Source organism: Marinobacter sp. ATCH36, assembly GCF_023555055.1.
Taxonomy (GTDB): Bacteria; Pseudomonadota; Gammaproteobacteria; order Pseudomonadales; family Oleiphilaceae; genus Marinobacter.
This window is the reverse complement of the sequence record NZ_JAMJPL010000001.1, coordinates 863,367-978,709: the sequence shown is the minus strand read 5'-3', so window position 1 is coordinate 978,709 and position 115,343 is coordinate 863,367. Positions and strand designations below refer to the sequence as shown.

The following is a 115,343-nucleotide window of genomic DNA, read 5'->3' as shown; positions in this document are numbered from 1 at the left end:
GTACCGCATCGGCGTTGTCCAGCCAATGAGGGGTGAACAGGGTGTCGGCCGGCAGCGGGCCGGTCAGTGTCATCCCTTCCCGGCGAAGTTTTTCCAGTGTGGGTTCTATAATGTCGAGCTCTTCCCGGCCCAGATAGCCGCCTTCCCCGGCGTGAGGGTTGAGGCCGGCAACCAGGATTACGGGCTGTTCGATGCCGAAGTATTTGCGCAGGTCAACATCAAGAATACGGATAACCTGTGTCAGACGCTCTGGCGTAATGGCAGCGGAGACGTCTTTCAATGGAAGGTGCGTGGTGACCAGTGCTACCCGAAGCTCGTCGGTGGCCAGCATCATTACCACCCGTTCAACGCCACAGAGCTCCTGTAGGAATTCGGTATGGCCGCTGAAGGCGATGCCCGCATCGTTGATTACGCCCTTGTGAACCGGAGCGGTCACCATGCCGTCAAAAACTCCGTCAAGGCAGCCCTGGGCTGCGATTCGCAGAGTTTCCAGCACGTAGGCACTGTTGCCAGGGTCGAGTTTGCCCGCATCGGTAGATGTCAGGCCGTCAATGTGCATAACAGAAAGCCGTCCCGGTGCTGTAGCTGCCCGGTTCCCGGGTTTCCAGTCCTCCAGCTCTACCGCCAGCCCGAGCAATCCTGCCCGGGCTTGCAGCAGGTGCTTGCAGGCCACCACAACAATCCCTGGCTGTCGCTCTTCCAGGCCCAGTTGCAGGCAGAGCTCCGGGCCGATACCCGCCGGCTCGCCTGCTGTCAGTGCCAGGGTGACAGATCGCTTCATGACTCGCTGGTGTCCCCGGATTCGTCGTTCTTGAACTCGATAAAGGCTTCGTCACGGATTTCCCGTAGCCAGTTCTGCAGCTCGGTATCGAACTTGCGGCGGTAAATCGCCTGGCGAGCCTCGGATTCCCGGACATCACCACTGATATCCTGCTGGCGACGATCCTGCACTTCGAGGATATGCCAGCCGAACTGTGACCGGAAGGGACCTTCGAGCTCTCCAACATCGGCCGCCATCATCGCCTGCTCAAACTCCGGCACCATCTGTCCCGGGCTGACCCAACCAAGATTACCGCCATCAGAGCCGGAAACCGGGTCGTCGGAATATTCCCGGGCGAGCGCGGCAAAGTCAGCGCCATTCTCAAGTTGCTGGTAGAGTTCCCGGATAGTTTCTTCCGCCTGGCCTTCAGACACGGTTTCCGAGGTGCGCACAAGAATATGGCGAACTTTGGACTGTTCAATAACCTGCGCCTGTTCGCCACCACGGCGATCCATGACCATAACCAGGTGGAAACCACTGTTGTTTTCCAGAACCGGCGACACTGTTCCCGGTTCCAGATCCGGTACCACGTCGGCAATCAGTGACGGCAGACGGTTCTCTGCACGCCAGCCCATATCGCCACCATCAAGGGCATTGCTGGCGTCGGACTCAGCAACTGCGACCTCACGGAAGTCCCTGCCAGAAGCAATTTCCTCACGCAGCGTTTCGATCTGTTCGCGGGCGGCACTCAGTTCTTGCTCATCATTAAAGTCGTCCACTTCGATGAGGATATGCGCCAGCTCGTATTCCGCGTTACTGCGGCCCTGGCCGGCCGTGGCCTCGAGATAATTCTGCACCTCCCGGTCCGTTACCCGCACACGATTGCCAACCTGGCGTTGCTGGACCCGGCTGGTGATCATTTCATTACGGATCTGCTCACGGGCTTCACGGTAGGTAACGCCTTCCTGGCCCAGTTGTTGCTCAAACTGCGCCAGCGTCATGTTGTTGCGCCGGGCGATGGAGGCCATGGTCTCGTTAAGCTCGTTATCGCTGATGCGCATACCGGCCCTGTCTGCCATCTGCAGCTGGATCGACTCGGTAATCAACTGCTCCAGCACCCGCTCTTCGAGAATGTCACGTGGTGGCAGGCCGGTACCCTGCGCACTCAGTCGGCCTACGATGGTGTTGATTCGTGCTTCCAGTTCGGACTGCAGAATGACATCGTCATTGACTACCGCAACCACTTGGTCAAGAAGTTTGCGTTCGGCCTGTACGGTTGCAGACAAGCTCACAACCATCAGTACCAGTAGTATTCGTGCGCACTGGCGAAGGTTCGCCTTCATAGTCACCTCTGTATGGAAAAATACTGCCTGTCGCCGGGCACAGGGTACCCGGATTTCTCAGCACTCAGCGACCGCCGAAACGGCGACGTTCTCGTTCATCGAAGCCATATATCGCTTCGGATATTTCGCCGGACGAACCACCACTGCCACCCAGACCCTTGAGCTGAATCTGGAACAGCATGCGGCTTTCAAGTTCCTGATCGTCCGTAAAGTAGTTCTGGTGAACAAGCTGGACGCTCCAGCAGCAATTATTGTATTCCAGCCCGGCCAATGACCCGACGGTACGATCAAGCTGCGAATCATAGACCCAGCGGCCGATCAGACTAACACGGTCTGTGACAGGAAAAACGCCCCCGATATCCGACTGCTCGAATTCGTTTCGCCGATAGGTGTGGCCGACGCTGGCCAGATACCGATAATCACGGGAGTGGAAGATCAGCTGGCTGCGACCCTCTTCGGTTTTGTGGGTGTCTGGTTCCCACAGCCCGGAGGTGCGGATTTCCAGCCCGTCCACCGGCCGCAGGATCATCTCACCGGCCAGCGGTGAATCGCTGGCATCGGAACCGCCCTGTCCGGCCAGGGTTACTTCCCTGTCATCATAGTAATGCACCTGGCCGATGCTGAACCGCGCCCGCTCGGCGCCTGTCAGAAGGTCATTGAAACGGCTTGTCAGTGCAACGGTGAGCTGATTTGTGTCACCAACCCTGTCGCCACCGCTGAAACGATTACGCTGGAACAGTCGGTCAAAGCTGAACGAGCGGATAGTGGTATCAAAATCCGGGATAAACTCCTGGTCCGCATCTGCGTCTGCCCAGGCATAATAGAGACGGGGCTCGAGGGTCTGGTTGTAGGGAATATCAAACAGGCTGGACTGGCGGTCGAAGTAAAGACCGGAATCCCATTCCGCCACCGGCACCGTGCGATCAAACCCTGGTTGCCGCAGGTTGTAATCTTCCAGTTCATATCGGGTGTAATCCACGCTGACAGATGGCCGTGCGTAGCCCCAGAGCGCCCGCATCGGCAGCGCCAACTCCGGGATGGCCCTGGCACGCTGGCCATTGGCACGGTCCAGGCCGGTCAGGTCGGCATTGTCTCGATAGAAGTAAGTGTACTGGCTTTCCAGTGACAGCTCGGCAGGGCCCGCATCGACGCTGGCACCGTAAAGAACCTCCGGCAATTGCGAATAGGGAATATTTTCATCCGCAATGAAATCACTGATGGTCTGGTAGCCACTGAGATAGGTTTCAAAGTACTGTGATGAATCCCGGTAGCGCACACCACCACGACGCAGAAGATGGGTCGCGCGATTGATCTCAAGATTGCGGTTCAGGTCACTCAGATATTCGTCATCACTGACTACGGAGTAGTCACCGTAACCACTCCAGCCGCTGCCGAAGGACGCCCGGGTGCTGAAATCCAGACCCCAGCGCTCGCCATCCTCACCGGGAAATTCGCGTTCGAATTCAGTGTCGTTGCCGGCATAACCAACCTGCAGCACAGACTCTCCCAGGCTGCTCAAATAGCGCCCTTCGGCCTCGGTAAATAACCCGCGCCCATGAATATACTGGGGGGTCAGGGTCGCATCGTAATGAGGCGCCAGGTTCAGATAGTACGGCACGGAGAGGAAGGCGCCGCTACCTGCATTGGAGGTACCAAATGACGGGTACAGGAAACCGCTCTTGCGGCGCTCATCAATGGGGAAGCTGGCATAGGGCCAGTAAAACACCGGGACATCGCTGATTTCCAGGCGAACATGCTTGGCCGTACCTACCCCCTCTGCCTGGTCCAGGTGAATGTCGGACGCTACAATCATCCAGTCATTACTATGAGGGGCGCATGTGGTCAGCGAACCCTGGCGTATCTGGACCTGGTCTTGCCCAGTGCGGGACAGCTGCCCGGCGGAGCCCCGCAACTCCGGGCCGTGCAACAGGAAGGTAGCGGTATTGATGTCCACCCGGCCGCTGTTGACATCGTAATCCGCCTGCTCGCCGGTCAGCAGGAATCCCTCGCCACGGCTGGTCAGTGGCCCTTCAATAGCGACCAATCCCGAAGCCTGGCTGTAACGCGCCTCTGAGCCCGTCACCCTGAAGCCTGCCTGTTGCAGCCGGACATCTCCGCGAAGGTAGAGTTCGTTATCAATCTCATACCTGGCATTGAGACCACTGGCCTGTAAGGGAGCCTGCCCACTATCGGCCGCCACCCCATTCGATGTCGCCGGCACAACAGAAGGCATGTAGCCTCCCTCACAGAAATCCGGCAGTGTGCGGCGAATTTCGGCAGGCAATTCTGACCTGGGGCGCCAGTCGATCTCCGCTGCCGAAGGCGATGACTGGGCCAGAACCACGGGCGCCACTGCCAGCCCAAAGCAACCTGCCGTAAGAGCACCCAAACACCCTGCGCAGTGCAGCAACCAGTGCGTCGGTGTTCGCAGCTTCCTTGGTGAGGCTGGCACGATGATTGGGTTCCTGTCCTGAATGGGTTTGCTACTGCCGTAGACAATTTAACAGCGGCCTAGTTTACACGCCGCCCTTTGCCTTGTTAACGGAAACCGGCCATTGCTGCAAAACCGATTTACCGTCTCTATACTGATCTGCTAACTTTCCGCCAAGAACCGGAAAGTTAAAAATTCAGCCACTTCTGAGCCAGGAAACCAGCACATTCATGGACACCCGTCTGAAAATGCTCACCCAGTGGGTCAGAGACCTCCCAGGTTTTGACCAGGCAACACCCCGGCCAGTATCCGGGGATGCGAGCTTCCGACGTTATTTCCGGGTCACCGGCGACCCCCATGGCACCGGATCACACGACTACATCGTGATGGATGCCCCTCCTGAACACGAAGACTGTAAGCCTTTTGTCGCTATTGCCCAATACTGGCGCAGTCTGGACATTGCCGTGCCGGATGTGGTTGAGGAAGACCTGACCCGAGGTTTCCTGCTGCTGGAGGATTTTGGTGACCAACTCATGCTCAATGCGCTGAATACCGGCAATGCCGACCGGCTCTATGGCGCTGCGATGGATGAACTGGTCCGCATCCAGCGTGCTGGTGACACCCCGGATTTTCCGCTGCCAGCCTATGACACCGCCCTTCTGGACCGCGAGATGGCGCTGTTCCCCGACTGGCTACTGACCCGAAAGCTGGGATTGACACTTGGCAATGGTGAACGGGCACTGCTGGACACCACCTTCGCTTTCCTGCGGGAAAGCGCCCTGGCCCAGCCGGAAGTGGCGGTACACAGAGACTACCATTCCCGCAACCTGCTGGTTCGGCCCGATACCGAGAGGCCCGGCGTGATTGACTTCCAGGATGCCGTACGCGGCCCGGTAACCTATGACCTGGTATCGCTGCTTAAAGACTGTTATGTCCGTTGGCCAGAAGACCGTATCAGCCAGTGGGCCGAGCATTTCCGGGTGCTCAGCGCAAATGCCGGGCTGCACAAGGCGGATCAGGCAACCTTCCGCCAATGGCTGGAACTCATGGGCATGCAACGCCACCTTAAAGCCGCTGGTATTTTCGCCAGGCTGGCAATCCGTGATGGCAAGACCGGGTTCCTGAAAGACGTTCCCCGTACCGTAGGCTATCTGGTGGAGGCCAGCAGCAGGCAGGCAGCCCTGCGACACTTCCATGAGTGGCTGACCGACACCGTGGTCCCCGCCATAGAGCAACAGATCGGACCAGTGGAGACATCCGGCCAGTGAAAGCCATGATACTCGCGGCGGGCAAGGGCGAGCGCATGCGGCCGCTGACACTGACAACCCCTAAGCCGCTCCTTCCCGCAGGTGATAAGCCCCTGATCGTGCATCACCTGGAAAATTTGAAGACCGCCGGGTTTCGCCAATTGGTCATCAACCACGCCTGGCTGGGCATGCAGATTGAAGACGAGCTCGGCAATGGCGACGCTTTCGGGGTGTCGATTGAGTACTCAAGGGAAAGCGAACCACTGGAAACCGCCGGTGGCATCATCCACGCCCTGCCTCTTCTGACCAGTGCCGGGGATGAATGGTTCGCGGTGATCAATGGCGATATCTGGTGCGACTTTTCCCTGGCGCAACTGATCCCGCCTGAAGGAGCCGATGCGCTACTGGTGCTGACCAGTAATCCGGAACACAACCCGGCGGGTGATTTCTGCCTGCATCCGGATGGTACGATATCGGTTAGCGGGCCGGAAATGCTGACCTTCACCGGCATCAGCCTGCTCAATCGCCGCCTGTTTGACGGGCTGGCACCGGGGCCGCGAAAACTCGCCCCTATCCTTCGTGAAGCCATGGCCCAGGGGCGCGTAAGTGGCGTGCATCACACCGGGCAGTGGATGGATATCGGCACTCCGGAACGACTCCGGGAGCTGGACCGGAAACTCAAGGCAGGCGGGAGCTGAGCCATGACCTCTGAATCCAGAACCAGCAGTCTCCCGGCACGCATGGAAGCCGAGTTCAGCGAACTGCTTGAGGAGTTGGCAGCCTGCGGCCATCAGGCCAACGAGTTAATGGTCAGAACCCGACTGCCGCGCTGGTGCCGCCGCAGCCTGTTTTTTTTCCTCGGCTACATCGCCAAATCCCAAGGGCGGGTGACTGAGAAAGACGTCGGCTTCGCCGAAGCGTTGATGAAAGCCCTGAAGTTGTCCCCACGCCAGCGCAGAAAGGCGATTGGCTATTTTCGCAAAGGCAAGACAGCCGAGCGCATCCCCGCGATGAAAGCCCTCGGCCTCAGGTTGACCCATCGTATCTGGCCCTCTCCCGCGCTGCGTGTTGCCATCTGCCTATGTCACGCGGCTCAACTGCAGGGTCGCCCGGAGAAACCCAGACGCTATCGCTGCGAGGACGCCATCGACCAGATAGGGCTGCCAACCCGGGTCAGTGACGACATCCTCGAGAGCTACGCCTGCAAGGTCTGGATTACCGAGCCGGAAGCACAGCCTCGCCCATCCACCTTTGAGCAGGCGTGCCAGCTTCTGGGGGTTACCCGCCGGGACTCGCGGGAAACAATCAAACGCGCCTACCGCAAAAAAGTATCAGAATGCCATCCGGACAAGCTGGCGCAGCAGGATCTCAGCCCCGCGGAGCTGGCCAGAGCCAAGGATCGCTTGTTGCGATATCAGCAGGCCTGGGAACTGATCAGCCAAAGACTGTCGGTGTGAGTTCCTGCACTATTGGGTTGACGCCAGCCAGGCTGATAGCCGGTTAGCCACTGCCGGTGCATCCCGGGGCTCCGGTGGCTCTGCCATAGCAACCGGTTGCCGGGCATAGAGAGCGATCCCCTCACGCCTGAATCCGGCCTCACGCTGTTTTGGTGACCTGAGCCCCGCGCCCTCCATTGTTGCTGGTGCACGAGAGCTGTGAATCTCCAGCACCCTGGTTTGTCCAGCCCTGGAAAGCCAATCCGTGAGGGCAGCCGAATCGCTTCGGCCGAAAACCGGCGCAATCCAGATGATTGCAGACACATCACCTCTTTCAGCACTTGCCATCCGCGCTACATGGCCCGCTGCTTTGCCAACACCGGCAACGGCCACCTGCTCATATCCTCGATCCACAAGATTCCCCACCGCCACGGCGAGTGCTTTCTGGACCCGGGTCAGATACTGATCCTCCAACTCTTCGACGTCGACACTGTCCATCACGTCAATCATGACCGAACCGGGCTCGTCGTCTTCCAGCGATTCCTCAGAGGAGTATGCTGCTTGCTGCCGTTGCGCCTGCTCAAGCGCATAAGGTGGCGGTTCCAGCCCCAGCGTCATTACCGCCCACCCAGCTCGCGCCATGGGCTGGCGCAAGGCCCCCGCCAGCCCGGAGGCTGCCGACTGTCCTTCATCGGCAAGAATCACCAGTGCACCCTTCGCAGGCGTGTCTGATTCCGGTGCAAACAGTGCCAGAATCCGCTCTTCTTCCGGTGGTTCCAGCCACACGGCTGCGTCAGGCCACTTTGTAGCAATCGCGTCTGAATCCAGCCCCGATGAGATCATCATCCGCTCGCGGTCAGCAGCCGATGCACCGGTGACATAGACGCCGACAAGAATTATCAATGAAGAAATAACCAGACTTTCAAACCATTTGCTCACAGGCTGTCACTCATTCCGTGCGAAAAATCACCATCAAGCTGGTAGACTAGCAAGCGTTGTACGCGCCGTCATCGATACTACTATCAAACCGTTCAAGAGAGCCGTCATGAACCCTTACCAGATTGCCCCGTCCATCCTGTCAGCCGATTTTGCCCGACTGGGCGAGGAAGTCGATAACGTACTGGCCGCCGGTGCAGATATTGTCCATTTCGATGTTATGGACAATCACTACGTGCCCAACCTGACCATCGGCCCCATGGTCTGCGAGGCCCTGCGCAAGCATGGTGTTACCGCACCCATCGATGTTCATCTGATGGTGTCGCCGGTGGACGACCTGATCCGCATGTTCATCGACGCCGGCGCCAGCTACATCACCTTTCATCCGGAAGCATCGAATCACATTGACCGTTCCCTGCAACTGATTCGCGAAGGTGGCTGCAAGGCCGGTCTGGTGTTCAACCCGGCGACGCCACTGCACTATATCGACCATGTGATGGACAAGCTGGACATGATCCTGCTGATGTCGGTAAACCCCGGCTTCGGTGGCCAGAAATTCATTCCCGGCACCCTCGACAAACTGCGCGAAGCCCGCAAGCGCATTGATGCCAGCGGCCGCAACATCCGCCTGGAAATCGACGGTGGTGTGAAGACCGACAACATCCGCGAGATTGCCGAGGCCGGGGCCGATACCTTCGTGGCCGGCTCTGCCATCTTTAATACCGACGACTACAAGGCCACCATCGACAGGATGCGTGCCGAACTGGAGCTGGCCCAGAAGAGCCTGAATCAATGAGCCTGGCGGGGCTGTTCAGCCAGCGCTGGCCGGGTGTCGCCCTGTTCGACCTGGATGGTACTCTGGTGGACAGTGTCCCCGACCTGGCGGCTGCCATTGACGCCATGCTGGAAGAGCTGGGCCGTCGCAAGGCTGGCATCGACAACGTACGCCAGTGGGTAGGCAATGGCGCCGGCGTGCTGGTTCGCCGCTCACTGGCCGGGCGCGCAGAGTGGGAACCTGCCAGTGACAGGGACGAAGCACTGTTTAACGATGCCCTGGCGATGTTCTATCACGCCTATGAAGATCTGAACGGCCAGCATTCATTACTCTATGACGGTGTCGAAGAATGCCTGAACAGGCTGGCGGATTACGGCTGCCGCATGGGCATTGTCACCAACAAACCGGAACAGTTTGTGGCGCCGCTGCTGGAACAGATGGGCATCGAACACTGGTTCGATATCAGTGTCGGCGGTGACACGCTGCCAGTGCGCAAGCCAGACCCACAGCCGCTGATCCATGCCATGACCGAGTTGGGCGGCACCCGGGGCACAACGGTGATGGTGGGGGATTCGGTAACCGACATCAGCGCAGCGCTGTCAGCGGGTATACCTTCTGTGGCGGTACGTTACGGTTACAACTACGGAGCTCCGGTGGATACACTGGGAGCGGATGCCGTTGTTGATTCCCTGGCGCAGCTTTTGTAATCTCACAGGATATTGAATTTGAAACCTTCTATTCGGGAGATTCCTGCCGTGCAGGGACTGAGTCTGATGACAGCGCGAGGCATACTGACAACCCGCGCAACTCGATGGTGGCGATGGCGCACCGGCTGAATGCCGCCCGAAATACCACCATACCGATCAGATTTCAGGAATCTTTACCATGACACCCGAGCAATTCGCCGAGCTCGCCAACGCCGGCTTTAACCGTATCCCTGTTTACCGCGAAGTCCTGGCCGACCTGGACACGCCTCTGAGCACCTATCTCAAACTGGCCAGTGGCCCCTATTCCTACCTGTTCGAATCCGTGCAGGGTGGTGAAAAGTGGGGCCGTTACTCCATCATTGGCCTGCCCAGCCGGGAAGTTCTCAAGGTTTACGACCAAAGCATCGTTATTACCCGTGACGGCAAGGTGGTGGAGAAAACCACGGCAGACGACCCACTGACCTTCGTGGAAGAATATCAGGCCCGCTTCAATGCGCCGGACCTGGATGAACTGCCTCGTTTCAACGGCGGCCTGGTGGGCTATTTTGGCTACGACACCGTGCGCTACATTGAAAAGCGGTTGCGCAAGACCTGTCCACCGGACAGGATTGGCACACCCGATATCCTGCTGATGGTGTCCGACGAGGTGGTAGTGTTCGATAACCTGCGCGGCACGCTGCACCTGATTGTCCACGCCGACCCCGAGCAGCAAGGCGCCTACGAACAGGCCCTGCAGCGTATTGACGAGCTGGAATCGCGACTGCACCGGCAAACCGCCGACGCCCCGCGCACTCCGGAACATCTGCGGGGCAAAACGGTGGACGAGAGCGATTTCATCTCCGGTTTCAACCAGGAGAAGTTCGAAGCGGCCGTGGGCAAGATCAAGGAATACGTGCTGGACGGCGATGTGATGCAGACCGTTATCTCCCAGCGCATGTCCATCCCGTTCGAGGCACCGCCACTGAACCTGTACCGCTCACTGCGCGTGCTGAACCCTTCCCCCTACATGTATTTCCTGGACCTGGACGACTTCCACATCGTCGGTTCGTCGCCGGAAATCCTGGCCCGGGTAGAAGACGAAGAAGTCACCGTGAGACCCATTGCCGGCACCCGCAAGCGCGGCGCCACCGATGCCGAGGACAAAGCCCTGGAAGCGGAACTGCTGGCCGATCCGAAAGAGATCGCCGAGCATCTGATGCTGATCGACCTGGGCCGCAACGACGCCGGCCGGGTTTCCGAAACCGGAACCGTGAAACTGACCGACAAGATGATTGTGGAGCGCTATTCCCACGTCATGCACATCGTCTCCAACGTGACCGGTCGCCTGAAAGAAAACACCAGTTGCCTGGATGTCCTGCGCGCCACCCTGCCCGCAGGCACCCTCAGCGGCGCGCCCAAGATCCGCGCCATGGAAATCATCGACGAGCTGGAGCCGGTGAAGCGGGGCGTCTACGGCGGCGCCGTGGGTTACCTGTCGTTCAACGGCAATATGGACACCGCCATTGCCATCCGCACGGCGGTGATCAAGGACAACACCCTGCATATCCAGGCCGGCGCCGGCGTGGTGGCGGATTCGGTACCCCGCCTCGAGTGGAAGGAAACCATGAACAAGGGCCGCGCCATCTTCCGCGCGGTCGCCAAAACCTACAACGATTTCGACCACTGAGGCGGAGGAACGGATTATGTTGCTGATGATCGATAACTACGATTCCTTCACCTACAACGTGGTGCAGTATCTGGCCGAGTTGGGGGCGGATGTGCATGTCTACCGCAACGACGAAATCACGGTAGAGGAAATCGAGGCCCTGAAACCGGAACGCCTGGTGATCTCGCCGGGGCCCTGCACGCCCAATGAGGCCGGCATTTCAATGGCCGCCATCCGCCACTTTGCCGGCAAATTGCCAATCCTGGGCGTATGCCTGGGCCATCAGGCCATCGGGCAAGTCTACGGCGGCGATGTGATCCGCGCCGGGCGGGTAATGCATGGCAAGGTGTCCCCGGTATACCACAAGGATCTGGGCGTATTCCGTGGCCTGAGCAATCCGCTGCAGGCCACTCGCTATCACAGCCTGGTGATCGACAAGGACACCCTGCCGGACTGTCTGGAAGTCACGGCGTGGACCCGCAATGAGGATGGCTCGGTGGAAGAAATCATGGGCGTTCGCCACAAGACGTTGCCCATCGAGGGGGTTCAGTTTCACCCCGAGTCGATTATGACTGAGCAGGGGCACGAGCTTTTGCGGAACTTTCTTAGAAGTTAGTTCTGTTGGGTGGCCTTTGGGGCGTGGTTCTGATTACGGGCCTTAGTGGGTAGAGCTGTTACCAAACACGCCTCAAGACGTCCTGTGCGGCTCGGGCTCCGCCATCCATGGCTCCGCACGGTTTGGTAACAGCTCTACCCACCAAGGCCCTCTGAGCCCGCTGTTCCGGTATGTTCTCCCTACACATCTCGAAAAGCAGAAGACAGTTGAGACGGAATGAGTGCTGAAGAAGCCCTCACCCGGATTCGAGAGGAGATGGCTGGGGTGGCCACTGCCCAAAACGTGCGGAGCCATGGATGGCGGAGCTCGAGCCGCACAGGGATGTCTTGAGGCGTTTTTGGGCAGTGGCCACCCCAGCCATCGACAGCGCATCCAATTTAGCGGGCTATCACAGCAAAAGGCCCTACACCAAACAGAAACTTGCTAAGCTAGACCAAAACCCAGAATACAAAGGCAGATTTACCGAAGGGGCCCGTTAATGGACATGAAAGAAGCACTGAACCGCATTGCCTCCAACCTGGACCTGTCCACGGAGGAAATGAAGGACGTTATGCGCATCGTGATGAAAGGCGAAGCCACCGATGCGCAGATCGGGGCCTTTCTGATGGGGCTGCGCCTGAAAAGTGAGACTATTGACGAAATTACCGGTGCAACGGAAGTCATGCGGGAACTGGCCACTGGCGTAACGGTCAACGCCGAGCCGCTGGTGGACATCGTTGGTACCGGCGGTGACGGCGCCAACCTGTTCAATGTATCTACCGCCGCCTCTTTTGTTGTAGCGGCTGCCGGCGGTTTTGTCGCCAAGCACGGCAACCGTGCGGTGTCTTCCAAAAGCGGCAGCGCCGATCTGCTTGAAAACCTGGGCATCAACCTGCAGATGGCGCCGGAGGAAGTTGCCCGCTGCGTGGAACAGATTGGCGTCGGCTTCATGTTTGCCCCGGCCCACCACGGCGCCATGAAACACGCCATCGGCCCGCGCAAGGAACTGGGATGCCGGACCATTTTCAATATCCTCGGCCCCATGACCAATCCGGCAAGCGTCAAGCGCCAGCTGATCGGCGTGTTCACCAAAGAGCTGTGCCGCCCTATGGCCGAAGTTCTGCACCGCCTCGGCGCCGAGCACATCATGGTTGTGCACTCGAAAGACGGCCTGGATGAAATCAGCCTGGCCAGCGCCACTCATGTGGCAGAACTGAAAAACGGCGACGTCACCGAATACGACATCACTCCCGAAGACCTCGGCATCAAGAGCCAGTCACTGGTCGGTCTGACCGTGGACACCGCCGAGGACTCACTGAAACTGATCCGTTCCGCTTTCGGACGGGGACACGATGAAATGGCCGAAAAAGCCCGCGACCTGATCGCACTGAATGCCGGTGCAGCTATCTACGTGGCAGGACTGGCGAAGACGCCCAAAGAAGGCGTGGAAATGGCGCTGGACGCCATGGGTTCTGGCCTGGCTGCCGGAAAGATGTCCGAGCTGGCTGACTTTTCACAGTGTTTTTAATCCCGGCCTGCTGACTTTGCAGCCGGACGAACCGGTGGGGAGGCCTTTCCAAAACACGCCCGCAAGTACGTCCATGTAGGGCTTGACGTCAGCCATCCATGGCTGACGACAGTTTTGGAAAGGCCTCCCCACCGGCTCTCGCATACATTTTACGGGCCTGATATGACTGACAGACATTTGGACAAGACTCCCACCATTCTACGGAAAATTGTCGACAGGAAATGGGAGGAAATCGATGAGCGCAAGCGCGCGGTTTCAATAGACGACCTGAAAGCCATAGCCGGTGACCAACCGCCAGCACGAGGCTTTGCTAACGCGCTACGCACCCGTATCGAACAGCGGACGCCCGCGGTCATTGCCGAAATCAAGAAGGCCTCCCCCAGCAAAGGCGTCCTTCGGGATCCATTTGTGCCCGAAGCCATCGCCGAGAGCTACGAAAAAGGCGGTGCCGCCTGCCTGTCAGTACTCACCGACAAGGACTTCTTCCAGGGCCACGAGGACTACCTGAAATCCGCTCGCAATGCCTGCAGCCTGCCGGTTATCCGCAAGGACTTCATGGTGGCGCCCTATCAGGTATTCGAGAGCCGAGCCATCGCGGCGGATTGCATTCTGTTGATCGCCGCCTGCCTGACCAGAGATCAGATGCAGGAGTTGGAAGGCATCGCCCATGAAATCGGGCTGGACGTGTTGGTGGAGGTTCACGACGGTGAAGAGCTGGACGACGCTCTTACTCTGAAAACACCACTGGTGGGCATCAACAACCGAAACCTGCATACATTTGAGGTCTCGCTAGACACTACATTCGATCTGCATGAACGCATCTTTGCCGACCGCCTGACCATTACCGAAAGCGGCATCATGGCCAGAGGTGATGTAGAAGCCATGACCAGCCGCGGCATATACGGCTTTCTGGTGGGTGAGTCGTTTATGCGCGCAGAAGAGCCTGGCAGGAAACTGCAAGAGCTGTTCTTTCCGGAGGGCTAACTCCAAAGCTTATACAGGCCGGCGGGTGGGTCGGGCCAAAATCGTGCGGAGCCATGGATGGCGGAGCCGAGCGTACAGGGACGTATTTACAGCGTATTTTGGCCCGACCCATTCGCCGGCCTGTGCACCAGCCGAGTCAACCCTCAGGTTCAGCCAAAGCCTCCTGCAGCAACGCCAGCAGATGCGCCGGCATGCCCTCAGCCAGTTTCAGCGCTGCCGCATGCCCCCGCGGAGACATCTTGCCCCAGGTACGGCGCACGATGCGCAGCCATTTTTCGCGGTCGTAATCCGCCTTCTGTTCGTAAAATTCCGCGAAGTAACGCTCCAGAAACACCATGCAGGCCACGTCTTCCAGTAACTGAGTATCTTCATCTTTGCGTAGCTCACGCTTAGTCAGGATGGTTTCCACCCGCTCGCATTCTGATTGCGGATAACCACACCCGACCATAATTTCCGCAGCCTTCCTGCCATGCATCCGTCCACAGGCCTGGCGCCATTCATAATAAGCCTTGCGCCCTTCCGGGAAATCGCTGCGGGGCATCGTCCAGCGCTCAATGTGCTGGGCGCGGCAGGCGATCTGCATTCGTTCTGAAGGGTCATCCTCAAGCTCATGCAGCCAACGCGTCATATGCAGGCTATAGGCGTACTCTTTCGGGAGAAGGTCGTTACCTAACTGCTCCTGGTTGGGGTCTGCCAGGTTAGCCTGATCAATGGCCTCCAGAGCACATTGTAATTGCCGGGACTGTCTCATAATGGGCCAATAGCCTGTTCCTGAAATGAAAAACCACCTGAAACCGATGAAGATAACCTTATTAGTCTAGCGCGCAAGAACCATCCTCCTCTACCTCCGATGACAGTTCCATTGCACGTTCAACCTACCCCTTGTAGGTACGCACTTTACTTCATTGCTTTATGCAAATATTTACTAAAAAATTATTAAGACAGCTATCAAAAATCCAACGAGCCGTTCCAGCATGCAATTTTCAGGGTCAGCGATACCAGAAAAGTGGCAACCTGCCTACGAAGCTCATCTGCGGGCACTGGAAGGTAAGGTTGCCGTGGTGGCTGCCTGGTTGCTGCTGGTAACTGTGTTGATCTACCAGTTTTCCCATCCTCTGCGTAACAGTCACAGCTCTGACCTGGTTGGCATCGAGTTTCTGCTACGGTTACCGGTAATCCTGACCGCATCGATGACTCTGATAACTCACTACACTGGCAATTCTCGCTGGCCCAACCGATATTTTTTGCGATTAATGGGGCTGTCGGTGATGGCGATGATCCTGTCCATGCTGCTGTTATACCTGCAAAACAAGTCTGCAGGGCTGTACCAGATCAGCAATGGCCTGGTGATCAGCTTCTTCGGTGTTTCAGTATTGGCCGTGCGGGGCATCCGGGAATGGGCGTTGCTATTCCTGCCTCTGCTGGTGCTTTTCACGGGTGCAGCCACCGCTCTCAACATCTCTTTCGGGGACGTACTGCCGCTCTTTTTTGATCCCCTGATGATGATGGTCATCGGCATGATCGTCATGGAAGCCTTCCGCAGGGTTCTCACCAGTGAATTCCGGGCCCGTCAGAAAATCGCGGAAATGGCAGGAACAGATGAGTTGACCGGGTTGTTGAATCGGCGGGCGATATCGCCGCTGCTGAATCACGAACTGCAACATGCGCAACGCACCGGCAAACCGTTCAGCCTTGTGCTCGGTGACCTTGACCTGTTTAAAAAGGTGAACGACACCTTTGGGCATGATGCCGGAGACCTGGTGCTCCAGGAGACTGCAAGAAGGCTAAAAGGCGCACTCAGACGGCAAGACGCACTCTGTCGATGGGGTGGAGAGGAAATGCTGATCTTGCTCCCGGACACCGACGATCAGGGAGCCATGGCAGTTGCAGAGAAGCTCAGGGCATCCATGGCGGATTCCCATATCCCGGCAGGCAACAACCGAATTCATCAGACCATCAGCCTGGGTGTCGCCAGTTTCCGCAAAGGTGATGTCATTGACGCGGTGATCGGTCGCGCCGATGAAGCCCTTTACCGGGCCAAGCATAAAGGGCGAAACCGGGTCGAGGTCGCCAGACCCAGTGAGCCAGAGCCTTTTGTCAGTGCTTAGACCTGTGCCGACGGGCGCTGCTTGATGCGATCGTACCAGGCCTGGAGATTGGTCTGTTCAGGCTTGATGCGGATGTCCACCACCCGTCCGAAAGCAACGGAAGTGAACGCATTGATGTCGGCTGCGGTGAAGCGGTCGCAACAAATATATTCCTTGCCATCCAGCTGTTTGTTAAGGAAGTGCATGAACTTCTCCACCATGGTACGGCACTCCTCACCCCACTCCTTGATGGGATTCATACGGTCCTTGAAATAACCGCTGGTGTGCTGGAAACACATACCGGTGGGCATGGAGAGAGAGAACTCGATCCAGCGCAGCCACTGCTCCACAAGCGCTTTTTCCAATGGCGTATCACCCAGCAGGGTAGGCGTATCCGGGTAGCTTTCCTCGAAATAGCGGCAGATGGCCATGGTTTCGGAGATACAGGTGCCGTCATCCAGCTCCAACACCGGTACTTTCTTCATGGGGTTTTTGGCGGCGTATTCCGGCGTCAGGTTCTCGCCTTTCAGTAGGTCGATTTGAACAAACTCGGCCTTGTCCAGCAGCCCCTTCTCCGACATGAACATGCGTACCCGGCGCGGATTCGGGGCGGTTTTGGTCTCAAGAACTTTCATTGTTATTGGCTCCATACATCATTGTGGATAAACAGCTTCAAATCGTATCGAAGACTGACGCGGAAGAACAGTTGCGTCAAGCAACTGCAATCATCGGGGCAGCCAGTATTGCAGTTGGCGGATAATCCATTCCGGGTCATCGAGGGGCAGATCATGGCCGGCAGTGGGATGCACTTTCAGGGTCCACTGCCAGCGCTGTTCGAGCGCTTCACTGCATTTCAAGTGGACAATGCGGTCTCCCCTGCTTGCCAGCAACAGGGCATCCGGCAGGGGCCGATCTGGTTGCGGTTTGAAGGCAGCGGCGGCTTTCAGCTGCGCCCAGGCAGTCTGGAAACTGACCGGGCGCTGACGCTGAATACTGTACCAGTGCTTCATGGTTTCCAGGCTCACCGGGTGGTTGCAGCTCAGCCGCAGAATATCGGCTTCGCGATCGAACAGTTCACGCCTTGCCAACAATCGCGCGATACGGGGCCAGGCGCCCGGCCTCATCCTGCGCCAGGGTGGGCTGAAGCCGGAGCTGGTATTGATCAGTACCAGGTTCTGGATTTCTCCCTCGATCGCATGCTGGGCCCAGTCCAGTGCCACCATCCCACCCATGGAAAGCGCCATCAAACTGTAGGGTCCCGGGATATGTTCGATACTTTGGCGAACTTTCTCGCGAATTGCGGGAATGCTATCCGGGCAGGAATCGTTGAAATGCACGCCAGTACCAGGAAGGTCCACCAGATGAAATTGCTGCCCCGGAAAAGCATCGGTAAGCAGACGTGGAAACCCGCCCCAGTGTGACTGCTCCCGGGTGAGTCCACGCAACAGAATCCAGTGCATTGTCAGTGATGGTCCCCGTACCAGTGGGCAATAGCGGCTTCTCTAAGCATGGACTCGTCTTTCTCCTGCGGCAACCAGTTTTCATGGTTCGCTGCGGCGCTTACCAGAAAATCGATAAAGGTGAGATGGCTCCGCAATACCCTTCGATGCCGGTGAGGCGCCAGCGGGTTGAAAAAACCGTCCAGACGTAACAGCTGTCGCGGGCGTTTTCTGATCCAGCGCCAGGAGCCCAGCTCCAGTGTAAGGGGAATAAACGCCCCCTCACCACTGCGATTTATCTGTTTGTAGAAATAATCCCACAGATCACCGTGGGTCAAATAGTGACGGGACTGGGGCTCGAAGCGATAAGTATGCTCAGGCCATGCTTGCTCCCAGATCAACTTCAGGGCCATCACCGACGCAATCCTTCGCATCGGGCGACGACGATACGCATAGGGAAACCAGATCTGGTCCTGCCAGCCAAAGCCCGAGTGACAGTCCAGTGCCACGCTGAAAGGCCGGCCTGGCAACAATTCGGAGATCACCGCCTCCAGCGCTTCGTTTTCCACCTCCATGCCCTGTTCAGGATCCCCGATGAACCATGGCAGGCGTGGGGAAAACCTTTGCCCGCCCAGCAGAAAGGCACTGCGATCCTGAGCCGTGATTGGCGCGTTGCGCATCAGGTCGACGCCGTTGGGATTGCTGCGCTGGTTGAGGTACATCCCGCCGGGGTTAAGTATTGGCAACAGGGTAACTCGCACCCTTTTCAGGAGCGCCTGAAGATTATTGTCCCAGGACATCCGAGCGAGCAGGTTGCGTAGCCAGGCCATCACCACTTCGCTGCCGATACGCTCAAGCCCGTGCACACCTCCCACCAGCAAAACCACCGGCGCGTCAGCGGAATCACTACCCAGGTCAACCCGGTAAATCGGCAAATCGACCTGCTTCAGGGCAACCCTCGCAAGCGTCTTCACAGATACCAGCCCGGGCGCTTCCGCCAACGTACGCTCCAGGCGAACCATCTCCGGCAGGAAGGTTCTCAGCAGCTGCCGCTGTCGGCTATCCCGGCGGGCCTGCTCTGTCGAAACGGCGGCATGAGGGGTCAGTTCACGTAATTCGGTCATGGGGCTCTCCAGTCTCGGACAACCCTTCAAACTACTGCAGAATTGCTTCATTTCGTTGACAAAGCAGCCGGAAATTCGGGCGTCGCTATCAACCTGTCAATTGTAATTTTACATTAATGGCTTGTAACTCACGCTCAGAGCGTTACCCTTATCTATACGTAGTAACCGAGGTCATAGCATTTGTCCTGTCCTTTAAACGCACATTCTCAACAAAGCGTTTTCACTTCTCGGGGGGTCTTTCGGACCGCTCCTGCGGATTTTCGTCCGCGCATTTTTACACCCAAAAAGGAGAACCAATCATGCGTAAGCTAACGCCTGTCGCGCTGCTTTGCGCGATGTCTGCTCCCGCGCTTGCCCAGGCCGACTGTGGTGAAGTTTCAATCACCGAAATGGGCTGGGCGTCAAACGCCGTTGTCACAGCTACCGCCAAGTTCCTCATGGAACAGGGCTATGGTTGTGACGTCACAATCGTTCCTTCTGATACTGTTCCTGCCGTTACCTCCGTCGCGGAGAATGGTGAACCGGATATTGTCACCGAGCTCTGGCTCAACTCGGCCGGTGAGGCCTATCTGGAACTGGAAGAACAGGGCAAGATCGAGCGCGTCGCCGAAGTACTGGACCCGGGTGGTGTTGAAGGTTGGTGGATTCCCACCTACCTGGCCGAGGAACACCCGGAACTGACCACCATTGAAGGCGTCATGGAAAATCCGGAGCTGGTTGACAGCCGCTTCAACAACTGCCCGAGCGGCTGGGGTTGCCGAGTAGTCAGTGACAACCTGATCAGAGCGCTCGATCTGGAAAGCTCTGGCATCGAAGTGTTCAACCACGGCTCCGGAGAAACCCTGGCATCCTCCATGGCGTCAGCGGTTCAGTCGGAAGAGCCCTGGTTCGGCTATTACTGGGGACCAACCGTGCCACTGGGTAAATACGATATGACCCGTGTTGAACTGGGCGAGTACAAGCCCGACGTCCATACCCGTAACCAGACCCAGGATGTCGACAATCCGGGTGTGTCGGAGTTCCCGGCAGCGACAATCCTCACTTCGGTGACCACCGACTTCAGGGATCGTGAGCCGGAAGTGACGGAAATGCTCAGCAAGCTGACGTTCAAGACCTCCACCATGAGCGCACTCCTGGCCTGGATGGATTCGAACAATGCCTCCGCTGAAGAAGCGGCGGTGTATTTCCTGAGCAACAACAGCGATGTGTGGTCAAGCTGGCTGAACGATTCAGCCAGGGAACGCCTCGCTGCGGCAGTTGGAGAGTAATCTCCCGCCTGCCCCGGCAGGGCCGGCCCTCCCGGCCCTGCCAGCTCCTCTAACGGAGAACCCGAAACGAGCCCTACACACTTGAATGCGACGGGAACCAACCGCCCATGGCTACCTACGATTTCATATTTTCATCACTGGGACTGGAAGACTGGTGTGCGGCAGGCCAAAGTGACGCGCCCATGTCGATGGCCGCGCTGCTGCAAAAAACCAAGGGAACAACCGGCGAACCTGAGTCGCTCTGGGACACTCCTTTCCCTTCCATGGACGCGCTCAACGAATCCTGCGCTGCTTTTCCGCAATCCCGGGATCTCACAAAGGGTCTTGAAGAGGGCTTTCTGGCCGTAAAGGACAGCATGAGCATTGTTCTGGATCCTTTGACCCAGCCTCTGAGTTGGGCTCTGGACGGCACACTCTATGGGATGCTGAATACACCCTGGTGGATCGTCATACCCTTATTGCTTGCCGTGGTTTTCTTTGTGACCAAGTCCTGGAAACTGGTTGCTTTTGTTGCAGCAAGCCTGTGCCTCCTGGCCTTTATCGACTACTACCGTTATGCCATGGAGACACTTGCGATAATCTTCGTGTGCGCCTTCCTGTGCGTGCTTTTTGGCGTCCCCATCGGAATAGCCATGTCCCGAAGCAATATGATGCAACGCCTGACCGTTCCGGTGCTGGACATGCTGCAGACATTGCCGCCTTTCGTGTATCTGATTCCGCTGATTTTCCTGTTCAGCGTGACCGAATCCAAGCTGTATGGCATCGCCATCATTCTTTACGCCATCGTACCGGTTATCCGCCTCACCAACCTGGGCATTCGTTTGGTGGATAAAGACGTGATTGAGGCCGCTGACGCTTTCGGTATGACCAGCCATCAGAAATTATTCAAGGTCCAGATTCCACTGGCACTGCCCAACATCATGGCGGGTGTGAATCAGACCATCATGATGAGTCTCGCCATGGTCGTTATCGCCTCCCTCGTCTCGGCGCCCGGCCTCGGGGTTCTGGTACTTCAGGGCATCCGGAATCTGGAGCTTGGTGTCGGCCTGGTGGCCGGGCTCGGCATCGTGATTCTGGCGGTGATCCTTGACCGGGTGACCAAGGCCTCACTGGCGCGCATCAACGCCTCACAGAACCAATAAGGGAGCGAGCCGTGGAACGGAATATCAAAATTTCCATCCGGAACCTCTACAAGATTTTTGGCCCTGTCCCCGACGTTGCGCTTGCGTACGTGCGCAGAGGCATGGGGAAAGCTGAGCTACTGGAAAAGCACAATCATGTGCTTGGGCTCCAGGATATCAATGTGGACATACACGAAGGCGAGATCACGGTCATCATGGGGCTGTCCGGCTCCGGAAAATCAACACTTATTCGTCATCTCAACCGGTTGATTGAACCTACTGCCGGAGAAGTAGAGGTGGACGGAGAAAATGTGCTTGCCTACGACGAAGACAAACTGAGGAAGCTGCGCCGGGAACAGATGTCGATGGTATTCCAGAAGTTTGCCCTGCTCCCGCACAAGACAGTATTGGAAAATGCTGGCATGGCGCTGCTGGTTCGGGGGTTCTCGGTGCAGGAGTTTGAAGGCGAGGCGAAGAAGTGGCTCGCCAGGGTTGGACTGGAGGGCAATGAATACCAGTACCCCCATCAGCTCTCCGGAGGCATGCAACAGCGCGTGGGAATTGCCCGCGCGCTGGCATCGAACTCACCCATCATGCTGATGGACGAGGCCTTTTCGGCACTGGACCCGTTGATTCGGTCCGACATGCAGGACCTTTTGCTGGAGCTGCAGGAAGAGTTGCAGAAAACCGTCGTGTTCATCACACACGATCTGGACGAGTCGCTGAAACTGGCGGACCACCTGGTCATCCTCAAGGACGGCCACATTGTCCAGCAGGGTGAGCCCCAGGAAATCCTGATGAACCCCAACGACTCCTACATAACGGACTTTATCAGTGACATCAATCGGGCCCGCGTGCTGCGGGTACGGTCCATCATGGAAAAAACCAAAGAAGCACCGGAAGAGTGCGCTGGCGATATTTCCGAACGCGATAACCTGGAATCGGTCATAGCCCGCTCCAACGGCGATACCAATCTTACCTATCGTGTGGTCAGAAAAGGGAACCAGGTCGGTATACTCAAGATGGAGGAGCTCGTAAAGGCGCTGGTACCGCTGGAGGCTGCCGAGGGTGATGCCAGGAGCCGTTACTGACACGTCAGATGACAAAATTATGATCCCGGCGCTATGATTAGGGTGATGCCGCTACTCTGCGGCGCCCCGGACAACCATCATGCCTCGACTTGTCTGCATTGTGCTGGTCATGCTCCTTGTTTCTGGCTGCTCTCCGCCTGACAGTGAAACAGCTGCCGCGGTTGCGGAAACCGACACCGAAACACAGCCTACCGCGAGCATTATCGACAACCAGAGCCAGCCTGGCACCATCGTGATCGCAGCAGATCCCTGGTGCCCGCACAACTGTGAAGCGGGTGCCGATCATGAGGGGTACATGGTGGATATCGCCCGGGAAATCCTTGTCGAGTCCGGCTTCACCGTAAAGTACATCAACCTCAGCTGGGCACGAGCCCTGCAGATGACCCGCGAAGGCCGACTGGATGCTGTTGTCGGCGCTTTCAGGACCGATGCACCGGATTTCGTTTTTCCCGACACCCCCCAGGGCCACTCGTCCATTGCGCTTTTCACTCACCCCGACAATAACTGGACTTACAGTGGCCTTGAATCACTGGAGGATCAGCAGCTGCTGGTAATTAACGGATACTCCTATACTCGGGAACTGGATCGTTACATTGAACAGAACCGGGGCGACCGGGAAAGAGTCTGGATCATTTCTGGCCCCTCTCCCCTGGACAGGGCCATAGAACTGCTGGAGCAGGATCGCACAGACATTTTCGTTGAAGACGAGTATGTCATGGCCTGGTGGGCGATGAGCGCCGGGAAGTCTGTAAACCCGCCCCGCGCAGCGGGGCTGATTGACGACACCGACGTCTTTGTGGCGTTTTCTCCGGCCCGCAAAGACGCAAAGGAGTTGGCACGGCTGCTCTCAGAAGGGACACGACAACGGATCGACAACGGCCGGCTCCAGGAAATTCTTGAAACCTACGGGCTCAGTCTGAGGACTGAAACGCGGTGATCACCCGACCGTCCTTCGAGACCAGCAGTAACTCTCCGCGACTGCCGATTTTAATACACAGCGAATACCATTTCCTGCCTCAAAGCATTACGCTTAGGCCATTTAATGCACTGGAGAACATTGCACCATGGCCATCAAACTCTACCAGTTTGCGATATCACATTACTGCGAAAAGGTTCGCTGGGCGCTGGATTACAAGGGCCTGAGCTACGAGGCCACCAGCCTGCTGCCTGGCCAGCACGTCAAAACCATCCGCAAACTCACCGGCAAGGATTCGTCAGTGCCGGTGCTTGACCATGACGGCCAGCGGGTTCAGGGATCAAAGGAAATCATCGACTATCTGGATGAGACCTTCCCCGAGAACCCGTTGACACCAGCCAGCCCGCCGGCCCGCGAGGAAGCACTGGCCTGGGAGCAGCGGCTGGATGATGAAGCAGGTCCTGCGGTGCGCTGTTACTCCTACCACCATTTCCTGCAGCGCCCGAAAGTGGTGGTTCCCATGTTGGCGGCGGGCACACCCTTCTACAACCGGATTCTGCTGAAACTGGCTTTCAGCCGGGTGGATGAGATCATGCGCAAGTGGATGAAAATCAATGAGAAGACGGCGGAACAGTCGCGAAAAACCATGGAGCTCTACCTGACTGAACTGGCCGGCGCTTACCGGGAGAGACCTTACCTCGTGGGTGACAGTTTCTCCCGCGCTGATCTCGCAGCCGCCGCTCTGTTCGCACCCATGTTTCAGCCGGAACAATATCCGGTGCCCTGGCCCAAACCGGCAAAAATCCCCAAAGATATCAGGATCTGGCTGGATCAGTGGCAACCACAAATCCAGCCTTTGGAGACGGTCTACGCGGCTAATCGCTGAGCTGGTGCCGGCGCTCCTTGCCGGGAGAATTGCCGGTCCAGCGGCGATAAGCACGGGTAAAGGCGCTCTGCTCTGAGAAGCCCAGCAATAGCGAAATGTCCGTCAGTGTCAGTGACGGGTCCGCCAGATACTGCCGGGCCAGTTGCTCGCGGCTACGATCCAGCCACTGTTGCCAGCTCAGCTGGTGGCGGGCCAGTCGCCGCTGCAGGGTGCGCGGCGCCATGTGCATGGCACTCGCTGCTCTCGCCAGGGTGGGCTCGCCGTCGGAAAGCAGCTTGAGTAGCACCTGCTGTAACTGGCGGTCCGTGTTGGAGCTACCCCCGGAGTCTTCCGGTAGTGCCCGCACCAGCGCCCTCGCCTGCCGGTCCAACAACTCCCGCAAGGTGGAGTCACGCCGGGGCATGGGCAAACTCAGGTAATGCAGCGGAAACCGCACCCGCACGTGACTGTCATTCCAGGTCACCGGGCAATCAAAGAACGATTCGTAAGCCCTGGCAGTATCGCCATCAACGCTTTCAAGGAAACTCACGGTGGAAGGTGGAGGTGGCTGGTCAATCTGACGACGCATGAACGTCACCAGCGCCGCAATGGCTGCGCCATCTGCCTGCTGGCCCAATTCGTTGTCAGACGGTGGCCACCGCATCTCGGCCTGATCACCGACTATTTCTATCTCTGCAAGGCTGGCGCCGTAGAACAGGGTTTCATAGCGCTGATAGGCCAGCATGGCTTCCCCCAGAGTGTCCGAGGCCAGCACAAGGTAACCCAGAACGCCGACATGACCGGGAAGCACGCATGCGCCCACCCCCAGCTCCGGCGCAATACGGTCGGGCACCAATGCCAGCCCCTGCGACAGTAAATCGCGCCACACCGGCACCGGCACATTGTCCTTTGATACCCACCGGGCCAGTGCCATTCGCAACGGGCCGGCCTCCAGCCCCTCCTGGTCCAGCCAGTCAGAAAGCAGTCCGGTCCAGGCACCAGTTACCCGGATTACCCTGGCCACTGTTCATTTTCCATCATGTCGACAGACTCCACCGCATTGGCGTCGATGATCAATTTTGTGTCGTGGATTGTCAATTTTTACGAAGGCGATTGGAGCAGAATTAAACCATACCAACAACCAGAATACGGATACAGCATTGCTTTGATGGACATGATGGTGTCAGTACTGGAAGGCAGCGGGATGCTGCTACTCTGGAACACCCTGGCCCCCTGGCTGGCACTGGATGAACGACAACTGATCTTTGTGGTGGCCACACCCGTGTTCATAGCCGTCACCCTCTGGGAATACCTGCGGATTCGCCATGACCCTGCACGAATGGATGTGTCGGAAGCCCTCCGCAACTTTGCCCTGGGTGCTGGTTATCAGATCACAGAACTGTTATTCGCCGGTCTGATCGCCTTTCCCGTTTACGCCTTTCTCTATCACCACCGGATTCTGGACCTGGAATTGAACTGGACGACGGGTTTCCTGACCTTTGTGGGCGTGGACTTCTGCTTCTACTGGATGCATCGCTCCAGCCATCGCATGCGCTGGTTCTGGGCCGCGCACGTGGTGCATCATTCCTCGGAGCGAATGAATTTCTCTACCGCCATGCGCCAGAACGCCACCAACATCTTCAACGGCATGTGGATCTTTTACCTGCCTCTGGCGCTTATCGGTTTCAATCCGGTGTGGATCGGCATTGCCTATGCCCTGTCACTGGTTTACCAGTTTTTCGTCCACACCACCCTGGTCGGCAAACTGCCGCGCTGGGTGGAACTGGTGTTCAACACCCCCAGCCATCACCGGGTTCACCACGGTCGCAACCCAGGCTATATTGATCGCAACTACGGTGGCACGCTGATCCTCTGGGACCGGCTGTTCGGAACATTTGTGGCGGAGGATGAACAGGCACCCCCGGAATACGGCATTACCCGCCCGGTGAACTCCAACAACCTGCTGGTGTTGTGGACCCACGAATATGTCGACCTGTTCCGGGCCATGGCCCGGCCCGGAGGTAGCCTGTTTTTGCGTCTTAAGCACCTGTGGAAACCGCCGGAATGGCAAAGGGATGTGGGATAATAGCGCAAACCCCGGATTGAGCTGACATGGACCTGCAGGAAAGTTTTATCAACAGTCCGGATCGCCATCGGATTCCGTTGCTATCGTGGTTGCCTGAAAATCCCGTAGCAGTGATGGTCATTGCCCACGGCATGGCGGAACATGCTGCACGCTACCAGCCTCTGGCCCAATGGCTCAACCAGCAGGGAGTGGCAGTCCTGGCCATCCAGCACCGGGGCCATGGGCCGCACTGCCCTGATACCGAACTCGGGCATTTCGCCGACAGCAGAGGCTGGCAGAAAGTCGTCGACGACCTGCAGCAGGTGGTTGTCCATGCCCGCAAGCATTATCCCGACCTGCCACTGACATTGTTCGGGCACAGCATGGGCTCATTTATTGCCCAGGCGTTCACCCAGCAGTACGGTGATCAGATAGACAATCTGATCCTCTGCGCCACCAATCGCATCGACAAGCCGAGGCTTCTGGTCTCCCTGGCACTGGTAAGAATGATCAGGACACTGCGAGGGAAACGGCATCGCAGCCCTTTGATCGACAATATGACGTTCGGAGCCTTCAACAAGACCTTTGCACCCAATCGGACCAGCCATGACTGGCTGAGCCGCGATCCGAAACAGGTAGATCGCTGCCTGAAAGACCCACTGTGCGGCTTTTCCTGCACCCTGGGGCTGTGGTCGGACTTCATCGGCGGCATGCTGGACATCAACCCGACAGCCTGGCGCAAAGACCTGCCGGTACACCTGCTTGCGGGCGACCACGACCCGGTAGGAGAAATGGGGCAGGGTTTCAGCCGGCACGTGGCCAACCTCAAAGCAGCGGGGCTGAACGTTGCCTCCGAACGGTTGTTCCCCGGAGCCCGTCACGAGCTGGTTAACGAAACCAATGCCGACGAAGTCCGGGACCACATACTTCACTGCATTCCCCGGCAGACACGTTCCGACAATTGAGGCATGACGTTACCAGCTCAGGGACGGTATGATCGGGTCCAACCATTAAATCACGGGAGCATACCGCTTGATGACGGCCACCATTCGATCATTGCTGGCCCTGACTTTCCTGATGGCGAGTGCAATGGCGTTGGCAGGGGAAGTGCGACTGGCCATTGCCACCAATTTTCACGATGCTGCTGAAACCCTTGCTGCGCAATTTTCAGAGACATCGGGCCACAGCACCCGCATCAGTTACGGCTCCACAGGCAAGCTTTACGCCCAGATTCGTCATGGTGCGCCGTTTGATGTGTTCCTCGCTGCCGACCAGGAACGTCCACAACTGGTGGAACGGAATGGCTATGGGGTGCCGGGAACCCGCTTCACCTATGCAGTGGGCAAGCTGGTACTCTGGAGCCCGGATCCGGAAGCGTTCGCGGATCCGCAGGCATTTCTGCGAACGGGGGACTTTCGCAGCCTGGCCATTGCCAACCCCGCAACCGCACCCTACGGCCTGGCTGCCATGCAAACCCTGGAAAACCTCGGTCTCTGGGCAAACCTGAAAAGCAGACTGGTCAGGGGAGAATCCATAGCGCAGACCTTTCAGTTCGTAGCCACCGGCAATGCAAAAGCCGGATTCGTGGCACTGGCCCAGCTCCGTGATGACCATAATGGCGGTACTCGCTGGGAAGTGCCCAACCATTATCACGACCCCATTGCCCAACAGATCATCCTGCTGGAGCGGGGCCGTGAAAACCAGGCAGCCAGGGCATGGCTGGACTTCCTCGCCAGTAAGCAGGCACAGGATATTATTCGCCAATACGGCTACGATATCCCGGATCCGACCTAACAGATCATGGAGTATCAATGAGCCCGGAATGGCAAACCGTCTGGCTGACCCTCAAACTCGCTGGCATTACGACCGCTCTGCTGATGGTTATAGGAACCCCCATTGCATGGTGGCTTGCCCGCAGTGACCACTGGCTCCGACAACCTGTCGCTGCTGTTGTAGCATTGCCGCTAGTACTGCCGCCCACCGTACTGGGTTTTTACCTGCTGTTACTGATGGGCCCGGAGGGCATTGTAGGCACGATGACCACCACCCTGGGGCTCGGCACCCTGCCTTTCACATTTGCCGGGCTGGTGGTTGCCTCGGTTATCTACTCCCTGCCCTTCACGGTGCAGCCACTGCAGAATGTGTTCGCCACCGTCAATGAACGGATGCTGGAGGTTGCCGCCACACTGCGGGCATCTCCCCTGGATCGATTTTTCTCCGTAGTCATTCCCCTGGCCCGGCCCGGGTTCCTTACTGCGGCGGTGCTGACCTTCGCCCATACTCTGGGTGAATTCGGTGTGGTGTTGATGATTGGTGGCAATATACCGGGCGAAACCCGCGTGTTGTCGGTAGCCATCTACGACCATGTAGAGACACTTCAGTACGGCAAGGCCCACCTGCTGGCAGGAGGCATGCTGGTGTTTTCATTCATTGTTTTACTGACGCTTTATCTGATCAACGGACGCCTGAATAACGGGAACCTGAAGTCATGAAAGCCACCGGAATCCTTGCCCGCTTGAGCACCGGTTTCGAGCGTTTCCAACTGGACGTGGACCTGGCATTGCCAGGTAATGGGGTCACCGCACTTTTTGGCCATTCCGGCTGCGGTAAAACCACGCTGTTACGCTGCATTGCGGGCCTGCAGGACTGTGACGGCCAACTGTCCGTTAATGGCGATGTCTGGCAGGCCGACAATTCCAGACTGCCGGTCCATAAACGCCCCCTTGCCTACGTATTCCAGGAAACCAGCCTTTTCCCCCACTTGTCGGTCAGCGGCAACCTGAATTTTGGCTACCGCCGCACGCCGTCGGCACAGCGACGGATTCATCCACAGCAGGTTATCGACTGGCTGGGGCTCTCTCATCTGCTGGACCGCAGGCCAGAACGGCTATCCGGGGGTGAACGACAGCGTGTGGCGATTGCCCGGGCCTTGCTGACCAGCCCCCGGCTGTTGCTGATGGATGAACCCCTGTCGGCGCTGGACCAGACCAGCAAGCGTGACATACTGCCTTACCTGGAAACCCTGCGGGACACCCTGGATATCCCTATCGTCTACGTCTCCCATTCGGCGACTGAGGTGGCCAGGCTTGCCGATTACATTGTGATGATGGATCAGGGCCGGGTAGTCGCCGAAGGGGGACTGCAAGAGACCCTGGCCCGCCCTGACCAGCCTTTCGCACTGGAGGAAGATGCAGCGGTGATCGTTCCTGCCGTGATCAGGGAGCGGGACTCGCAGTGGCATCTTTGCCGCGCTGAATTTGACGGTGGCAGTCTTTGGCTAAGGGATGACGGACAGGCGGAACCCGGAAACCGGGTGAGGCTGCAGATACCGGCCAGAGATGTGAGCATTGCCCTGGCAGCAAACCATGACCAGAGCACCCAGAACCTGCTTCCAGCCAGGGTAATGGATATGGCAGCTGAGCAGCGCCCCGGCATGACCACCGTGCGCCTGCAGGTGGGTGAGACTTCCTTCCTGTCACGGATTACCAGTCGTTCAGCTCACCAGCTCGGCCTCAGCCCGGGCATGAAAGTCTGCCTGCAGATCAAGAGCGTGGCCATTGTCGAGTAATTCCGGTGTCGGCTAGCGGGTACCGTACACCACCATGGTCTTGCCCTTGACGCGAACCAGACCCTGATCTTCCAGGGTTTTCAGCACGCGGCCAACCATTTCACGGGAACAGCCCACAATACGGCCAATCTCCTGGCGGGTGATCTTGATCTGCATGCCATCCGGATGGGTCATGGCATCAGGTTCCTTGCACAGGTCCAGCAGGGTGCGGGCAACACGGCCGGTCACGTCGAGGAACGCCAGGTCGCCTACCTTGCGGGTGGTCTGGCGCAGACGCGAGGCCATCTGTTCACCGATAAAGTACAACACCCTGGGATCTTGCTGGGCAATTTCGCGGAACTTGGTGTAGCTGATTTCGGCAACTTCGCATTCGGTCTTGGCTTTGACCCAGGCACTGCGGGAGTCCATGTTGTCGAATAGCCCCATCTCGCCGAAGAAGTCCCCGGCGTTCAGATAAGCCATGATCATCTCGCGACCATCGTCATCCTCGATAATGACGGTGACAGACCCCTTGACGATATAGAACAGCGAGTCGCTTTTGTCCCCGGCATAAATAATAGTGCTTTTTGCAGGGTAACGCCGGCGATGGCATTGCGAGAGGAAATAGTCCAGGTGCTTGGTTTTCTGCTCAACCGGCTTGACGATAGTGGCCATAGTGCGAGTCATGCCTCCTTAATACTGGCGGGATCCCGATGTTTTTATTCACCCAGCTTTCCGTGCGGGTTCATTCATTATGAACGCAACTTATAACAAGAAGGCCCCGTTTCGGCAACCTGAAACATTATAGACCAGATCCACAGGGCTGCCTTTTTCACAAAGCTGCCGGACAATCCGCGATATGCTAGCATCCCAGCCGATTGAACGTCATACCCCATCGGGAGCACGAAAACAGATGAAAGCAACCATTGACTGGACGGGCGACGCCAGCTTCAGGGCAACCAGTGGCAGCGGCCATGCGATACAGATGGACGGTCCCGCTGACCACGGTGGCAAGGATCTTGGGCCACGTCCCATGGAGATGATGTTGATGGGATTGGGTGGCTGCTCGTCATTTGACGTCATGAGCATCCTGCAAAAAAGCCGTCAGCATGTAACTGCCTGCCATGCCGAACTGGAAGCTGAGCGAGCTGACGCTCTACCAGCGGTCTTTACTCGCATCCATCTGCATTTTGTAGTCACTGGAACCGGGCTTAAGGAAAACCTGGTGAAAAGGGCAGTCAGCCTATCTGCGGAAAAGTACTGTTCCGCATCCATCATGCTGGAAAAAGCAGGTGTGGAAATCACCCATAGTCACGAAATCCGGGAGGCCTCCTGAGCAGGAACAGCCACGAATGCTACAATAACGCTGCGAACTCTACCCAAATCATGGGTCGTTGTGCATAATACGCACCCTCTCCGCCGGTCTGCGCATAAGGTAAATATCCAGGTCAGTTATCGGTGGCGGCCTTGGTGGCATGCAACAAACAAACAGGCATGACTGCTGACACTCATCTCCAGACACTTGGGGGGGCTGAACATGGAAACCAAATTACAGCTGCATGGTTTCAATAACCTGACCAAATCGCTGAGCTTCAACATCTACGACATCTGTTATGCGCAGACCGAAGAGCAACGTGAAGCCTATATTGATTACATTGACGAGATGTACAACGCAGAGCGCCTGACTCAGATCCTTACCGACGTGGTCAAGATCATCGGCGCCAACGTGCTCAACATTGCCCGCCAGGACTATGAGCCCCACGGCGCCTCGGTGACCATGCTGATTGCAGAGCACGAACTCAGTGATGGCGAGCCAGATAACGAAGAGTCACCAGGCCCGCTGCCAGACGCCATCGTGGCGCATCTGGACAAGAGTCACGTCACCGTTCATACCTATCCGGAAAGCCACCCCCACGACGGCGTGAGCACCTTCCGTGCCGATATCGACGTGTCCACCTGCGGCCTGATCTCGCCGTTGAAGGTACTCAACTATCTGATCCACAGCTTCGATTCCGATGTGGTTACCGTGGACTACCGGGTACGGGGTTTCACCCGCGACGTGGATGGCACCAAGCACTATATCGATCACGATATCAACTCGATTCAGAACTATCTGACTGAAGACACCCAGAACGCTTACCAGATGATTGACGTCAACGTGTATCAGGAAAACATGTTCCATACCAAGATGATGCTCAAGAACTTCAAGCTGGATAACTATGTGTTCGGGGTAAACGCCGACGACCTGGACCCGAACGAAGCCCAGTCCATTGAAGATCGCCTGCGCCGTGAAATGCTCGAGATCTTTTACTCCCGCAACGTGGAGTAACGGCCGGAACCGTCAGTTTTTTTGATGGCCCCGGCCAGAATTCTCCGGTTTATCTCTCTGCCTTCGAGGGCGTCTAATAGACGTTATATCCTCTAAGGAGCCATAAACCATGCCTCTGCGATCAGTAAAACAAACCATTGCTGCTCTGGAAACGTCTGACGGCGCCGGTGTACGAATCAAACGTTCCATCGGACAACAGCAGAATATCCGCCTGGACCCGTTCCTGATGCTGGATGAATTCGGTTCCGACCGACCCCAGGACTACATTGCAGGATTTCCATCCCACCCCCATCGCGGCTTTGAAACCGTCACCTACATGATTGAAGGGCACATGCTGCACGAAGATCACCTGGGTAATCGCGGTAATCTCAAAAACGGCGGAGTGCAGTGGATGACCGCCGGACGAGGCATTGTCCACTCGGAAATGCCTCAGCAGGAATCCGGACAAATGCGAGGCTTTCAACTCTGGCTCAATTTGCCGGCCGCAGAAAAAATGAAGCCGGCCGGATACCGGGACATCCAGCCCGAAGACATTCCTAACATCACTTTGGACGGCGGACTGGTGAAACTGATTGCCGGCGAGATAGCGGCAGAAGGACAGCAGCATCAGGGCGCAGTTACTGGCGGCAGCACTCGCCCCCTCTACGCGGATATTCATCTGGAGCCGGGGAAGGAGACACTGCTGCCGGTGAGCACAGAACTGGACGCTATGCTTTATCTGTACGAAGGCGAAGCATCACTGGTATCGGACAAGGGTTCTCAATCCCTGCAGGTCTCCGCAGCCAGCATCCTCGCACAGGGAGACAGCATACGGGTCGGGGCCGGTGAAAACGGCGCCCGCCTGCTGCTGATCGGCGGAAAACCGATTGGCGAGCCCGTTGTGCAGTATGGCCCGTTCGTCATGAATACCCGCGAGGAAATTGAACAGACACTGCGGGATTACCGCGACGGGCGCCTGACGGCCTAATCAGGCAAAGGGCTTGCGGGCCATCAGTTCGGAAACCAGCGGGCGCATGATCAGGTCCATGGCCAGCGACAGTTTGGTACCGGGAATAACCAGTGTGTCGTGGCGGGAAAGGCTACTGCCGGCAATCATCTGCAAAAGATAGGGAAAGTCCACATCCGAGGGATCACGGAAATGGATAACAATCAGGCTCTCGTCTTCCGTGGGAACGTCCCGAACCACGAAAGGATTGGACGTATCCACCAGCGGAATGCGCTGGAAGTTAACGTTGGTTTGGGCGAACTGCGGAACAATATCGTGCACATAGTCGTCCATGCGGTTGACGATGGTCTGCACGACCGCATCCTTTGAGTACCCGCGCTGATTGGTGTCACGATGAATTTTCTGGATCCACTCTAGGTTGACGATGGGAACCACTCCCACCAGCAGATCCACATACTGGGCAATGTTGTAGGCATCGCTGACCACGCCGCCATGAAGTCCTTCGTAAAACAGCAAATCCGTATCCGGTGTCAACGGCCCCCAGGGCGTGAACGTACCGGGCTTGTAACCGGCCTCAATCAGCTTCCTGTCTTCATCATGAACGTATCGGCGAAACTGGCCATTGCCAGTATGGCCATAGTCGTAGAATAGCGCTTCCAGCTTGTCGATATGGTTGGCGGCCAGTGCGAAGTGGTTGCGCTCACCAAACTGTCCCTTGGCAGCAAGACGAGCCATCTGCTCACGATTGTACCGGTGAAAGCTGTCGCCACTGACCATAGCGGCTTTGAGCCCTTCACCGGCAAACAGACGGCTGAATATCTTGCCGGTAGTCGTAGTGCCGGCGCCGGAGGAACCGGTAACCGCAATAATCGGGTGGCGCTTTGACATAACAGATGGTCCGGAAAGTCAATCCAGGCTGGTCAGTAGCCGCGGCTTTTCAACGATGAAACCCTGAGCATAATCCACACCCAGACTGGTCAGCATATCGAGAACACCGCGAGTTTCAACCTGCGAAGCAATCACCTCACGTTTCATGTAGTGAGCCATTTCCACCATCGACTTTACCATGGCCTGATCCGTCTCACTGGTATCCAGCTGGCTGGTGAACGCCCTGTCCAGCTTGATGAAGTCCACCGGCAGACTGCGCATGAACTGGAACGACGTGGGCCCGCTGCCAAAATCGCCCAGGCAGAACCGGCACCCAAGTTCCTTCATTTCCTCGATGAACTCGGAAATGCCCTGAAGATCGTTAATGGCGGACGCTTCTGTAATCTCGAACCAGATTCTTTCAATCGGCGCATCTTTCTGGCTCAACTTGTCGTAGATGAATTCCATCAACGTCTGGTCGTTCAGGGAATGCCCCGACAGGTTAATGCAAATACCCCCCATGTGCTCAGGATCGGGGGCCTTGTCTCTCAGCCAGTCCAGCATCTGCCCCACCACCCAGCGGTCGACTGCCTGCATGCGATCGTAGCGCTCAGCCATACGGACAAAATCCTTACCGGTTATCAGGTTTCCGGCATCGTCGTACATACTGATGAGTATCTCGTACTGCGGCGCCATGGTGGTGTGCGGATGCAGCGGAATAACCTTTTGACACCGCAACAGCATGCGCTCTTCATTGAGATCACCAAGATTGGCCACCTTGGCTGCAATCTGTTCCTGGCGCGCATGGTCGTGAGCATCGAGAGAATACTCCATCACCTTGCCATGACCGCGTTTCTTGGCCGCCTTCATGGCTTCCTCTGCCGCCTTCAGCCAGCGCTCGGCATTTGCCAGCGCGGGCATTTCCTGCGCCAGTCCGGCACTGGCGGAAAGGTGATAACTACCACTTTCAAAACGAAACTCAATGACCTCGATAGCCGATACGATTCCCCGTGATGCTTCCAGGGCATTTTCCGCCGGCAACATCAGGGCAAATTCGTTACCGGAAAGCCGCGCCAGCGGCATGCCATCCCCCACATGGCTGCGCAACACGTCTGCTACCATACGTAGCGCCTGGTCTCCAGCCTGATAACCGGCTGTGTCATTGAGGAGGCGGAACTGGCGCAGATCAAGCCGGACAAGTGCGCGCTCATCCTCGCGCCGGACCAGCTGTTGCTCCAGCATACGCTCAAACTCACGGCGCCCCAGCAGGCCTGTCAGCTCATCGTGAGTGGAAGCCCATGACAGTTGGTCGTAGACCTTGCGCACCATGCGGTCGATGCTTTCATCCACCAGTGGCCGCTCGTACTGGCTGTCCGGCACTATAATGCCCTTGCGCATATGCTGGGCCAGGGCCTCCAGCTCCAACTCGACTACCCGCATGCCCTGGTGGTTAACAAACACGAACCGGCTGAAGCCCCGGGCTACCCAGACCAGGCGAATGTACTGAGGCTCATCCGGCTTTTCCTGATCCCTGAGCCAGTCACCGGTGCGCAGTTGCTGGGCCCGATTAACCCAGCGCTGCAAGCTGCGTTGATCGCGCTCGGAAAGGGCCTGTTTCTTGTCCTCGTCACTCTTCGTTGGCGGAATTTCCACCATCTCCGGTGGGCTTTCCGGGCGGCGCACAAGAAACTGCTTGAGCTCGTCACGAATCTGGGAGGAGGGCATGTGATTGCTGGAAATGGAGGCCAGGCCGTCCTGGATCACCCGCAACAACTCCGGAAGGTTGATGGTATTGTCGGGGTCATCCGCAAAGGTCATCAATGAATCAATAACGGACAGGTAGTCCTGCCACAGCGGGCTGTCCTGGCCCTGGCGAATCCAGGTCAGTGAAAGAAGATCACGCCAGCCGCCATCCAGCAGGCTGACCACCGCCTTTGGTACCTTCCGGCCCGCCAGTTTCTGCTCCAGCACCAACGCTACTGCCTTTTTTGACTCGGATACCTTTTGCGCGCCCTCGGCAGCGGCGGTAACACGTTCAACGTTACGCCTATACACCAGGTTCTGGCGATCGATCAGGCCATCCAGTTCCTGCACCGCGTTTTCGAAAACCCCGGTGTCCTGCTCGAAATCGGTCGCAATCCGCTGTACCAGTTCGTCGATCCGCCGCTGCACGACCGGATTGATGCGGCCGCCCTTCACACCCAGTTGAGCTAGCCGGTTCATGACACCGCGCACCGGGCTGTCCTGATCGTCGAAAAACTCCGGGTCCCGCATAACCACTTTCAGTACCGGCACTTCCAGCTGGCGCATCCGTGACTGGGCGTATTCGCTTAGCTTCGGGCTCTCCACCACGCTGCTGAAGAACCTGTCCACCACATCCAGGGTACTTTGCTCTTTCTCCCCCAGTGCGTGTTCTCCGCTCTCCCTGACTCGTTCAACGACGCGCTCACGAAGGGACGGTTGTTCCGGACCGGCAGTCGCCGCCTGCAATTGCAGCTCCTGCAGTTGCTTCTGCAATTCGCCGGCCGAAAGTTCTCTGGCCCCGGAGGAAAACTCCACTGGCGCCATGTCACCACGGGCCTGGCGGCTGGCAGCCAGGGTGCCAAGCAGATTCTTGACGGTTGCAAAGGCTGTCTGGGCAGCCGCCGCATAGCCGCGAAATTCAGAGGACGATTTGCGACTGCTGAGGCGGGTCGGCTTACGCTCGGGGGCCTGCACTTCGCTCTCAGGCGCCGCGGCCTCTTGGGCCTGGGCCTCCGGCCTGGGCTCCGCCGGCGGCTTTTTCCCGCTTTCCGCGCTTTCTGCGGGCACCTGTTCGCTCAGATACTTGCTCAGATCCAGATCCGGTAGCACACCGTGGCGCACGAGAATACTGTTCAGCTCCCGATAAAGGGGGCCAAGGTGCATCAATACGGACTTTTCAAACACCTTCAGACATACCTTCTCGACTTCACGGTGAGCCTTGAGCAGGCTCAGACCGGAATGGAAGGATTCGCAGATCAGCGACGGACCCAGCGGGTTATGGTGTCCTGTGGAATTGGCAACGCCAAGTTTGTCGAGGCGGAGTTTCAGCTGGAGCAGATCACCCCGGTACTGGGTATCCGCCTTGGTAACCATTACACGGATCGTCAGCCAGTCCTCGAATTCGCCCTTATCGACAACCGACAGTTCCGCCCCGGTGGCTCCTCGGGGTGCCGGCTTGAGGGGAGACTCAAGGCTACGTGCCATCTGGTGCCAGATCACCCGTTGGCGGGCCTGAAGCTGGCCAGAAGCATCCATGAATTCATTTGCCTGCTGGTCGTTGCCAGCCTTCTGGGCCGCTTCACGCAGAGCAGTAACCATCTGCACGAAACATGCATCCATCAGCGGTTCGATATACTGGACAACTGACTTTGCTGACTGACGCAGGACGAACTGAACCTTGTCGCTGGGAGCTCGCAGCGAGGCCCTGTCCTGATTACGATTGGCGCCACACTGTTCCAGCATGGCGTTGACGGCCTCCGGATTGGAACGGGTAAAGGCAACGCCCATCGCGCCTTCGATCCGACGCATGACGTTCACGTGCAATTGGTGACGTTTGCGGCCATCAGGACTGCGAAAACGAACCACCAGTTCCGGATTATTCCTCGCAAGCACCTGATCCAGCTTTTTCGATGTTTCCCCGGAATACCGCACAAACAAGCCTTCTGCGCAGAAATCTGCGATCTGGCAGGGCAGGTTTTCACCACTGCCAACATCCAGTTGGGCAGCGAGTTTGATCGGTTGGCGGGGGCTCGAACGACGTTCTTTCGGATCCATGAACTACCTGATATCTGGCAAAGCCTGGTGGACCGGATACGCAATCTGTTCCGGTCACCGGCCGGTATCCCTGAAAGGCAGCGACAGCCACCTGCTACTTGGGGGAACATAGCTGTAATATAACTCCTGACCCACTTGTCAGCCAGCAACTGAATAACAGCCTGAACCATGACACAGCTTAGTCAGATCTATCTCGTTATGCTACTGATAACGACACTTTCCGGGTGCACGACAGTGGGCTATTACAGCCAGGCGGTCAGTGGTCATCTGTCGCTGATGATGTCCACGCAACCGGTAACCGAATTGCTGGACGCACCGTCAACGCCACCTCAACTAAAACAGAAACTCAGCGTGGCCAACGATGCCCGCGAGTTTGCCGAAAACCGGCTGGCGCTGCCCGTAGGCGACGCTTTTTCAACTTACGCGGAACTCGGGCGCCCCTGGGTCATCGTCAATCTGGTGGCGGCGCCGGAGTTCTCCCTCGAGGCACACCGGTGGTGTTACCCGGTGATAGGCTGCCAGTCCTACCGCGGTTACTACCAGCTTGAAAAGGCTCGCAAGGAAGAGCAGTCATTCATTGACGATGGCTATGATACCTTCATCGGTGGTGTGACCGCCTACTCTACCCTGGGCTGGTTTGACGACCCGTTGCATACCGGTTTCACATCTCTGCCTGACAACCGCATGGTCGCCCTGATGTTTCATGAACTGGCTCATCGCGTGGTTTACATTGACGACGATACGGCCTTCAACGAGAGCTTTGCAACTGCCGTGGAACTGGAGGGCCTGAGGTTGTGGCTGGAACAGCGGGATGACCGGGAAGGGTTCCGGAGCGCCCTGGCGCGCCTGCAGCACCGCAGTCAGACCCTGACGCTGGTCGAGACGGCATCCGCGCAACTGGAGACGCTCTATGCGCAACGGGGCACATTGCCAGAAACTGAACTCCGGCAGCGAAAGGCACAGGTATTCGAACAGCTTCAGGACAACTATCGGGCACGGTCAGAAGACTGGGAGCAACCAGGCCCCCTCGGTGAAGACCCACAAGAGCTGAACAACGCCAACCTGGCCCTCTTCAGTCAGTACAACCAGTATGTGCCAGCCTTCAGACAGCTGATCCGGGAGAAAGAAACCGACTTCGCGGCCTTCTACCGGGCAGTGGAAGCCCTATCAAGGCAACCGGAAGAATCCCGCCGACAAACCCTTGACCAATTAGGCCAGCGCTTTCACGAAGACCTTTGAGTTTCTCTGGGTGTTGTAGGACGCCAGTTTAAGCCCCGGCAGCTCTCGCACGGTCGATGGCTGGAAACCACGCTCCCGGAACCAGTGCTCGGTCTGCGTGGTCAGTGCAAACAAGCGCTGGATACCCTGCCCCTTGGCAAGCTTCTCGATCATAGCCAGAATCTCATCCCCACGGCCGGCGCGGCGGTAGGCCTGATCCACGGCGAAACAGGACAGTTCAGCGGCACTCTCATCGGGATAGTGATAAATCGCCGCACACCCCACTATCGTGCCGTCGCGCTCAGCCACCACAAAACTGCCAATATCCGTTTCCAGCATTTCCCGGGAGCGCCGCACCAGGACGCCCTGCTCCTCCAGCGGCTGGATCAGCCCCAGTATGCCACCAATGTCCTCCACCCTGGCCTGACGAACCTGCTCGTAGTTATCACTGCTGACCAGGGTTCCGGAGCCATCACGGGTGAACAGTTCCTCCAGCAATGCGCCATCATCCACATAGCTGATGATGTGAGCCCGGCGCACCCCCCTGACACAGGCATCACAGGCAGCCCGCAGCAAATCTCCGTCATGGCCCTGAACCATGCCCGCCGCCAGCCGGTCCGAAGCCTGCCGGGCGGACAGCTCACGCATCAGCTGGCCATCGTCGTCCAGCAGCCCCTGGTTCTCGGTATACATAATCAGCTTTTCAGCCTGCAGCGCAGCGGCTACCTGGCCCCCGACATCTTCGTAGGACAGGTTGAAGGCATCACCCGTGGGCGAATACCCGAGCGGCGGCAACAGTACTATATGCCCCAGCTCCAGCAGCTTCTCGATGCCAGCGACATCCACCCGACGCACCCGTCCGGTGTGGCCGAAATCGATCCCGTCCAGAACACCCACGGGCCGCGCGGTCACGTAATTGCCACTACTTACCCGAATTCGCGCGTTATGCATGGGCGAATTAACGAGCCCCATGGACAACTGGCTCTCCAGAAATGCGCGCAAGCCACCGATAGCTTCCAGCACCAGTGGTAACTGCTGCTCTGGTGTTACTCTCAAGCCACGGTGAAAGCTGGATTCCTCCTGTGCACTATCCAAACGTGTTTGAATCTGAGGCCTCGCACCAAAGGCCACGACAAGACGTATTCCCAGACTGCTGAGCAACGCAATATCATGAATAATATTGATCAGATTGCCGTGAGCGATAGCATCACCCCCTATGGTCAAAACCACTGTACGACCACGGTGAGCGTTAATGTAGGGCGATGAGTGGCGAAATCCGTGCAACCATTCGTTCGATTTCAAACTCTTCTCCTGCGCGCCTTCAGCTTTTAAACCATCCGGGTGTTGGCGGGGAGCTCTCCCAAAACACGCCCGTGAATACGTCTCTGTAGGGCTCGGTCGCGCCATCCATGGCGCTCCACGGTTTTGGGAAAGCTCCCCGCCAACACCCTCGTTATACTTTTGCGCTGCCTACTTGGGGATTAAAGGCAGAACTCTTTGATTAATCCCTTAAGGATTCGTACCGCCGGGTCCAGCTGGGACAATTCGAGAAACTCATCGGGTTGATGGGCTTGGTCGATGTAGCCGGGGCCCATAACCAGGGTTTCCAGTCCCAGTTTCTGCAACCAGGGTGCTTCCGTTGCAAAGGCGACCGCCTCTGCGGTGTGGCCCGTGAGTTTTTCGCAGGCCCTCACCAGTTCCGCATCGGCCGGCGTTTCGAATGGAGGAACGCCATCGAACAACGGCTCAAACTCCATCGAAAGCTCGCGGCTTTTGGCCAGTGGCTGCAGTTTGTGCAGGATCTCCTGGCGCAGTCCATTCATATCCATTCCCGGCAGCGGTCGCAGGTCGAAATGCAATTCGCAGCGGGCGCAGATGCGGTTGGGGTTGTCGCCGCCGTGGATGCAGCCCAGGTTCATGGTGGGTACCTGCACCTTGAAGTTGGGGTTGCTGTATTTCGCCTGCCAGCCGGCGCGCAAGGACAGCAGCTCGCCCAACGCCTCGTGCATACCCTCCATAGCGTTGCGACCCAGGGACGGATCCGAGGAGTGGCCGGACTGGCCCTCGAACACCAGGCGCTCCATCATGATGCCTTTGTGCATGCGCACAGGTTTAAGGCCGGTGGGCTCGCCAATCACCGCATAGCGGCCCTTGGGCCGGCCAGCTTCTGCCAATGCGCGGGCGCCGTTCATGGAGCTTTCTTCATCAGCCGTGGCAAGGATGATCAGCGGTTGTTTCAGTTCCTCACCCACGAAGGCCTTGGCCGCTTCGATTGCCAACGGAAAAAACCCTTTCATGTCACAGGTGCCCAGACCGTACCAGCGGTCGTCCCGCTCGGTCAGGGTAAACGGGTCGCTTTGCCAGCGTTTGTCGTCAAACGGCACAGTGTCCGTATGGCCTGAAAGCACCAGGCCACCCGGGCCGCTGCCCAGGGTAGCAATCATATTGTACTTGCCGGGCATTCCCGGAACTTCAAGTAGCTCGACGCTAAAACCCATGGGCTTCAGCCATTCTGCCAGGGTGCGGACCACCGGCTCGTTGGTCTGGTCCCATTCCGCAGAGGCACTGCTGATCGAAGGCTGGGAAATCAGCTTCGTCAGCATTTCACGAATGCCGGGCAGATGTTGTGTGGATCCGGACATATACAGTACTCCGCCCCGTTTCCGGGCTAGCGGGCCTGACCTCGACGCCAGACCTCAAAAGTTGCAATCAGTCGAATGGCAATGGGATAGGCAACCTCGCCACCATTGGTCAGCCGCGCGATTTCTATTCGCGAGTCACCTACGTTTACCAGGCGACCTTCCACAACATTACCATTCTCCAGGGTGACTCTCACCGTCCGTCCAAGCCAGGATTCGGCATCGGCTTTGTCGGCGGAATTCCATCCGGCAACAATGTCGGCACTGCCATCACCGTTATCACCACTGACAACCGGCTCCAGCATGGCTTCCGGCTGTTCCGGCAACTCCGGCTCTATGCGAGTCAAATAGACATCCGGCACTTCCGAGCGGTTATAACGAACATTCAGACCCGCTTCCCCGGTTTCCTCGTCATCCTTCACGGGCACACCCCACACCGGAGCAGACGGGTCCACTTCCAGAGTAAGCTCACCACCTTCGGTCAGCCACTGACGATAGAGTGCGAGCAACTGGTCACTGGCGCTGAAACCGCGGGCCCTGAGTGCGTCACTGAAAGCATCCATAACGATGCTGGTCCATTCGCCGGTCTCCACTCCGGACTCGCGGGAACAATAGGCTGCCACCCTGCGCATCAGGCCACCGTCCCGCAACGTTACCGTCATCGCGGACGTAGTGGAGTCGACAATGCCCCACAGATCCTGGGGATTGAGCCGTGCACCGGGCCAATCCATTTCCACACTGCCGGCATTGACGGTCGTCAGTTCCCCGTAAACACCATCACCGCCCTGGAGCAGGAGCGCCTCTCCAGACACACCAGAGACCCCGAGCCGGAGCAAGTCGCCGCTACCCAGCTGCTGGCGATGATCGGGACCACAAACGGGTGAAAACAGGGCCGGCGTCATGTCACTGCCGGCGGTGACCCAGTTGCGGAACATGTTGGCATCCAGCACCAGGCGCAAGTTCTCGGCCTGCAGCGACCAGTGGCGAGGAAGGTCCGACGGATCCAGCAGCGCGCTGAGCAACACCAGTGGGGAGCCTGCGTTGAACATCAGACGGTCGAACTCCACGGGCCGGGTCAGACGGAAATCCTGATAACTGCCATTGCCCAGCACCAGCCGACCTTCGATTCCGGAACGGATCTCCCCCCGATCAATCACGCCAACGTCTTCCACCGCCTTGCGGGCTTCGGCAAGTCTCTGATCCGCCAGCCACCAGACCGCCCCCTTAAACAACAGATAGCCAATCAGGGCCAGTACAACCACAAAGGTGAGCAGGCGCTTCATCAGTCGGTCCTCCCGGAAGATGCGATCAGTTACGGGAAATCAATGTACCCACACCTTCATCGGTAAAGATTTCCAGCAACGTTGCGTGGGCCACACGACCGTCGATAATATGGGAGGAACGAACGCCGTTTTCCACCGCGTTCAGGGCACAGCGAATCTTAGGAAGCATGCCGCCATGGATGGTGCCGTCCTCAATCAATTCATTGACCTGTTTCGCGGTCAAGCCGGTCAGCACCTTGCCGTCCTTGCTCTTGAGTCCGGAGACGTTGGTCAGCAGGATCAGCTTTTCGGCCTTCATGGCTTCCGCCACCTTACCGGCAACCAGATCCGCATTGATGTTGTAAGAGGTACCGTCAGGACCTACACCAATGGGCGCAATCACCGGAATCACATTGCTGCGGGTAAGCATTTCGATAACGTCGACGTTCACGCTGTCGACTTCTCCGACATGACCAATATCGATGATCTCCGGGCGCTCGAGCTCGGGGGAACGATTCATGACTTCCAACTTGCGGGCGCGGATCAGGTTGGCATCCTTGCCCGTCAGGCCCACGGCGGTGCCGCCGTGTGAGTTAATCAGGGAGACGATCTGCTTGTTCACCTGGCCACCCAGCACCATTTCCACCACGTCCATGGTCTGACTATCGGTGACGCGCATGCCGTTCACGAAATTAGACTTGATGTTGAGGCGCTCCAGCAATTCACCAATCTGTGGTCCGCCACCGTGAACCACAATGGGATTGATACCCACGAGTTTCATCAGCACCACATCTCTGGCGAAGCTGCTTTTCAGCTCCTCGTTTTCCATGGCGTTGCCGCCGTACTTGATTACTACTGTCTTGCCGGTAAACCGCTGAATATAGGGCAGGCCCTTGCTCAGTACTGCTGCCACCTGCATTGCTGTTTCACGATCCAGAGCCATTCACATTGCCTTGTTAGTCAAAAATCCAATAATGGGTTTTGCGATTATTCCAGAGCCTTCAGAAGTCCGCGACAAGATCCGGCGCCACTTTCTGCAGCTGTTCCCGGAAAACAGCCTTGATGCGCTCCAGTGCTTCCTCCGTTTCGGCCTCGAAGCGCAGCACCAGAACCGGCGTGGTGTTGGAAGCACGGCACAGTCCCCAGCCATCGGTGTATTCCACACGAATACCGTCAATAGTGCTGATATTGGCCTCGCCAAAGCTGCCCTCTTTCGCGAGGCGCTCCATCAACTCGAACTTGGTCTCTTCCGACACACTCACATTCAGCTCCGGCGTGCTGATATCCTCGGGGAAATCCTCGAAGACCTCGTCACAATGACGGTCCTCGATACCGAGGATTTCCAGCAGCCTGGCGGCGGAGTACAGGCCATCATCAAAGCCCAGCCAGCGCTCACCGAAGAAAATGTGGCCACTCATCTCGCCGGCTAACAGCGCCCCGGTTTCCTTCATTTTCGCTTTCATCAGGGAATGGCCGGATTTCCACATGATCGGCCGCCCACCGGCCTCGGAAATCACCCCTGCCAGGCGGCGGCTGCATTTCACGTCATAAAGCACATCGGCACCCGGATTGCGCGAAACCACATCGCGGGCAAAGAGCATCAGCAGCCGATCAGGCCAGATAATCTTGCCAGTGTTGGTCACCACGCCCAGGCGGTCGCCATCGCCGTCGAAGGCCAGCCCGATGTCTGCGCCTTCAGACTTCACCCGTTCAATCAGATCCACCAGGTTTTCGGGCTTGCCGGGGTCCGGGTGGTGATTGGGAAAGTCGCCATCCACTTCGCAGTAAAGTGGAATCACTTCGCAGCCCAGTTCCTCAATCAGTAGCGGCCCCAGCTCACCCGCGATGCCGTTGCCGGCATCCAGAACGACCTTGAGGGGAGCCGCAACCGCGATGTCGCCGACTATGCGGTCCAGGTATGCCCGGCGCACGTCTTCCGAGGACTGGCCGCCATGACCGCTGGCAAAATCACCGGTACGGATTCGCTGCAACAGGTTCTGGATGGCCTCACCGGACAGGGTTTCACCCCCCAGCATGATTTTGAGACCGTTGTAATTGGCCGGATTGTGGCTGCCAGTCACCATGACCCCGGAACCAGTGCCCAATTCATGGGTTGCAAAATAGAGCACGGGTGTTGGTACCGCCCCTACATGGACAACGTTGCATCCGGTTGCCATAACACCCCGGGCGAGGGCATCAGCCAGTTCTGGGCTGGAATGACGCCCATCATAGCCGATACACAGGCTGTCCACACCACGCGCTATGGCTTCGCTGCCGATAGCCTGACCGATCACCGTCACGATATCGGGCGTCAGGGTCTCGTCAACGATACCGCGGATGTCATAGGCCCGGAAAATGGTGTCGGAAACCTCGGCTTCCGGCAGATGCACCTCTTCCACGTCCGGCGTATCGTCTGTGCCACCGGACCCACCAAAGCCCAGCACATCGTCGTCACCGTCCAGCATGTCGATATCGAGCATGTCCTTGTCCTGGAACAGGGGCTCGTCGGCAGCGGGCTTCGTTGCCTGTCCACCTTTGCCCGCCTTCGGACGCACAGATTCAGCGGCCTTGGCCACACGTTTTTCCACCACCTGGGACAGTCGGTGAAGCACCTCAGCGGTCGACGCCACCATGTCCCACTTCAGCGTGGGTGGTTTTATCCTTTCACCACCAAATACTTTGTGGGCCCACTGGATCAGCACCGTGACATCCTGCCGCAGCCCTCTCTGGGCATTACCAAGAAGCAGCCAGACAACAATGCCAGCAATCAGTGCGGGGACAAAAACAAGGATGATCGCCAGCGTGCTGTTGAAAAGCGGGGTGGGTGCCGAAGCGGGCCTGTACTGCAATTCCCAGTCCGGGTTGGCAAGGTCACGCGTCTGAACCGGCCCATTGCCACTGCCCTGACTGACAATGGTGCGACTTGATCCGCTGACGGATTGCACCAGCGAGAACTGCCCTCCCAGTTCCTCGTTAACGCCAGACATCAGTGGTTGCAACTGCTCGGTGCTGAAAACCATCAGTACACTGCCGGCGACAGCACGACTCTGGGGGTTACGAACCGGGGCAGCCATCTGCAGGTACCACTGGCCGTTACGCGGAAAGGCATCCGGATAGAGTCTCTGGCCGGTTTCAGCCCGCCGCGCCAGATCAAGACCGGCGAAGCCCAGTGTAGGTGCGCTGGCACTGCGAGGAATATCATCGTAGGGGAACAGGTAAACCGCTTCGATCCCTGGCAGCGTACCAACAAGCTCCGAGGCTGCATCGTCAGTGGATGATTCACCACGCAGTGCAGCCAGCACATGATCCTGCGCGGCTATACCTTCCACTGCAGACTGAAGCAACGAAAGCTGTTGGTTAATCCTGACCGCAGCCGTGTCGGCCTCCAGGGCGGCCTGGATTTCATAGCGACGGGATTCGGAAGGAGCAGCAAACAGAAAATAAAGCAGGGCTGCCGACACAGCCCCTGCCAGGACAACGACCAGAGCCTGGCTGACAGAAACGGAACTCAGCCGTTTATGCTGAGGACCACCCGCCGACTTCTTGTCTTTGCTCTGTTTTTTTGCCTGCTCCCTGTCTGGATTCTTGTCAGGTGCAGCCTCATCAGAGTTCTTCTTTTTGCCAAGCCTCATAGTCCATCCTGCTGGTGTTATATTCGCCCGGATTCTTCATTTATCAGGGAAGTATAGACCCTGAACACTGTTCTGCGTCTGCAACCTCAACGGGTCCCTGTTGATCCAAACCCGCCGTCTCCGCGCTGGCTGGCATCAAAAGCAGGCACCACTTCAAAGTCTGCCTGCACCACCGGCACCAGAACCAGCTGGGCAATACGTTCACCAACCTCGACAGTGAATTCGGATTGCCCGCGATTCCAGCAGGACACCATCAGCTCACCCTGGTAATCAGAGTCGATGAGGCCCACCAGGTTGCCCAATACAATGCCATGCTTGTGCCCCAGTCCGCTGCGGGGAAGAATCATTGCTGCCAGTGACGGGTCGGCGATGTGTATTGAAAGGCCGGTTTTGATCAGTTCAGTCTGCCCCGGCTTCAGGGTAAGAGGCTCATCAATGCACGCCCTCAGATCAAGACCGGCCGAGCCTTCGGTAGCATAGTGGGGAAACGGCACTGTATTGCCAATACGGTCGTCCAGAATGCGTACCTGAAACGTTTTTCGGGTCATCGATATTCCTTGTCAGAAAGCCCCGGTCGGGCCAGCATTGTCGGTAAGTTGTTCGGCAATCAGGGCAATCAGCCGTTGTGCAAGAACCGCCTTGGGAGCGGGGCCGATGGACTGACGTCCCTGGGACCAGAGGACAGTGACGGCATTATCGTCACTGTTGAACCCGAGCCCCGGCGCCGAAACGTCGTTGGCCACGATCATATTGAGCTTTTTCCGTGTCAGTTTGTCGAGGGCATAGTGCTCAACGTCGCGAGTTTCCGCGGCGAAGCCAACGGTAAACGGTGCATCCTCCCGGGCCGCTATGGTGGCAAGAGTATCAGGGTTGCGCACCAGCGACAGGTTCATACTTTCGTCCGATTTCTTGATCTTGTCACCGGCACAGCTATCCGGACGGTAATCCGCTACCGCCGCTGTGGCAATAAACAGGTCACAGCCTTCGTCAACTGCCCGTCCGGCCTCTTGCAACATGTCCTGTGCCGTCATTACCCCGCGGACCTCCACACCGGCAGGCTGGGAAATGGACACGGGGCCGCTGACCAGGATCACCTCTGCACCGGCTGCCCGGGCTGCAGCAGCAAGGGCATACCCCATTTTTCCAGAACTGTGATTGCTGATATAACGCACCGGATCGATGGGCTCACGGGTGGGGCCCGCTGTAATAATGACACGCCTGCCCGAAAGCGCGCCCTGGGCATTGCCGTCAACCAGATCATGCAGCGCAGCGGGCTCCAGCATTCTACCCGGACCCGTATCACCACAGGCCTGCGCGCCCTGGTCGGGGCCCCACAGGCAGATCTGTGGGTCCGACTCCAGCAGAGCAATATTGCGCTGAGTGCGGCCATTACTCCACATTGCCTGGTTCATCGCCGGTGCCACCGCGATCGGCGCCTCCGTTGCGCAACACAAAGTGGTCAGCAAATCATCCGCCATCCCCTGGGCCAGGCGTGCGATGAAGTCCGCTGAAGCAGGCGCAATCACTATCTGATCTGCCCATTTCGCCAGTTCGATATGCCCCATGCCCGACTCTGCTTCCGGATCCAGCAATGACGTCCTGACCGGCTCGCCACTGAGCGCCTGGAATGTCAGTGGTGTAACAAAGGCTTCCGCGCCGCGGGTCATCACCACCCGCACCTCATGGCCGGATTTCTTCAATAGCCGGACCAGCTCCGCACTCTTGTAGGCGGCAATACCACCGGTCACGCCCAACAGGATTCGTTTAACGGCCATAAAGGCTCCGTGTCCGTCACAATATGAAAGGCTTATACGATAGCATGCCAGCACGCTGCCGGCAGCCTGTCCGGCATGGTAGAATTCTGTCGGGAACGCAAGCGCAGGAAGCGCAGACAACCACGGAAAGGATTCAACCCATGCCCAATACCGACTGGCCAAGCGACGAACGACCCAGAGAGCGACTGTTAGCCCACGGCGTCGGAAGCCTGTCCGACGCGGAGCTACTGGCCATTTTTCTTCGCACCGGCACTCCCGGCATGCCAGTGATGGCGCTGGCACGTCATTTAACAGAGACCTTCGGCGGCCTGCGTGGCCTGATGACCGCCTCTCAACGGCAATTCTGCGACGTTAAAGGCCTGGGCACAGCAAAGTACGCCCAGGTACAGGCTGCCATGGAAATGGCCCGCCGGGTGATGGATGAGCCTCTCCGCCAGGGCGACCCACTACGCTCCCCGGAAGATACCCGCCGCTTTCTATGCAGCCGCCTTGGCACCTACCCCCACGAGGTTTTCTCGGGGCTGTTCCTCGACAACCGTCACCGGGTAATCCAGTACCGGGAATTGTTCCGGGGCACCATAGACGGTGCGGCGGTCTATCCCAGGGAAGTGGTCAGGCAGGCCCTGGAATTCAACGCGGCGGCGGTCATATTCGCCCATAATCACCCCTCCGGTGTTGCGGAACCCAGCCAGGCGGATATTTCCCTGACCAGACGGCTGAAGGAAGCGCTGGGGCTGGTGGATATCAGGGTTCTTGACCATATGGTTGTTGGCCATGGTGAGGTAATATCGCTTGCTGAACGGGGGCTGATGTAAGCCAGCGCGGATTTCATCGGAAAACTGACCAAATTCCCAACAATTTTTTGCGTTGGGGCGGCAGTTCTGGTATAAAAGCGTCCCTTTACTGGCGGCGTCTGGCGGGCAGCGTGTAATTTTAAAACGCAGGTAGCGACCAGAGACGCAATTAAACGAATTAAATACGCATTTTCAGGACCAAAGCTCAGGTCGGAGGCAAGTATGTCCAGAGTCTGTCAGGTTACCGGTAAGCGACCGGTCACCGGTAACAACGTTTCTCACGCGATGAACCACTCACGTCGTCGTTTCCTGCCCAATCTGCAGAGTCATCGCTTCTGGGTTGAGTCAGAGAAGCGTTTCGTAAAGCTGCGTGTATCCACCAAGGGTATGCGTGTTATCGATAAAAAAGGCATTGACGCTGTGCTGGCCGATATTCGTGCCCGCGGCGAGAAATTTTAAGGAGCCGCATCATGCGCGAGAAAATCAAGCTGGTTTCATCAGCAGGTACTGGTCACTTCTACACGACCAACAAGAACAAGCGTAACACCCCGGAAAAAATCGAGATCAAAAAATACGATCCGGTTGTCCGCAAGCATGTTGCGTACAAGGAAGCCAAGATCAAGTAAGATCCTGGTGACCGAAAGAACCCGGCCATGGCCGGGTTTTTTTATGCCCGGAGTTTGTGCCTAGAAGGTTTCGAGATAACCCTGCGGCAGCTTGATGTCCATCGCGATTGGCAGATGATCCGACACCGGATAACTGACCACCTCCGAGCGCCGGATCTCCAGGCTCGGGCTCACCAGAATGTGATCCAGTGCCCGCTCCGGGCGCCAGCTGGGAAAACTATGGGCAGTATCCGGCAAGGGCACCAGATTGGAATGCTTCAACGGAGAATTGCTAAGCAGCTGCTCCGCATGATTGTTGAGATCGCCCATCAGAACCACGTGCTGATACTCGGAAATCAGTTCCTGGATGTAAGCCAGTTGCCGCTGTTGCGCCGCCTTGCTAAGGGACAGGTGCATCATTACCAGCACCAATGGATCTTCCTCTACCCCGTAACGGGCAACAATGGCACCCCGCCCCGGGATCAGCCCTGGTAATCGGTGCTCTGTCACATCCAAAGGTTTATAGCGGCTCAGCAGGCCATTACTGTGCTGTGCCAACTGTCCAAGATTGCGATTAAGCTGCTGGTACCAATAAGGGATACCCGACGCCTCCGCCAGATACTGCACCTGATTGATATATCCGCTACGCAAACTGCCTCCGTCGCACTCCTGGAGCGCTACCACATCATAGTTACTGAGTAGCGTGGCGATGCGGTCCAGATTCTGGTTGCGTTTGCTGTGAGGGAGAAAATGCTGCCAGCTGCGGGTGAGATAGTGACGGTAAGAAGAAGTATTGATGCCAACCTGGATATTGAACGTCAGCAGCCGGATGTGGCGGTGAGCCTCGAATTCCGGAACATGATCATCACCAGAACAGGTCCCGCGGGGGCCATTGGATGATTTGAGAATACCATTCAGCTGCTTGCGAATACGGTTATACATTGTGATGGCAGCTCTTACTCAGGGCCTGGCCCGGCTCATAAACAGCAACCGGGCCTGAGCAATTACTCGTCCTGGCCTTCGCGCTCTTGCTCAACCAGGTAATCGACAACCTCAAGTACCTCTTCATGACCGCCGGCCATTGAGGCGGTGATCCGATACTTGCCATTAACAATCATAGTCGGTGTGCCGGTCACGCGCGCGCCCCGAATCTTGGACTGGGCCTGCTGCATTTTTGCGTTCACACCAAAACTGTTGTAATTCTTGAGAAATTCCTCGCCATCGACACCGTGATTGGCTACGAAGCCCGCCAGAGCTTCACCGGAGTTGAGGGGGCGGCGTTCACCTGCCAGTGCCTCGAACAGGGCATCATGCACCTTATCAAGTTCACCCATGGTTTCCAGCGCGTAAAAAGCCTTGGCGTGAGGCTCCCAGGAGCTACCCAGTGCAGCAGGAATCTTCACATAGTTGACGTCGTCCGGGCGGTCCTCTGCCCAGTTCTCAATAAGTGGTTTGAACGTGTAGCAGTGCGGGCAGCCGTACCAGAACACTTCAGCTACTTCGATACCGCTGTCACTCGCTGTTCTTACCTGGCTGTCCAACTCCTGATAGTGCTTACCCGCTTCCCAGGGGGCTGCGTTGGCCTGCACCACGAAGGACATGGCCAGAATGGACAGTGCGGCGTTCCGGATTATTCCGATCATTCATTATCTCCGGTTATCAAGTTGGACGATTTGAAGGGATTATGACCCAGCAGACATGAAAAGTTCCACAGGCGACGGATTAAAGAGCAGCAACCAACAAAAAACCCCGCCAGCCGCGGGGTTTTTGAAAAGCCAGAACCAATCAGTTGAGGCCGGAAACGTAACTCGATACCGCTTCGATTTCCGCGTCGGTCAATTTGGCGGCAACATCCATCATGATGGATGCGTTCTGCCCACCTGCGCGTTCACCGTCGCGATAGGCCTTGAGCTGTTTACCGACATATTCGGCGGTCTGGCCGCTGAGCCTTGGGTAGCCGGCAGGTTCGTTGCCTATGCCACGAGGGCTGTGGCAACCGGCGCATGCGGGAACACCAGAAGCCATATTGCCGCCCCGGTAGAGAGCCTTACCTTGATCAACCAGATCAGGATCGGCCTGTGCCACACCGATGTCCTGCTCATTGAAGTAGGCAGCAAGATCCTGAAGGTCCTGGTCTGACATGTCGTCCAGCAGCCCCGTCATTTCTGCAATCTCACGATCCTTATCCTTGATAAGCACCAGCTGCTGATACAGATATTTTTCACCAATACCGGAAAGCTTGGGGTAAACAGCCATCACCGGCTTTGCTCCGCCTTCGCCATGACAACCAGCACATACCGCTGCATTGGCTTCGCCTGCTTCAGGATCTCCTGCCCCGTGAGCCATCGCTGTGAGGCCAACACCGAGAACAACTCCTGCGATCAGTTTCTTCATGCTCGCTCCGCTTCTCTCATCCAAAAGTATTCTTCGTTATGCAGCCGGCAGGCACTGGCCCGAAAGGCACAAACCGGGGCTGGTCAGCAGCAACGCTCGGCGTGCTGCCCGGATTTGGTGTAGCATTATACATTAATCCCCGATAACTGAAATCCAATAGGAATATCAACACCCGTGTCATCTGACCTGACTCAAAAAAGCATCTCTTTCAACAGTGCCCGATTTCTGACCAGCGCCTCCCGCCTGGAAGAGTGTCCGCCGGACCATGGCGCCGAAGTAGCCTTTGCCGGCCGCTCCAACGCTGGCAAATCCAGTGCCATCAATTGCATTACCGCCAATGGCAAGCTGGCTCGTACCAGTAAAACCCCGGGGCGCACCCGCCTGATCAACTTTTTCTCCCTCAACAGGGAAAACTGTCGGCTGGTGGATTTGCCCGGCTACGGCTACGCCAAAGTCTCCCGCGACATGAAGGACGATTGGCAGAAGCACCTGGGCCATTACCTGAACGACCGCCGCTGCCTGCGGGGGCTGGTTCTGGTCATGGACATCCGGCACCCGCTGACCGATTTCGATCAAATGATGGTGGAATGGTGTGAACATAACAACCTCCCGCTGATGATTCTCGCCACCAAGGCCGACAAGCTGAAATTTGGTCAGGCCAAGACGGCAATGCTAAACATCGCGAGGAAGCTGGAAGGGGTTGGGTGCCTGCATCACCTGGTCATGTTCTCTGCCACTTCGAAGCGAGGCGTTGACGAATCCCGGGATGCGCTCACACAGTGGCTGGAGGATAACGAGCCGGAATCGCTGTAACAATCGTCAGCCCAAAAAAAGCCGGCCTGCATAGACAGGCCGGTGAAACGTCAGGGTTTGCGACGTGCTAAAACCTGAGAACTCACTCAGGCGACACCGTGAATGTCCGAATTCCCGATGTCACATGTAAAGACACGCCAATTGATCAAAAGTTCCGCAATGTCTGATCTGATCGACAACCTTCGCCTGATGCGTCTGCAGACTCTGGCAGACTTGGACGGTATTTTTCCCGCAATGCCATCACCTGCTCCCGATAATCCGCCGTCAGATAGGGAATCTCCAGCGTGAGCACCTGGTAAATGCCCTGCTTCAACTCTTTAAGGGTCAGGCTGGTCGACTCATCAAGGGCATGGGCAGTTTTCAGGAAGGCCATCCAGTTGGTGATAACCAGCCATACGTTCAGCGACATCGCCGAACGCAGCTCTTCAGGCTGAGGCTGGATAATTCCCGCCTCTGCCAGCTTCTCGAAAATCCGGCTGATTGCGACCAGGCAACGATTGGTGAATTCGCGATAGTCCTGCCGCAGGCGACGGTCACTGTCGAGCAGGTACTCCAGGTCCCGGTGGAAAAAACGGTAACTCCACAGTCCGTCGAACACCGACTCAAGGTAAAACGTCAGGTCTTCGAGGGTGATAGACCGGTCTTCCGGGATATCCAGGTAGAAGTCCACCAACTTTTCATACTCGAGAAAGATCTCGTAGATGATGTCGGACTTGTTTCGAAAGTGGTAATAAAGGTTGCCAGGCGAAATCGCCAGGTGAGCAGCAATATGATTGGTGGTGATATTGCGCTCTCCCCTTTCGTTGAAGAGCTCCAGGCTCGAAAGAAGAATCTTGTCTCGGGTTTTCATAGGCTCTGCAATGCGTTGTTGTGTGTGGGATGGCCCGATCCGCCATCCGGTCGCCTTGACTCACTAGAGTATATACTCTAATAATAGCCCCAAGCGCAAACTGAATACTTTTTCGCCAATGCGATTTCCGGCCCCGCCAGCGGGGCCGCTGACTATGAACGAGACGATGCCGGCGACGTGCCCGGCGTCGCGAGGAGAAAGCGATATGGTTGCCACCGTTGTCCAGCTGACCGAAAGCAAGAAGCAGATCCAGCATACTCACCGGGTGTTCGAGGATCAGAAGAAGGCGTTCCGCAATAATCCGATGGCGTCGCTGACCGAACGCCAGGAGAATCTGAAACGGCTCAAACGGGTGCTGATGACCAACCAGGACAAGTTGCTGGACGCCATTGACCGGGATTTCAGCTGTCGCTCCAGGGATGAGTCACTGATCGCAGAGGTCATGCCTTCCATTCAGGGTATCAACTACGCGCTGAAAAACCTCGAGAGCTGGATGAAGCCGTCCAAACGGCACGTGTCCGTTCTGTTCCAGCCGGCCAGTAATCGGGTGCATTACCAGCCCAAGGGTGTTGTGGGGGTTATCGTGCCCTGGAATTATCCTCTGTATCTGGCGGTCGGCCCGCTGGTGGCATCGTTGGCCGCTGGTAACCGCACCATGATAAAGATGTCCGAGTTCACACCTCATACCTCTGCCCTGTTCCGGGAGATCATCGAATCCGCGTTCCCGGAGGACCTGGTCAGCGTAATTAACGGTGAAGCGGACGTGGCTGCGGATTTCTCCAGCCGGCCCTTCGACCACCTTCTGTTTACCGGTTCCACGACGGTGGGCAAGCTGGTGATGCGAGCTGCATCCGAGAACCTGACTCCGGTGACCCTGGAGCTGGGCGGCAAGTCTCCAGCCATCGTCTCTCCGGACGTCCCCATGGAAGATGCCGCCCAGCGCATTGCCTTCGGTAAGGCTCTGAATGCGGGCCAGACCTGTGTGGCGCCAGACTATGTGCTGTGCCCGGCTGACCGGGTGAAGGCGTTCGTGGATGAGTACCGCGACCAGTTTGCGGCGATGTATCCGAGCTTGCGGGACAATGACGATTACACGGCTATCATCAATGAGCGCCAGTATGACCGGCTGCAGGGTTATCTTGAGGATGCCCGCGAGAAGGGCGCGGAGCTGATTGAAATCAATCCGGCGCAGGAGAACATGAAGGACGGCACTCGCAAGATGCCAATTACACTGGCTCTGAATACCACGCCGGATATGAAGATCATGCAGGATGAGATTTTCGGTCCGATTCTGCCTGTGGTGAGCTATGGCAAGCTGGATGAGGCCATCCACTTCATCAATGACCGGCCGCGTCCGCTGGCGTTGTATTTCTTCGGCTATGACAAGTCGATGCAGGAGCATGTGGTGGACAATACCCACTCCGGGGGTATGTGCATCAATGATGCGCTGATGCATGTTGCCCAGGATGACCTGCCGTTCGGTGGCGTGGGTGACTCCGGGATGGGCCACTACCATGGCAAGGAGGGCTTCCTGACGTTCTCCCACCATCGGGCGATTTTCAGCAAGCAGAAGTTCAACAGTGGCAAATTCGTGTACGCGCCGCACGGAACGACTGCCCACAAGATGATATATAAGTTGTTTATTCGGTGATTTTTTCGCCTGCTTAGCTGGGTGCGGGTCGCCGATAAGAAGGGCCGTCCGGGACCCTAAAAAACGTCCCTGTTTTTTAGGGTCCCGGACGGCCCTTCTTACCGGCTCCTGCAAACTGGGCAGAGTCTGCAGACAAAAATAAAACAGAAAAGACAATAAAAATAAGTGAATGGTTATGTCTGATCTAATTCCTCAATCCGTGGAAACGGATACCCCTACTACCGCTATGGACCGCCGAAGCTTTCTTCGGACGGGGCTCGGTGGTGCGTTGTTTCTGGGTACGGTGAGTGTTACCGCCGGTTTGTCCGGCTGTGCATCTGCACCGGCTGGTCGGGACTACCCCATGCCGCAGGCCATGGACCAGAGTTACGAGTTCCGGTTCCTGACCCGTGATGACATTGTGCTGTTTGAAGCCTTGCTGCCCGCCATGATCGGCCCCGGTCTGACTGAGGAGCCGGTTGTGCGCCGCCAGCAGATTCAGGCCACTATCGAGCGTATTGACGCCGGTATTCACCAATTCGGACCTGCTAACCAGGAGGAGCTCCGGGGGCTGTTTGATTTGCTGAACTTTGGCCTGACCCGGATCACCGTGGCCCGTGTCTGGTCGCGTTGGCAGAACGCCAGTACGGAAACGGCTCATGCATTCCTGGAACGCTGGCGCACCAGTGGTATTGGGCTGTTCAACAATGGCTACATTGCGCTGACCAAGGTCAGCAACGTGGCGTTTTATGGCCACGAAGACCACTGGCACCTGTCTGGATATCCCGGGCCTCCCGCGTTTGCCGTGGATGCCCTGCCCCAGTTCCAGGGCAACGCCTGAGCGACCCACCTGCATATCGGAGTACTTGAATGTCTTTAACGGATCGTATTGCCCGTGGGCTTGAGGCTGGCTGGAAGGTCACCGAGTCCGCCTGTTTACCGCCCACCAGATGGGCGGCTGTGGCATGGGCAGGAACCCGGAAGAGTCCGTGGTTAACGGTTTCGGCGAACATCACCAGGTCGCCAATCTCAGCGTTCACGATGCCTCGATCTTCCCCACCAGCATCGGCGCAAATCCACAGCTATCGGTTTATGCCCTGGCTGCACGGAATAGCACCAGGCTGGCCCAAAAATTGATGTCACCATAGGCGGCATGTTGTCCGGGGTGTCGCGTGAGGTTCAGGGGGAAGGCTGCTATCCTGTAGGCTTCCGGTGAAAAGGAGCTCCGAATGCCAAAAGTCATCTACCCGGGTACATTTGACCCGATCACCAACGGCCACACCGACCTCATCGAACGCGCCGGCCGCCTCTTCGACGAAGTCGTCGTCGCCATCGCCTACAATCCCAAGAAGTCCCCGCTACTGACCCTGGAAGAGCGCTGCGACCTGGTTTCCAAGGCGACCTCACACCTGCCCAACGTCACCGTCACCGGCTTCAGCAACCTGTTGGCAGATTTCGTACGGGAACAGAGCGCTACGGTGATACTTCGCGGGCTCAGAGCCGTCTCCGACTTCGAATACGAATTCCAACTGGCAGACATGAACCGCCGCCTGGCACCGGAAGTCGAGAGCGTATTCCTGACACCGGCCAACCACCTGTCTTATATTTCCTCCACCCTGATCCGGGAAATTGCCTCCCTCGGCGGAGATGTTTCGGAATTTGTTGACCCGGCCGTGGAAGCGGCTCTCAGTGAAAAGTTTGGCAACAGCTGAAACGGAGAGAAAATTTCTGCCTGAATACGGGCAGCAGTCGAAAGAACGATCAGAACAGTGGTGGTAACGGAATCAGATTGCCGTTGATATCCAGGGCAAGGTCTTCAAGGGTGCCCTGGACCCGCAAACGGTCTCCTTCCTGCACCACCATCCCCTGCTTGATGAGCGGGGCCACCTGCATCCCCAGCTCCGGATACTGCTCCACCAGTGCCAGTGGCATGCTCAGGTCAAGATTACCCGTCAACCGCTGCATCACCATCATCATCTGATCTTTCTCCTCATCAGACAACGACGGGTGCTGCACCATAATCTCCCCGTCTACAGGGCCATGAGGCGTGGCGAACGACAGCTCCGGAAAACCAAACGAAAATCCTTCTCCGGCAAGACCCAACAAGGCCTGATTAATGCGGTTCATGGACTCCATCTGTTGCTGCATCACGGCACGGGAATCGCCGCCGGAGGTGTTGAGGGCAGCCGTTTGCATGTCCGTCATTGCGGTGGTCAGATTATTCCAGTTCTGCACATCCAGGCCACCGAATACGAATTCCATGCGATGCGGGCCGAAGTCCTTGCCGTCTGCAGTCACTGTCTCCAGCGTCATGAGCGTCTCTGAACCAATGCTCCCGCCATCATCCTCGGTAAAGGTTTCACTGCGGATTGCCAGATCGTCAAACCGGAGCGTGGGCTCGTCCCTGGCAGCCAATTCAAATCCACTCAGTGACAGTTCGCCGTCACCCAGCCAGACACCCCCGGTAAGATGTTCCATGGTCTGCTCAAGGCGAAAATCCTCGATACTGATGCGAAGGTCCGGGGCCCGGATGACCGCCCCTGGCCAGAGCATGAGAATATCTGCGTGGGAGCCATTGTCACTGATTTCAGCGCGACTGAAACTTTCCGACATATCGAAGGATTCGCCGCTTTCCTCGTCGAACACGCTTATCGCTGGAACGGAAAGCTCGACAATTGCCTTTCCCCAAAGGCGGGTTTCCAGGGTCAGTTTCGGCTTTTCATCCGGAAAGATCTTTTCGACATTGGAGCCAAGCTCACTGGACGGAGAAAAGTCCAGCAAACTCCCGGTGACGCCATGGCTCACCGTGGCCTGGTACTCGTACTCGTGTTTTTCACCGGTGTCCGGATTCTGAACCGAAACCGTGCCGGTAAAATCAGCGCCCAGATAACCCCGTCTATAGTCCCGCGTTTCCAACTGGAACAGCGGCTGGGCCTGATTCACTTCCGTGGTGACGATTTGCCACTGCTGTTCTGTTACATAGCCCACCGCCCAAGGGGCGACCACACCAACCACCAGCACTGCCGCACCGGCAACCATCCACTGTTTTTTCAACTGCCTTTTCTCCGTTACAACGCCCGCACCCCCTGAACAAATGTTGCAGGGAAGCACAGGTTATACTATTTACCGGTCAGACGTTCCAGCAGAACCAGTTGCGATGCCAGCCGGTCCTCATCTTCTGCCGGCTGATTCTGGATGTAACTGCCATCCGGCTGCAACACCCAGGACTGGCAGTTATCGGCAAGATAGGTATCCAGGTCTTCACGCACCCGCGCGATCAGGGCCGGGTCTTCGATAGGGAAGGCGGTTTCCACGCGGCTCAGCAGGTTGCGTTCCATTCCGTCGGCGCTGGAGCCGTAAACCTCAGGCCGGCCGTTATTGCCAAAGTAATAGACCCGAGTATGCTCCAGGAACCGCCCGATGATGGAGCGTACCCGTATATTCTCAGACAGCCCCGGCACCTCCGGGCGCAGGCAACAGATGCCGCGGATGATCAGATCTATTTTCACCCCGGCCTGGGAGGCCCGGTAAAGCGCCTTGATAAGCTCGCGCTCGGTCAGGGCATTAAACTTGAAAATGATACGCCCTTTGGAGCCCAGTTCCGCTTCCCGCTCTACCAGTCCCAACAGACGGGTGTGCAGTGTGAAGGGGGAATGGAACAGCTTCTTGATTTTCAGCGCCTTGCCCATACCGGTCAGCTGCTGGAACAGCTTGTTGACGTCGTCACCAATGGATTCATCACAGGTCATAAAACTGTAATCGGTGTACAGACGGGCATTCCCGGCATGGTAGTTACCCGTGCCCAGGTGCACATAGCGGCGCAGCTTTCCTTCTTCCCGCCGCACAATCAGGATCATCTTGGCGTGGGTCTTGTAGCCCACCACACCATAGACCACGATAACACCGGCCTCCTGCAGACGGCTGGCCAATTCCAGGTTTTCCGCTTCGCTGAAGCGGGCACGGAGTTCGATGATGGCGGTGACTTCCTTGCCACGGCGGGCCGCGTCCATCAATGCTTCGACAATTTCCGAGTCGGCGCCGGTACGGTACAGGGTCTGGCGAATGGCCAGCACCTGGGGGTCCTTGGCGGCCTGGCGCAACAGATCCACCACCGGGCTGAAGTTTTCATAGGGGTGCAACAGCAGCAGAGGCCGTTTGCGAATGGCATCGAACATGGTTTCTTTGCTGCGGATCTGGCGCGGAATCGACGGTGAAAACCCCGAATAGGTCAGGTCTGGACGATCTACCAGTCCGCCCACCGCCATCAGACGGGTAAGGTTCACTGGTCCGTGAACCTTGTACAGATCCCGCTCAGTCAGGCCAAATTCGCGCAGCAGAAAGTGAACCAGCTCTTCCGGGCAGTTATCCGCCACTTCCAGGCGCACCCCATCACCAAAACGCCGGCTCAGCAGCTCACCGCGCAGGGCCGAGGCAAGGTCTTCGAGGTCGTCTTCCAGCTCCAGGTCAGCGTTGCGGGTCAGGCGGAACTGGTAGCAGCCCTTGATTTCCATGCCCGGGAACAGTTCATCGGTATGAGCGTGGATCATTGACGACAGGAACACCAGGTTCTCGCCGCCATTGCAGACTTCGTCCGGCAAACGCACCAGGCGCGGTAATGAACGTGGTGCCGGCACGATTGCCATGCCGGTTTCCCGGCCGAAAGCGTCCTTGCCGTCAAGCTCGACAATAAAGTTCAGGCTCTTGTTCACCAGGCGCGGGAAGGGGTGTGACGGGTCAAGGCCGATCGGGCTGACTACCGGCAGGATTTCCTCGTCGAAATACCGGCGCACCCACTCAGCCTGCGCTTCCGTCCACTCGCGGCGCCTGACAAAGTGAATATTTTCCTGTTCCATCTCGGGAATCAGTACGTTGTTGATGATGTCGTACTGTTCCCGGATATACTCGTGCGCCACGCGGCTGATTTCGCCCAGCACCTGTTCCGGCATCATGCCATCGGAGCCCAGGGTTTCCCGCCCATACTTGATCTGTTGGCGCAGACCGGCGACACGTATCTCGAAAAACTCGTCCATGTTGCTACTGAAAATGCAGCAGAACATCAGCCGGTTAAGCAGCGGGTGGGTGGTGTCCAGAGCCTGCTTGAGCACCCGGTAATTAAACTGTAGCTGGCTCAGTTCGCGGTTAAAATAATTTTCCTGGGCCGCCACATCAATGTCGTTGCCTGGGGTTGGCACTTCCACCGGGGCCGGCACGTTCTGGGCCTCAACGGCCTTCAGGTTGTTTGCAGATTCGGTACTCATTGCTAATTGCTTCCATTGTCAGTGCGCCGGTGCAGCGCCCTGCTTGTGACTGTGGCCTGTCAGTTACGGCTGCTGCGTATCAGCCGGGCCGCTCTGACGGCAAAATAGGTAAGTATGGCGTCGGCACCGGCACGGCGCATAGCCATCAGGCTTTCCATCATCACGGCGTCGCCATCAAGCCAGCCGTTTTCCGCAGCGGCCATGTGCATGGCGTATTCACCGCTGACCTGGTAAACAAACGTGGGCACCTGCAGTTCGTGCTTTACCCTATGGACTATATCCAGATAGGGCATACCGGGTTTGATCATCACCATGTCTGCGCCTTCGGCAATATCCATCGCCACTTCATGCAGCGCTTCATCGCTATTGGCCGGATCCATCTGGTAGGTTGCCTTGTTGCCCTTACCCAGGTTCCCGGCCGAGCCCACCGCATCGCGGAAAGGCCCGTAATAGCTGGATGCGTACTTTGCAGAATAGGCCAGAATCCGCGTATTCACATAGCCGGCGGACTCCAGGGCATCCCGTATAGCAGCGACCCGCCCGTCCATCATGTCGGACGGGGCCACAATATCGGCACCGGCATCCGCGTGGGACAACGCCTGATTCACCAGTGCCTCCACTGTTACATCATTCAGCACGTATCCGTCGTTGTCGATGATGCCGTCCTGGCCATGGGTGGTGAACGGGTCCAGCGCCACGTCGGTAATAACACCCAGCCCGGGGTGAGCTTTTTTCAGCGCACGCACGGCGCGCTGGGCGAGTCCATCGGAATCCCAGGCTCCGGAGCCCGACAGGTTCTTGCGCTCCGCCGGCACAACCGGAAACAGCGCCACGGCGGGAATTCCCAGATCAACCAGTTCCGCCGCCTGCTCCACCAGCAGATCAATGCTCAGGCGTTCCACTCCGGGCATCGAAGGCACGGCTTCACGCTGGCCCTCACCCTCCAGCACAAACACCGGGAAAATCAGGTTATCGGCACTGAGCTGATGCTCACGAACCAGCCTGCGGGAAAAACTGTCAACCCGGTTACGACGCAAACGAGTAGCAGGGAAAACGCGGTTTGCCGGAGAACTCAAGGAACACCTCCTGTGGATGATTGGCGCACAACATATCCTCATCATACACGCCCGCAAGCGGCGGTGGCAGGGACCGCAACTAATCCGCAGGCTCAGGCTATCATCACCAGATGACCGGAATGTTACCGGATTGAGTCGAGGGCTTCCGCGCGCAGCTTTTCCGCGCCTTCGAAATAGTCATCCCTGAGAGATTTGACGGCAGCCTGGCGCTCAGGGCCTGCAAGCCCCAGGCTATCAAGCTCCGCCAGTGCCTCACTGTAGGATTGCCACTTTTTCTCCCAGGCTCGTTGCTCGGCCTCCACTGTTTCCAGTTGCCGGGCCGCCTCTGCACCGAAGTGCTTCTGCCGCCAAGCGCGCAGCGCCTCTGGATCGCCTGCAAACTCAGAACGTGCCTGCTGGTAATCGGTAAACTTGCGGGTTTCCCGACGGGCCTCACGAATGGGTGCCGGCAGTGCCTGCTCGGCTCGCTCCAAAGCCTGCGCCCTTTCCTGATCGGAGAGCGATTCGTCAGTTCTTATGCGCAACTGCTCCACCTGAAACCGGTCTACCGCCTCATCGCTTGCAAAAAAAGCATCGGCGATTCGCGCATCCATCCAGGTGCGCCGCAAAGCCCGAATTTCCGCCAAGTGTTGGCGCATTTCTCCGGCATCCGGCATTGCTGAATTGCCATAAGTGGCTTCCAGATCGCCCAACGCCAGCTTGTAATCCAGGTAATCCCCCAGGATCGCCATGGCCTCTGAACGGGCGGGTTCACCCAATTGCGCAAGTGCCCCCTCTATCCGTGCGACCAATTGGGGCAGAGTCTCCTCGCCCAGGGCGGAAAGGTAATATTCAAACAACTGCCGCAACCGGGGCGTGGGTACCAACGAGCCATTGCCATCGGTCTCTTTCCAGCCACCGGGCATACTGGTTCCCTGCAGTGAGGCCGGTAACACATCGGGTACAGCAGCACCGGTTTTGCCAATCAGCTTTGAAGGCATCTCGCCAGCTTTGACCAGACTCACCGACATATCGGGCTCGCCACTGGCATCAAGGCCGGCAGCACCCGCCGGTGATGCGCGGCCATCATTGAAATAAATCAACGTGCCGGCAAATAGTGCTGCCGTCACGAGAAGTGCCACAGTCGCTAAACGAAGGAGTCCGCTCATTAAAGCTGCCTGTTTACGAGTTAAGAGCTATTCTGGTGGAGGCAGCATAGAGGAACGAAGGTAACGGCGGTGAGACCAACTTCAAAACAACTGTAAAAGAAGAGGGCTAAACTGGCCGCAACCCTGAGGTTGCGGCCAGAGACATTCAGAGGGAGCGATTATTAAAACCCACATCCACCTTTCGGGGGGAGTCCGAACGGAATGCGGTATCAACTTCCTGGATCCTGCCACCCTGGTTCAGAAACGATTCAATATCCTGCTGAAGCTGGGCACGAATGCGTGCTCGGCCGGCAATGGAATGTGTATCGTCACTGTCGAGTGTCCAACCACCGGATTGCTCCAGATTGCTTTCGTCGAATTCACTCATGGTTTTCTCCATCAACGAAAACATCACAACGAGCGCACCAAACCTGTTCCGGCAGGCCGCCCCGTCTCAGCGGATACGGCTTGCGACCCGCCTTGGCGTCTTTATAATCCGCTTTCGGTTGCAGCGCTATTTCTTCACAACGTGTTTTTTGTAACTTTTTGTAACTATTTTTAAGGCACTGTTTTAAAAGAACAATATGCATCAAACTACGCAAGCTAGCTGATTGACATAAAGAATGAATAATGATTCACTGCTTATAAGGAACCCGCATGGCATATCGGGAAACAGAGAAAATGCGCAACCGCAAGGCCGAAGCCCGCAAGCGCATCATCGAATGTACCTATGAATGTGTGGCTGGCGGCGGTTTTCGTAGCGCGCAGATAACCCGTGTTGCAGCCTGCGCGGGTGTCGCCACAGGAACCATCTACCGCCATTTCGAGTCCAAGGAACACCTGTTTGCAGAAATTTTCAGGATTGCAACGCAACGGGAAGTGGACAAAGTCGCCGAAGCACTGGCAACAGAAGGAAATGCGGTAACCCGCCTGGAAACGGCCCTGAGCCAGTTTGCAGAACGTGCGCTGAGAGGCCCGGTGATGGCCTGGTCACTGATCGCTGAGCCAGTGGACCCGAAAGTGGAGGAAGAGCGCCTCAAGTTTCGCAGAGCTTACGCCGAGCTGTTTGAGCAGGCGATAAGGGAAGGTATAGAAGAACACAGCCTTCCCGACCAAAACGCCAGACAAAGCAGTACCTGCCTTGTGGGCGCCATTGCCGAAAGCCTGGTGGGGCCACTGTCACCGGCCCAGACAGGCGACACCGACCCGGCAGAAAACAATGACCATAATCCGCTGGTCAACTCCATCATACGCTTTTGTATGCAGGGGCTGACTGGTACCAGGAGATAAACATGAACGCCCGTCAGCCCCTGCCACAAGACAACTCCACACCCCCTGGAGACGACCGCTACCTGGCCGCCACCCACGAGGTTTTCAATCAGCCTCCGGCTCTTCAGAACTACAATCTGTTCGAGCAGGACAAAGCCCTGCAGGAAGCAGTAGCCCGGGAAGGCGCAGCTGCTGCCACTGACGATCTGAAGCAGTTCGGCGCCCTGGCGGGTGCTGCGGAAACCATTGAACTGGGGTTCCGCGCCAACGAAAACAAACCGACGTTCAACACCCATGATCGTTTCGGCCACCGGATTGACCAGGTGGACTTCCATCCCGCCTACCACCAACTGATGTCCACGGCCTTGGAAAACGGCCTGCACAGCAGCCCCTGGGCCAACCCCGGAGCCGGCGCGCACGTATCAAGGGCCGCCAAGTACTACATGCATTCCCAGGTGGAAGCAGCCCACTGCTGCCCCATCACCATGACCTTTGCCGCCATCCCGTCGATTCGCAAGCAACCGGAACTGGCCGCGATCTGGGAGGACAAGATCCTCGCCAACAGCTACGACCCGCGCAACCTGCCGGACAGCGAGAAGCAGTCGGTTACCATCGGCATGGCGATGACCGAAAAACAGGGTGGTAGCGATGTCAGGGCCAACACCACCCGTGCCTATGCCACGGGCGCCGAGGGTCCGGGCCAGGCTTACGAACTGGTCGGCCACAAATGGTTCGTATCAGCCCCCATGTGCGACGCTTTCCTGGTGCTGGCCCAGACCAAAAGCGGTCTGTCATGCTTCCTGATGCCACGCTGGCGCCCGGACGGCAGCAAGAACCCCTGGCAGGTGCAGCGCCTGAAAAACAAGATGGGTAACGTCGCCAATGCCTCCAGCGAAGCCGAGCTACGCGGCGCACTGGCCTGGATGGTCGGCGAAGAAGGCCGGGGCGTGCCCACCATCATCGAAATGGTCGCCATGACCCGCTTCGACTGCATGATCGGCAGCTCCGCCGGCATGCGCCAGGCCCTCGCCCAGGCCAGCCACCACTGCCACCACCGCAGCGCCTTCGGCAATCGCCTCAGCGACCAGCCACTGATGCAGAACGTACTGGCCGACCTGGCCCTGGAAAGCGAAGCGGCACTGGCCTACACCATGCGTATCGCCCGCTCACTGGACAACCAGCACCTGGAACACGAACGCCTGCTGGCCCGGCTGGCCACCCCTGTCGGCAAATACTGGATCTGCAAACGCACACCAAACCACGCCTACGAAGCCATGGAGTGCATTGGCGGCAGCGGCGTGATGGAAGACTGCATCATGCCACGCCTGCTGCGCGAGTCACCGGTCAACGCCATCTGGGAAGGCAGCGGCAACGTTCAGTGCCTGGACACCCTGCGCGCACTCCAGAAAGAACCCGACACCCTCGACGCCTTCTTCCACGAAGCCGCCGAAGCCCGCGGCACCGACGCCCGCTTCGACCGCTTCCTGGCACAACTGCAGAACGACTTCGCCGACATCAGCGACTTCGAATACCGCGCCCGCAACCTCGTCGACCGGCTGGCGTTGCTGATGCAGGCCTCCCTGCTACTAAGAAACTCCGACCCCGCCGTCGCCGACGCCTTCTGCGCCTCCCGGCTGGAACACAGCGGTGGCCTAAACCACGGCAACCTGCCCTCCGGCACCAACCCGGCGGCCATTATCAAGCGGGCGACGCCTGTAGTAGGCTAATCCAAACGGATGTCCGCCTGGCTATCGCAATGATCGCCCTGGTGGACTCCACCTGAATTGTCAGCGAACCGGTGGGGGAGGCCTTTCCAAAGCTGTGCGGAGCCATGGATGGCGGAGCCCAAGCGCCACAGGGATGTGCTTGAGCGTGTTTTGGAAAGGCCTCCCCCACCGGTTCCAGCACCAAAGCCGGAACCAAACATGTCTGAAGCCCTGAGAAAACTCCTGAACCAAGGCAACCCCCAACAGCCAGTAATCACCCCCCACGTTGGCATACTCACCCTGCACTTCCAGCTCTACGCCTGCGAAGACCTCAAAGCCAAACGTAAAGCCTTCACCGCCATGAAAGCCGTCTGGGGCAAAGAACCCGACCTGGCCGTCGCCGAAACCGCCGACCAGGACGCTCTCGACTGCGCCACCTGGACCATTGCCGCCCTCGGCAGTTCGTCCCAGCAAATCTCACAGCGGCTGGACCAAATCGAAAAAGCCATACAGGAACGCATAGACGCTGCCATACTGGACGTACACCGGGAAATACTTTGACCCTCCCGCAGGGCAGGCGCCATGCTGTAGCGTATGGTTTCACGACACCGTATACTACGCCCCCTCAGGGAGAACGGAACGCCCGGGACAGGCTTTGCGAATGACCACTGATAGCGTGTGGCACCTATGACCGGAAAGAAAAAATCCGCCCAGGCCTCAGTAGAGGCCATGTATCGTGTGTTCACCGTGCCCGAGGCACCTGAATCCACCCTGAGCCGGATTGACCAGAACATATCCCGTAATCTTGCCGGATTCCTGCAGGAACACATCGTTGCGGTCGAACGGGACCTTTCCGACGTCGAGAAAGATTTCTCGGACTACACCATTCCCGAAAAGCCCATTTTTGTCTCCGAACAGGCCCAGTTCCTGCTCGACAAACTGGTCGCCAACTCCGTACACACGGCGTCTCCCAGCTTTATCGGCCACATGACATCGGCACTGCCCTACTTCATGCTGCCGCTGTCCAAGATCATGATTGCCCTCAACCAGAACCTGGTAAAAACCGAAACCTCCAAGGCCTTCACCCCCATGGAGCGACAGGTACTGGGCATGATTCACCGTCTGGTTTACGAACAGGACGGCGCCTTCTACCGCAAGTGGATGCACGATCCGAGCTATGCGCTCGGGGCAATGTGTTCCGGCGGCACTGTTGCCAACCTGACCGCGCTCTGGGTGGCCCGCAACAACGCCTTCCCCGCTGAGGGCAGCTTCCGCGGCATCCACCAGGAAGGCCTGTTCCGGGCACTGCGCTACTACGGCTGCGAGGGCGCCGCCATACTGGTTTCACGACGCGGCCACTACTCCCTGCGCAAAGCCGCCGATGTACTGGGCCTGGGCCGGGAATTCCTGATACCCGTCGACACCGATGACGACAATCGCATCAACACCGACGCCCTGCGTGAAAAATGCCTGGAGCTACACCGCCAGAAAATCCGGGTCATGGCCATTTGTGGCATTGCCGGCACTACTGAAACCGGCAACGTCGACCCGCTGGATGCCATGGCCGACATCGCCAGGGAATTCGGCGCCCACTTCCACGTGGACGCGGCCTGGGGCGGGCCAACCCTGTTCTCCCGCACCCATCGTCACCTGATGAGGGGCATCGAAAAGGCAGACTCGGTGACTTTTGATGCCCATAAACAGCTCTATGTGCCCATGGGCGCGGGCCTGGTCGTATTCCGCGACCCGGGCCTGGCAAGCGTGGTAGAGCACCATGCCCAGTACATCATCCGCAAGGGCTCACGAGACCTGGGCAGCACCACCCTGGAAGGCTCCCGGCCGGGCATGTCCATGCTGATCCAGTCAGGGCTGAGAATCCTGGCGCGGGAAGGGTACGAAATCCTCATCGACCAGGGCATCGACAAGGCCAGAACATTTGCGGAAATGATCAACGCAGAGCCGGACTTCGAACTCATCACCGAGCCCGAGCTCAACATCCTGACCTATCGCTATTGCCCGGAAAAGGTACAGCAGGCGCTCTCCATTGCTGACCCTCTGCAAGTCGAGCGACTGAACACCTCCCTGAACCGCATCACCAAGTTCCTGCAGAAAACCCAGCGTGAGCGGGGCAAGGCATTCGTTTCCCGGACACGGCTGGAGCCTGCACGTTACTTCCACTTCCCCTGTATCGTATTCCGGGTGGTACTGGCCAATCCGTTGACCACAAAGGAAATCCTGGCGGATATATTGAAAGAACAGCGGGAATTGTCTTCAGATGAGGGCATTGCGGACGAAATCGCCATCCTGGATCAGATGGCCGACGCTGTATTGAAGCAGCACCAACCTGGGGCTCGGCAGGCCTGAGGATCAGCAACCTGTCAGATACCGCGAGGAGCGGGGAACACACTTCCAAAACACGCTGTAAATACGTCCATGTACGCTCGGCTCCGCCATCCATGGCTCCGCACGGTTTTGGAAGTGTGTTCCCCGCTCCTCGCTCAGTGCAAACCTACAGCCAGGGTGTAATCAGTCTTCAGGCCTAATACAGCGCTTCCTCGTCATCAAGAACTTCGTCCAGAATATCGAGAAACATGTGATCTGCGCGGCTCCAGTTCTCTGGAATGCGGATCGTCGTATTGGCACTTATTTCCCGGGCAATCAGCTCATTGGCGTTGGGCTCGTTGCGGTATTTGCGGGCAATTTCCACCGATTTCACCGCAATGGTGGGATCACTGAGAACCTTCTTGATAAACACCCTGAGCTCGTCAATAACCTTTGCCTGACGGCTTTCCTCTGCTGAACTCATGAATCAATCCCCGGACAGTGTGGCAATTTTGCGGAGGCAAACACCTCCCGTTTCAGGAATAGTATGGGCCAAACAGGCAGCTGACAACCAGCACCGGTGATTCTTTACAGCAACAGGCCCCGCAGTGTGAAGAACAGGATAGCCGCCATACAGGCCGACGCAGGCACAGTGATAATCCAGGCGGCAACGATACGGGTCAGGTGGGAGCGCTTGACCATCTCCTCGCGGTAGATCTTTTTCAGGCGCTTGCGCTCCTTCTTGGAAAGAGGCACCTGCTTCTTTTGCTTGGCCTGTTTGAGCAGGTTTTCCATTTCCTCGACGGAGGCATTGCGGAAATCTTCCAGAAACGGACGCAGGCGCTCGCGTTCCACGTCTTCATGGCTGTCCATGATGTTATGGAGTTGGGTCGCATAATTGGACTTCAGATATTCCCTCAGAAAACCCACGCCAAATACGCCACCCACGGCAATATGAGTGGAGCTGACCGGTAGCCCCAGTTGCGAGGCGATAATTACCGTCAGGGCCGCCGACAGTGCAATACAGAAGGCACGGGTTTTATCCAGTTCGGTAATTTCACTGCCAACCGTCTTTATCAACCTTGGGCCAAACAACATCAGGCCGACCGCAAGCCCTACGGCACCCACCAGCATCACCCACAGAGGGATCGTTGCAGCGGTAACCACCGCTTCTGCCGACAAGGCGTCGTTGATGGCGGCCAGCGGGCCTATAGCATTGGCCACGTCATTCGCCCCGTGGGCAAAACTGAGCAGGGCGGCACCAAAGATCATTGGCCAGGTAAAAAGGTCACTGACGGCGGTAGAACTGTTCTCCATCATTGCCGCGCGGCGGCTCACCAGGGCCCGCATCAGGAAAAAGACCACCACGGCAATGCCCAGGCCAACGAGCGAGGCACCCACGAAGTCAACCTCAACCACCTTCTTCACACCCTTGATCATCAGGTAGGTGCCGAACGCCCAGGCCATGATAGCGACAAGCCAGGGAACGAACGTCCGGGCAGCGGACACCATATTTTCCCGATACAGCACGGTTTTCTTGATCACAAACAGGAACAGAGCCGCCAGCACGCCCCCCATTACCGGAGAGATCACCCAGCTTGCGACAATCTTGCCCATCACCGCCCAGTCAGCGATGCCCCAACCACCAGCGGCAATCCCCGCACCCAGAACACCGCCAACGATGGAGTGAGTGGTGGATACCGGCGCGCCCATCCAGGTGGCAAGGTTCAGCCATAAGGCACCCGCCAGCAATGCCGCCGTCATCAGCCATACAAAAGCGTTGACATCTTCCAGCCGATCGGCAGCAATAATGCCACCCTTGATGGTAGAAACCACATCGCCACCGGCGATAATGGCGCCTCCCGCCTCGAATATGGCGGCGATAACAACGGCGCCTCCCAGAGACAGTGCTCCGGAACCAACCGCGGGGCCAACGTTATTGGCGACATCATTGGCACCGATGTTAATGGCCATGTAACCGCCAATAACCGCTGCCGCCATCAACAGCATGCTGTTAGGCATACCACTGCTGATCTGACCTACCACCAGGAAAACAATAAACAGAAACAGGAAGCTGATGCCAACGCGGTAACGCTCGGTAGCTGGACTGGTCAGGAGGGTGTCAAGGAATCCGTTTTTGCCGGCCATAACACATCAGGTCTCGCAATAGAGGAATATGAGGAGCGACTATTCAGCCTGTTCACGGCGGCAACTATAATTTTTTTGTCATCAAAATGAAACAAAACCGTCATAATCGCGATTGCTTGAGGCCAGGGCGCGCAATCGCTATGATCGTCCCGCATTTCACCAGGCAGGACGAGTTATGGCATCAATCCGGATTCTGGTTGGCAGCGTCTACGGTGGCGCACTGCTGACAGCGCGCGCACTGAAGAAAAACCTGGAGCAGGAAGGTCACCAGGTCATCGTTCTGGAAAATCCGGAACTGGAAGACATCTCCGGCAACAGTGACCCGGTACTGATCTGCACGTCCACCACCGGACAGGGAGAAGTACCACCCAATCTGCTGCCCTTCTACCTGAGGCTTCGCGAAGAACTACCCCAGCAACCGGGACGCCCTTTCGGAGTGATCGTTCTGGGTGACAGCTCATACGGGGATACGTTCTGTGGTGCCGGTGAGCTGATGGAAGAAGCCTTCCATGAAACCTCGGCGCGGAAGGTCGGTGACACGCTTCAAATTGACGCCCTGGAAACCACCGAACCGGAAGTAGAAGCCGAACCCTGGGCACGCCAGTGGGTGGAAAGCCTGTAAAACCCGTGTTCCGGCACGGTGCAAACCCGTCATTTCGCCCTTGAGCACCTGAGTGGTTGAAGCCATACTGACACGAACAACCGCAAAAGATTGGTATTACGTGCGCCAACTTGCTCAGTTTTTCGCCCTTGCGGGCGTATTGATCATGATGGCTTTCGGAACCCAGGCAAGCCCCTCGGAATCCGGGTTTGCAGAGCCGGATATAGACTACATCCGGGTGGCTCCTTCCGAAGAGTTGGATCTCAGGGAAGCACTTGCTTCCGATGGCTGGCAGTCACTGGAAGGCGAAAGTCCGAACTTCGGCTACATCCGGGATACCGTGTGGCTCCGTATTCCTGTACCGGCCATGTCGACACTACCCGGCAACCGGCAACTGCTGGAAGTACGATATCCGCATCTTGACGAAATTTCTTTCTACCTTCTCGAAAACGGCGTTCTCCGTCAGCGCGTTCTGACCGGTGATCACCTCCCGTTCGATAATCGCCCGATAAAACACCGCAACTTTCTGTTTGCCTTCGACGTCAGCCCAAACAGTGACTATCAGATACTACTCAAGGTGCAAAGCCAGGGAGCGATGCAGATACCTGTCCGGTTCTGGAATCCGGCTGCTTTTTTTGAGGCTGCTTCGATAGAAGATCAGATGCACGCGATTTACTACGGCATCATGATCATGGTGATTTTCTTCAACCTGTTCATCTTTCTGGCCCTGCGAGAGCGCATGTATTTGCTGTATGTGCTGTCGACCCTGGGGTATTTGTTGCTGATCGGCGGCCTGAACGGTAGTACCTATCAGTTGCTCTGGCCGGAATTACCCTGGCTGCACAACCAGGCGATGATGCTGACCGTGCCGGGTGCGCTGATATTTACCCTGCTGTTCTCCCGCGCTTTCCTCAACCTCAGGGCCACCAGCCCGAGGATGGACAGGCTGGTCTGGTACACCGTACTGGTCAATCTGGCGGTTGCCATCATTACGTTTATTACTGATTACAGCATTGCCAGCCGGCTTACCGTCGCCCTGGCCATTCCCAGTTGTCTTTTGCTGACGGTGATCGGCCCATTGCAATGGGTCAGGGGAAACCCCCAGGCCAGCTATTACACCATCGCCTGGGGGTTGCTGACCCTCGGCAGCGCAGTAACCGCAGCCAACAAGTACGGGCTGATCCCCACCAACTTTGTGACGGTTTACGGGATGGAAATTGGCTCGGCTCTGGAAGCCATTCTGCTGACCATAGCCCTGGCTGCCAGGCTTTATCAGGAGCGGGAAGACAAGGTTCGGGCACGGGAAGCGGAAATCGCCGCCATGGCGGCAAGGCGTTCAGCAGAGTTGAGACTGATCAATCAGGCATTGCATAACCCTCTGACCGGTTTACCCAATCGCACCTGCCTGGAAATGATGATCAACGAACTGATCACCCGGGAACCCACAAAGCGGTTTTCCATATCGGTTATTCATCTCACCAACCTGTCGTCCATTACCAAAACCCTGGGACATCGCAATACCGACCGGCTGATCGAGCTGGCCGCCCGACGCTTTAACAGTATCATCGGAGATCTGCCCGGAATCTGTCCGGTTGAGACCACAGAGCAACAATCGTTTTATCTGGCCTCTCTGGAGTCGTCCACCTTTGGCTTTGTGGTAGAAACCGACACCCTGTCGCAGGTGCCGCGCGCCGTTGTCAATGCTATCGAGGCACTCTGTGAGCCCGTGGATTATCTGGGTATGCAACTGCCTCTGGACCCCCGCACAGGTACGGCCATCTGTCCGGACCATGCCACGGATGCCAACACGTTGATCCGCAGGGCGTACATTGCCCAGGGTTCAAAAGATGCCCGAGACCGGGGGCTGGCTTTTTACCAGCCCTCGCGGGATTCCTACAGCGCGGACCGTCTGACTCTCGTCTCGGAACTGAGATACGCCCTGCAAAGCAACGCGCTTACTCTTTACCTGCAGCCGAAGATGTCACTGAAAACCAGGGAAGTGGTGGGGCTTGAGGCACTGATACGCTGGCCTGACCATAAAAAAGCCGTCGCTGCCGATGAGATCATTGCCCTCGCAGAACAAACCGGACTGATCAAACCGCTGACCCGCTGGGTGCTGGAGCAGTCACTGACCATGAGAAACCGATTGCTTGAAAAAGGCCACCGCCTCGACCTGTCGGTCAATATTTCGCCTAATAACCTCAGAGAGCGTGACTTCCCTGTATTCGTACAAAGGTTGATGAGCAGTCACCACTCCCATCACGGAGCCATCACCCTGGAAGTTACCGAAACCTCAATGATGCAGGACCCAGTTAACTCCCTGGCAGCACTCAATTCATTGCACGCCACGGGTATTCCGCTATCTATTGACGATTTCGGCTCCGGTTACTCATCGCTCTCGTACATCAAGCAGTTGCCCGCCAGCGAAATCAAGATTGACCGCTCGCTGGTGACCGATCTGCCCACTGAAGCCGGTGACCGAGTAATCGTCAAAACCACCATCGACATGTGCCACAGCCTTGGTTACAGCGTGGTTGCTGAAGGTGTTGAGAAACAGGAAACACTGGAGATGCTGGAACAGATGGGCTGCGACATGATTCAGGGCTATTTCCTGAGCCCGCCCCTGCCATTTGACGAGATGATTGTGTGGCTGGACGACCGGGAACGCCAGGAGAATACCCGCGGCATCGGTTAACCCCGATGGCGAATCAACGCTTCCTGTGTTGTTGATGCCACAAGCTTTCCCTGCTGATCGAAGAAATTACCACGATTGAAGCCACGACCACCCGATGCGCTGGGGCTGTCCTTATCGTAGAGCAGCCATTCGTCCATGCGGAATTCACGATGGAACCAGATGGAATGATCCAGACTGGCTATCTGCATTTCCTTGCTCATGAAAGTCACGCCATGGGGGTTCAGTGACGTTCCCAGAAATGAGAAGTCAGAAGCGTAGGTCAACAGGCAGCGGTGCAATACAGGGTCGTCCGGCAAGTGGCCCTGGGTGCGAAGCCAGCTCTGTTTATAGGGCGGGTGAGGCTCGGGCTTGAGGGGATTAACCGGGTTCACAGGGCGGATTTCGATGGGACGGTCACGGGTCAGCGTGTCGCGGAGATGCTCCGGCACATGGGGCGCCAGCAATTCGCCGTATTCCTGCTCCGACTTGAGACTCTCCGGATCCGGCGCCGCCGGCATATCCAATTGGTGCTCGAAGCCCTCTTCGGCGACCTGGAACGACATCGAGCCGGTCAGGATTTCCTTGCCATCCTGTCGCGCGATCACCCGCCGGACAGAAAAACTGCCGCCATCACGAACTCTCTGGACTTCATAGTCGATGGGCATGCTGTGATTGCCCGGGCGCAGGAAATAGGCATGCAGGGAGTGAGGCAGGCGTCCTTCCACCGTGCGGCTGGCGGCCATCAGTGCCTGACCCAGAACCTGGCCCCCGAATACATTGGGAAAGCCGAGATCCTCGCTGTCGCCCTGGAAGTGATCATCACCAATCGGGGAAAGATCCAGCAAATCCACCAGTTTTCTGGTTACTTCCAGCATGCCCGCTCCTGTCAATTTCGTTAGCTCACGAATCACTTTCTACCGCAAGCCGGGGATTTTCGCAATCCCGCTGCCATCGATCAATTGTGGATTGGCGGAACTTCTTTTGACAGGGCCTGTTTTTCCACCGCATAGCGACCGGTAACCGCGAATCCCAGGATCTCACCGGCATCGCTCTTGAACAGGGCTCGAACATCCTGGCCGTCGGCATCCACATCCCAGTTTCCGGTCACATCGGGCGGTGGCGGACAGACGGCCGTCGGGCAACAGGGGGTCTTGACCATAACCGGCATGGTGCCGTATTTCACTTCGGTTCTTTCACCCGACAGGGTTTTCGCCAGCGCACGGGCACAGGTCATCAACGGCATGACATAAAGCAAAACGTGGCCATCCACTTCCGCGCAGTCACCAAGGGCATAAATATCCGATGCGGATGTTTCCAGCGCCCGATTCACGACAATTCCCCGGTTGGTTTCAAGGCCAGCCGCAGCAGCCAACTCCGTGCGGGGCCTGAGCCCCACCGCTGAAATCACCAGGTCGGCCTCAAACTCCTCACCATTGGCCAGCGTCAGGTTCACTCCATCCCCCGTGGCGGCAATCTGTTCCACCACGGTTTCCAGGTGAAACCTCACCCCCAGGTTTTCAAGACCACTGCGCACTGCTTCTGCGGCGGGCGGGGGCAGCAGCCCCGGCATGACGGTATCCGAGGGCGCGATCACATCCACCTCGTAGTCGCCATTGCGCAGGTCATTGGCAAATTCACAACCAATCAGGCCAGCGCCCATGATGGCCACCCGTTTTTTCCCCTGCAGAGCTTTGCGGAAGGCACGATAGTCCACCAGATCATTAATGGAGAACACGTGCTCATGACCGTCTCCGGCGATGGACAGACGAATGACATCCGCACCCCAGGCCAGAACCAGCTTGCTGTAGGACAGTCGCTCATCCCCCAGCACCAGTTCATGGGCGCCCGGATCAATACCCGTAACGGTGGTGAAGGTGCGCAGGTCCAGGTTGAGCTGCTCAACCATGGCATCGGCTGATGCCTGGGCAAGCTCATCGGCTTCCTTGCCCTTGGTAAAGCCGGTAGAGAGCATGGGCTTGGAATAACTGAAGCCGTCATCCGCCGTCACCATAACGATCGGCGTGTCCTTGTCCTGTTTACGAATTTCCTTTGCCAGCGTGTAACCCGACAATCCGGTTCCAACAATCACGATGGGGGCTTCTGTGCTCATTACCTGCTCTCCGACTCTGTTTTACACACCGGCATCATCAGCCGATTTCGATCATCTCAAAATCTTCCTTACCCACACCGCAGTCGGGGCATTCCCAGTCCTCAGGCACATCCTCCCACGCAGTTCCGGGCTCGATACCATCATCCGGCCAGCCCTCGGCCTCATCGTAAATAAATCCGCACACAACGCATTGCCACTTCTTCATAGCATTTCTCCATAACTCATCTTGGCGCGATAATAATTGTCCGGCGACCATCATACCCACCGCCGCAGCGTTGACCAATGCCGGTGCTGACGGGCGTTCCACCGGTTTTGTGCCAATAGCCATAAATACCGACGATTCGCAATACATAAGCCCCCTCCCTTCGACGCCCCTCCTCCGGTATAATCCACCGTTTTACGACAGGACCCGACCTTTATGACCGACACCGTCGCAGAACTTAATCAGGTAATGGCCGAGGCCGACTGCCTGGTGAGCGAAGAGCAGGTACAGGCCGCCGTTCAATCCCTCGCGGACACGATTACCGGGCGCCTGAAAGACACCAACCCCCTGCTGTTCTGCGTGATGAACGGCGGCCTGATCCTTACCGGCCAACTGCTGCCCAGGCTGAAATTCCCGGTACAGGCGGAATACCTCCACGCTACCCGCTATCGCCAGGAAACAACCGGCGGCATACTGGAATGGAAACTGCGACCGGAAGCCGATATGAATGGCCGCACTGTGCTGATTGTCGACGACATTCTCGATGAAGGTACGACTCTCTGTGCCATTGCGGATTACTGCCGCGCCCATGGTGCCAAAGAGGTCCTGACCGCGGTACTGGTGGACAAACAGCACGACCGCAAGGCAAAGCCCAACCTGAAGGCCGACTTCACCGGGCTGGAAGTGGAAGACCGCTTCCTGTTTGGCTACGGCATGGACTACAAAGGCTACTGGCGCAACGCCCCGGGAATTTATGCCGTCAAGGGACTCTAACCCTGTTCGCATCCCCCCAACCGACTGGTACCGCTCGTTCTCGGCAGCCGGGTTGATCAATCCGGCGGTACACGGGCCGCTTGGCCACTGGCTGAAACTGGAGGGCTCACTGACTCGCGCACTGCAGCTTCAGTGCCGCGAAAGCTTCCATGTCGACATCATTCAGGAGGGTTTTGCCCGCCCTACCCTGGAAGAAGCCCGCACGCTGGGCATCCCCGTTCGCCAGAATGCCTGGGTACGCGAAGTCTGCCTCAACGGCGATAACACGCCCTGGGTGCTCGCTCGTACCATCATTCCCCTGGCGACCCTGTCAGGACGTGGCCGCCGTTTGCGCAATCTTGGCCGCAGGCCCCTGGGCGCCTACCTGTTCAGCAATCCGGAGTGGCAACGGGGAGCCTTCGAAACCGGGCTGTGCCGGCGTAGCTGCAACGCCCAGCCACTGGCAGCACGTCGGTCCCGATTCTTCAGTGGCAACCACTCGCTACTGGTGGGCGAATACTTCCTGCCCACTCTGATAACCTGTCACCCGAACACTGTTTAATTCCACCCGTTACGGATCAAGCCCATGTTGCCCAATGCCGTGCCCGCACACATACAGAACCGCCTCACAGACTACGCCCGCCTGTTGCGACTTGATCGCCCGATCGGCAGCCTGCTTTTGCTGTGGCCAACGTACTGGGCTTTGTGGCTGGCGGCTGACGGCTTCCCCGGTATCGGCAATTTTATTGTATTTACCCTGGGCGTTTTCCTGATGCGTGCTGCCGGCTGCGCCATCAACGATTTTGCCGACCGAAAGGTGGACCGCCACGTAAAGCGCACCAAAGACCGCCCACTGACCTCCGGCCGCATTGAAGCCTGGGAGGCTGTGGCCCTGTTCGCAGGCATCTGCCTGCTTGCCTTCCTGATGGTGGTGCTGTTCACCAACACGCAGACACTGTACCTGTCGTTTGGCGGCGTGGTTCTGGCCTTCATTTATCCGTTCATGAAGCGCTATACCCATCTTCCACAACTATTCCTCGGTGCCGCCTTTTCCTGGGCCATCCCCATGGCCTGGGCCGCCGAAGCCGGTGAAGTTACGCGAATGGCCTGGCTACTGTTTACCGCCAACGTGCTCTGGACCGTCGCCTACGACACCCTTTACGCCATGGTCGACCGCGACGACGACATCAGGATTGGCATCAAGTCCACGGCCATTCTTTTTGGCGAGGCTGACCGCGCAGTGATTGCTGTACTTCAGGCGATGGTGGTGCTGATTCTTGCCCTGGTGGGCAAACAGGCCGATCTTGGCGCTTTTTACTACCTCGGACTTGTCGCCATGGCCTGCCTGTTTGTTTTCCAGCAACACCTTGCCCGTTATCGGGACCGCGAGGGGTGCTTCAGAGCTTTTCTCAACAATAACTGGGCGGGCTTTGCTGTCTTCACCGGTTTGTTGCTGGACTTGATCATCCGCTGAGCTAACAAATCCGAACTCAGGCCGTTCCTGTCATATACTTGTAACACTACCCGGTTGTAATGAGACAGCAACAATTCAAGGTCTGACACAGGTTAATGCTCATGACTGGAAAAACTGTCCTGATCGTCGATGACGAGGCACCTATCCGCGAAATGATCGCCGTTGCCCTCGAAATGGCCGACTACGACTACCTTGAGGCAGCGGATGCCCGCGAAGCGCATGCCTTGATTGTCGATAAACAGCCCGATCTCATACTTCTGGACTGGATGCTTCCCGGCACCAGTGGTGTTGAACTGGCGCGTCGCCTGAAGAAAGAAGAGGCTACCGCTGAAATACCAATCATCATGCTGACCGCCAAGGTCGAGGAAGACAACAAGATCCAGGGCCTGGAAGTGGGTGCGGATGATTACATCACCAAGCCTTTCTCCCCCAGGGAACTGGTCGCCCGGCTCAAGGCGGTTCTGCGTCGTGCCACCCCGCCCGGAGTGGAAACGCCCATCGAGGTGGACGGCCTGACACTGGACCCGGTAGGTCACCGTGTCACTACGGCAACCGGCGCGCTGAACATCGGCCCCACGGAATACCGGCTGCTACAGTTCTTTATGACACACCAGGAACGGGTCTATACTCGCTCACAACTGCTTGACCAGGTGTGGGGCGGGAATGTCTACGTTGAGGAGCGCACCGTAGACGTCCACATACGCCGTTTGCGTAAGGCTCTTGGCGACCAATACGATCACCTGATTCAGACAGTGCGTGGCACCGGCTACCGATTCTCAACCAGAGCAGCATAACCAGCGCCGGGAAAAGACTCAGGGGCAGCAGTAATGCAACACAACTGGTCAAAGTATGTGCGATGGATTATCGCATTCCTGATCGCCTGCACAGCAATCGGGCTCTTCTTTGGCGAACCACTATACGGGCTGACCGCAGGACTTCTGGCTTACCTGTGGTGGACCCTTGCCCAGGCCAAGCGCCTGTACCAGTGGCTCGGCAGCCCCGGTGGCAGTGATGAGGCCCCGCTGAGTGTAGGCCTCTGGGGCGACATTTTCGACGGCCTCCACAAACTTCACCAGACCCACCTCCGTACCCAGGACAAACTCCGCGCCCAGATCAACCGGGTCCAGGAGTCCACCAATGCCATGCGTGATGGCGTGATCATGACCGACTCGCGTGGTGCCATGGAGTGGTGGAATGGTTCGGCGGAACATTTGCTAGGATTTCGCCGCAGCTCGGACCAGGGCCAGTTCATCCATAACCTGATCCGCAACCCGGCCTTCAAGGCCTATTTCGACTCCCGGGACTACCGCGAACCTCTGGAGCTGAACTCACCGGCACGGCCTCATATCCATTTACAGATCCAGATCAGTCTGTTTGGCGACGATGATCGGCTGATTGTGGCCAAGGACGTTACCCGTCTGTTCCAGCTTGAGCAGATGCGGCGCGACTTTGTCGGCAACGTATCCCATGAAATGAGGACGCCTTTGACCGTCATCAGCGGCTACCTGGAAACCCTGGTGGATAACGCGGATGATTTGCCCCCCAAATGGCGACGGGCGATCAACACCATGGCTCAGCAGTCCACCCGCATGGAGGCATTGATTACCGACCTGATCCTGTTATCGAGGATTGAAACCGGGGAGCAGACCATCAGCGATGCAGTAACCGATGTCAGCGCCATGATCAACCAGATCTGTCACGACGCCAAAGCCCTCAGTGGTGATCAGGGGCATGTCTTCAGCGTTAACCTTTCGGAACGCCATTTCATCACCGGCGATGAGAGTCAGCTGCGAAGTGCCTTTTCCAACCTGATTTTCAATGCGGTGAAATATACCCCGCCGGGTGGGCAGATTACCGTTACCTGGAGTACTGATCGCGAAGGCGCACACCTGTCAGTGAAAGATACCGGCATCGGCATTGATCCGGTCCACATCCCACGGCTCACGGAACGCTTCTACCGCGCCGACCCCAGCCGGCACAAGGAAACCGGGGGGACCGGCCTCGGGCTGGCAATCGTCAAGCATGTTCTGCTGAACCATGACGGACGGCTTGAGATACGCAGCCGTATTGGCGACGGCAGCGAGTTCATCTGCCACTTCCCCCGGGAGCGACTGGCGGAGCAACTGCCTGAAACAGCATCCTGACGGCCTCCTCCGCGAACTTGCCTGCCACTTCGATAACGACACACACATGGCCACGGGAAACCCGGGGTTAAAGAATTGTCACCGAAAGCAGCCATCAACGGTATTTAAGGGCAGCAAAAACAGGCTACCATGAGCCTGACCCATCCACTCCAGACCGAGGTTCAGCGTGCCGACCATATTAACAGGGACTCTTGCAGGCAAACGGATGATTCACCAGCTGTCACTTGCAGGGCTGCTGGCTTTGGGAAGCCTGCCCGGCATCGCCCACAGCAATACTTCAGAAGACTTCCCCCAGTGTATCGAAAGGCTGGAAAGCCAGGCGATTGATGCCGGCGTATCATCGCAGACTGCCAAGGAAGTACTTGCCAGTGCCGAATACCTGGAGCGAGTCATCGAGCTCGACCGACGCCAGCCGGAATTCACGACCACCTTCGCCGACTACCTCAACCGCAGGGTAAACGATCAGCGCGTCAGCAGTGGTCGGGACCTGCTAAAGGAACACCGGGAACTGCTCGCGCGGGTCACTCGTGAAACCGGAGTCCCCGCTCCGTACCTGGTGGCTTTCTGGGGGCTGGAAACCAACTTCGGTGCCTATTTCGGCAAGATGCCGGTACCCAGCTCCTTGGCTACACTGGCCTGTGACCAACGCCGCAGCGCTTTTTTTACCGAACAATTGATTGCTGCCCTGCGAATCATTGACGAAGGCGCAATACCCGCTGACCAGATGGAAGGTTCCTGGGCCGGTGCCATGGGCCACGTCCAGTTCATGCCTACCGTTTTCCTGCGCCACGCCGTGGACGGTGATGGTGACGGCAAGCGGGACCTGTGGAACAGCCTGCCGGATGCCATGATGTCGGCTGGTAACTTTCTGGAAGATCTGGGATGGGATGGCGATTACCGCTGGGGGCGGGAGGTTCTCCTGCCGGAAAATTTCGATTATGAGCTGGCGGATGGCCGCAGGCTTTCACTGGAAGAATGGCGGAAAATGGGTATCACCGACGCATTCGGCAACGCCCTTGCCAACGAGCCCATCAAGGCCTCTCTGGTGGTCCCATCTGGCCACCGCGGGCCGGCTTTCCTCGCCTACAAGAACTTTGGCGTGATCATGGGCTGGAACCGCTCCGAATTCTACGCCATCGCCGTGGGGCATCTGGCGGACCGGATTGCGGGCGCCGGAGGGCTACAGAACCCTCCCCCGGAAGATCTGCCGGCCTTGTCACGGGATAACATACTCGCTATCCAGCAGGCTCTGAATGAAGAAGGCTTCGACACCGGCGAACCCGACGGCATTATGGGCCCCGATACCCGCTCAGCCATCCGAAGCTATCAGGCCGCCAATAATCTTGTAGCCGACGGTTATCCCGGTGATAGGGTTCTGGAATCTCTTGGTGTGACGCTATGACACGACAAAAGTGTCAGATTTTTATACATACCAATAACGAATAACCCATAACTTACTGTAATTTAAATGATTTATTTTTTGGCACATATTTCGCATCTATGACTGAAATCGCTACACGAACTACCTGTATCGAATCACGACAATTGGAAATATGGGCTCGACTATGAAGTTATTTTTGAAAGGAATCATCGGCGGTACGTTGCTAGCCTTAACCACAAGTGTGGCGGCTTTTCCAGTAACCATGAGTGATGTCAGTGGTGAGTGGATAGACCCTCAAGGTGCAGGCGCGAGTGACGCCAGTACTTCTGACAGTCTTGGCTACTCGTGGATTACCTGGGGTTCGGATTACTCCAAAAGTGTCTACGGATTCAATGGTGTCGACGGTTCAGTAGAGATATCCAACTCAGATGCTTTCGTTTTGGGCGCCTTCAAACACCATAACAACCCCATCCCCGAATACAGCGATATCACCAGCGTTTCCTTGAAAGTTTCCGCATCATTTGACTCCAGCGCTGGAAACTCGGGGCCCCAAACGGGAGTTTTCGAGTTTTTCCATGAAGAAACGCCCAACTCGAAAGACTGTTTATTCTTTTTCTGCTGGTATGACGATGACTCGAAAGACATCGTGACTTTTGATAACTCAATTACAAGTTCCGAATTTCAATTGGGAAGTGAGATCTATTCCCTCGAACTAATCGGTTTCAAAGATCGTGAGTGCACTTCGGCATGGTTTGGCGAACGCTGCGAAACCACTGTCAGTGACAGCCTCGAAACGCAAGAAAAACAGTGGAACAAAGCCAAGTTACTTGCCAAGCTGAACGTCCGGACTGTAGAAGTACCTGAACCCGGCACCCTCGCCCTCCTTGGACTCGGATTGAGTGGCTTCGTTCTGGCACGCCGTCGAAAAATTTAACACTACTGAAAGTCAACATACGCAGCCGCCGGAGAGTATATTCCTCCCGGCGGTTTTCTTTCTGCAACCCAACCAACCACACCCCGTGATCCAAAAGCCGTTTCCACGCATAATACCTGTCGGACTCCACTGACAAGGTCTTAACCCCGATGGACTCGATTACCCAGGCTGCACTTGGCGCCTCGCTGGCCGGCGCGGTTGCCGGAAAAACCCTTGGCCGTTCGGCATTGCTGATCGGCGCGGCTCTGGGCACGCTGCCGGATCTCGATGTGGTTATTGACTATGGCACCGCTGTGGCAAACTTTACCCAGCACCGGGGCTTCAGCCACTCCCTGTTCATCCTGTTTCCGCTTTCAGTTCTTATCGCCTATGCGTTGCACCGATGGCGCCCGGTTCTCAGTTACAAACGCTGGTTCGCGGTCACCGGCCTGGTATTATTGACGCACCCGCTGCTTGACGCTTTCACCACCTACGGCACCCAGTTGTTCTGGCCCTTTGGCTGGCCCGTTGCCATCAGCAGCATCTTCATTATCGATCCGCTCTACACCCTGCCCTTACTGGCCGGCATTCTGGTTTTCCTGGTCCGAGGCCAACACACCAGGGCGGTTGTCATGGGTCTTATGGTATCGACGCTCTATCTTGGCTGGAGCTTCACCGCCCAGCAGATCATTTCCGACCGGGTCGAGCAAGCGCTGGCACAGGAAGGTCTCCAGGACGCACCGCGAATGGTGCAGCCAATGCCTTTCAACACGGTATTGTGGCGTGTCACTGTTATGGATAGTGATCGGCGGGTGGAGATCGTCACCGGTTTCCTGGACGGTGACAGACCTATCGTTCTGGAACATTTTCACCGCAATCCCGATCTGGCCGAAGCTGCCCGCTCCCTGCCTGAGGGACAACGGCTCGAGTGGTTCACCCGGGGTTTCCTGCAGTACCAGATAGACGACGGTAAGCTGACAGCCACTGATATCCGCTTGGGTATACCCGGAGCGCACCCGTTTACTTTTATCCTGGCGAACGATGATGGTAACGGGTTCAAGCAACAACCCAGTTCGCAGATGGAGCGTCCGGCAATCAAGAGCGAACTTCTGGGGGTGCTCTGGTCGCGAATGACCGGCTCGGCGCAGGTGCTATGCCTTGCCAGCCTGACATTACCACCGCCCGGTGAAGGCTGTACCTGAGCATGCGATTGGATTATTTCATAGCCAACGCCACGGCGCTGTCGCGACGGGATGCGAAGAAGGCGATCAGTGCCGGCCGGGTGCAGGTGGATGAGAAAGCCTGCCGCAAGGCCGGCACACCGGTCTCCCCGGAGTCTCTGATCACCCTTGAGGGTGAACTCCTGTCGCTGCCCGTCGAGCGCTACCTCATGCTTCACAAGCCCAGCGGCGTCATCAGTGCCACCACAGACAGCCAGCAACCCACCGCGCTGGACCTGCTGCCAACGGACCTGCGTCGAGGGCTGCACATCGCCGGACGGCTGGATGCAGACACCACGGGACTGTTACTGCGGACAACCGATGGCCAGTGGTCCCACCGGATAACCTCTCCCAGAGTGAGCTGCCCCAAGACCTATCGGGTCACACTCAGTGAGACCATAGACGCCGGGGCCATTGCCCTGCTGGAACAGGGCGTTTTACTGCGTGACGAGCCCACACCCACCAAACCCGCGAGCGTCTGCAGATTGGATGAACGGTTAATAGATCTGACAATCTCAGAGGGGCGATACCACCAGATAAAACGAATGCTGGCGGCGGTAGGCAATCATGTGGAAGGCCTTCACCGATGGCAAATCGGAGCCATCGTTCTGGACCCGGAACTGGCACCAGGACAATACCGTGAGCTAACCGCCGAAGAGGCGCGTTCCGTGGCCTGATCAGGTCCGCTCGAACCGCTGTGCCTTCAGGTTCTTGCGTACGGAGCCGGCTTCGAACACCTCACCGTTCATGGCGATATAGACCCCATGGGGCAGCAACGTCAATGCTGCCCAGGCAAAGCCAATATTGAAAACCGCATCACTGCGACGCATCCGGGCCGGCTGCATAGCGCCGGTGAGCACGATGGTTTTGCCGCTGACCGGCAACAGCGCCCTCGCCGTATCTGGCATGGTGTCGGTGCCGTGAGTGATCAGAACCTGCTCCGCGGAACTACGGCTGACCGCAACCCTGACTGCCTCGCGGTCCTCATCTGTCATCTCCAGGCTGTCCATTCGCATCAGGCCTGTGACCGAAAAGCCGTCTCGGATATTGGATTCTGCAAGCAGTTCTGTAATCAGGCTATCTCCGATTTCAAACTCACTGTTGGCATCAAAATACACCTTGTCAATGGTGCCGCCGGTGGTGAAAATTTCGATCATTGGTCAATATTCCTGATAGATTCGGTGTCAGTTCACACTCGCAGAGGTGCCGTCAGAGGCCGCATAAGCGGCGTTCTTTTTCCGCTCATACGCCCGCGCCGCTGCAGCAACACTTCCGCCAGCCCCGGTGGTCAGCCATCGCTTGATCCGCCCCGCGTCCCCCATGGGCGACCGGGTTCCCAGAGAGTCCAGCATTACTGTGATGACAGGCCGGCCATCCATTTCGGAAAGCATGACCAGACAGCGCCCTGCCTCGGACAGATAGCCGGTTTTGCTGACACCCACGCCCCAGCTTTCGCGGTGCACAAGAATATTGGTGTTACCGAATGCAAGACGGTAGCGGGGTTGCCGGAAGCCGGCAGTAAAGTAGCGAGTGGTGGAATACTCCCTGATCTGGGGGTACTTGCTGGCAGCCCTGACAAGGCTAACCAGGTCCGACGCCGTGGAGCGGTTTTTAACCGAAAGCCCGGTGGGGTCCACAAACCGGGTGTTCAACATACCCAACTCCCGGGCTTTCACATTCATTGCTTCGACAAAGGCGTCGTAGCCTCCCGGATGGTGGCGAGCCAGGGTATAAGCCGCGAAGTTCTCTGACGACATTAACGCAATCCGCAGCACATCGGCACGTCGTAGCTCAGATTTTTCACGAATGCGGGTATAGGCGTTTGCGGGTGCCGGGATATGACGCGACTTGAACTCCAGCCATTCACTCAGTGGCTCCCCGGACTCCATCACCACCAGAGCCGTCATCAGCTTTGTTATGGAGGCAATAGGCACAAGGCGGTCAGCGTTTTTGCCATAGACCAGCTCATCTGCATCCGCATAAGCCACCGCTGCGTTGACCGAAGCCAGTTGCAACTCTGCCCTTTGCGCTGCGTTAGCAGGGGAAAACATCACCAACAGCAACGCCGCCATCGCCATTAAACCGACGGATCGGATCATCACATCAACCTTTCTTATTACATTCAGGGTTTGTCTGTCACCGCGCCTTCCGAGGCCGAGCTAACCGTTCGCGCATACTTGGCCAGCACGCCGCGGGCAAATCGTGGGGCCGGCTCTGACCAGGCTGTACGGCGACGCTCCATCTCCTCCCCGGAAACATCCAGCTCAATACGGTTGGCAACGGCATCTATGGTGATTGTGTCGCCATTCTCAACCAGTGCCAATGGACCACCTTCAGCGGCTTCCGGCGTGATATGGCCGACCACAAAGCCGTGACTGCCACCGGAAAACCGCCCATCAGTGATCAGCGCCACGTCGCTGCCCAACCCTTTGCCCATGATCGCGGACGTAGGTGTCAGCATCTCCCGCATACCCGGACCACCTTTTGGCCCCTCGTAACGGATCACCAGCACATCCCCGGCCACAACAGTGCCGTCCATGATCCGCTCCTGGGCCTCTTCCTCGGAGTGAAACACCCGCGCCCGGCCGGTGAAATGGGTACCTTCCTTGCCGGTAATCTTGGCCACCGCCCCCGTGGGCGCCAGGTTGCCGTAGAGAATACGCAGGTGGCTGTCTGCTTTGATCGGGTTATCAAAGGCATGAATGATGTCCTGACTTTCCGGATAGGGCGCCACATCCCTCAGGTTCTCGGCCAGAGTCTGCCCGGTGACGGTCATGCAATCACCATGGAGCATACCCTTGTCCAGCAGCATCTTCATCAGCGGCTGTATGCCACCGATGGCCACCAGCTCCGACATCATGTAGTGGCCACTGGGGCGCAGGTCCGCAAGGACAGGAACCCGCTTGCCGATCTCCACGAAATCGTCCAGCGACAATTCAACCCCGACAGTACTGGCCATAGCCAGCAGATGCAGCACGGCATTGGTGGAACCGCCCAGGGCGATCACCACGGTAATCGCGTTTTCAAAGGCTTCCCGAGTCATGATGTCGGACGGTTTGATATCCCTGTCCAGCAAGTTGAGCACCGCCGCGCCCGCCGCCCGGCAGTCCGCCGCCTTGGTATCGGAAATGGCGTTCTGGGCCGAACTGCCCGGCAGGCTCATGCCCATGGCCTCAATGGCGGAAGCCATGGTATTGGCGGTGTACATGCCTCCGCAGGAGCCGGGGCCGGGGATCGCCGTTTCCTCGATCTGCTTTACCTCGATCAGATCCAAATCTCCACGGGCATGGGCGCCCACCGCCTCGAAGACCGAGATAATGTCTGTATGGTTCTTCCCGGGCATGATGGTGCCACCATAAACAAACACCGAGGGCCGGTTCAGTCGCGCCAGCCCCATCATGCAGCCTGGCATGTTCTTGTCGCAGCCACCGATGGCGACCAGGCCGTCAAACCCTTCGCACCCGGCCACGGTTTCGATGGAATCGGCGATCACCTCCCGCGACACCAGCGAGTACTTCATGCCCTCGGTACCATTGGCAATGCCATCAGACACGGTAATGGTATTGAACGTCAGGCTTTTACCGCCCGCCTCATCGGCGCCCGCGGCGGACTCTTCCGCAAGCTGGTTGATGTGCATGTTACAGGGAGTCAGGTTGCTCCAGGTGGAAGCTATACCGATCTGGGGTTTGCGGAAATCGTCATCCGTGAAGCCCACAGCCCGCAACATGGCGCGGCTTGCCGATTTACCCAGACCATCCACCACTGGGGACGAGTAGCGGCGGCGTTTGTCTTCTGTCATCGCATTGTTCTCCTGTTTAACCACCGGTAAGCCCGGCCTTGTTGCTGCTTTGAACATGAGATTGGCAGAAACACCCCCTGACAGCAACACGCCCTGCCCCCAGTCCTGGCCTGGCCCCCGGCTGAATGATACTGTACGCGCTCTCGTATCTGGTGAGCCCCCTGTGTCGGCTCACCCCTTTTATCGGAGCCTCACCCCGTCCATGAGATTCATTATCCGTTATTTTTTCCGCACTCTCCGCCTGGTCCTGACCCCGTTTATGTTGATCAGCGAAAAAGTCAGCACTCCGAAGAGTGTCCAGCGCCCCCCTGAAGAACAGGCTCGTGTGGATAGCGCCTGCGACAATCTGGCGCTTTACCAGTTCACGGCATGTCCGTTCTGTATCAAGGTCCGTAAGGAAATGGCACGCCTGGGGCTGAATATCGAAACCCGGGACGCCCAACACAACGAGAGTCACCGTGAAGCCCTTGCCGCCGGCGGCGGACGCGTCAAGGTGCCCTGCCTGATGATTCGCGGGGACAGTGGCCATGAGCAGTGGCTGTACGAGTCTGACGACATCAAGTCCTGGCTACAGCAGCGGTTTGAATGAGCAAGCGGTAAAACAAGATGCAGGTCCGAATGATCTGCATCAACGGTTCTTCAATCTACGCCTCCTATAATCGCTTCATATATTGAAGCCACGGAGGCCCGCCATGTCATCTCCTATAAACCCGGATCCTGTCGAGCAGCCCGTTTCTGATTACGAGCGTTGGCGGCGGGGCTATGGCGTCATCCACCACTGCGAAAACACCTGCGACCAGGCCCGGCAAATGGCCAGCGAACTGGTTGCCGCAGGGCTTCAGCCCGACACCAATACTGTCTATCGCAAGTTGGCCAGCCTGGATCGTCTGGCCAGTGCCGGCCTCTGGCTGGTCGCGCACATGACCTATACCAGGCGGGTCGACACCAGCGGAGCGCCCCTGCCACCCAACGATTTCAAAACCAATCCCGAAGGCCATACGGGCGGAGCGCTGAACATGGTTCCTGCCTACGCTGCTTATCTTGCGTTGAACAACCTGACCGGCCAGACCCGAAGTTGGCTGATGGGGCAAGGACATTGTGTTGCCGCGATCGACGCGCTAAATGTGCTGACAGGCAACCTTCATCCGGAACAGCAGAACCGTTACCAGGGCAAGGACGGATTATCGCGGCTGGTTTCCGATTTCTACAGTTACCGCCAAACGCCGGACGGCGGCATGGAAGCCCCGCTCGGCAGTCACGTCAGCCCCCACACCGCCGGAGGCATCATCGAGGGCGGTTACCTCGGTTTCGCGGAACTTCAGTACGCCCACATGCCACTGCAAGGGGAGTCGCTGGTAGCTTTCCTTTCTGATGGCGCAGCGGAAGAACAACGTGGCAGCGACTGGGTTCCACGCTGGTGGCGAGCCGAGGATTGTGGCACGGTCCTGCCCATCATGATTGCCAATGGCCGGCGAATTGAACAACGCACAGAACTGGGAACCCGCGCCGGCCTGGAACGGTTTGGCGAACACCTGGCCCACCGCGGTTTCGAACCGTTGCTGTTTGATGGCCGCGATCCGGCAGCCTTTGTCTGCACTCTGTTTAACATGGAACAAAAACTCGACAATTATCGCCAGCAGGCCCTGAGAGAGGAGCGCAAATACCCGATTCCGATCCCCTACGGCATTGCCGAAACCACAAAAGGCTACGGCTTTTACGGTGCCGGCAGCAATCCCGCCCACAACCTGCCATTACCGGGAAACCCGAAAATCGACACCCGGGCCAGAGAACTGTTCCACCACCATGCCGGCTTGCTCTGGGTACCGCCGGACCAGCTGGCCGAGGCCATCAGCCAGCTCAACCAGCACTGGCAACAGAACCGGCCGCTGGAACGGGACCATGCCCTGGCGACGCGCAATCCGCCAGATCCGGTCATACCACTACTGCCCTCCTCTCATGACTCTGGTTCACCAATGCTGGCAGTCGATGATTTCTTTCAGGCCCTGGTCGCGGCAAATCCCGCGTTGAGGGCGCGCGTGGGCAACCCGGATGAGCTGGCCAGCAACCGCCTGGAGGGCGTCCTCAATGCTCTCAAACACCGGGTAAATGACCCTGAAAGCGAACAGGAATCCGTTCACGGAAATATCATTACCGCTCTTAATGAAGAAGCCGTGGTGTCAGCCTGCCTGGCCAACAAGGGAGGGCTCAACCTGGTGGCCAGCTACGAGGCCTTCTGTGTAAAAATGCTCGGCGCCGTCCGGCAGGAGCTAATCTTTGCCCGCCAGCAGAAGGAAGTTGGCCGGCCCGCGCGCTGGCTGGGTTTTCCGATAGTTGTCACCTCCCATACCTGGGAAAATGGCAAAAACCAGCAGTCCCACCAGGACACCACCTTTTGTGAAAGCCTGTTGGGAGAAATGAGCGATGTCAGCCGTGTGCTTTTTCCCGCGGACTATAACAGCACCCTTGAAGCACTGCCCGGCGTCTACCAGGGGCGCGGACAACTGACCTGCATGGTCATACCGAAACGCGACCGACCAGTGGTGTTCGACAGGGACGAGGCAAGGGCCCTGGCGAAAAACGGAGCCCTGGTGGTGGATGAAGACACGTCCCCCGGCGAGCCCGTAATGCTGATCGCCAACGGTGCCTACCAGCTCTCTGAAATGATCCTTGCCAGCGAGCGGTTGCGGGAAACCGGCACGCCATTCCGGCTTGTATATCTGCAGGAGCCCGGCCGATTCCGTGAACCCCGGGACACCCTGGAAGCGGCTCAGTGTGTTCGCGATCTGGAACAGGAACGTCTGTTCCCCAGGAGAATGACGCGTCGGGTCGCCGCCACCCATATGCGTCCGGAGGTGTTCCGCGGCCATCTTTCGCCGTTGTTTCCGACGCCGTCAACATCCCGGGTGCTCGGTTACATCAACCGCGGAGGTACTCTGAACGAAGCGGGCATGTTGTTCGCCAACCGGTGCTCCTGGGCCCACGCCCTGGCTGCCTGCGCGGACGTACTGGAGCGGCCACCCGGGGAGTGGCTCTCCAGCGCGGAGCTGGCTGCCGTTGAGGGCCGTGGCGATGCTGCCATTGTCACCCGGAGCCAGAACTGACAGCGTTTTCGGGCCCATGGCCCATGCGGCGCCTGAGCCAGGTTTCCAGCTCCAGCACCAGAAGTACGATAACGCCGGCACCACACGCAAAGACCAATGCACCAGGGTTTAGTGGAGCCGTGCCAAAGGTCTTGTGAAACAGTGGTAAATAAGTGAACAGCAGTTGCAACAGGATGACCGCACCCACGGCCAGCAGCACTATGGGCGTACCCAGAACACCACGCAAGGTAATGGAGGCGGTATCGAGATAACGCACCGCGAACAGATAAAAGACCTCCATGGCCACCAGCGTATTCACCGCCAGGGTGCGAGCTACAGATTCATCGTCAAACTGATACATCGCCCAGTGCCAGGCAGCAAAAATACCGATCAGGAACAACAGCGACACAAAGGCGACCCGCCAGACTACAAACCCTGCCAGCAGTGACTCATCACGGGGCCGGGGCGGTCGCTTCATGACCCCCGGCTCGGCAGGTTCGAACGCAAGCGTCATGGCCAGGATTACCGAACCCACCAGGTTCACCCAGAGAATCTGCAACGCGGAGATAGGCAGGGACAGCCCCAGCAGCAAAGCCGTAATCAGACTGATGGATTCGCCCCCGTTTATCGGCAGCATGAACGCAATGGCCTTCTTGAGGTTGGTGTAAACCGTGCGTCCTTCCCGCACGGCGGCCGCAATGCTGGCAAAGTTATCATCCAGCAGCACCACCGACGCTGCCTCCCGGGCCGCTTCAGAACCTTTTACTCCCATGGCGATACCAACGTCGGCACGCTTGAGCGCCGGAGCGTCATTGACACCATCCCCGGTCATTGCCACGACACCGTGCAGCGACTGCAAGGCTTCTACCAGCCGCAGCTTATGCTCGGGGCTGGTGCGGGCGAAGATATCCACCTCGCCGGCGACCTGCGTCAGTTCATCAGCACTCAGTTGGTCAAGCTCGCGGCCAGTGATTACACGAGTGGTGTTCTTCAGTCCCAGACGCGCGCCAATGGCACTGGCTGTCATGGCATGGTCACCAGTAATCATCTTTACCCGGATACCGGCGTCATGGCAGTCGTGAATAGACTGGATAGCCTCCTGCCGCGGTGGATCCAGAAGCCCTACCAGCCCCAACAGTTCCAATCCATCCTCTACGTCTTCTACGGCCAGTGTATTCTGTGACGAATCGGCCGGCCTGCGGGCCAGAGCCAGCACCCTGAGACCCTCTGATGCAAGCTCGGAAATGGCATCTGACCAGGCCTGCTGATCCAGTGACGTGGTATCACCGCTGTCAGTTACCATGCTGGTACACATTTCGAGGATCCGCTCCGGGGCCCCCTTTACGTACACCACGCCATGGCGATGATGATCATGGTTGAGTGTCGCCATGAATCGATATTCGGCATCAAACGGAACCTCATCAGCCCGTGGCCAGTGACGACCGTCCGCCTCCGGATCAAACCCCGCCTTCTGGGCAAAAACCTTCAGCGCTCCCTCCATCGGGTCACCGGCAACGCGGATGGTCCCGTCATGGCGCTCCAGGTGGGCGTCATTACACAGTGCCGCAGCCCTGGCCAGTTCGTTCAGCAACGGGCTGCCAGCGCTCACATCCTTGCCGTCGCGGATATCCCCATCAGGCTCGTAACCTTCGCCCTCTACATCCAGGCGCTTCCCGGCTACCACCGCCGCAGTCACCATCATTTCATTACGGGTCAGGGTTCCGGTTTTGTCAGAACAGATCACCGACACGGCGCCAAGGGTCTCAATCACCGGCATTCTGCGAACAACCGCATGACGGGTTGCCATCCGCCGCACGCCGATGGCAAGGGTAATGGTGAGAATGGCGGGAAGTCCTTCGGGGATAGCCGCCACCGTCAGGCCCACAACCGCCATGAACAGTTCGCGAACCGGGAGCCCGCTCAGTGCAAGCCCACCGGCAAAAATCGCTATTCCGGCAACAATAATGATCATGGACAGATAACGGGCGAAGCGGTCGATCTGCTCAAGGAGGGGGGTCTTAAGGGTTGCAGTATCCTGCAGCAGGCCGGAGATCCGCCCGATTTCAGTCTCCGCTCCCGTTCTGACCACTACGCCTCGGCCTGTACCCGTGGCCACCATGGTTCCCGAAAAGGCCATGTTGAGCTGATCACCGAGAACGGCATCGGCCGGCTGCTCATCGGTGGTCTTGTCTACCGGCTCGGACTCTCCGGTCAGCACTGCCTCTTCAACCTTCAGGTTGTGGCAACGTTCCAGACGGAGGTCTGCGGGCACCCGGTCCCCGGGTTCGAGGAGTACGGTATCACCGGGCACCAGCTCTGCCGCATCGATTTTCTTCTGGCCGCTATCACGGATCACCACGGCTTTTGGCGCCAGCATGTGCCGAATTGCCGACAGTGCCTGTTCCGCCTTCCCTTCCTGTATAAACCCCACCAGCGTCTGGATCACCACGACCGCCAGAATCACCGTGGTGTCCACCCAATGACCCAGCAGGGCGGTGATTACCGCTGCGGTGATCAGCACGTAAATCAGGAAGTTTCTGAGTTGATTGCCAAGGCGGGCGAAAGGCCCCCGCCGATGAGCTTCCGGCAGGCGATTGTGTCCGTATTGGCTCAGCCTGTCTGACACTTCCTTGGCAGACAGTGGTCCGGAGGCGGACAGGTGTGACCGGGCTTGGTCAATACCCACAGCATGCCAATGCACGCCGCGACCATCTGCCGGTTCAACAGATTCTGAAAAAGCCGATTCAGAGGATGACATAGCCGGACTCCCTGGCGGTGTACCTGTCTCTATTGGAACCGGCCATGGCTCCTCAGGGATTGCCTCAGATCAACATTCAAACTGATTGGCCGAAGTTTCCGGCCAATCAGTCAGCACTCCGCAGTTCCTAACCCTGTATAAATACCGGGCCAAAGCCGTAGTTCCAGAGAATAACGGATCCCACGCGAGTGGACACCAGAATCACCAAGGCCACTGTCAACAGCGACACTGCGTACATGACAGCCCTGTCTCTGTGGATACCCATGACAATTGGCAGGCCGTCAAACATCAGCTTGGCACCGAAACCGGCGGCCGCCAGAAAAACGATGGCATTGAACCAGGGTACCGGGTAAAGCAGCGCAAACCCGGCAAGGAAGAGCGGAGTGCAGGAGTAGGCCGCCAATGCGATGCCATTGGATGGCACCAACTCCTCGTTGGCGCCGTATGTTCTCGCCATCCAGTTAATTGCATAACCCAGGGCAAACACACCCACCAGCATGGCCAGATAGGTCAGCACACTCATCTGCAGCGCGCTGATTTCCGTCAGTTTGATCAAACGATCGGCCCCCACCGTCCAACCAAAGTGGGCCGTGGAGATGTAGGCGCAAATCGGCGCGATGGCGGCAAGCACCAATACGTAGGCAACATAGAGCCTTCTGGGCGGCGCATGTTCCTTGCGGATTTCTGCCCACTCACTGTCCGGATGGGTAAACAGGCCAAACGCATGATTCAGGAGCATAGCTCAACCCCCTTGGGCTGGTATTGTTGTTAATGAATTGTGTTACGTTCCGCAGGCCTGAACAGATCAGGCCCTACCTGTTCTTAACTATAGTCAATAATTGCAGAAGGAAAAGCCGCAGAGGCATGAAAATCAGGTGATTTTCGGCACCAGCCGTTGCAACTGATTACGTGTCGGCAAGGCATCAAATGCTCCGAAGTGCATGGCAGCATGGGCGCCGCACCGGCTGGCAAATGCCAGTGCTTCCTCAATATTTCCCGGCACTGCCAGCCAGTCATTAAAGGCGGTGCTCTTAACGGATTGCCCGCCGAGCCCGAACAACAATCCCGCAACAAACGCATCCCCGGCCGCGGTGGTGTCTATCGCCTCGACACGCGGCGGCTGCAAAGTAAGCGTCCGCCCGGAGCAGTATGCCTGCAATGGACGGGCTCCGTCTGAAACAAGCAAGAGCTGCACTTTTTCAGTCAGCAAGTCATCGGACAGGTCGGCCCCCTCACCGAACAATGCTTCCAGCTCTTCACGGCTGAATTTCACGATATCCGCCATACTGGCGGCTTTGAGAATGTGAGGCGCCGGTACTTCTGCAGCAGGCCAGAGTGGTTGCCGATAGTTCACATCAAAGCTGACAAGGCAGCCATGTTCTCTGGCGCGCCGCATCAGTGCAAAGGTGGTCTCACGGATAGCCGGAGCCGTCAGGGTATTTGAGCAGAAATGCACAATACCCGCCTGCTTAAGTGCGTCGTCCGGGCACATTTCTGCTTTGTAAAGCATGTCCGCCGTTTCAGTCCTGTAAAATGCAAAGCTGCGCTCACCGTCATCATCGAGGGTAACGAACGCCAGCGCTGTCATCGCTTTGCCAGTCTGACGGGTGAGCGAGACATCAACACCGTATTCCACCAACGCTGATAGAATATCGTTACCGAAGACATCTTCACCTACCTGACCGATGAAGCCGGAACGGCCGCCGAGCCGGGCGACACCAACCGCAACGTTGGCCGGCGCACCGCCGGGCTGTGGGATATAGACCCGCCGGCCGGAAACCGCCTCACCGCGCATATCGATCAGCGCTTCACCAAAACACAGTATGTCGATCACTCTGGCTCTCCTCTGGAATCTCTTACCCCGTAGCCATTCACGGACAACTCTCCCGCACCAGCAAACAGGTTGGCAGCAATACGTTGCGGTCTTCCTTCTCTCCGAGAAATATCCGTGCTGCTGTGCGACCTTTCTCTGCGCTCTGCTGATAAACCGTGGTTAATGACGGGTGCAGGTTGGCCCCTTCGGGAATGCCGTCAAAACCCACGATACGAACATCTTCCGGCACCCTCAGCCCCATTTGCAGGGCAGCCTGAATGGCCGCCAGGGCAATCCGGTCGCTCATGCACAGCATGAGATCGGGGCGCGGGTTGCTGGTCAGCGCCTCGCGGGCCGCCTGGTAGGCGTCCTGGTGGGTATTGGTGGGTGTAGACCAGATTCTGTCGGAAGACACGTTATAGCCGGCGGCCTCCAGGGCATCCAGGTACCCTCGAAGCCGGCGCACGGAAATGGCCCTTGTTTCATTGAAGAGTTCGTGGTCACGAATGCGGCAAACCCGATCGGTGTCCACCAGGCGCAACCCCATGATGGCAACATTGGAAGGTGGCTTTGTCAGGGCATGCTCAGCGCTGCGCCTTGCCCCCTCATAGTTGTCGATGTTGACCCAGGTGCACCCCTCCAGGTCAAAATCCACGGCAACCATCTGCTTGCCATGCTGTAGCAGACGGTCATAGGTGCGACCCTTCTTAAGCCAGCCGTAAACAATGAAGCCATCGACCATGGCTTCCTGCACCCGGCTGCGGTGTTCGTCATCTTCCTGGCTGGACAACAACAACATGTTCAGTTGACGCTGGTCGAACACTTCCGCCAGGCCATGAAGAAACTCACTGGCCACCGGATCGGTCAGGCTGTAAGCCAGGTTATCCGCCAGCATCACACCGACGTTACCGGTGCGCCCGGTTCGAAGGCTGCGGGCGGCGGCATTGGGGCCCAGGTAACCATGGCGTTTACATTCTTCCAGGATCCACCGGCGGCGGGCCTCCGAAAGCTGATCCGGCCGGTTGAAGGCATTCGAGATGGTCGCAGTGGACACATTAAGCTTCTCTGCCATCAGCTTGACGGTCAACCGCTTTGGCCGGTTATCAGGGTTTGTTGTTTCCATCGCTTACTGGCCCATGTCTCAGTGACTTGCGATTTGCTGAACCGAGTCTTCTTCCTTCCTCAGCCCCACCCGTGGCAGGCTGTGTCCGTCGGCATCGAAAACGTGCAGGCGTTCAGGGTCGGCATTCAGGGTAACCCTCTGGCCGGCCCTGATCTGACAGGGAACAGATTCACGAACCACGACCAGTTCGTTCATACCGGGCATTTCCAGGTACACATAAGCCTCGTTGCCCAGATATTCCACATTCACCACTTCCAGCCCGGAATCCGGCCCCGAAAGCGAAAGCCGGGTATGCTCCGGCCTCAGCCCCACGGTCATTTCTGTGCCGTCGTCCATGTGGGAGGCATCCCGCTCCACGGTCACCGTTCCCATGCCACAAATCTCAACATCGACAGACTTTCCCGGACTCGTCGCCTTTACGATGGCGGGAATCAGATTCATTTTCGGCGAACCGATGAATCCCGCCACAAACAGGCTTGCAGGCGTTTCGTAGAGCTCGAACGGGGTGCCTATCTGCTCGATATGGCCCCCGTTGAGCACGACGATCTTGTCGGCCAGGGTCATCGCTTCCACCTGGTCGTGGGTGACGTAAATCATGGTGGACTGGAGCCGATCATGCAGCTTCGCAATCTCCGTGCGCATTTGCACGCGCAGGCTGGCATCCAGGTTGGACAGCGGCTCATCGAACAGCATAATTTGCGGTTCCCGGGCCATGGCCCGGCCAATGGCAACCCGCTGACGCTGGCCACCGGACAACTCCCGGGGTTTGCGCTGCAGCAGGCTGGTCAGCTGGAGTATCTCTGCAGTCTTCTCCACCCACTCCCGGACCTTGCCCTTGTTGGCTTTGTCCAGTTTCAGCCCGAAGGCAATGTTTTCGTACACCGACATGTGCGGGTAAAGCGCATAGGACTGGAACACCATGCCTACGCCCCGCTCCTTCGGGGACAGGTCGGTCACGACTTCCCCGGCGATTTCGATATCTCCCGCTGTGGGTTCCTCCAGACCGGCTATCAGACGCAAAAGCGTGGATTTCCCGCAGCCCGAGGGCCCGACAAAAACCACGAATTCGCCGTCTTCAACCCGTAGATCCACACTCTGGATAATTTCAATGTTGCCAAAGGTTTTATTGATTTTTTTCAGTTCCACACAAGCCATGGTGGAGACTCCTCTGTTGAGCCCGGCTCAGGAAGCGGGCCCGGATGTTTTACGTTTCTGCGAAAAATGCCTGATACGGAGGCAATACGAGTTGATCACCCTCCAGGAAACCATCGAAGCCATGACCTTCCAGCGGCACGGATACCGCACAAGGTAACGGCAGCCGCAGCTCCTCACCGGTCAGGTTCAATGCCACCAGCAGCGACTGCTCACTGGATTTGCGAATCCAGCAAAGGGCATCACCGGTGTCATCAAGCACCGTCATGTCACCCCGAACCAGCGCAGGCTGCTGCTTGCGCCAGTGAATCAGCTTGCGCACCGCATTGAGCGTGGAATCCGGGTCCGCGTGCTGGTGACTGACGGCAAATTCCAGGTGATCGCGATCTACCGGCAACCAGGGTTTTCCGGAGGTGAAACCACCCTTGGCCGACGGCTCCCACACAAACGGCGTGCGGCATCCGTCGCGACCCCGGAATTCCGGCCAGAAGCTGATACCGTAGGGGTCCTGCAATTCTTCATAGGGCACTGACGCTTCCGGCAGGCCGAGCTCCTCGCCCTGGAACATCGTAACGCTACCCCGCAAAGACAGTAACAACGCCATCAGCACTCGCGGATAGAGCCGCGGGTCTTCACCGCCCTCCGCCCACCGGGAAACCACCCGCACCACGTCATGGTTGCTCAGGGCCCAGCAGGGCCAGCCATCGCCCAGCCCTTCCTGATACCGACGCACCACGTCCCGCACATACGCCGGGTCATGTTGATCGGACAAAAGATCAAAAGAGTAGGCCATGTGCAGGCGATCATTGCCTGCAGTGTATTCAGCCATGCGCTCCAGCGGCTTGTCGTCGCCAATCTCACCCACCAGGGCGGTTTCCGGATACTCGTCCATCAGTGCCCTCAGTTCGCTGAGGAATCCGATGTTTTCCGGTTGGCTCAGGTCGTTCACATGGCGCTGGTAGGTGTAGGGGTTCATGCCCTGGGCAACAAAAGTCTTGTTTTCACCCGCCGGTACCGGCGGGTTGTCCACCAGGCCCTGGTTATGAAAATAGAAGTTGACCGTATCCAGCCTGAAACCGTCCGCTCCCAGATCCAGCCAGAAACGCATGTTATCCAGCTGGGCCTGGCGTACCTGCGGATTATGGAAATTGAGATCCGGCTGGCTTGCCAGGAAATTGTGCAGGTAATACTGCTTCCTCCGGGTATCCCAGGCCCAGGCACTGCCGCCGAAGATGGACAGCCAGTTGTTGGGCGGCGTGCCATCGGGTTTCGGGTCAGCCCAGACAAACCAGTCTGCCTTGGGATTGTCACGGTTGCGGCGGCTTTCCTCAAACCAGGGGTGAGCATCCGAGGTGTGGCTGATGACTTGGTCGATGATCACCTTCAGACCCAGCCCGTGAGCCTCACGCACCAGGGCCCTGAAATCATCCATGGTGCCAAAAAGAGGATCCACGCCCCGGTAGTCGGACACGTCGTAGCCGAAATCTTTCATCGGCGAGGTAAAAAAGGGCGACAGCCAGATGGCATCCACACCCAGTGATGCCACATAAGGCAGTTTCTCTGTGGCCCCTCTGAGATCACCGATGCCATCCCCGTTGCTGTCCATGAAACTACGGGGATAGATCTGGTAGATAATGCCACCCTTCCACCAGGGCTGTGACTGACTCATACACATAACTCCTCAGTTAACCTTTGACCGCGCCCGCCGTCAGGCCAGACACGATTCGACGTTGGAAAATCAGTACCAGGACCACCAGTGGCACGGTAACAACCACCGATGCCGCCATCAGGTGCCCCCAGGGCAATTCGTGCTGGGACCCGCCGGTAATCAAGGCGATTGCCACAGGCACCGTGCGCTGGTCGTCCGTCAGCGTGAACGTCAGCGCAAACAGGAACTCGTTCCAGGCGGCGATAAACGCCAGCAAGCCGGTGGTGGCCATGGCAGGTCCCATCAGCGGTATGAATACCTTGAAAAGGGTGACCACCGGTGAAGCCCCGTCCACAATGGCGGCTTCTTCCAGCTCCTTGGGCAGCTGCCGCATGAAAGTGGTCAACACCCAGACGGTGAATGGCAGCGTGAAAATGGTGTAGGAGAACACCAGGGACAGCGGATCGTTGTAGAGATCGAATGCCCGGATCACCTCGAAGAGACCAGACAACACCGCCACCTGGGGAAACATGGAGACCCCCAGCACGATCATCAGCACAGTTCCCCGGCCGCGAAAATGCACTCGCCCAAGGGCGTAGGCAGCCGTCAGACCAAATCCCATTGCAATGGCAACGGCGGACGTGGAGACCAGAATTGAGTTCCAGATGCTGGACACGAAGGAACTCTGCCCCAGCACCGACTGGTAGTTCTCCAGGTTGAAAGTGGTGATCCAGTAATCGACCTTGAACAGCTCGGAGCCACTCTTGAACGAGGTCAGGATTGCATAATAAAAAGGGAATACCGTGAACAGCATGATCGCGGAGAGCAAGAGCCCGAATCCGGTTTTCCCTACTAACTTTCTCAGCCGTTTGCGATTCATGCATCACCTCCGAACTGTTTGCGCCCCAGGTAAAGGTAGGAAATGGTCAGCAGGGCAATGATCAGGAACAGGACCGTGGAGGCCGCCGAGCCGTAGCCTACGTCCTGGAATTCCACCAGTTGCTGGCGTGCGTAGACCGACATGGACATGGTGTCCTCGCTGTTGGAGGTAAGCACGTAGATCACGTCGAACACTCGCAACGCATCCAGAACACGGAAGATAATCGCCACCATCAGGGCCGGGTAGATCAATGGCAGTGTGACGCGGAAAAACACCCGAACCGGGTGGATTCCATCCACCTTGGCGGCTTCGTAGCAATCCGAGGGCAGCATCTGCAACGCAGCCAGGGTCAGCAGCGCCATGAAAGGCGTGGTTTTCCAGACATCCACCATGATCACCGCCCACATGGATAGGTCCGAGTTGGCAGTCCAGTTCAATGGTTCGGCAATAATACCCAGCGTCATTAGGAGGTTATTGATAATCCCGAACTGGTCATGGAGCATCCAGCCCCACATTTTTGCCGACACAATGGTGGGAATAGCCCAGGGGATCAGAGTTGCGGCGCGAATAAGGCCGCGCCCCCGGAACTGGGCATTCAGGGTCAGGGCGATAATCAGCCCCAACACTGTTTCAGCTCCTACTGAAACCACCGTGAAATACAGCGTGTTCCAGACCGCACGCCACCAGCTTGGGTCCGCCAGCACGCCGTACCAGGCACCATTGTCGTACACCAGGTAATTTTCGAACCCGATCATGCTGTAGGTGCTGATATCCGAGAAACTGGCGTCGGTAAAGCTGAACCAGATGGTACGCATCAGGGGCCAGCCGGCCACCGCCGCCAGTAACACCAGCATCGGGATCAGGAACATCCAGGCGGCACGCAGGCGCTGACGATGCACTCTGTTGTGCCGACGCTTGAGGGGAACGGACCGGGCGAGTGACTGCTCGCCCGCGTCCGCATTTGCCGGGGTTACGGTCGGATCAGCCATGGTCATTACCAGCCTCGACGTCCGAGCCGCTGTAAATCTCCTTCAAGCCCCTTCAGTGCCTGCTCAGGCTCCGCCTGTCCTGAAAGTACATCGTGAGTGGCATTGAAGAAGGCGTTGCTGACCCGGCTATACTGGTCACCGGTGGCAGACGAAGGTCGGGGAATGCCATTCTTGAAGGTTTCAAACAACTCGCCGAAGAACGGCACTGCAGCGAGGACTTCCTCGTCTTGATACAGGTCCGGGATGGTGGGGTTGTAGCTCCCCTCAATGGCGCGGCGCTTCTGCTCTTCATAGCTGGTCAGAAAGCGCACCAGGTCCGCGGCTTCATCGACGTTATCCGAATATTTCGACACCGCCAGTTGCCATCCACCGAGGGTGCCGGCGTGCTGTCCGCTGTCGCCGCCCTTGGGCAGTGCCACCACACCAACCTTGCCCTTGACCGGGCTGTCCTCACCCTGGGCGAGGCTCCAGGCGTAGGGCCAGTTGCGCATGTACAGCGCGTTGCCGGACTGGAAAACACCTCTCGCCTCTTCCTCGGTGTAGTTCAACACACTCCGGGGAGATATGTCGTCAATCCAGGTTCTGGCCAGCGCCAGCGCTTCTGCTGCCTTGTCATTGTTGACGGTCACTTCACCCTCGCCGTCAACGATGGTGCCGCCATTAAAGCTGGCAATCCATTCAAGCGCATTGCAGGTCAGCCCCTCATAGGCCCGGCCCTGCCAGACATAACCCCAAAAGCGGTCGTTGCCGGCCTCACGTTCCTTTGCCATCACGGTTTTTGCGGTATCGGTCAGTTGCTGCCAGGTTTCAGGCGCTTTCAGGTTGTATTTTTCCAGCAGGTCCTTGCGGTAGTAGAGTACGCCCACGTCGGTAAACCAGGGCATGGCGACCAGGCTGCCGTCCACCGTATTGTTTTCCACCAGCGCCTCGAAATGCCTGTTTTCCGCCCCTTCCGTGTATTCCGACAGGTCAACAAAATGACTGGCGAGCATGCCGGGCCAGACCACATCGATCTGGAACACGTCCACATCGCCGGAACGGGCTGCGAATAGCTGCTGGTATAGCGACAGTCGTTCCGTGGCTGAATTTGGTGTAGAGACAACCTGAACCTCATGGCCGGATTTCTCCGACCATGCCCGGGTACCTTCCTCACAAAGCTGTTTCTCTGCTCCGACGGCACCGCAGGAAATGGTGATGGTCTTGGCCTGAAGGCCACCGACCAGAAGACTGGCGGCCAGGCCGCCTAGAATCCACTGTAATCCATTGGATCTGAACATGGTGCTTACCTCATCTTGTTGTTGTCGGTATCAGAACCAGATTTCCATCTGGGTACCAAAGGTCCACTGGCTGCCGCCAAAATCCTCCTGCCCCAGGGCATCGCCACCGTCATAGCGGTTGAGCTCGTCGTCCCAGGTGGAATAGCTGGCAAACACACGAATCTCCGGACGGTTCCAGAACCCGCCGACTTGCGGCTTGAAGGTCGGTGCTATGGTGAAGCGGGCGTAGTCGCCATCCACGTCACCCCGGTCGTCGTAGCCTTCGGTGTTCAAGTCCATCACCTGCCAGGAGGCCTCGTACTGCATCTCGAAGTTGGCGCCCAGTTCGTTGGCCAGGCGGGTGTTGAAGGTGAGCCACTGGTACTCATCGCCTTCCACATACCGGTCCGTGCTGGTTTCGGCCATGATCATCGGGGCAATCCGCCAGCTGTCGCTCAACCGGGTAGTGCCATAGACGGCGGCCCGGGTACTGGCGGCGTCTTCATGCAGGTTGCCATCGGCGCCGATGTTCTTGACCTCCGCGCCCAGGCCCTGGCCGTGCAGAAGTGCGACCTTGAAGTTGCCATCGGCGATCCCGAAGAAGCTGTCACCGTGGTAGGCCAACATGGTGTTCACACCGGTGTCGGCCGCTTCGGTGACCCCGCCGACAACGCGCTCATCATTGTCTGCAGCCGACATGCCGTTGATCATCCACTGCAGGTTACCGAAGTAGTTGTTGGCGGTAAGAATCAGGTTGTCGGTGTCCGAGGTCTCATCGGTGCTGTCCGGATCGGACGGGAAGTCCTGGAAGCTGCGGCCATAGAGAGAGAAGTTGGACTTCACTGACTCACTGAAGGTGACGTCGTAGAGACCGGCACCGGTGCCCGCCAGGAACACAAAGTCACTGTCGAGCCAGTGGATGTCGAAGTTGTCCCGGTCGAAGCGTTTGCCGGCCCAGATGGAGGCGTCCTCGAAAACCCCGGTGAAGCCGGCCAGGTTGCTGAACTCCACATAGGCCTGGCGCACATTGAGGGCACCGTCGCCAGCAGTCCAGTCGTTGCTGGAGGTGGTGGAGTCGGCAATCATCAGGCGGTAATGGGCCTTGGTGCCGTTATCGGCCACGCTTTTGTAATTGAGGATGGCTTCCAGGTAGGTGTCCGGCTCGTTACCCAGCCGGCCCACGGCACCACCGACCGAACCGGCGGGTGTCAGGTAGGGGCCGCCGGGGGCGCTCTTGCCGTCACTGTTGAGCAGCAATCCGGAACGGGCGTAGGTGTTGAAGGAGAAGCCCTGGTCGCCCCGGGCATGGGGCTCGACCTCTGCCAGCTGTTGCTCCAGGGCAGACAGGCGGTCTTCCATGCTTTCCTGGGCGCGAACACCAGCGGAAAGGCCTGCAAGCAGTGTCAGGGAGACCGCCGGTGCCAGGGCAGAATGGCATGGTGATAGACGAAAACTCATTGTTGGAACCTCGTTTTGTTTTTGTAAGGTCTTTTTTTCGTACAGCCTGGAACGGGAACTTAATGCATTAAGCTATGCGATAAGAAAATTCGTATTTCATAACTACTGCTACAACATTAATGAATCAGAGGCTTCACACTCGCCCCAGACTTTCGTCGTTTCTCAATCATTTCTGCCGGCTGCACTTTGGGTGCACACGAACTTAAATGATTAAGTAATGACCAAGATAATTTCGGTAGATAGGTTCTGCAACCATAAGAAGAACTTAATTTTAACTTAACTTTTCAGACGGGAAAGCAGGCCAGGCATGGCCCGGCCTGCCAAAACATTACGATTTTCTCGGGTCCGTAGTGCCAATCAGTTCATCGTTGCGATAGTGATCCCGGAAACTGAGCAGACTCTCAATGCCGGAGAAATCCACCAGATCCCGGAAATCAACCCAATCAACCAGGCAATAAAGGCAGATAGCCGGATAATTCCACTGACTGAACTGGCCGTCATCGACCATAGCCGCGAGAGTGCGCATCGTCATCATGATGCGCTCCCGCTGAAGATTGAAAAACATCAGGTTCTCGCTGATATCAATCCCCGAACGGGACGACAGCAGCAGGATAACGGCAGAATCGTTGGCGGCATCAATCAGAGTCAGCTGGTTTTCCTGATCCCAGGTAAGCGGAGCCAGACCCTGCTTCTCACTGACGTAACGGGCAATCACCCGGGAGTCGTAGACCTCCTGGCCGCCGTCAACCAGCATGGGGATTTTCAGCGCCGGGTTATTCCGTCGCAACTCATCCCTGTCCTCGCCATAGATGTCGAGATTCACGAATTCATAGTCATTGTCAGCCAGCAGCAGCCTGATACGCCGAACATAGGGGGATGTGGTAGAGCCAATCAGTTTCATGAGATCTCCTTGATTGAATAGAATTACTGGCCGAGCAGGGATTCCGGCTCCGCAAAGTCGTAGCCGGTAGCCTCTGCCACCTCGCGAAAGGTCACCCTGCCCTGGTAAACATTAAGGCCGTTGCGCAAATGATGATCGTCTTTCATCGCCTGCTCCGGGCCCTTGTTGGCCAGGGCGGCGATGAATGGCAGAGTTACATTATTCAATGCCAGCGTAGAGGTTCTGGCCACAGCGCCCGGCATATTGGCAACACAATAGTGCACAACACCATCCACCACATAGGTGGGCGCATCGTGGGTGGTGGGTCTGGAGGTCTCGGTACAACCTCCCTGATCAATGGCCACGTCCACGATGACGCTGCCCTCCGGCATACGGCTGACCATATCACGGGTGACCAGTTTGGGGGCGGATGCCCCGGGAATCAGAACACCGCCGATGACCAGGTCGGATTCTGTCACTGCTTCATCCAGGGTTGCGGCGGTGGAGAACAGGGTGCTGATGCGATTGCCATAGAGGTGATCAAGACTCCGTAGTACATCCATGTTCCGGTCCAGCACCGTCACCTGGGCACCCAGCCCGATGGCCATAGCCACCGCATTCTGCCCGACTACACCGCCACCAATCACTGTCACCCGCGCCGGGCTGACGCCGGGCACGCCACCCAGGAGCACACCACGGCCCCCCAATGATTTTTCCAGGCAATGAGCGCCAGCCTGTATCGACATTCGCCCCGCCACTTCCGACATGGGGGCCAACAACGGCAAGCGCCCGTGACTATCTGTCACGGTTTCATAGGCAATGCAGGTGGCGCCGGATTTTACCAGGTCGTCTGTCTGCGCCTGGTCCGGCGCCAGGTGCAGATAGGTGAACAGTGTGTGTTCCGGCGTCAGCAACGCCCTCTCACTGGCCTGGGGCTCCTTGACCTTGACGATCATCTCTGCGGCGGCAAACACCGCAGAGCCGTCGTCAAGAATATCCGCGCCGGCTTTGCGGTAGTCCTCATTGCTGAAACCGATGGCCGAGCCTGCATCCACCTGGACATAAACGCTGTGCCCATACTCGCAAAGTTCATGAACGGCTGCGGGCGTCATTCCTACCCGGTATTCATGGTTCTTTATCTCCTTCGGTACACCGATCTTCATTCGCTGCCCCTTGAATCCGTGGAGTAAACAATGTGTCATCCGCTAAAGTGTAGTAAAAAGGCATGACACCGGCAGTAGCAATTGAATGCATCGGTTCAACGGATTCCGGCGTAAACACCGGACCAGCCAGGTAATCGACCCAAATGGAGCAGGAACCCATGAACACAAAAAAATACGCCCTGACCGCAGCCCCGCTTTCACTCGCGGTAGCCCTTACCCTCGCAAGTGGACAGGTATCAGCTGAAATGCAGACAGAAACCGTAGAATATGAAGTGAACGGTGAGACCTTCACCGGTTACATGGCTTACGATGACGAAGCCGACGGCAAACGCCCCGGTGTTCTTGTGGTCCACGAATGGTGGGGCCATAACGAATTCGCCCGGGAGCAGGCGGAGAAGCTTGCCGCAGCGGGCTATACCGCATTCGCCCTGGACATGTACGGTTCGGGCAAGCTTGCGGAGCATCCTGAAGACGCTCAGCAGTTTATGAAGGAAGCCACCGGGGACATGGATCAGGTCAAGGCCCGGTTTATGGCCGCAAAGGAGTTGCTGGAAAAGCACGACAGCGTCGACAGTAACAAAATCGCTGCCCAGGGTTACTGTTTCGGCGGGGCGGTGGTGCTGAATATGGCCCGGCTGGGCGTGGACCTGGACGCCGTGGTCAGCTACCACGGTGCTCTCGGCAGCCCCATCGAGGCTGAAGCCGGAATGGTACAGCCCAGGATTCATGTCTACACCGGCGGCGCGGACCAGATGGTGCCCTCAGATCAGGTGTCTGGCCTGGTGAAAGAAATGCAGGATGCCGAAGCCGACCTGACTCTGGTCAGTTTCCCCGGAGTTCTGCACTCCTTCACCAATCCCGGGGCAGACAAGGTGGCGGAAGAATTCGATATGCCCATTGCCTATAACGAGGATGCAGCCAAACGTTCCTGGGAAGGCACCATGCGGCTTTACGAAGAGGTCTTCAATAACTGAGCCCAGAGAGGGCCTGATCGGACGAACTAAACCGCTTGCTGATCAGGCCCGAAACTGACGGTCAGTTCAGCTGTTCAGTTTTGCTTTGGTCCCGAACTGATACAGTGACGGGCGCAGTTCGTACAATGATTTCCGATCCATCAAACAACATCCGCGTTCTCCACGGAAAAGGAATTGTATGAACACTTCCAAAGACGTACTTCAATCCTCACTGTTTCAAACTGTCGCTAGCCTGGCTTTTGAATCGATTATGGTGACAGAAGCCACTGCCGATCATAAAAACTCCGTGATCATCTATGTGAATCAAGCCTTCAGCAACCTGACTGGCTATTCAGCAGATGAAGTCATCGGGAAGACACCGGGACTGCTGCAGGGACCAGAAACCGAAAGCGGAGTGAAAGAGCGTTTGTCTGAAGATCTGAAGAATAATCGGACCTTTCACGGCACTACCATTAATTACCGCAAGGACGGCTCGGCTTTTACCATTGAATGGAAAATTGCACCGGTGATGGATGGCGACAAAACCACGCATTATGTGGCAGTCCAGAGAGCTATTGATTAGGGCAGAAAAACGCACCTGAGCAGAAGCCGAGATTATATTGTTCTCAGAAATCACAAAATCCGTCCACAAAAAAAGGCAGCCGAAGCTGCCTTTTTGGCGTGTACTGTTATCAGTTAGATAGCAGTAACGTTTTCCGCCTGAGGACCTTTCTGGCCCTGGGTAACGGTGAACTCAACCTGCTGGCCTTCTGCCAGGGTCTTGAAACCGCTGCCCTGAATTGCGCTGTAGTGAACGAATACGTCCGGGCCGCCTTCACGAGTGATAAAGCCAAAGCCTTTAGCTTCGTTGAAGAACTTAACAGTGCCGGTAGTAGTAGACATAACTTAAAATTCCTGAAATCAATCATTTAATCTTGCCGCCAGGCCATCGTCATGATGCCCGATCAGCGTTTACGGAAATACAGAACTCGCGGAATCAAAAACAGGACGGTCACTACTTACTGCGGAGGTACGTCTTATTCATGAATGCTTTGCTGAATCTTTCCTACACAAATAACTTTACTCTTTGTTTCAGGAATTGCCAAGGGTATTTTCAATTTATTGCATAAGTAGTGTTACCCATCATCCGCGGACCAGGCCGAAGGTATAAATCCCCAGCGCAGTCATAAGGATAGAGCCAACTACATGGGCCAGTATTCCTGCAAGGGCCATGCTCCACTTGCCTTCCTGAATCGCAGAAAACATCTCCAGCGAGAAGGTGGAGAAAGTGGTAAGCGCTCCACAGAGGCCGGTTATGGCGAACAGGCGCCACTCGGGTGCGAGGGAGCTGCCGTGGACGAAATAGCCGATTAGCAGGCCAACGAGCCAGCCGCCCGAGAGGTTTGCCGCCAATGTGCCGTAGGGAATGGCGTGGTAGCTGCTGTTGAGCCAGAGGCCCAGGGCCCATCTCAGGTTAGCGCCTATGACGGCTCCGGCGCTTACAGCCAGGATTGATAGCCACATTCGTCTGATTCACCTCGTATTTGGGTGCTCACTGTTTCCTCAGAGTATGCCGGTTAACACGCTGCAAGTTAAGTGATGCTCCTCGGGACACCTCCGCATCGACGGCTACACTGAAAAGGGTGTGGCCGAAGGTGTTAAATTCTATACACTCCAGACATCCATTAAGCTGGGAAAACATCGCAATGTCCAACAACAACAAAGCACAGCGACTGCAGGAGTTCGACTACATCATCATCGGTGCCGGCACCGCCGGTTGCCTGCTGGCCAACCGCCTGAGTGCGGACCCGGCCAACCGGGTACTGCTGATCGAAGCCGGCGGCCGGGACAACTATCACTGGATCCATATTCCCGTGGGTTACCTGTACTGCATCGACAACCCACGTACCGATTGGCGGTTCCGCACTGAGCCGGATCCCGGCCTGAATGGACGCTCGCTGATCTATCCGCGGGGCAAGACCCTGGGCGGTTGCTCCAGCATCAACGGCATGCTCTACATTCGCGGCCAGGCACGAGATTACAATCAATGGGCGGAGATCACCGGCGAAGAAGCCTGGAATTGGGACAATTGCCTGCCCGATTTCATGCGTCACGAGGACCACTACCGCCTCGATGACGGCGGCGATGCCGACCCGGAACACCACAAATACCATGGTCATGGAGGCGAGTGGCGAATTGAGCACCAACGCCTGAAGTGGAAAGTACTGGAAGACTTTGCCACAGCCTGCGTCGAAGCTGGCATTCCCCGAACCCGGGACTTCAACCGGGGCGACAATGAGGGCGTGGATTATTTCGAGGTGAACCAGCGCTCGGGGTGGCGCTGGAATACCTCCAAAGCCTTCCTCCGGGAAGCCGAGAAACGCCCCAACCTCACGCTCTGGCATTCCACCCACGTGCTCGGCCTGGAAACCGAAACCTCCGGTTCCGGGCCTCGCTGTACAGGTGTTCGCGTTGACCGAAGAGGCCACGGCGAAGCCGTTGCCGGGGCAAAACGCGAGGTCATCCTCGCCGCCGGCGCTATCGGCTCACCGCAACTTCTACAGCTTTCAGGCATCGGACCGGCCGACCTTCTGAGAGAACACGGTATTGAGGTGGTCAAAGATCTGCCCGGCGTTGGTGAAAATCTGCAGGACCACCTGCAGATCCGGTCCGTTTACAAGGTGAAGGGTGTCACCACGCTGAACACCATGGTCAACTCACTGATCGGCAAGGCCCGCATCGGGCTGGAATATCTGCTTACCCGCTCCGGCCCCATGAGCATGGCGCCCTCCCAGCTCTGCCTGTTTACCCGCAGCTCCGACGAGTTCGACTACGCCAATATCGAATATCACGTTCAGCCCCTGAGTCTGGACGCCTTCGGCCAGCCGCTGCATGACTTTCCGGCAATCACCGCCAGTGTCTGCAACCTGAACCCCACCAGCCGGGGCACGGTGCGTATTCGCAGTAACGACCCGAAACAGGCTCCGGCCATTGCCCCGAATTACCTGAGCACACCGGAAGATCGGAAAGTGGCCGCAGATTCACTGCGGGTAACCCGCCGCATTTCGGAACAGCCCGCTTTCATGCAATACCAGCCGGAAGAGTTCAAACCCGGTCTTCAGTACCAGACCGATGACGAGCTCACCAAGCTGGCCGGAGATATCGGGACCACCATTTTCCATCCGGTGGGCACCGCCCGTATGGGCCACGCAGACGATGAGCTCGCCGTGGTGGACCCCCACCTGCGGGTGCGGGGAGTGGCAGGACTGCGAGTGGTTGATGCCGCTGTAATGCCCAGCATTACCAGCGGCAACACCAACTCACCCACCCTGATGATTGCGGAAAAAGCCGCCCGCTGGATCCTGGGCGGCGAATAATGTCAGACACTAACCTCTGATCAGGCCGGGTTATGGTCGATCAGTGTGTCCTTGTTGCTTGCGAACTCGTCGAACGGGAAGTCGTCGACTGTCAGCATTTCCAGGACCGTGGTTTCATACTGGCGCATGAAATCAGCTTCTTCCTTGGTAAAGATATCGGCCTTCAGGGCAGCCTCAAAGCGCTCCTCGGGGTGCAGGGCCTCCATTGGCAGCTGTCCCTTGGCGTAGGCCTTCGTAGCCTTGCGATAGAGCTGCTCGGCCTTGTCGTAATCCTTTAGCAGGCCGTTGTAACGGGCGACAGGATTCTCAACTGTCCCTTCACCATTGGTGGTCCAGGTCGGTACCAACAATTTCTCACGGACCGGGCTGTCGGTTGAGATAGCTCTGGCCAGTTTGCGTGCCAGGTCGTCGTGTGGTTTGTCCCAGCGGCGCCCCAGAGGCATGGTAATGCCACGCAGAGCCAGTGCGACCGGACGATTGGGCAGGTTCTGGAGGAACTCGTCCAGGGCGTTTTCCGCACGATATAGCAACAGCGCCATGCTGTATTCCATCAGATCCCGCTCGCCGTCAACAGGCTGGGTCTCGTGCCAGTTCTTGAGCACCATGGACGCCAGATACAGGTTCGACAGTACGTCGCCCAGGCGCGCGGAAATCAGTTCGCGCATTTTCAGCTCGGAGCCCAGAGTGGTCATGGCAGCATCCGCGCAGAGACCGAAGGCGGCACTGAAGCGCGCCACGCCCTGGGCGTATTTGCGGGCGGCGTGGTCGAACGGCACATCTGCCTTGCCGAGTCCCAGCGCCTGAGTAAAGGCGCGTGCCGCGTTGCCAAAGATCAGGCCGGCATGGCCGAAGAAGGCATCATCGAAGGCATCGATGTCGTCGTTGTCCTTGGCCGCCAGCTCTTTAAGCACATAGGGATGGCAGCGGATCGCACCCTGACCAAAGATCATCAGGCTGCGGGTCATGATGTTGGCGCCTTCCACGGTGATGGATACCGCCGCACCACTGAAACCAATGCCCAGGTAGTTACGGGGGCCAAGAGTCACCGTTTTACCGCCATGAACGTCCATGGCGTCGGTGAGCACCGCACGCTGCATTTCGGTCATGTGGTATTTCAGAATGGCTGAAGGCACAGCCGGCTTCTCACCCTTGTCGATCATGTTGGCGGTATGGTTGACCGCCGACTGGGCGATATAGGTTTGCGCTGCTATGCGGGCCAGCGGCTCCTGCACCCCTTCCATATCCGCCACCGGTGTATTGAACTGGCGGCGAATGCGGGTGTAGCCACCTGCCGTACCAGCGGCATAGGCAGCAGCGCCGGCAGCACCGGATGGCAGGGTGATACAGCGGCCAACGGAGAGGCATTCAACCAGCATACGCCAGCCCTGCCCCGCCATTTCCTGACCACCGATGATGTAGTCCAGCGGAATGAACACGTCATTGCCCTTGATCGGACCATTCATGAACGGTGTGCCAATGGGGCAATGACGGCGACCGATTTCCATGCCCTTGGTATTGCGGGGAATCAGCGCACAGGTAATGCCGTAATCCTTGGTATCGCCCAACAGGCCGTCGGGGTCGAACATGCGGAAGGCCAGACCCACCACGGTGGCAACCGGTGCCAGCGTAATCCAGCGCTTCTCGAAGTTCAGGCGCAGGCCCAGTACTTCCTTGCCCTCGAATTCCCCCTTGCAGACGATACCGGTGTCCGGCAATGAGGTGGCATCAGAACCGGCTCGGGGGCCTGTCAGGCCAAAGCAGGGTATTTCGCGGCCATCGGCAAGGCGTGGCAGATAATGGTTTTTCTGTTCATCAGTGCCATATTTGACCAGCAACTCGCCCGGGCCGAGAGAGTTGGGCACACCCACGGTAACCATCAGCATTTCGTTAGCCGCCAGCTTCTGCAGTACGGCCGTCTGGGCCTTCGCGGAGAAGTGCAGACCGCCATACTCCTCGGGAATGATCATGCCGAAGAACTTTTCTTTCTTCAAAAATTCCCACAGCTCTGCCGGCAGGTCAGCACGCTCTACCGCCAGGTCCCAGGCATTGCACATGGAGATTGCCTGGGTACACTGGTGGTCCACGAACGCCTGCTCCTTTTCGGACAGGCCGGTGTTGCGGTTGATCAGCAGGTTGTGCCAATCGGGGCGACCGGTGAACAGATCGCCGTCCCAGCTGACAGTACCCGCTTCCAGGGCAACTTTTTCAGTATCGGAAACCTTGGGGGCAACCTTCTTGAACATGGCGAACGCCCGCGGTGTCAGCCAGCTCTGGCGAAACCCCGGCAGGCCGGCTGCTGCTGTAATCGCTGCGCCAATAAACAGAATCAGCGCCAGCAAACCCGACGCGAAGAACAGCGAAAGCAGGCCTGTCACTACCATCACCCCGATCGCGGGTTTAGCTCCGGATTCCTTACGCATTACAACAAGGAGTCCGGCAACAGCAACAAGAAACAGTATGAAAGTCATCATGGATACTCTCTGTCGTCCGTGGTTTTGAATGTCAAAAACTACAATTCGTTACGTTTAACCTACCTGATCAGATGATTTCTGACCAGCAACTGGTTCACCATCAGGCAGTTACAATCACACGAATACCCTCCAGTGACAGACTGGCATGACCCAGTGCCGTCTCCGCCGCCGCCAGTTGTTCCCGGAAAAACCCGATTTCCTCGTCACGGATGGCCGGATTCACCTTTTTCATGGCCTCAAGGCGACGTATTTCCGGACCAAACGTCTCCCTGACCCGATCCAGGGCCGAGGCGCGCAGAGGCTCCAGATGCGGTTCGGCCAGATTTTCCGCGTGATCCACCATGGTTTCCACCTGGGGGCGGATCTGCGGCACGATGGCCTGGGCGGTGCGCCGCCGGATATTGGAACACATGTCGTTAAGCCTGTCGTGAGGGAGGGTTGCGGACAGATCCCGTCCATTCACATCCACCAGCAAGCGCAAGGGCGAAACCGGCAGATAACGGGACAGCTGCAATGATTCCGGAGCCGGACAGTGCACCGTGTACAGCGCCTCCAGCAGCAGCGTGCCAGGCGGCAGGGCCTTGACCGTCATGCTGGCCAGGGCGGCCTTGCCGAGCCCGGAGCTGGTGACCGATTCCATCACTCCGGTCACCAGCGGATGTTCCCAACTCATGAACGCCATGTCTTCGCGCTCAAGGGCCTGCTGACGGCTCCAGGTCACCGTCATGCCGTCTTCCGGCAGTTCCGTCACATGCCCGGCACGATATTGCTCCCCCGGACGCAGTACATCGGCATGTTCGGAATGGTCTTCCACATCCACACCCAGGATATCGCAGGCCTCGATCATATAGTCCCGAACACTGGCGGATTCTTCTTCGGATTCAATCTGGCTGATCAGCGCCTCGGCCACCTCTGGCCGGCAGGAATTGAGCTCAATCAGGGCATCCCGGCCATTTCGCAGCAGAGTGCGCAGGCGTTCTGCTTCCTTTTGCGTGGCCTCCAGCAGTGCCGGCAATTGGTCAACCTGGCCGTCAATAGTGGCCCGCCATTGCTCAGCGACATGACTATGCACCGCAACGCCCACCGAGCAGCTTTCGTTGAAGGCATTCAGGCCGTCCTCGAACCAGCGATACTGGCTTTCCTGGGCTGTCCCCTGCAGGTAGGGGATATGTATGTCGATGGTTTCAGTCTGGCCAATACGGTCAAGCCGACCGATCCGCTGTTCCAGCAAATCCGGGTTCGCTGGCAGGTCGAACAGAATCAGGTGATGGGCAAACTGGAAATTGCGCCCTTCGCTGCCGATTTCTGAACAGATCAACGCCTGGGCTCCCTGTTCGGAGTCAGAAAAATACGCGGCTGCCCGGTCCCGCTCGATCAGGCTGAGGTGTTCGTGGAAAGCAGCACTGCGAATACCGGCGCGCAGTTGCAGGTAGTGCTCCAGCGCCATGGCGGTCGACGCGTGGGCACAGATCACCACCACCTTGGCCGGTTTCAGCCCGGTCAGGGTCTTTTCCAGCCAGCTAACGCGAGGATCTTCAGCCAGCCATTGCTCTTCGTCCACTGCCGTTTCCGGGGTCAATCCGGCTGCACCATGGTAAATTCCAGGGTCCTGATAAAGCTCTGGGCAAGGCAAAGCAACCGGCAGCGGATGGCGTTCCGGAAAACCCTTGATTGCCGCACGGGTGTTGCGGAACAGCACACGACCGGTGCCATGACGATCCAACAGTGCGTCAATAACAGCCTGCTCTGGTTGGCGAGCAGACATCAATGCGTCGAGTTCATCGCCCAGCCAGCCCCTGAGGGCATCATGATCGTCGCTGGAAAGGGCCGTTACTCCCTGTTCACCAATGTGTGCCACCACCCGGTTGATGACTTCGAAGTGCTTTTCTTCTTCCTCGAACGCCTTCAGGTCGTGAAAGCGCGCAGGATCGAGTAATCGCAGGCGGGCAAAATGGCTGGCAACACCTACCTGCTCCGGCGTCGCCGTTAGCAACAACAACCCGTTGCTGGCAGCAGAAAGCTGCTCAACCAATCGGTACTCCGGACCGGCCGCTTCCGGGCTCCAGGCCAAGTGATGGGCTTCATCCACGACCATCAGGTCCCATCCGGCGGCAATGGCATCCGCCTGTGCCTGCTCGCTGGACATCAGGAAATCCAGGCTGCACAGCGCCAGCTGCTCGCTTTCAAACGGATTTTCATCAGCGTCGGCCAGGTCGTCGTCCTCTTCCGGAAGCTCGGCGAGGTCATCCATGGCCTCGTAACGCCCCTGGTCGATGATCGAGAACCGCAGGTTAAACCGCCGCAGCATTTCCACCAACCACTGGTGAATCAGCGAGTCGGGCACCACGATCAGCACCCGGTGGGCGCGGCTGGTGTGTAGCTGGTAATGGAGAATCAGGCCGGCTTCAATGGTTTTGCCCAGCCCGACTTCGTCCGCCAGCAGAACCCGGGGGGCGTAGCGTGTGGCTACTTCGTGGGCAATATAGATCTGGTGCGGCAGGTGCTGAGTGCGCGCGCCAATAAGCCCCTGTGCAGACGATGCCCGCAACCGGTCCTGATGCTGCGCCGTCGCCATGCGCAGGCGAAACGCGCCGTTGCGATCAAACTGGCCGGCAAACAGGCGCTGATGGGGTGCGGAGAAATCCACCGAACTGCTGAGCTTCACCTCGGAAATCTCGGTCAGATTCTCACCACCATCGTCTG

The 115,343-nt window shown here is 57.6% G+C and carries 104 protein-coding genes and 1 pseudogene (2 of these 105 cut by a window edge); 52 read left to right on the top strand and 53 right to left on the bottom strand.

What is annotated here, in order from left to right:
- From pdxA to M8010_RS04325, 3 genes are all read right to left on the bottom strand, one after another.
- Positions 1–781, bottom strand: the 5' portion of a protein-coding gene (gene pdxA / locus M8010_RS04335; protein WP_250089158.1) for a 4-hydroxythreonine-4-phosphate dehydrogenase PdxA. 221 nt of this gene lie to the left of the window's left edge; 781 of the gene's 1,002 nt are visible here — the first part of the coding sequence; the start codon lies at positions 779–781; the stop codon falls past the left edge of the window.
- Positions 778–2,103 (bottom strand): peptidylprolyl isomerase, encoded by a 1,326-nt coding sequence (locus tag M8010_RS04330; RefSeq protein ID WP_250089154.1) that lies wholly within the window; start codon positions 2,101–2,103, stop codon positions 778–780. The genes pdxA and M8010_RS04330 overlap by 4 nt, the downstream gene beginning before the upstream one ends.
- A gap of 64 nt (positions 2,104–2,167) precedes the next feature.
- A complete protein-coding gene (locus tag M8010_RS04325) occupies positions 2,168–4,492 on the bottom strand; it encodes an LPS-assembly protein LptD (protein WP_349666093.1) in 2,325 nt (774 codons plus the stop codon).
- Between the two features lie 272 nt (positions 4,493–4,764).
- Here M8010_RS04325 and M8010_RS04320 point away from each other — a divergent pair, with 272 nt between their 5' ends.
- The 3 genes from M8010_RS04320 to M8010_RS04310 are packed head-to-tail and all read left to right on the top strand — an operon-like array spanning position 4,765 to position 7,238.
- Positions 4,765–5,802, top strand: coding sequence for an aminoglycoside phosphotransferase family protein (locus tag M8010_RS04320; RefSeq protein WP_250089153.1), 1,038 nt, complete (start codon positions 4,765–4,767; stop codon positions 5,800–5,802).
- Complete coding sequence (gene murU / locus M8010_RS04315; RefSeq protein WP_250089152.1) at positions 5,799–6,479, top strand: N-acetylmuramate alpha-1-phosphate uridylyltransferase MurU; 681 nt, start codon at positions 5,799–5,801, stop codon at positions 6,477–6,479. Before M8010_RS04320 ends, murU begins: the two co-directional genes overlap by 4 nt.
- A 3-nt stretch (positions 6,480–6,482) precedes the next feature.
- The gene (locus M8010_RS04310) at positions 6,483–7,238 is read left to right on the top strand and encodes a DnaJ domain-containing protein (RefSeq protein ID WP_250089150.1); all 756 of its coding nucleotides are present in this window, start codon (positions 6,483–6,485) and stop codon (positions 7,236–7,238) included.
- Positions 7,239–7,247: 9 nt separating this feature from the next.
- Here M8010_RS04310 and M8010_RS04305 read toward each other — a convergent pair whose 3' ends face one another.
- The gene (locus M8010_RS04305) at positions 7,248–8,156 is read right to left on the bottom strand and encodes a DUF3530 family protein (RefSeq protein WP_250089149.1); all 909 of its coding nucleotides are present in this window, start codon (positions 8,154–8,156) and stop codon (positions 7,248–7,250) included.
- Positions 8,157–8,262: 106 nt separating this feature from the next.
- On the opposite strand from M8010_RS04305, the gene rpe reads away from it, so the two are divergent.
- The 6 genes from rpe (at position 8,263) to trpC (ending at position 14,387) form a co-directional block, all read left to right on the top strand.
- Positions 8,263–8,949 (top strand): ribulose-phosphate 3-epimerase, encoded by a 687-nt coding sequence (rpe, locus tag M8010_RS04300; protein ID WP_250089148.1) that lies wholly within the window; start codon positions 8,263–8,265, stop codon positions 8,947–8,949.
- Positions 8,946–9,635 carry a phosphoglycolate phosphatase gene (locus M8010_RS04295; protein WP_250089144.1) on the top strand — a complete coding sequence of 230 codons (690 nt, stop codon included), beginning with the start codon at positions 8,946–8,948 and terminating at the stop codon, positions 9,633–9,635. Before rpe ends, M8010_RS04295 begins: the two co-directional genes overlap by 4 nt.
- A 178-nt stretch (positions 9,636–9,813) precedes the next feature.
- Positions 9,814–11,301 (top strand): anthranilate synthase component I, encoded by a 1,488-nt coding sequence (gene trpE / locus M8010_RS04290; RefSeq protein ID WP_250089143.1) that lies wholly within the window; start codon positions 9,814–9,816, stop codon positions 11,299–11,301.
- Positions 11,302–11,317: 16 nt separating this feature from the next.
- Positions 11,318–11,896 carry an aminodeoxychorismate/anthranilate synthase component II gene (locus M8010_RS04285; protein WP_250089142.1) on the top strand — a complete coding sequence of 193 codons (579 nt, stop codon included), beginning with the start codon at positions 11,318–11,320 and terminating at the stop codon, positions 11,894–11,896.
- Positions 11,897–12,374: 478 nt separating this feature from the next.
- Positions 12,375–13,403, top strand: a complete 1,029-nt coding sequence (gene trpD / locus M8010_RS04280) for an anthranilate phosphoribosyltransferase (RefSeq protein ID WP_250089141.1) — start codon at positions 12,375–12,377, stop codon at positions 13,401–13,403.
- A 162-nt stretch (positions 13,404–13,565) separates the two neighbouring features.
- Positions 13,566–14,387 carry an indole-3-glycerol phosphate synthase TrpC gene (gene trpC / locus M8010_RS04275; protein ID WP_250089137.1) on the top strand — a complete coding sequence of 274 codons (822 nt, stop codon included), beginning with the start codon at positions 13,566–13,568 and terminating at the stop codon, positions 14,385–14,387.
- A 136-nt stretch (positions 14,388–14,523) separates the two neighbouring features.
- Here the strand turns inward: trpC and M8010_RS04270 are convergent, their stop codons facing one another.
- Positions 14,524–15,138: a DUF4202 domain-containing protein gene (locus M8010_RS04270; RefSeq protein WP_250089136.1), complete on the bottom strand. Its 615-nt coding sequence runs from the start codon at positions 15,136–15,138 to the stop codon at positions 14,524–14,526.
- Positions 15,139–15,361: 223 nt separating this feature from the next.
- On the opposite strand from M8010_RS04270, the gene M8010_RS04265 reads away from it, so the two are divergent.
- A complete protein-coding gene (locus tag M8010_RS04265) occupies positions 15,362–16,495 on the top strand; it encodes a GGDEF domain-containing protein (RefSeq protein ID WP_250089134.1) in 1,134 nt (377 codons plus the stop codon).
- Here M8010_RS04265 and M8010_RS04260 read toward each other — a convergent pair.
- The 3 genes from M8010_RS04260 to M8010_RS04250 all read right to left on the bottom strand — a co-directional run bounded on the left by M8010_RS04260 (position 16,492) and on the right by M8010_RS04250 (position 19,037).
- The gene (locus M8010_RS04260; RefSeq protein WP_250089131.1) at positions 16,492–17,109 is read right to left on the bottom strand and encodes a glutathione S-transferase family protein; all 618 of its coding nucleotides are present in this window, start codon (positions 17,107–17,109) and stop codon (positions 16,492–16,494) included. The genes M8010_RS04265 and M8010_RS04260 overlap by 4 nt on opposite strands.
- Positions 17,110–17,199: 90 nt before the next feature.
- Complete coding sequence (locus tag M8010_RS04255) at positions 17,200–17,934, bottom strand: alpha/beta fold hydrolase (protein ID WP_250089129.1); 735 nt, start codon at positions 17,932–17,934, stop codon at positions 17,200–17,202.
- 2 nt (positions 17,935–17,936) lie between these two features.
- On the bottom strand, positions 17,937–19,037 hold the full coding sequence (locus M8010_RS04250) for a M14 family zinc carboxypeptidase (RefSeq protein WP_250089127.1): 1,101 nt from the start codon (positions 19,035–19,037) through the stop codon (positions 17,937–17,939).
- A gap of 299 nt (positions 19,038–19,336) precedes the next feature.
- Between M8010_RS04250 and M8010_RS04245 the strand changes: the two genes are divergently transcribed.
- From M8010_RS04245 to M8010_RS04225, 5 genes are all read left to right on the top strand, one after another.
- Positions 19,337–20,305, top strand: coding sequence for an ABC transporter substrate-binding protein (locus tag M8010_RS04245; protein WP_250089125.1), 969 nt, complete (start codon positions 19,337–19,339; stop codon positions 20,303–20,305).
- A 107-nt stretch (positions 20,306–20,412) separates the two neighbouring features.
- Complete coding sequence (locus M8010_RS04240) at positions 20,413–21,447, top strand: ABC transporter permease (protein ID WP_250089123.1); 1,035 nt, start codon at positions 20,413–20,415, stop codon at positions 21,445–21,447.
- An 11-nt stretch (positions 21,448–21,458) separates the two neighbouring features.
- Positions 21,459–22,517 (top strand): quaternary amine ABC transporter ATP-binding protein, encoded by a 1,059-nt coding sequence (locus M8010_RS04235; protein ID WP_250089120.1) that lies wholly within the window; start codon positions 21,459–21,461, stop codon positions 22,515–22,517.
- A gap of 79 nt (positions 22,518–22,596) precedes the next feature.
- Entirely contained in the window at positions 22,597–23,454 is an 858-nt protein-coding gene (locus tag M8010_RS04230) for a substrate-binding periplasmic protein (protein ID WP_250089118.1), read from the top strand.
- Positions 23,455–23,581: 127 nt separating this feature from the next.
- A complete protein-coding gene (locus M8010_RS04225; protein WP_250089116.1) occupies positions 23,582–24,319 on the top strand; it encodes a glutathione S-transferase family protein in 738 nt (245 codons plus the stop codon).
- Here M8010_RS04225 and M8010_RS04220 read toward each other — a convergent pair.
- Entirely contained in the window at positions 24,309–25,322 is a 1,014-nt protein-coding gene (locus M8010_RS04220) for a helix-turn-helix transcriptional regulator (protein WP_250089114.1), read from the bottom strand. The genes M8010_RS04225 and M8010_RS04220 overlap by 11 nt on opposite strands.
- A 144-nt stretch (positions 25,323–25,466) precedes the next feature.
- Here M8010_RS04220 and M8010_RS04215 point away from each other — a divergent pair, with 144 nt between their 5' ends.
- The 5 genes from M8010_RS04215 (at position 25,467) to modC (ending at position 29,931) form a co-directional block, all read left to right on the top strand.
- Positions 25,467–26,384, top strand: a complete 918-nt coding sequence (locus M8010_RS04215; RefSeq protein WP_250090114.1) for a sterol desaturase family protein — start codon at positions 25,467–25,469, stop codon at positions 26,382–26,384.
- Between the two features lie 26 nt (positions 26,385–26,410).
- On the top strand, positions 26,411–27,328 hold the full coding sequence (locus tag M8010_RS04210; protein ID WP_250089112.1) for an alpha/beta fold hydrolase: 918 nt from the start codon (positions 26,411–26,413) through the stop codon (positions 27,326–27,328).
- Positions 27,329–27,398: 70 nt separating this feature from the next.
- Positions 27,399–28,157 carry a molybdate ABC transporter substrate-binding protein gene (gene modA, locus M8010_RS04205; protein WP_250089107.1) on the top strand — a complete coding sequence of 253 codons (759 nt, stop codon included), beginning with the start codon at positions 27,399–27,401 and terminating at the stop codon, positions 28,155–28,157.
- Positions 28,158–28,174: 17 nt separating this feature from the next.
- Positions 28,175–28,855 (top strand): molybdate ABC transporter permease subunit, encoded by a 681-nt coding sequence (gene modB / locus M8010_RS04200; protein WP_250089105.1) that lies wholly within the window; start codon positions 28,175–28,177, stop codon positions 28,853–28,855.
- Positions 28,852–29,931, top strand: coding sequence for a molybdenum ABC transporter ATP-binding protein (modC, locus tag M8010_RS04195; protein ID WP_250089103.1), 1,080 nt, complete (start codon positions 28,852–28,854; stop codon positions 29,929–29,931). Before modB ends, modC begins: the two co-directional genes overlap by 4 nt.
- Before the next feature lie 12 nt (positions 29,932–29,943).
- Here modC and crp read toward each other — a convergent pair whose 3' ends face one another.
- Positions 29,944–30,585: a cAMP-activated global transcriptional regulator CRP gene (gene crp / locus M8010_RS04190; RefSeq protein WP_007153756.1), complete on the bottom strand. Its 642-nt coding sequence runs from the start codon at positions 30,583–30,585 to the stop codon at positions 29,944–29,946.
- 238 nt (positions 30,586–30,823) lie between these two features.
- Between crp and M8010_RS04185 the strand changes: the two genes are divergently transcribed.
- From M8010_RS04185 to M8010_RS04175, 3 genes are all read left to right on the top strand, one after another.
- Complete coding sequence (locus M8010_RS04185) at positions 30,824–31,246, top strand: OsmC family protein (RefSeq protein ID WP_250089101.1); 423 nt, start codon at positions 30,824–30,826, stop codon at positions 31,244–31,246.
- Between the two features lie 201 nt (positions 31,247–31,447).
- A complete protein-coding gene (speD, locus tag M8010_RS04180; protein ID WP_250089098.1) occupies positions 31,448–32,239 on the top strand; it encodes an adenosylmethionine decarboxylase in 792 nt (263 codons plus the stop codon).
- Positions 32,240–32,348: 109 nt separating this feature from the next.
- Positions 32,349–33,206, top strand: a complete 858-nt coding sequence (locus M8010_RS04175) for a pirin family protein (RefSeq protein ID WP_250089095.1) — start codon at positions 32,349–32,351, stop codon at positions 33,204–33,206.
- Here the strand turns inward: M8010_RS04175 and M8010_RS04170 are convergent, their stop codons facing one another.
- On the bottom strand, positions 33,207–34,073 hold the full coding sequence (locus M8010_RS04170; protein WP_250089094.1) for a phosphoribulokinase: 867 nt from the start codon (positions 34,071–34,073) through the stop codon (positions 33,207–33,209).
- Between the two features lie 18 nt (positions 34,074–34,091).
- Positions 34,092–37,850 carry a DUF1631 family protein gene (locus M8010_RS04165; protein ID WP_250089092.1) on the bottom strand — a complete coding sequence of 1,253 codons (3,759 nt, stop codon included), beginning with the start codon at positions 37,848–37,850 and terminating at the stop codon, positions 34,092–34,094.
- Between the two features lie 168 nt (positions 37,851–38,018).
- Here M8010_RS04165 and M8010_RS04160 point away from each other — a divergent pair, with 168 nt between their 5' ends.
- Positions 38,019–39,089 (top strand): aminopeptidase, encoded by a 1,071-nt coding sequence (locus M8010_RS04160; protein ID WP_250089089.1) that lies wholly within the window; start codon positions 38,019–38,021, stop codon positions 39,087–39,089.
- Here M8010_RS04160 and argA read toward each other — a convergent pair.
- The 7 genes from argA to coaBC form a co-directional block, all read right to left on the bottom strand.
- On the bottom strand, positions 39,060–40,370 hold the full coding sequence (argA, locus tag M8010_RS04155; RefSeq protein WP_250089088.1) for an amino-acid N-acetyltransferase: 1,311 nt from the start codon (positions 40,368–40,370) through the stop codon (positions 39,060–39,062). The two genes, M8010_RS04160 and argA, sit on opposite strands and share 30 nt — an antisense overlap.
- A gap of 179 nt (positions 40,371–40,549) precedes the next feature.
- Complete coding sequence (gene argE / locus M8010_RS04150; RefSeq protein ID WP_250089087.1) at positions 40,550–41,710, bottom strand: acetylornithine deacetylase; 1,161 nt, start codon at positions 41,708–41,710, stop codon at positions 40,550–40,552.
- A gap of 26 nt (positions 41,711–41,736) precedes the next feature.
- Positions 41,737–42,990 (bottom strand): LSm family protein, encoded by a 1,254-nt coding sequence (locus M8010_RS04145; protein ID WP_250089085.1) that lies wholly within the window; start codon positions 42,988–42,990, stop codon positions 41,737–41,739.
- A gap of 25 nt (positions 42,991–43,015) precedes the next feature.
- Positions 43,016–43,912, bottom strand: coding sequence for an acetylglutamate kinase (gene argB / locus M8010_RS04140; protein WP_250089084.1), 897 nt, complete (start codon positions 43,910–43,912; stop codon positions 43,016–43,018).
- A 58-nt stretch (positions 43,913–43,970) separates the two neighbouring features.
- Entirely contained in the window at positions 43,971–46,601 is a 2,631-nt protein-coding gene (locus M8010_RS19930; RefSeq protein ID WP_284047937.1) for a phosphomannomutase/phosphoglucomutase, read from the bottom strand.
- 86 nt (positions 46,602–46,687) lie between these two features.
- Entirely contained in the window at positions 46,688–47,149 is a 462-nt protein-coding gene (gene dut / locus M8010_RS04130) for a dUTP diphosphatase (protein WP_250089082.1), read from the bottom strand.
- Between the two features lie 12 nt (positions 47,150–47,161).
- Positions 47,162–48,376, bottom strand: coding sequence for a bifunctional phosphopantothenoylcysteine decarboxylase/phosphopantothenate--cysteine ligase CoaBC (coaBC, locus tag M8010_RS04125; RefSeq protein WP_250089080.1), 1,215 nt, complete (start codon positions 48,374–48,376; stop codon positions 47,162–47,164).
- A gap of 140 nt (positions 48,377–48,516) precedes the next feature.
- Between coaBC and radC the strand changes: the two genes are divergently transcribed.
- From radC to rpmG, 3 genes are all read left to right on the top strand, one after another.
- Entirely contained in the window at positions 48,517–49,191 is a 675-nt protein-coding gene (radC, locus tag M8010_RS04120) for a RadC family protein (RefSeq protein ID WP_250089079.1), read from the top strand.
- Between the two features lie 201 nt (positions 49,192–49,392).
- Positions 49,393–49,629: a 50S ribosomal protein L28 gene (gene rpmB, locus M8010_RS04115; RefSeq protein ID WP_250089078.1), complete on the top strand. Its 237-nt coding sequence runs from the start codon at positions 49,393–49,395 to the stop codon at positions 49,627–49,629.
- 11 nt (positions 49,630–49,640) lie between these two features.
- Positions 49,641–49,796: a 50S ribosomal protein L33 gene (rpmG, locus tag M8010_RS04110; RefSeq protein WP_007153739.1), complete on the top strand. Its 156-nt coding sequence runs from the start codon at positions 49,641–49,643 to the stop codon at positions 49,794–49,796.
- A 60-nt stretch (positions 49,797–49,856) separates the two neighbouring features.
- On the opposite strand, the gene M8010_RS04105 is transcribed toward rpmG, so the two are convergent.
- From M8010_RS04105 to M8010_RS04095, 3 genes are all read right to left on the bottom strand, one after another.
- Complete coding sequence (locus tag M8010_RS04105; protein ID WP_250089077.1) at positions 49,857–50,717, bottom strand: endonuclease/exonuclease/phosphatase family protein; 861 nt, start codon at positions 50,715–50,717, stop codon at positions 49,857–49,859.
- Positions 50,718–50,779: 62 nt separating this feature from the next.
- Entirely contained in the window at positions 50,780–51,418 is a 639-nt protein-coding gene (locus M8010_RS04100; RefSeq protein ID WP_250089074.1) for a thiol:disulfide interchange protein DsbA/DsbL, read from the bottom strand.
- A gap of 142 nt (positions 51,419–51,560) precedes the next feature.
- Entirely contained in the window at positions 51,561–52,169 is a 609-nt protein-coding gene (locus M8010_RS04095) for a c-type cytochrome (RefSeq protein ID WP_250089072.1), read from the bottom strand.
- Between the two features lie 174 nt (positions 52,170–52,343).
- Between M8010_RS04095 and yihA the strand changes: the two genes are divergently transcribed.
- Complete coding sequence (gene yihA, locus M8010_RS04090; protein WP_250089070.1) at positions 52,344–52,982, top strand: ribosome biogenesis GTP-binding protein YihA/YsxC; 639 nt, start codon at positions 52,344–52,346, stop codon at positions 52,980–52,982.
- A 145-nt stretch (positions 52,983–53,127) separates the two neighbouring features.
- Here yihA and M8010_RS04085 read toward each other — a convergent pair whose 3' ends face one another.
- Positions 53,128–53,832 carry a TetR/AcrR family transcriptional regulator gene (locus M8010_RS04085; protein ID WP_250089064.1) on the bottom strand — a complete coding sequence of 235 codons (705 nt, stop codon included), beginning with the start codon at positions 53,830–53,832 and terminating at the stop codon, positions 53,128–53,130.
- A 205-nt stretch (positions 53,833–54,037) separates the two neighbouring features.
- On the opposite strand from M8010_RS04085, the gene M8010_RS04080 reads away from it, so the two are divergent.
- From M8010_RS04080 to coaD, 4 genes and pseudogenes are all read left to right on the top strand, one after another.
- The gene (locus M8010_RS04080; protein ID WP_250089062.1) at positions 54,038–55,483 is read left to right on the top strand and encodes a coniferyl aldehyde dehydrogenase; all 1,446 of its coding nucleotides are present in this window, start codon (positions 54,038–54,040) and stop codon (positions 55,481–55,483) included.
- A 175-nt stretch (positions 55,484–55,658) separates the two neighbouring features.
- Complete coding sequence (locus tag M8010_RS04075) at positions 55,659–56,303, top strand: Rossmann-fold NAD(P)-binding domain-containing protein (protein WP_250089055.1); 645 nt, start codon at positions 55,659–55,661, stop codon at positions 56,301–56,303.
- Between the two features lie 70 nt (positions 56,304–56,373).
- A pseudogene (locus M8010_RS04070) lies at positions 56,374–56,610 on the top strand (GMC family oxidoreductase); the annotation flags it as partial.
- An 81-nt stretch (positions 56,611–56,691) separates the two neighbouring features.
- Positions 56,692–57,174 (top strand): pantetheine-phosphate adenylyltransferase, encoded by a 483-nt coding sequence (gene coaD, locus M8010_RS04065; RefSeq protein WP_250089054.1) that lies wholly within the window; start codon positions 56,692–56,694, stop codon positions 57,172–57,174.
- A gap of 49 nt (positions 57,175–57,223) precedes the next feature.
- Here coaD and M8010_RS04060 read toward each other — a convergent pair whose 3' ends face one another.
- The 6 genes from M8010_RS04060 to M8010_RS04035 form a co-directional block, all read right to left on the bottom strand.
- Complete coding sequence (locus tag M8010_RS04060) at positions 57,224–58,516, bottom strand: DUF945 family protein (protein WP_250089038.1); 1,293 nt, start codon at positions 58,514–58,516, stop codon at positions 57,224–57,226.
- A 65-nt stretch (positions 58,517–58,581) separates the two neighbouring features.
- Complete coding sequence (gene ppk1, locus M8010_RS04055) at positions 58,582–60,720, bottom strand: polyphosphate kinase 1 (RefSeq protein WP_250089036.1); 2,139 nt, start codon at positions 60,718–60,720, stop codon at positions 58,582–58,584.
- A 59-nt stretch (positions 60,721–60,779) separates the two neighbouring features.
- Positions 60,780–61,796 carry a porphobilinogen synthase gene (hemB, locus tag M8010_RS04050; protein ID WP_250089028.1) on the bottom strand — a complete coding sequence of 339 codons (1,017 nt, stop codon included), beginning with the start codon at positions 61,794–61,796 and terminating at the stop codon, positions 60,780–60,782.
- 122 nt (positions 61,797–61,918) lie between these two features.
- On the bottom strand, positions 61,919–62,944 hold the full coding sequence (locus M8010_RS04045) for a lipase secretion chaperone (RefSeq protein WP_250089027.1): 1,026 nt from the start codon (positions 62,942–62,944) through the stop codon (positions 61,919–61,921).
- A 145-nt stretch (positions 62,945–63,089) separates the two neighbouring features.
- Entirely contained in the window at positions 63,090–63,311 is a 222-nt protein-coding gene (locus tag M8010_RS04040) for a hypothetical protein (protein ID WP_250089025.1), read from the bottom strand.
- A complete protein-coding gene (locus M8010_RS04035) occupies positions 63,304–63,513 on the bottom strand; it encodes a hypothetical protein (RefSeq protein ID WP_250089023.1) in 210 nt (69 codons plus the stop codon). The genes M8010_RS04040 and M8010_RS04035 overlap by 8 nt, the downstream gene beginning before the upstream one ends.
- A gap of 67 nt (positions 63,514–63,580) precedes the next feature.
- Here M8010_RS04035 and M8010_RS04030 point away from each other — a divergent pair, with 67 nt between their 5' ends.
- From M8010_RS04030 to panP, 4 genes are all read left to right on the top strand, one after another.
- Positions 63,581–64,213, top strand: a complete 633-nt coding sequence (locus M8010_RS04030; RefSeq protein ID WP_250089020.1) for a TetR/AcrR family transcriptional regulator — start codon at positions 63,581–63,583, stop codon at positions 64,211–64,213.
- 2 nt (positions 64,214–64,215) lie between these two features.
- Positions 64,216–65,919, top strand: a complete 1,704-nt coding sequence (locus tag M8010_RS04025) for an isovaleryl-CoA dehydrogenase (protein ID WP_250089019.1) — start codon at positions 64,216–64,218, stop codon at positions 65,917–65,919.
- A 198-nt stretch (positions 65,920–66,117) separates the two neighbouring features.
- A complete protein-coding gene (locus tag M8010_RS04020) occupies positions 66,118–66,459 on the top strand; it encodes a DUF503 domain-containing protein (protein ID WP_250089018.1) in 342 nt (113 codons plus the stop codon).
- A 126-nt stretch (positions 66,460–66,585) separates the two neighbouring features.
- Complete coding sequence (gene panP / locus M8010_RS04015; protein WP_250089016.1) at positions 66,586–68,262, top strand: pyridoxal-dependent aspartate 1-decarboxylase PanP; 1,677 nt, start codon at positions 66,586–66,588, stop codon at positions 68,260–68,262.
- Between the two features lie 175 nt (positions 68,263–68,437).
- Here the strand turns inward: panP and M8010_RS04010 are convergent, their stop codons facing one another.
- Positions 68,438–68,704, bottom strand: a complete 267-nt coding sequence (locus M8010_RS04010; protein ID WP_250089014.1) for a hypothetical protein — start codon at positions 68,702–68,704, stop codon at positions 68,438–68,440.
- 104 nt (positions 68,705–68,808) lie between these two features.
- Positions 68,809–70,368: an inorganic phosphate transporter gene (locus tag M8010_RS04005; RefSeq protein ID WP_250089013.1), complete on the bottom strand. Its 1,560-nt coding sequence runs from the start codon at positions 70,366–70,368 to the stop codon at positions 68,809–68,811.
- Between the two features lie 175 nt (positions 70,369–70,543).
- Here M8010_RS04005 and M8010_RS04000 point away from each other — a divergent pair, with 175 nt between their 5' ends.
- Positions 70,544–70,990, top strand: a complete 447-nt coding sequence (locus M8010_RS04000) for a flavodoxin (RefSeq protein WP_250089011.1) — start codon at positions 70,544–70,546, stop codon at positions 70,988–70,990.
- A gap of 100 nt (positions 70,991–71,090) precedes the next feature.
- Positions 71,091–73,664 carry an EAL domain-containing protein gene (locus M8010_RS03995; RefSeq protein WP_250089009.1) on the top strand — a complete coding sequence of 858 codons (2,574 nt, stop codon included), beginning with the start codon at positions 71,091–71,093 and terminating at the stop codon, positions 73,662–73,664.
- Here the strand turns inward: M8010_RS03995 and tesB are convergent.
- The 3 genes from tesB to M8010_RS03980 all read right to left on the bottom strand — a co-directional run bounded on the left by tesB (position 73,661) and on the right by M8010_RS03980 (position 75,958).
- Positions 73,661–74,518, bottom strand: a complete 858-nt coding sequence (gene tesB / locus M8010_RS03990; protein ID WP_250089008.1) for an acyl-CoA thioesterase II — start codon at positions 74,516–74,518, stop codon at positions 73,661–73,663. The genes M8010_RS03995 and tesB overlap by 4 nt on opposite strands.
- Positions 74,519–74,598: 80 nt before the next feature.
- Positions 74,599–75,753: an NAD(P)/FAD-dependent oxidoreductase gene (locus M8010_RS03985; RefSeq protein WP_250089006.1), complete on the bottom strand. Its 1,155-nt coding sequence runs from the start codon at positions 75,751–75,753 to the stop codon at positions 74,599–74,601.
- A gap of 37 nt (positions 75,754–75,790) precedes the next feature.
- On the bottom strand, positions 75,791–75,958 hold the full coding sequence (locus M8010_RS03980; RefSeq protein ID WP_150911405.1) for a rubredoxin: 168 nt from the start codon (positions 75,956–75,958) through the stop codon (positions 75,791–75,793).
- A 213-nt stretch (positions 75,959–76,171) separates the two neighbouring features.
- On the opposite strand from M8010_RS03980, the gene M8010_RS03975 reads away from it, so the two are divergent.
- From M8010_RS03975 to M8010_RS03935, 9 genes are all read left to right on the top strand, one after another.
- Entirely contained in the window at positions 76,172–76,729 is a 558-nt protein-coding gene (locus M8010_RS03975; protein WP_250089005.1) for a hypoxanthine-guanine phosphoribosyltransferase, read from the top strand.
- Positions 76,710–77,270: a chorismate--pyruvate lyase family protein gene (locus tag M8010_RS03970; protein ID WP_250089002.1), complete on the top strand. Its 561-nt coding sequence runs from the start codon at positions 76,710–76,712 to the stop codon at positions 77,268–77,270. Before M8010_RS03975 ends, M8010_RS03970 begins: the two co-directional genes overlap by 20 nt.
- Positions 77,271–77,294: 24 nt before the next feature.
- On the top strand, positions 77,295–78,182 hold the full coding sequence (gene ubiA / locus M8010_RS03965; protein ID WP_250089001.1) for a 4-hydroxybenzoate octaprenyltransferase: 888 nt from the start codon (positions 77,295–77,297) through the stop codon (positions 78,180–78,182).
- Positions 78,183–78,283: 101 nt separating this feature from the next.
- Complete coding sequence (gene phoB, locus M8010_RS03960) at positions 78,284–78,976, top strand: phosphate regulon transcriptional regulator PhoB (RefSeq protein WP_250088999.1); 693 nt, start codon at positions 78,284–78,286, stop codon at positions 78,974–78,976.
- 33 nt (positions 78,977–79,009) lie between these two features.
- Positions 79,010–80,326, top strand: coding sequence for a phosphate regulon sensor histidine kinase PhoR (gene phoR, locus M8010_RS03955; protein ID WP_250088998.1), 1,317 nt, complete (start codon positions 79,010–79,012; stop codon positions 80,324–80,326).
- 205 nt (positions 80,327–80,531) lie between these two features.
- Positions 80,532–81,728 carry a lytic murein transglycosylase gene (locus M8010_RS03950; RefSeq protein ID WP_250088996.1) on the top strand — a complete coding sequence of 399 codons (1,197 nt, stop codon included), beginning with the start codon at positions 80,532–80,534 and terminating at the stop codon, positions 81,726–81,728.
- Positions 81,729–81,891: 163 nt separating this feature from the next.
- A complete protein-coding gene (locus tag M8010_RS03945; RefSeq protein ID WP_250088995.1) occupies positions 81,892–82,641 on the top strand; it encodes a THxN family PEP-CTERM protein in 750 nt (249 codons plus the stop codon).
- Between the two features lie 149 nt (positions 82,642–82,790).
- A complete protein-coding gene (locus M8010_RS03940; RefSeq protein WP_250088993.1) occupies positions 82,791–83,822 on the top strand; it encodes a metal-dependent hydrolase in 1,032 nt (343 codons plus the stop codon).
- A 2-nt stretch (positions 83,823–83,824) separates the two neighbouring features.
- Positions 83,825–84,517, top strand: coding sequence for a pseudouridine synthase (locus M8010_RS03935; RefSeq protein WP_250088992.1), 693 nt, complete (start codon positions 83,825–83,827; stop codon positions 84,515–84,517).
- Here the strand turns inward: M8010_RS03935 and M8010_RS03930 are convergent, their stop codons facing one another.
- Genes M8010_RS03930 through ilvD form a run of 3 tightly spaced genes read right to left on the bottom strand, consistent with a single transcriptional unit; the run spans position 84,518 to position 87,639 of the window.
- On the bottom strand, positions 84,518–84,997 hold the full coding sequence (locus M8010_RS03930; RefSeq protein WP_250088990.1) for an asparaginase domain-containing protein: 480 nt from the start codon (positions 84,995–84,997) through the stop codon (positions 84,518–84,520).
- A gap of 27 nt (positions 84,998–85,024) precedes the next feature.
- Positions 85,025–85,939 (bottom strand): D-alanyl-D-alanine endopeptidase, encoded by a 915-nt coding sequence (pbpG, locus tag M8010_RS03925; RefSeq protein WP_250088989.1) that lies wholly within the window; start codon positions 85,937–85,939, stop codon positions 85,025–85,027.
- Positions 85,940–85,962: 23 nt separating this feature from the next.
- Positions 85,963–87,639 (bottom strand): dihydroxy-acid dehydratase, encoded by a 1,677-nt coding sequence (ilvD, locus tag M8010_RS03920; RefSeq protein ID WP_250088988.1) that lies wholly within the window; start codon positions 87,637–87,639, stop codon positions 85,963–85,965.
- Positions 87,640–87,841: 202 nt separating this feature from the next.
- Between ilvD and M8010_RS03915 the strand changes: the two genes are divergently transcribed.
- Entirely contained in the window at positions 87,842–88,228 is a 387-nt protein-coding gene (locus M8010_RS03915) for a glutaredoxin family protein (protein ID WP_250088987.1), read from the top strand.
- Positions 88,229–88,331: 103 nt separating this feature from the next.
- Positions 88,332–90,740, top strand: a complete 2,409-nt coding sequence (locus tag M8010_RS03910; protein WP_250088985.1) for a phosphoketolase family protein — start codon at positions 88,332–88,334, stop codon at positions 90,738–90,740.
- Here the strand turns inward: M8010_RS03910 and M8010_RS03905 are convergent.
- The 12 genes from M8010_RS03905 to ald form a co-directional block, all read right to left on the bottom strand.
- On the bottom strand, positions 90,721–93,477 hold the full coding sequence (locus M8010_RS03905; protein WP_250088983.1) for a cation-translocating P-type ATPase: 2,757 nt from the start codon (positions 93,475–93,477) through the stop codon (positions 90,721–90,723). The genes M8010_RS03910 and M8010_RS03905 overlap by 20 nt on opposite strands.
- A gap of 127 nt (positions 93,478–93,604) precedes the next feature.
- Positions 93,605–94,216, bottom strand: coding sequence for a Yip1 family protein (locus tag M8010_RS03900; RefSeq protein WP_250088978.1), 612 nt, complete (start codon positions 94,214–94,216; stop codon positions 93,605–93,607).
- A 132-nt stretch (positions 94,217–94,348) separates the two neighbouring features.
- Entirely contained in the window at positions 94,349–95,311 is a 963-nt protein-coding gene (locus M8010_RS03895) for a carbohydrate kinase family protein (RefSeq protein ID WP_250088976.1), read from the bottom strand.
- 37 nt (positions 95,312–95,348) lie between these two features.
- A complete protein-coding gene (locus M8010_RS03890) occupies positions 95,349–96,413 on the bottom strand; it encodes a LacI family DNA-binding transcriptional regulator (RefSeq protein ID WP_250088974.1) in 1,065 nt (354 codons plus the stop codon).
- 18 nt (positions 96,414–96,431) lie between these two features.
- Positions 96,432–97,568, bottom strand: coding sequence for an ABC transporter ATP-binding protein (locus tag M8010_RS03885; RefSeq protein WP_250088973.1), 1,137 nt, complete (start codon positions 97,566–97,568; stop codon positions 96,432–96,434).
- 49 nt (positions 97,569–97,617) lie between these two features.
- Entirely contained in the window at positions 97,618–99,234 is a 1,617-nt protein-coding gene (locus M8010_RS03880) for an alpha-glucosidase (RefSeq protein WP_250088971.1), read from the bottom strand.
- Between the two features lie 16 nt (positions 99,235–99,250).
- Positions 99,251–100,027: a carbohydrate ABC transporter permease gene (locus M8010_RS03875; protein ID WP_502846203.1), complete on the bottom strand. Its 777-nt coding sequence runs from the start codon at positions 100,025–100,027 to the stop codon at positions 99,251–99,253.
- Between the two features lie 62 nt (positions 100,028–100,089).
- Positions 100,090–101,082, bottom strand: a complete 993-nt coding sequence (locus M8010_RS03870) for a carbohydrate ABC transporter permease (protein ID WP_250088962.1) — start codon at positions 101,080–101,082, stop codon at positions 100,090–100,092.
- 5 nt (positions 101,083–101,087) lie between these two features.
- Positions 101,088–102,359 carry an ABC transporter substrate-binding protein gene (locus M8010_RS03865; protein ID WP_250088961.1) on the bottom strand — a complete coding sequence of 424 codons (1,272 nt, stop codon included), beginning with the start codon at positions 102,357–102,359 and terminating at the stop codon, positions 101,088–101,090.
- Positions 102,360–102,389: 30 nt separating this feature from the next.
- Positions 102,390–103,796 carry a carbohydrate porin gene (locus tag M8010_RS03860; protein ID WP_250088959.1) on the bottom strand — a complete coding sequence of 469 codons (1,407 nt, stop codon included), beginning with the start codon at positions 103,794–103,796 and terminating at the stop codon, positions 102,390–102,392.
- 328 nt (positions 103,797–104,124) lie between these two features.
- Positions 104,125–104,697: a glutathione S-transferase N-terminal domain-containing protein gene (locus M8010_RS03855; RefSeq protein ID WP_250088957.1), complete on the bottom strand. Its 573-nt coding sequence runs from the start codon at positions 104,695–104,697 to the stop codon at positions 104,125–104,127.
- A 23-nt stretch (positions 104,698–104,720) separates the two neighbouring features.
- Entirely contained in the window at positions 104,721–105,839 is a 1,119-nt protein-coding gene (gene ald, locus M8010_RS03850; RefSeq protein WP_250088955.1) for an alanine dehydrogenase, read from the bottom strand.
- A gap of 158 nt (positions 105,840–105,997) precedes the next feature.
- On the opposite strand from ald, the gene M8010_RS03845 reads away from it, so the two are divergent.
- Together M8010_RS03845 and M8010_RS03840 are read left to right on the top strand one after the other, a co-directional pair.
- A complete protein-coding gene (locus tag M8010_RS03845) occupies positions 105,998–106,813 on the top strand; it encodes a dienelactone hydrolase family protein (protein WP_250088953.1) in 816 nt (271 codons plus the stop codon).
- Between the two features lie 178 nt (positions 106,814–106,991).
- On the top strand, positions 106,992–107,375 hold the full coding sequence (locus tag M8010_RS03840) for a PAS domain-containing protein (protein ID WP_250088951.1): 384 nt from the start codon (positions 106,992–106,994) through the stop codon (positions 107,373–107,375).
- 113 nt (positions 107,376–107,488) lie between these two features.
- Here M8010_RS03840 and M8010_RS03835 read toward each other — a convergent pair whose 3' ends face one another.
- Complete coding sequence (locus tag M8010_RS03835) at positions 107,489–107,695, bottom strand: cold-shock protein (protein ID WP_007154967.1); 207 nt, start codon at positions 107,693–107,695, stop codon at positions 107,489–107,491.
- 240 nt (positions 107,696–107,935) lie between these two features.
- Positions 107,936–108,316, bottom strand: a complete 381-nt coding sequence (gene crcB / locus M8010_RS03830) for a fluoride efflux transporter CrcB (RefSeq protein ID WP_250088943.1) — start codon at positions 108,314–108,316, stop codon at positions 107,936–107,938.
- Positions 108,317–108,498: 182 nt separating this feature from the next.
- Here crcB and M8010_RS03825 point away from each other — a divergent pair, with 182 nt between their 5' ends.
- The gene (locus tag M8010_RS03825) at positions 108,499–110,169 is read left to right on the top strand and encodes a GMC family oxidoreductase (protein ID WP_250088941.1); all 1,671 of its coding nucleotides are present in this window, start codon (positions 108,499–108,501) and stop codon (positions 110,167–110,169) included.
- Between the two features lie 20 nt (positions 110,170–110,189).
- Here the strand turns inward: M8010_RS03825 and M8010_RS03820 are convergent, their stop codons facing one another.
- Both M8010_RS03820 and rapA read right to left on the bottom strand, forming a co-directional pair.
- Complete coding sequence (locus tag M8010_RS03820) at positions 110,190–112,637, bottom strand: acyl-CoA dehydrogenase (RefSeq protein ID WP_250090111.1); 2,448 nt, start codon at positions 112,635–112,637, stop codon at positions 110,190–110,192.
- 103 nt (positions 112,638–112,740) lie between these two features.
- Positions 112,741–115,343 carry the 3' portion of an RNA polymerase-associated protein RapA gene (rapA, locus tag M8010_RS03815; protein ID WP_250088939.1) on the bottom strand. Its footprint extends 262 nt past the window's final position, so only the last 2,603 of its 2,865 coding nucleotides appear in the window; its start codon lies off the right edge, out of view; its stop codon occupies positions 112,741–112,743.

Excerpts from the sequence above, each read along its gene's own strand:
- crp (WP_007153756.1), bottom strand. The coding sequence starts at position 30,585 with ATGGCCACTATCGTCAAGCCGGTTGAGCAGAAAACCAAGCACCTGGAC.
- M8010_RS04105 (WP_250089077.1), bottom strand. The coding sequence starts at position 50,717 with ATGTATAACCGTATTCGCAAGCAGCTGAATGGTATTCTCAAATCATCC.
- M8010_RS04025 (WP_250089019.1), top strand. The coding sequence starts at position 64,216 with ATGAACGCCCGTCAGCCCCTGCCACAAGACAACTCCACACCCCCTGGA.
- M8010_RS03885 (WP_250088973.1), bottom strand. The coding sequence starts at position 97,568 with ATGGCTTGTGTGGAACTGAAAAAAATCAATAAAACCTTTGGCAACATT.
- M8010_RS03970 (WP_250089002.1), top strand. The coding sequence starts at position 76,710 with ATGCCGTCAAGGGACTCTAACCCTGTTCGCATCCCCCCAACCGACTGG.
- M8010_RS04095 (WP_250089072.1), bottom strand. The coding sequence starts at position 52,169 with ATGAAGAAACTGATCGCAGGAGTTGTTCTCGGTGTTGGCCTCACAGCG.
- M8010_RS03855 (WP_250088957.1), bottom strand. The coding sequence starts at position 104,697 with ATGAAACTGATTGGCTCTACCACATCCCCCTATGTTCGGCGTATCAGG.
- speD (WP_250089098.1), top strand. The coding sequence starts at position 31,448 with ATGGAAACCAAATTACAGCTGCATGGTTTCAATAACCTGACCAAATCG.
- M8010_RS03820 (WP_250090111.1), bottom strand. The coding sequence starts at position 112,637 with ATGACTTTCATACTGTTTCTTGTTGCTGTTGCCGGACTCCTTGTTGTA.
- M8010_RS04145 (WP_250089085.1), bottom strand. The coding sequence starts at position 42,990 with ATGAAGCGCCTGCTCACCTTTGTGGTTGTACTGGCCCTGATTGGCTAT.
- M8010_RS04260 (WP_250089131.1), bottom strand. The coding sequence starts at position 17,109 with ATGAAAGTTCTTGAGACCAAAACCGCCCCGAATCCGCGCCGGGTACGC.
- M8010_RS03900 (WP_250088978.1), bottom strand. The coding sequence starts at position 94,216 with ATGCTCCTGAATCATGCGTTTGGCCTGTTTACCCATCCGGACAGTGAG.
- M8010_RS03910 (WP_250088985.1), top strand. The coding sequence starts at position 88,332 with ATGTCATCTCCTATAAACCCGGATCCTGTCGAGCAGCCCGTTTCTGAT.
- M8010_RS04030 (WP_250089020.1), top strand. The coding sequence starts at position 63,581 with ATGGCATATCGGGAAACAGAGAAAATGCGCAACCGCAAGGCCGAAGCC.
- M8010_RS04010 (WP_250089014.1), bottom strand. The coding sequence starts at position 68,704 with ATGAGTTCAGCAGAGGAAAGCCGTCAGGCAAAGGTTATTGACGAGCTC.
- rpmG (WP_007153739.1), top strand. The coding sequence starts at position 49,641 with ATGCGCGAGAAAATCAAGCTGGTTTCATCAGCAGGTACTGGTCACTTC.
- radC (WP_250089079.1), top strand. The coding sequence starts at position 48,517 with ATGCCCAATACCGACTGGCCAAGCGACGAACGACCCAGAGAGCGACTG.
- M8010_RS04240 (WP_250089123.1), top strand. The coding sequence starts at position 20,413 with ATGGCTACCTACGATTTCATATTTTCATCACTGGGACTGGAAGACTGG.
- ppk1 (WP_250089036.1), bottom strand. The coding sequence starts at position 60,720 with ATGAGTACCGAATCTGCAAACAACCTGAAGGCCGTTGAGGCCCAGAAC.
- M8010_RS04085 (WP_250089064.1), bottom strand. The coding sequence starts at position 53,832 with ATGAAAACCCGAGACAAGATTCTTCTTTCGAGCCTGGAGCTCTTCAAC.
- M8010_RS04005 (WP_250089013.1), bottom strand. The coding sequence starts at position 70,368 with ATGGCCGGCAAAAACGGATTCCTTGACACCCTCCTGACCAGTCCAGCT.
- trpE (WP_250089143.1), top strand. The coding sequence starts at position 9,814 with ATGACACCCGAGCAATTCGCCGAGCTCGCCAACGCCGGCTTTAACCGT.
- M8010_RS04100 (WP_250089074.1), bottom strand. The coding sequence starts at position 51,418 with ATGATCGGAATAATCCGGAACGCCGCACTGTCCATTCTGGCCATGTCC.
- M8010_RS03890 (WP_250088974.1), bottom strand. The coding sequence starts at position 96,413 with ATGGAAACAACAAACCCTGATAACCGGCCAAAGCGGTTGACCGTCAAG.
- M8010_RS03860 (WP_250088959.1), bottom strand. The coding sequence starts at position 103,796 with ATGAGTTTTCGTCTATCACCATGCCATTCTGCCCTGGCACCGGCGGTC.
- M8010_RS03985 (WP_250089006.1), bottom strand. The coding sequence starts at position 75,753 with ATGAGCACAGAAGCCCCCATCGTGATTGTTGGAACCGGATTGTCGGGT.
- M8010_RS04320 (WP_250089153.1), top strand. The coding sequence starts at position 4,765 with ATGGACACCCGTCTGAAAATGCTCACCCAGTGGGTCAGAGACCTCCCA.
- dut (WP_250089082.1), bottom strand. The coding sequence starts at position 47,149 with ATGACCCGAAAAACGTTTCAGGTACGCATTCTGGACGACCGTATTGGC.
- M8010_RS04020 (WP_250089018.1), top strand. The coding sequence starts at position 66,118 with ATGTCTGAAGCCCTGAGAAAACTCCTGAACCAAGGCAACCCCCAACAG.
- M8010_RS04165 (WP_250089092.1), bottom strand. The coding sequence starts at position 37,850 with ATGGATCCGAAAGAACGTCGTTCGAGCCCCCGCCAACCGATCAAACTC.
- M8010_RS04285 (WP_250089142.1), top strand. The coding sequence starts at position 11,318 with ATGTTGCTGATGATCGATAACTACGATTCCTTCACCTACAACGTGGTG.
- pbpG (WP_250088989.1), bottom strand. The coding sequence starts at position 85,939 with ATGATCCGATCCGTCGGTTTAATGGCGATGGCGGCGTTGCTGTTGGTG.
- ilvD (WP_250088988.1), bottom strand. The coding sequence starts at position 87,639 with ATGACAGAAGACAAACGCCGCCGCTACTCGTCCCCAGTGGTGGATGGT.
- M8010_RS03915 (WP_250088987.1), top strand. The coding sequence starts at position 87,842 with ATGAGATTCATTATCCGTTATTTTTTCCGCACTCTCCGCCTGGTCCTG.
- M8010_RS03870 (WP_250088962.1), bottom strand. The coding sequence starts at position 101,082 with ATGGCTGATCCGACCGTAACCCCGGCAAATGCGGACGCGGGCGAGCAG.
- M8010_RS03835 (WP_007154967.1), bottom strand. The coding sequence starts at position 107,695 with ATGTCTACTACTACCGGCACTGTTAAGTTCTTCAACGAAGCTAAAGGC.
- M8010_RS03945 (WP_250088995.1), top strand. The coding sequence starts at position 81,892 with ATGAAGTTATTTTTGAAAGGAATCATCGGCGGTACGTTGCTAGCCTTA.
- trpC (WP_250089137.1), top strand. The coding sequence starts at position 13,566 with ATGACTGACAGACATTTGGACAAGACTCCCACCATTCTACGGAAAATT.
- modC (WP_250089103.1), top strand. The coding sequence starts at position 28,852 with ATGAAAGCCACCGGAATCCTTGCCCGCTTGAGCACCGGTTTCGAGCGT.
- M8010_RS04080 (WP_250089062.1), top strand. The coding sequence starts at position 54,038 with ATGGTTGCCACCGTTGTCCAGCTGACCGAAAGCAAGAAGCAGATCCAG.
- M8010_RS04215 (WP_250090114.1), top strand. The coding sequence starts at position 25,467 with ATGGACATGATGGTGTCAGTACTGGAAGGCAGCGGGATGCTGCTACTC.
- M8010_RS04160 (WP_250089089.1), top strand. The coding sequence starts at position 38,019 with ATGACACAGCTTAGTCAGATCTATCTCGTTATGCTACTGATAACGACA.
- M8010_RS03980 (WP_150911405.1), bottom strand. The coding sequence starts at position 75,958 with ATGAAGAAGTGGCAATGCGTTGTGTGCGGATTTATTTACGATGAGGCC.
- M8010_RS03950 (WP_250088996.1), top strand. The coding sequence starts at position 80,532 with ATGATTCACCAGCTGTCACTTGCAGGGCTGCTGGCTTTGGGAAGCCTG.
- M8010_RS04330 (WP_250089154.1), bottom strand. The coding sequence starts at position 2,103 with ATGAAGGCGAACCTTCGCCAGTGCGCACGAATACTACTGGTACTGATG.
- M8010_RS04245 (WP_250089125.1), top strand. The coding sequence starts at position 19,337 with ATGCGTAAGCTAACGCCTGTCGCGCTGCTTTGCGCGATGTCTGCTCCC.
- trpD (WP_250089141.1), top strand. The coding sequence starts at position 12,375 with ATGGACATGAAAGAAGCACTGAACCGCATTGCCTCCAACCTGGACCTG.
- M8010_RS04310 (WP_250089150.1), top strand. The coding sequence starts at position 6,483 with ATGACCTCTGAATCCAGAACCAGCAGTCTCCCGGCACGCATGGAAGCC.
- M8010_RS03875 (WP_502846203.1), bottom strand. The coding sequence starts at position 100,027 with ATGCTGTTCACGGTATTCCCTTTTTATTATGCAATCCTGACCTCGTTC.
- M8010_RS04045 (WP_250089027.1), bottom strand. The coding sequence starts at position 62,944 with ATGAGCGGACTCCTTCGTTTAGCGACTGTGGCACTTCTCGTGACGGCA.
- crcB (WP_250088943.1), bottom strand. The coding sequence starts at position 108,316 with ATGTGGCTATCAATCCTGGCTGTAAGCGCCGGAGCCGTCATAGGCGCT.
- M8010_RS04230 (WP_250089118.1), top strand. The coding sequence starts at position 22,597 with ATGCCTCGACTTGTCTGCATTGTGCTGGTCATGCTCCTTGTTTCTGGC.
- M8010_RS03975 (WP_250089005.1), top strand. The coding sequence starts at position 76,172 with ATGACCGACACCGTCGCAGAACTTAATCAGGTAATGGCCGAGGCCGAC.
- M8010_RS04210 (WP_250089112.1), top strand. The coding sequence starts at position 26,411 with ATGGACCTGCAGGAAAGTTTTATCAACAGTCCGGATCGCCATCGGATT.
- M8010_RS03930 (WP_250088990.1), bottom strand. The coding sequence starts at position 84,997 with ATGATCGAAATTTTCACCACCGGCGGCACCATTGACAAGGTGTATTTT.
- M8010_RS04255 (WP_250089129.1), bottom strand. The coding sequence starts at position 17,934 with ATGCACTGGATTCTGTTGCGTGGACTCACCCGGGAGCAGTCACACTGG.
- M8010_RS04170 (WP_250089094.1), bottom strand. The coding sequence starts at position 34,073 with ATGTCAAAGCGCCACCCGATTATTGCGGTTACCGGTTCCTCCGGCGCC.
- phoB (WP_250088999.1), top strand. The coding sequence starts at position 78,284 with ATGACTGGAAAAACTGTCCTGATCGTCGATGACGAGGCACCTATCCGC.
- M8010_RS04000 (WP_250089011.1), top strand. The coding sequence starts at position 70,544 with ATGGCATCAATCCGGATTCTGGTTGGCAGCGTCTACGGTGGCGCACTG.
- M8010_RS04265 (WP_250089134.1), top strand. The coding sequence starts at position 15,362 with ATGCAATTTTCAGGGTCAGCGATACCAGAAAAGTGGCAACCTGCCTAC.
- M8010_RS04295 (WP_250089144.1), top strand. The coding sequence starts at position 8,946 with ATGAGCCTGGCGGGGCTGTTCAGCCAGCGCTGGCCGGGTGTCGCCCTG.
- rpe (WP_250089148.1), top strand. The coding sequence starts at position 8,263 with ATGAACCCTTACCAGATTGCCCCGTCCATCCTGTCAGCCGATTTTGCC.
- coaD (WP_250089054.1), top strand. The coding sequence starts at position 56,692 with ATGCCAAAAGTCATCTACCCGGGTACATTTGACCCGATCACCAACGGC.
- M8010_RS03825 (WP_250088941.1), top strand. The coding sequence starts at position 108,499 with ATGTCCAACAACAACAAAGCACAGCGACTGCAGGAGTTCGACTACATC.
- ubiA (WP_250089001.1), top strand. The coding sequence starts at position 77,295 with ATGTTGCCCAATGCCGTGCCCGCACACATACAGAACCGCCTCACAGAC.
- argB (WP_250089084.1), bottom strand. The coding sequence starts at position 43,912 with ATGGCTCTGGATCGTGAAACAGCAATGCAGGTGGCAGCAGTACTGAGC.
- argE (WP_250089087.1), bottom strand. The coding sequence starts at position 41,710 with ATGTCCGGATCCACACAACATCTGCCCGGCATTCGTGAAATGCTGACG.
- ald (WP_250088955.1), bottom strand. The coding sequence starts at position 105,839 with ATGAAGATCGGTGTACCGAAGGAGATAAAGAACCATGAATACCGGGTA.
- M8010_RS04035 (WP_250089023.1), bottom strand. The coding sequence starts at position 63,513 with ATGCATATTGTTCTTTTAAAACAGTGCCTTAAAAATAGTTACAAAAAG.
- panP (WP_250089016.1), top strand. The coding sequence starts at position 66,586 with ATGACCGGAAAGAAAAAATCCGCCCAGGCCTCAGTAGAGGCCATGTAT.
- M8010_RS04250 (WP_250089127.1), bottom strand. The coding sequence starts at position 19,037 with ATGACCGAATTACGTGAACTGACCCCTCATGCCGCCGTTTCGACAGAG.
- M8010_RS03905 (WP_250088983.1), bottom strand. The coding sequence starts at position 93,477 with ATGTCATCCTCTGAATCGGCTTTTTCAGAATCTGTTGAACCGGCAGAT.
- M8010_RS03880 (WP_250088971.1), bottom strand. The coding sequence starts at position 99,234 with ATGAGTCAGTCACAGCCCTGGTGGAAGGGTGGCATTATCTACCAGATC.
- M8010_RS03935 (WP_250088992.1), top strand. The coding sequence starts at position 83,825 with ATGCGATTGGATTATTTCATAGCCAACGCCACGGCGCTGTCGCGACGG.
- M8010_RS04075 (WP_250089055.1), top strand. The coding sequence starts at position 55,659 with ATGTCTGATCTAATTCCTCAATCCGTGGAAACGGATACCCCTACTACC.
- M8010_RS03940 (WP_250088993.1), top strand. The coding sequence starts at position 82,791 with ATGGACTCGATTACCCAGGCTGCACTTGGCGCCTCGCTGGCCGGCGCG.
- tesB (WP_250089008.1), bottom strand. The coding sequence starts at position 74,518 with ATGCTGGAAGTAACCAGAAAACTGGTGGATTTGCTGGATCTTTCCCCG.
- M8010_RS04040 (WP_250089025.1), bottom strand. The coding sequence starts at position 63,311 with ATGAGTGAATTCGACGAAAGCAATCTGGAGCAATCCGGTGGTTGGACA.
- modA (WP_250089107.1), top strand. The coding sequence starts at position 27,399 with ATGACGGCCACCATTCGATCATTGCTGGCCCTGACTTTCCTGATGGCG.
- M8010_RS04175 (WP_250089095.1), top strand. The coding sequence starts at position 32,349 with ATGCCTCTGCGATCAGTAAAACAAACCATTGCTGCTCTGGAAACGTCT.
- M8010_RS19930 (WP_284047937.1), bottom strand. The coding sequence starts at position 46,601 with ATGAGGCTTGGCAAAAAGAAGAACTCTGATGAGGCTGCACCTGACAAG.
- M8010_RS03865 (WP_250088961.1), bottom strand. The coding sequence starts at position 102,359 with ATGTTCAGATCCAATGGATTACAGTGGATTCTAGGCGGCCTGGCCGCC.
- M8010_RS04270 (WP_250089136.1), bottom strand. The coding sequence starts at position 15,138 with ATGAGACAGTCCCGGCAATTACAATGTGCTCTGGAGGCCATTGATCAG.
- M8010_RS04185 (WP_250089101.1), top strand. The coding sequence starts at position 30,824 with ATGAAAGCAACCATTGACTGGACGGGCGACGCCAGCTTCAGGGCAACC.
- phoR (WP_250088998.1), top strand. The coding sequence starts at position 79,010 with ATGCAACACAACTGGTCAAAGTATGTGCGATGGATTATCGCATTCCTG.
- M8010_RS04225 (WP_250089116.1), top strand. The coding sequence starts at position 23,582 with ATGGCCATCAAACTCTACCAGTTTGCGATATCACATTACTGCGAAAAG.
- rpmB (WP_250089078.1), top strand. The coding sequence starts at position 49,393 with ATGTCCAGAGTCTGTCAGGTTACCGGTAAGCGACCGGTCACCGGTAAC.
- modB (WP_250089105.1), top strand. The coding sequence starts at position 28,175 with ATGAGCCCGGAATGGCAAACCGTCTGGCTGACCCTCAAACTCGCTGGC.
- M8010_RS03845 (WP_250088953.1), top strand. The coding sequence starts at position 105,998 with ATGAACACAAAAAAATACGCCCTGACCGCAGCCCCGCTTTCACTCGCG.
- M8010_RS03840 (WP_250088951.1), top strand. The coding sequence starts at position 106,992 with ATGAACACTTCCAAAGACGTACTTCAATCCTCACTGTTTCAAACTGTC.
- coaBC (WP_250089080.1), bottom strand. The coding sequence starts at position 48,376 with ATGGCCGTTAAACGAATCCTGTTGGGCGTGACCGGTGGTATTGCCGCC.